The organism is Pseudomonas sp. VD-NE ins (assembly GCF_031882575.1).
Lineage (GTDB): Bacteria > Pseudomonadota > Gammaproteobacteria > Pseudomonadales > Pseudomonadaceae > Aquipseudomonas > Aquipseudomonas fluorescens_BZ.
Map to the genome: position 1 here is coordinate 6189342 of NZ_CP134772.1, position 112875 is coordinate 6302216.

The following is a 112875-nucleotide window of genomic DNA, read 5'->3' on the forward strand; positions in this document are numbered from 1 at the left end:
GCACCAGCAGCGCAATGAACTTCAACTCCGGCAACCCACCCAGCGCATTCAAAATCACAATCCGCGCGCGCTCGCCAATGACGATTTTCTGCCCGCACGCCGATTCAAAACTCAGCAACGGAATCTGCCGCTCACGCCACATCACCCGCCCCAGATACCACGGCGGCGTATCCAGATCGAAGGCGCTGGCCTGGTAATCGATCAGCTCAGCGACAGCGACGTTAGGCAGGATCAAATTGCGATCCGCCAACGGCAGCAGCAACCCGGTCAACTGACTGCTGCGCTGATTATGCCGGCGCTCATGCATGTTTCTTGCTCCACTGGGCAATGCTTTCAAGCAGCACCGACTCTTGATACGGCTTGCCGAGGTAGTCGTTGACGCCAATCGCCATGGCGCGGTCGCGGTGTTTCTGCCCGGTGCGCGAGGTGATCATGATGATCGGCAAGTGTTGCAGGCGTTCGTCGTTGCGCACCTGGGTGGCGACTTCGAAGCCGTCCATGCGCGGCATTTCGATGTCGAGCAGCATCAGGTCGGGCATGTGTTCTTCCAGCAGTAGCATGGCGTCGACACCGTCCTTGGCGGTCAGCACGTTCATGCCGTGGCGTTCGAGCAAACGGCTGGTGACCTTGCGCACGGTGACCGAGTCGTCGACCACCATCACCAGCAGCGGCTTGTGCGGCTCGCTGTCGATCTCCGGCAGCGTTGGCGTCTGCGCAACCCGCGCTTGCATCGCCCGAATCGGTGCGAACAAATCGAGAATCAGCACCACCCGACCATCGCCGAGAATCGTCGCCCCGGACACGCCCTGCACTGCCGCGAATTGCGCGCCAAGGCTCTTGACCACGATCTCGCGGGTGCCGGCCATGGTATCGACCAGCACCGCGATGCGCCGATCGTTGTAGTGCACCAGCAGCACCGGCAATGGCAGGTTCTGCCCGAGCAGTTTCGGCCGTGGCGCGGTTTTCAGCAGTTCGCCGAGGTAGCACAGCTCATAGGTCTGGCCGCCGTATTGGTAGCGCGGTGGATCAACCCGGAAGTGAGCTTCCAGATCATTCGGCAACACGCGGACGATGCCTTCGATGGTGTTCAGCGGGATCGCATATTGATCCTCACCGCACTGCACCATCAGCGCACGGTTGACCGACACGGTGAACGGCAGACGAATGCGGAAATGCACGCCCTGCCCCGGCACCGAATCAATGCTCATGCTGCCGCCGAGCTGCCGCACCTCTTCGTGCACCACGTCCATGCCGACGCCGCGCCCGGAAATCTGGGTGATCTTTTCCGCTGTGGAAAAGCCCGGCTGAAGGATGAACTGCAACACGTCGCGGTCGCTGATTTCGGCTTCCGGCGCGAGCATGCCGCGCTTGATCGCCTTGCGCCGCACCGCTTCCAGCGGCACCCCGGCGCCGTCATCGCGAATATCGAAAACGATGTCGCCGCCCTCGCGGGACAGGTCGAGGCTGATCTGCCCTTGCGCCGGTTTACCCGCCGCCAGCCGCACTTCGGCGGACTCCAGACCGTGGTCGACGGCGTTGCGCAGCATGTGTTCCAGCGGCGCCGCCATACGCTCCAGCACGTTGCGGTCCATCTCGCCTTCGGCGTTGCCGACGACAAACGCGACGTCTTTGTTCAGTTCTTCGGCGACCTGGCGGACGATGCGTTTCAAACGCGGCAACATTCGCTCGAACGGCACCATGCGCGTGCGCATCAGGCCTTCCTGCAATTCGGTGTTGATGCGGCCCTGTTGCTGCAACAGGTTCTCCGCGTCGTGATTGCGGCGGTCGAGGGTTTCCTTGAGGTCGAGCAAGTCGGAAGCCGATTCGAACAGCGCCCGCGACAGTTGCTGCAACTGCGAATGGCGGTCCATTTCCAGTGGGTCGAACTCTTCGTAGCCGAGGCGTTCGGCATCGACTTGCTGACGGCTGAGAATCCGCCCTTGGGTTTCCGTGTCGAGGCGGCGCAACTGATCGCGCATGCGTTCGATGGTGGTTTCCATCTCGTTCAGGGCGATCTGCGCATCGTTGACCTGCTGTTCGATACGGCCACGGAAGATCGAGGTTTCGCCGGCCAGATTGACCAGCTCATCGAGCAGTTCGGCGGAGACTTTAACCATGTCCGCGCCAGCCTCGGCAGCCAGTGGCGCGGGTTCGGTCTTGGCGGGCAGCGGCACCGCTGGCGGTGTTTCAATCGTTACCGGATGGCTGAAGTTCTGGATTGCGTTGATCAGCCGATCCGCCGGTGGACACGGTTGCCCGGCGCGCACGCCATCGAGCATTTGCGCCAGTCGATCATGGCCGCGCTGCACCAGTGCGAACAGCTCCGCCGACGCCTGCAAAGCGCCGCTGGAAAGACTTTCGTAAAGGTATTCCAGCTCATGCGCGAGGTCGCCGATCGGGCCGATCTCGACCATCCGCGCGCCACCCTTGAGGGTATGCAGATCGCGCAGCAGGGTTTCCACTTCCTGACGATTGCCCGGCTCGGCCTGCCAGCGCAGCAGTGCGGCGCCGGAGTTTTCGATGATGTCGAAACCTTCTTCGAGGAAGATTTCCAGCAGCTCCGGGTCGTGACCGGCGCTGTCGTGCTCGGTTATTGCTGGCGGCGTTTCGGCAACGTTTTGGCCTTGGCGGACCTGACGGATCGTTTCGATCAGTTCCTGTGCCGGCGTCAGCGGCTGATGGTTTTGCAGTTGATCAAGCAACAACGCCAAGCGGTCATGGCTCTTGAGCAGCAAGCGTCCCAAGGTTTCGCTGTAGCTGTAGCGACGATCGACCAGACCTTCGTAAAGGCTTTCCAGCTCCTGGGCCAAATCGCCGATGGCCTCGACTTCAGCCATCCGCGCGCCGCCCTTGAGCGTATGCAAATCGCGCTGCAACGAGGACAGCGGCGCAACGTTATCCGGGTCGTTCAGCCAGCGCTGCAGGGCTTGGCCTGAGCTGTCGAGAATGTCGACCGCCTCTTCGAGGAAGATCTCGACGATCTCGTCATCGGGTTCAAGCGCCGTTGCCTTTTGCTGCAACTCGGCGGTGGCGCTGCCCAGTTCACGGATGCTCAGGGTGCGGCTGCCATCACTGCGGATCAGGCCCATCGACGACGGATCGAGACTCTCATCAAGCAGGTCATGCAGCGCCCGAATCCGCGCCGGTTGCGGCGTGACTTCCTGTCCGGCCGCCAGTTCGTCGAGCATGTTGATCAGCGCTTCATGGGCGTTTTGCGCTTCCTGAAAAAACCGTTCGCTGACCGCCAGGCTGCTTTCTTCCACCGCGCCATACAGGTCAAGCAAGGCTTCGCACAACACATCGACTGGCAGCAGATCGGCCAGGTGCGCGCCTTCGCCAAGGGTGGTCAGCTCATCCAGCAACGCGCTGAGTTCCTGACGTTCGCCGGGATGTTGCTGCCAGCGCTGCAAGAGGTTTTCCGCGTCGAGGAGGATGTCCATGCCTTGAGCGAGAAAGTTGTTGATCAGTTGCGGATCGCGCTTGATCCGCAGGCCGGTGTTCGGCGCACTGAGGATCGATTCCAGACGCTCGGCGAGCAGGGTTTCCGAGCGTTTGATCAGCGACTGCGCACCGACAATCGGCGCCAGCGGATCATGCTTGAGTTGACGCAGGCCGACGCGGAACAAGCCCTCGGCTTCGAGGAGCAATTCCACTTCGTCGAGGTCCAGCGGCAACTGGTGCGCCTTGAATTCGCGGGCCAGTTGATCGAGCGGTGCAGCCAGTTCGGCAATCGGCAATACGCCGGCCATCGAGGCACTGCCCTTGAGCGTGTGCAAGGCGCGCTGCAACTCGTCGCTGGCCTGCAACGGCACATGCTCGGCGGCCTGATCGAGAAAACGATTGAGGCTGGCGAGGTGCGTCTCGGCTTCTTTGCGGAAGATTTCCAGCAACAGCGGATCCAGCGCCGCGACATCGTCGACGTCTTCGGCAGCCAGCGGCTCAACCCCTTTGGCCAAGGCGTGCGCACGGGCCGCGAGTTGATCGACATCGCTGCGTTGCCGTTGGCTGTTAGTGGCGAATTCGCTGATCAGCTCGGGCAGCAACAGCACGGTGTCGGTCAGCACTTGCTGCACCACCGAGCCCGGTTCGACACTTTGTTCGAGCACACGGTTGAGCAGGTTTTCCACTGCCCACGCCAGCTCACCGAGAATCAGCGCGCGGACCATGCGCCCGCTGCCCTTGAGGGTGTGAAAGGCGCGGCGCAGTTCGGTCAGCGCATCACGATCCTGCGAATTGGCGATCCAGCGTGGCAGGTATTCATGGAGAACTTCGAGGACTTCGTCGGTCTCCTCAAGGAACACTTCGCGCAATTCATCGTCGACCGGTTCTTCATCGGCTGGTGGCGGCATCAGGCTGCCGGGGGTGATCAGCGCTGGCGGGTTGACCGCTGACACCGGGCTGGCCAGAACGTCGGCCAGCGACTGCACGATCTCCGGGTCGTCGAGCGCCTGCATGTCCTGCATCACCAACGCTTCGCTGGGGCTGAGCACGTCTTCGAGGACGGGAACGTGCGGCTCATTTGGGAAGAAACCGAGGCTGGCGAGGGATTTCTGCGCGACATCCAGCAGTTGCTCGCCCGGTGCCTGCGGGTCGTCGCTCAGGCGCTCGAGGTAATACTCGAGGCTGCTGATGACATCGGCCAGATGATCGAGTTGCTCCCAACCCGGCTCGTGCGGATCGAGCAGCAAATGCTCGCGGATAAAACCGTTGCAGGCTTCGACCAGACTCGCCGCGCGATTCAACGGAATCATCGCCAGCGCACCGCGCACCTGAGTCAGCAGCGCCGGCAACGGTTGCAGGTGCTGGCGATCCCAATCGGCGTCGATGTAGTCGACGATCATGTCCTTGGCCTGTTGCAGGCAGATGCGCGCTTCCTTGATGACGATCTGATGAATCTGCGTCAGGTCGGTGGTCGGCAGGCGCGCATCTTCCGGGCTTTCCGGTTCGACCGTGCCGACCATCCCGGCCAGCGTCGCTTCGACGTAGAGCAGCGCGCCGGCAACGTCCATCAGGATTGCGTCGTTCGGCTCGCGCTGGCCCTGGGCAAGGCTGAGCACCACGGCCAATTGATCAATGATCACTTTGCGCGGCTGGCCGAAACCGAGCACGGCGAGGGTGTCGGCGATCTGCCGCAACGGTGCGAGCAGGCTTTCCAGATCCGAGGTGTGCTGACGGTCGCTGCGCACGAACAGGTCGAGGCGCTCCTTGACCCGCACCAGTTCTTCACACAAGGCAGCCAGCACCGAGCGCATCGCATCGCGGTCGGGGCCGGCCAGGCGTGCGCGTTCTTCATCGACCATCGCGCTGTCGGGCAACGCGTCGTCCAGGGAGTAGCGATCTTTCATGGTCAGCATCTGCCCGGTGGGATGTTCGGCTTTGGCAATATAGAACAACAGGCTTTTCAGCAGCTCCGGCGGTGGCGGTTGATTGAGGCCGGCCATGCCTTGTTCGAGCAGGCGCTTGAGCTCTTTGTCGGCGTCCTTGAACAGGCTGCGCAGCGCCGGACTGTTGGCGATGACGCCTTCACGCATGCCTTCGACCAGCGCCGAGGCGACTTGCCACAGTGGGCTCAGGGGTGAATCGCCGCTCAGCGCTTCGAGGCGGGTGAAGACTTTGGCCAGATAACCGAGGTGGGTCTGGTCATCCTGTTCACGCAGCAGACCGACCAAAGCCATTTGCAGCATCTGGCGTAATTTGCGCAGCACGTTCGGCAACTCTGCCGGCTCAAGCAGCGCCAGTGCTTCGGCGTTCAAGGGCGGTAACTCAGGCAGTTGCGGGCTGAACAGGCTGGTTTCAGACAACAGGCTTTCGCCACGGGCGCTGCGCAGATCGTTGATCAGCGGCAGCACCACCAACGGCAAATCACGCCGGGCGCTTTGCACGCGGTCAAGGTAGATCGGCAATTGCCCAAGGGCTTGCAGCAAAAGATGCAGGGCTTCGTCGCGATGGCTGACGCGCTCATGCTGCAAGGCTTCGACCAGATGCTCCATTTCTTCGGCGAGCAACGCTGCGCCGTAGAATTCGACCATCTGCAAGCTGCCGTGAACCTGATGGATGTAATCCAGGCACTCGTCCAGCCCGGGAAAGGCCTGCGGATCATCGAGCACGGCTTCAATCGCCTGATGCGCCAGCCTCAGCGTTTCGGCAATTTCGCCTTTGACCCATTCGAGGGCCACGTAGTCGTGCCGATCACCCATAACCACTCCACTCACGCTTTATCTGTCGCCGCCGGCAAGGTGAAGCCGGACACCGAACGCCGCAACTGACTGGCCATTTTCGCCAGGTTACCGATGCTTTCCGCAGTGGCCGTGGAGCCGGACGAGGTCTGCGAAGTGATCTGCTGGATCACGTTCATCGTCAGCGAGATCTGCCCGGCCGAAGACGTCTGCTGCTGCGCCGCGTTGGAGATGCTTTGAATCAACGCCGCGAGGGTCTTCGACACGCCTTCGATTTCTTCCAGGGCCACACCCGCATCCTGCGCCAGTCGCGCGCCGCGCACCACTTCGGTGGTGGTCTGCTCCATCGAAATGACCGCTTCGTTGGTGTCGGTCTGAATCGCCCGCACCAGGGTTTCGATCTGCCGGGTAGCAGCGGACGAACGTTCGGCCAGCCGCTGCACTTCATCGGCGACCACGGCAAAACCGCGCCCGGCATCCCCGGCCATCGACGCCTGAATCGCTGCGTTGAGGGCGAGGATGTTGGTCTGGTCGGCGATGTCGTCGATCAGGCTGACGATGTCGCCGATTTCCTGCGACGACTCGCCCAGACGCTTGATGCGTTTGGCGGTGTCCTGAATCTGTTCGCGAATGTTGTCCATGCCGTGGATGGTGTTGTGCACCACCTCGTTGCCCTTGTTGGCGATCTCCACGGAGCGCTCGGCTACCGCTGAAGACTCGGCGGCGTTGGCTGAAACCTGATCGATGGATTCGGCCATGTCGCTGATCGCCGTCGAGGCTTCGGAAATCTGCTGGGCCTGATGCTCCGAGGCCTGCGCCAGGTGCATGGCGGTGGCCTGGGTTTCCTGCACCGCAGCGGCGACCTGGCCGGCGGTGAGGTTGATGGTCGCAACCAGATCGCGCAACTGGTCGACGGAATAGTTGATCGAGTCGGCGATGGTGCCGGTGAAGTCTTCGGTCACCGAGGCGGTCACGGTAAGGTCACCATCGGCGAGGTCTTCGATTTCATCGAGCAGGCGCATGATCGCGTTCTGATTGCGCTCGTTCTTCTCGGCGGTTTCACGCAACTGGCGGTTGGTTTCCCGGACCATCACCAGACCGATAAGGATGATCGAGGCCAGCGCCAGCAAACCGAGGACGTAGCCACCGATGGTGTCGGTATTGCGCCCGCCGGCAAGGTTTTCGAAGCGAGTGGCCAGGTGCGAGGCTTCGTCGAGCAGGGTTTGCGAGAGGCTGAAGATATTGCTCGCTGATTCACGGACCTTGAACAGCTCGGGCGAGGTTTCGAGGATTTCATCAACGGAGCCGGAGACGAACTGGAACAGCTCGGAGATTTCGCTCAAACGCGCACGGGCGTCGCGGTCTTCGACCTGGCTGATTTTCAGCGCCGGGTTGCCTTGCAGCATGCCGTTGAGCACTTGGCCGAAACGGGTGGCGTCGCGGCCAAAGGCATCGGCGGCCTGCTGGGAGTTTTCGTCGCCGGCGAGCACGGTATTGACCGCGCCGAGGATGCGTTCCGCTAGCAGAGACTGACGCTGGGCCATCGCCACCTGCGCCGCCGGGGCACCACGCTGGAGGAGGATTTCGACAACTTTTTCGTATTCGATCTGCAACTGCGGCACGGTTTCGGCCAGAGTCGCGGCGACCTGATGCAGCGACAGCACGGTCTGTTCGCTGGAGAGAATCGCGTCGGTGTTTTTCAGCAGGCGTTCCCAATCCAGTTGCACGGCGCGCATTTCCGGGCGCACGGTGGCCGGGGCGGGAGGCAGGCCGGTGGCGGGATCGCCCTTCTTCAGGTAACCCCAGCGTTGGGCGAAATCGTTGCGCGCATCGCTGAGCAACTTGAACGCGGCAGCCTTGCCGGCGGCGGCTTCGGTGGCGTTCTTGGCGATGCGTTGCGAGAGCACGCGCAGTTCACCGGCGTGACCGATGTACTGTTTGTCGTAGTTCGCCTGGGTGTTGAGGTAAGCGAAGTTGGCGAACAGCAGCATGATGAACACGATCAGTGCGATAAACAGCACGATGATCTGCGAGCGACTGCGCGAGCCTTCCGCCGGCTTGCCTGTTTTTGCTTTTGTCATCGGTCCTCGCCCTTAACCCACACCTTTGAGGCCTGCTGCAATCCCTGTGGGAGCGAGCTTGCTCGCGAAAGCGCTGGGTCAGCCAATATTTGTTTCGCCTGACACGCCCTCTTCGCGAGCAAGCTCGCTGCCACAGGGGACGGTGTTGAATCTGTTATACCGCGACGCTCATGAACACCGGGGATTTCGCCAAGGCAAACAGGCTGAACACCCGCCAGTTATGCTCGCGCCGAAAATAGCCTTTGACGAACTCGGCCTTGGAGCCCTGGCGCTTACTGATCGAGATCGGTTCGAAGCTGTCCTGCTCGAAATGCTGCAGACCAATCACCTCATCGACCATCAACCCGGCGAACACATCGCCATGCTCGACCACCAATACCCGCCGCTGTTTACGCAACGGCGACAGTTCATGGCCGAAAAATCCGCACAAATCCATGATCGGCAACAGCCGCCCGCGCAGGTTAGCCACGCCTTTGACCCACGGCTTGACCCCGGGCAACTGAGTGAAACGCGGTTCGTGCAGCACTTCGCTGACTTCGCCCATCGGCGCCACATACCAATGCTCGCCGAGGCGAAAGCCGATGCCGCTCCAGCGATCCTGGCGCGCCGGTTGCGACGGCAGGTCCGCCGCCAGCAAGCGGCAGCGCTGGTCGATTTGCCAGAGCAGTTCGAACGCGGTCAGCGATTCGCTCATGGTCGCGCGATCAGCCTTTGAGCACGTTGTTCAGGGTCTTGATCAGGGTGTCTTCGTCGACCGGTTTGGTCAGGTAATCCTTGGCGCCCTGACGGGTGCCCCAGACCTTGTCGGTTTCCTGATCCTTGGTGGTGATGATGATCACCGGGATATGTCCGGTTTCCGGGTCTTTGGTCAGCTGACGGGTTGCCTGAAAACCATTGAGGCCGGGCATGACGATGTCCATCAGCACGGCGTCGGGTTTTTCCTGACGGGCCAGGGCCACGCCGTCGGCGCCGTTTTCGGCCTTCAAGACTTCATGGCCGTGCTTTTCGAGCATGCCGGTGAGTTTGTACATTTCAGTCGGCGAATCATCGACGATCAGGATACGTGCCATGGTTTTCCCCATTTTTCTTGTCGACGCGCGGCCCGCTGGCCGCGTGTCTCTGTACGTGTCTTACTGCGGCAAAACGGCGGCGAAGCCCGGAACATGGGCCTGAATCGCGTTGAGCAGTTCTTCCTTGCTGAAAGGCTTGGTCAAAAATTGATCAGAACCGACAATCCGTCCCTTGGCCTTGTCGAACAGCCCGTCACGGGATGACAGCATGATCACCGGCGTGGCCTTGAATGCACTGTTGTTCTTGATTAAAGCGCAGGTCTGATAACCATCCAGACGCGGCATCATGATGTCGACAAAAATGATCCCGGGATGGTTGTCGGCGATCTTCGCCAGGGCGTCGAAACCGTCGATCGCCGTGATCACTTCGCACCCGACATTCTTCAACAAGGTTTCGGCGGTGCGACGAATCGTTTTCGAGTCGTCGATGACCATGACCTTCAAGGCGCTGGACTGCTGTTCCATAAGAGGGCTCTACCGTCGCCTTTGCGAATCAAATTGTCCGTTTTGCGATGAGTAATGGCTGGAAACCCTTGATGTTCAAGGGCCAGCACCGCTTGGCAGCCTTTTTAGCACAGTCTCCAGATGCAATCTATCGACGGGTTTTTCCTTGACCGAAAACCCGCCCGGCGCCACTCTGGCGGCACTTTTTCAATACCGATCCGGTAGCCAATTTTCGAGGAAAACCCAATGAGCGTTCGCGTCGGGATTGTCATGGACCCTATCGCCAGCATCTCCTATAAAAAGGATAGCTCGCTGGCCATGCTGCTGGCCGCGCAGAAGCGTGGCTGGGAACTGTTCTATATGGAACAGCGCGACTTGTATCAGGGTGAAGGTCAGGCCCGGGCGCGCATGAAGCCGTTGAAAGTCTTCGCCAACCCGGAAAAATGGTTCGAACTGGACGCCGAGCAGGACAACCTGCTGAGCGATCTGGACGTGATCCTGATGCGCAAGGATCCGCCGTTCGACATGGAGTTCGTTTACTCCACCTACCTGCTCGAACAGGCTGAAACCGCTGGCGTGCTGGTGGTGAACAAGCCGCAAAGCCTACGCGACTGCAACGAAAAGCTGTTCGCCACGCTGTTCCCGCAGTGCACGCCGCCAACCATCGTCAGCCGCCGCGCCGACGTACTGCGTGAATTCGCCGCCAAACACGGCGACGTGATCCTCAAGCCGCTGGACGGCATGGGCGGCACGTCGATCTTTCGTCACCGCGCGGGCGACCCGAACCTGTCGGTGATTCTCGAAACCCTGACCGCCCTCGGTGGCCAGCAGATCATGGGCCAGGCTTACCTGCCGGCGATCAAGGACGGCGACAAACGCATCCTGATGATCGACGGCGAGCCGGTGGATTACTGCCTGGCGCGGATTCCGGCACAGGGCGAGACCCGTGGCAACCTCGCCGCCGGTGGTCGTGGTGAAGCGCGTCCGCTGACCGACAAGGATCGCTGGATCGCTGCTCAGGTCGGCCCGACCCTGCGTGAGAAAGGCCTGCTGTTCGTTGGCCTCGATGTGATCGGCGAAAGCCTGACCGAAATCAACGTCACCAGCCCGACCTGCATCCGTGAAATCGACAACGCCTTCGGCACTGACATTGGCGGCCTGCTGATGGATGCCATCGCCAAGAAGCTGCAAGCCGCCGGCAAATTACCACAAGCTTGATGCACGTCACATGCAGTCTGTCGCTTGAAGCGTGAAGCCCAAGGCGTGAAACCAACATTGCGTTATCATGCGCAGCCTCTGAAAAACGCGATGTTGGTTTTCTTGTCATGACCCTCCCGTCCGATCTGCCCGCAGAACTCGCCCACCGTGGCGTGCGCCCGGCCGATCGCCTCGGTTTTACCCTGTTTCTCGCGGCGTTGATCCATTTGGCGCTGCTGCTCGGCGTCGGCTTCACGATGGTCGAGCCCAAGCAAATCAGCAAAACACTGGAAATCACCCTCGCCACCTTCAAGAGCGAAAAGAAGCCAGAGAAGGCTGACTTTCTCGCCCAAGAGCATCAGGAAGGCAGCGGCACGCTGGACAAGAAGGCGATCCCCAAAACCACTGAAGTGGCGCCATTCCAGGACAATCAGGTCAAAAAAGTTACCCCGCCCCCGGCCGCCAAACCGGAAGTGCAGGAGGCTGCGCCCAAGGCTGCGGTGACCACCGTTGCGCCAAAGCCGAAAAAGGCGCCGACCAAGAAAGAAGAAAGCAAAACCGAGGTCAAACCGACGGTCGATGCGCCGGAATTCGACAGCTCGCAGCTGTCCAGCGACATCGCCAGCCTCGAAGCCGAACTGGCCAAGGAACAACAGCTGTACGCTAAGCGCCCGCGCATTCACCGCTTGAGCGCGGCGTCGACCATGCGTGACAAGGGTGCCTGGTACAAGGACGACTGGCGCAAGAAGGTTGAGCGCATCGGTAACCTCAATTACCCCGAGGAAGCACGGCGCAAGCAGATCTACGGCAATCTGCGCCTGATGGTTTCGATCAACCGCGACGGCTCGCTGTATGAAGTGCTGGTGCTGGAATCGTCCGGCCAACCGCTGCTGGATCAGGCGGCGCAGCGCATTGTTCGACTGGCGGCACCGTTTGCGCCGTTTACCGGCGACTTGTCGGACATCGACCGTCTGGAAATCATTCGTACCTGGAAATTTGCCCGGGGCGACAAGCTCTCCAGCAATTAAAGACACTGCAAATCTCCCTGCTCGCGAATGCGGTGTGTCATCCAACATTGATGTGACTGATCCACCGCATTCGCGAGCAGGCTCGCTCCCACATTTGATCTACGTGGTTCTCTGATCCTCAGCTTGTCAGTTTGCCCCTTCGACGCCACACTAGCGCACATGAAAAACGTCAGCCCCAGCTACCTCAAGCATCAATTCCTGATCGCCATGCCACACATGGCCGACCCGAACTTTGCCCACACCTTGACCTACATCGTCGAGCACACGGCCAATGGCGCTATGGGGATTGTGGTCAACCGGCCGCAAGAGCTGAATCTGGCCGACATTCTTGAGCAACTGCGCCCGGACATCGACCCGCCAGCACTGTGCCAGCACGTACCGATCTTTATCGGCGGCCCGGTGCAGACCGATCGCGGTTTCGTGCTGCACCCGGCAGGCAAGACCTTCCAGGCCACCGCGCAACTGGACGGTGATCTGGCCCTGTCGACCTCGCAGGACGTGCTGTTCGCCATCGCGGACGGCGTCGGCCCGGCGAAAAGCCTGATTGCCCTCGGTTACGCCGGTTGGGAAGCCGGGCAGCTGGAAGCGGAACTTGCCGACAACGCCTGGCTGAACTGCCCGTACGACGCCGACATCCTGTTCAACACCAGCAGCGAATTGCGTCTGGAAGCGGCGGCCCGGCACTTGGGGATCAACCTCAGCCTGCTGACCAGCCAGGCAGGTCACGCCTGATGGCCCTGCGCCTGATTCTCGGCTTCGACTACGGCACCAAACAGATCGGCGTCGCGGTCGGCCAGGTGATTACCGGCCAGGCCCGTGAGCTGTGCACCTTGAAGGCACAGAACGGCGTTCCCGACTGGAACCAGGTCGAAGCCCTTATAAAAGAATGGAAACCCGATGCCGTTGTTGTCGGACTGCCGCTGAACATGGACGGCACCCCGAGCGACATGTGCGTACGCGCGGAAAAGTTTGCCCGCCGCCTCAACGGCCGCTTCAATCTGCCCTTCTATACCCACGACGAACGCCTGACCACGTTTGAAGCCAAAGGCGAGCGCCTTGCCCGTGGCGGTCAGAAAGGCAGTTACCGCGACAACCCGGTGGACGCCATCGCCGCCGCTCTGCTGTTGCAGGGCTGGCTCGATGAAAACACTGCATTGTTTGAATCCTGACAAGCGCTTCGGCGCTTTTCTTTTGAGTGAAAAACCGAGTCGTGTCCAAGGACCCGACTCGCCCCCAACAAGGAGCAACCATGAGCCTGCCAAATCCCGCCGATCTGATCAGCCAGATGGCAACCCGCCTCAAGGCGCACCTTGCCCAGCGTGAAATCAGTGAACCGCGTTACATCGGCATTCGCACCGGCGGCATCTGGGTCGCGCAGGCCTTGCTCAAAGAACTGGGCAGCGACGCGCCACTGGGCACGCTGGACGTGTCCTTCTACCGTGACGACTTCAGCCAGAACGGCCTGCACCCGCAAGTGCGCCCGTCTGCCCTGCCCTTCGAGATCGAAGGCCAGCATCTGGTGCTGATCGACGACGTACTGATGAGCGGCCGCACCATCCGCGCCGCCATGAACGAATTGTTCGACTACGGCCGCCCGGCCAGCGTGACCCTGGTCTGCCTGCTGGACCTGGATGCCGGCGAACTGCCGATCCGCCCCAACGTAGTCGGCGCGACGCTGTCGCTGGCCGCTCACGAACGGGTGAAGCTGTCCGGCCCCGAGCCACTGACGCTCGAACTGCAAGACTTCAACCTTTAATCCGCCCTATTGAGAGTCCCCTTCGCGATGACGCCTCTAGATACCAAGCGCCCGCTGCAGCTCAATGATCAGGGCCAGCTGCGCCACTTCCTCTCGCTCGACGGCCTGCGCCGCGAGTTGCTGACGGAAATCCTCGACACTGCCGACTCGTTCCTCGAAGTCGGTGCCCGGGCGGTGAAGAAAGTCCCGTTGCTGCGCGGCAAGACCGTGTGCAACGTGTTCTTCGAAAACTCCACGCGCACCCGCACCACCTTCGAACTGGCGGCCCAGCGGCTGTCGGCGGACGTGATCACCCTGAACGTGTCGACCTCGTCGGCGAGCAAGGGTGAAACGCTGCTCGACACCCTGCGCAACCTCGAAGCCATGGCCGCCGACATGTTCGTCGTGCGCCACGGTGACTCCGGTGCTGCGCACTTCATCGCCGAACATGTTTGCCCGCAAGTGGCGATCATCAACGGCGGCGACGGCCGTCATGCCCACCCGACGCAGGGCATGCTCGACATGCTCACCATCCGTCGGCACAAGGGCGGTTTCGAAAACCTCTCGGTGGCCATCGTCGGCGACATCCTGCACTCGCGGGTGGCGCGCTCGAACATGCTCGCACTGAAAACCCTCGGTTGCCCGGACATCCGTGTGATCGCGCCGAAAACCCTGTTGCCGATCGGCATCGAGCAATACGGCGTGAAGGTCTACACCGACATGACCGAAGGCCTCAAGGACGTCGACGTGGTGATCATGCTGCGCCTGCAGCGTGAACGCATGACCGGCGGCCTGCTGCCGAGCGAAGGCGAGTTCTACCGCCTGTTCGGTCTGACTACCGCACGCCTGGCCGGGGCCAAACCCGATTGCATCGTCATGCACCCGGGGCCGATCAACCGTGGCGTGGAAATAGAGTCCGCAGTGGCCGACGGCCCGCACTCGGTGATCCTCAATCAGGTCACCTACGGCATCGCCATTCGTATGGCTGTGCTGTCCATGGCCATGAGCGGGCAAACCGCGCAGCGTCAATTCGAGCAGGAGAACGCCCAGTGAAGCTCAGCATTCTCGGCGCACGCGTCATCGATCCAAGCAGCGGCCTGGATCAAATCACCGACATTCACGTTGAAGCCTGCAAGATCGTCGCCCTCGGCGCCGCCCCAGCGGGTTTCACGGCAGTGGAAACCATCGATGCCCAAGGCCTCGTCGCCGCTCCGGGCCTCGTCGATCTGAACGTGGCCCTGCGTGAGCCGGGCTACAGCCGCAAAGGTTCGATCATCAGCGAAACCCGCGCAGCGGCGGCCGGCGGCGTGACCAGCCTGTGCTGCCCACCGAAGACCAAACCGGTGCTCGACACCTCCGCCGTGGCCGAACTGATCCTCGACCGCGCACGCGAAGCCGGCAACACCAAAGTCTTCCCGATTGGCGCGCTGAGCAAGGGCCTGGACGGCGAGCAACTGGCTGAACTGGTGGCGTTGCGCGACGCTGGTTGTGTGGCGTTCGGCAACGGCCTGGAGAGCTTCCGCAACACCCGCACTCTGTGCCGGGCGCTGGAATATGCGGCGACGTTTGATCTGACGGTGATTTTCAACTCGCAGGATCATGATCTGGCCGAGGGTGGTCTGGCCCATGAAGGCGCAGTTGCCAGCTTCCTCGGTCTGCCGGGCATTCCGGAAACGGCTGAAACCGTGGCATTGGCCCGCGACCTGCTACTGGTTGAGCAGACCGGCGTGCGTGCGCACTTCAGCCAGTTGACCAGCGCTCGCGGCGTGGCGTTGATTGCTCAGGCGCAGGCCCGTGGCCTGAAGGTGACGGCGGATGTGGCGTTGTATCAGCTGATTCTGACCGACGAAGCGCTGATCGATTTCAGCAGCCTGTATCACGTGCAACCGCCGCTGCGCACTCGTGCGGACCGCGATGGCCTGCGTGCAGCGGTGAAGTCCGGGGTTGTGTCGGCGATCTCCAGCCATCACCAACCGCACGAACGTGACGCCAAACTGGCACCGTTCGGCGCGACCGAGCCGGGTATCAGCAGTGTTGAGTTGCTGCTGCCGCTGGCGATGACGCTGGTTGAGGATGGCTTGCTCGATCTGCCGACGCTGCTGGCGCGTTTGAGCGCAGGCCCGGCTGAAGCGCTGCGTCTGCCGGCCGGCAAACTGGCGGTGGGTGGTGCGGCGGATATCGTGCTGTTCGATCCGCAGGCTTCGACGGTGGCCGGTGAGAATTGGCTGTCGAAGGGTGAGAACTGCCCGTTCATTGGGCACACATTGCCGGGTGTGGTTCGCTACACGCTGGTGGATGGGCGGATCACCCACCAGGCTTGATACCGGGTTGCCCCCAATCGCTGGCAAGCCAGCTCCCACAAGGTCTTGCGCTATCTTTGGGTTAGCGCAAAAACCTGTGGGAGCTGGCTTGCCAGCGATGGCCTACTGGAAGGCGCCTCTGCCTTCAGCGTTACGCACCGACACCTGATCATTCAGCGTCCAGAAGTCATACAGCACCCCCAGAAAGAACAACCCGCCTGTCAGCAGATAGATCAGTCCACTGATCCACTTGCCCTGATACATCCGGTGCACACCCAGTGCTCCAAGGAACGTCAGCAGAATCCACGCCACGTTGTACTCGATCGGCCCTGCGGTAAAGCGCAGATCCGCTTCCCGGTCCATCGCCGGGATCAGGAACAGGTCGATCAGCCAGCCAATGCCGAGCAAACCGAAGGTAAAAAACCAGATCGTCCCGGTCACCGGCTTGCCGTAGTAGAAGCGGTGAGCGCCGGTGAAACCGAAAATCCACAGCAGATAACCGATGATTTTGCTGTGTGTATCTTGCGGCTGAACAATTTGTTGATAGCGGTTCATGAAGACCTCGATTCACACGATAGATAAATATTCTTGAATTCTTTGTGACTTTTTTACAGGTTGCCGACGTACGGCAAATGTTACCGTTGCCACCGTCAAAGCCTTATAGCACCTGACTTCTGTCCGACAATTGCGTCCATTTGCCGCTTATTTGGTTCCGTTGGCTGCCAAGTGAATCGACCAACGGACTCGGAATGAAAAAAAACTCTGTTATAAAGTTGCGCGCTATCACTGAAGAGCCACGCCTAATGCGACCATTTTTCAAGACATGGCTAACCATCTGCCTATTAATGCCACTGGCCGCCCACGCCACCAATCGTGAGCAACGTCTTCCTAACGTTAACGGCTTTACCCCTAAATCCCATGCTTCGGCTCCCTCGAGCAAAAGCAGCAAAAGCAAAACCACCACGCTGAGCAGCAAGAGCCACAGCAAGCTGGTGCCACCGATGGCGAGCAAGGAAAGCAGCAATGTGCTGAGCCGTGCGGTCAACGTCCTCGGTACACCTTATCGTTGGGGCGGCAGCAGCCCAAGTAAAGGCTTCGATTGCAGCGGTCTGGTGAAATACGCGTTCAACGACGCTACGTTCGACCTGCCACGCACCTCGAACGCCATGGCCAGCGGCCACGGCGAGAAAGTCGAACGCAAGGATCTCAAGCCGGGCGACCTGATTTTCTTCAACATCAAGAGCCGTCGGGTCAACCACGTGGCCATCTATCTGGGCAACGACCGCTTCATCCACGCGCCTCGTCGTGGCAAAGCGGTGAGCATCGATACGCTGAACAAGCCGTACTGGCAGCAGCATTACGTAGTGGCCAAGCGTGTGTTGCCGAAAGAACAGAGCCAGATGCGCGTGGTTCAGCGCTAACACCATATCGATCGTTCCCACGCTCCGCGTGGGAACGCCTCAATGGACGCTCCGCGTCCGCCTCGGCAAGGACGCAGAGCGTCCGGGGCTGCATTCCCACGCAGAGCGTGGGAACGATCACTCCCTCAGAAATTATCCGGCGTGCGCGCCTTTTCCCGCGCATGTTCGCGACTGATCAAACCCTTTGTCAGCAGATCCTTCAGGCACATGTCCAGTGTCTGCATCCCCAACGACCCGCCGGTCTGAATCGCCGAATACATCTGCGCCACCTTGTCCTCACGGATCAGGTTACGGATCGCCGACGTGCCCAGCATGATCTCGTGCGCCGCCACCCGCCCGCCGCCGATCTTCTTGATCAGCGTCTGCGAGACCACCGCCAGCAACGACTCCGACAGCATCGAACGCACCATCGACTTCTCGTCACCGGGGAACACGTCGACCACGCGGTCGATGGTTTTCGCCGCCGACGTGGTGTGCAAGGTGCCGAACACCAAGTGCCCGGTCTCGGCAGCGGTCAGCGCCAGGCGAATGGTTTCCAGGTCACGCATCTCGCCAACCAGAATCACATCCGGGTCTTCGCGCAACGCTGAACGCAACGCAGTGGCGAAACTGCGGGTATCACGGTGGACTTCACGCTGATTGATCAGGCATTTGCGCGATTCGTGGACAAATTCGATCGGATCTTCAATGGTCAGGATGTGGTGATGGCGATGGGCGTTGAGGTAATCGATCATCGCCGCCAGCGTGGTCGACTTGCCGGAACCAGTTGGCCCGGTGACCAACACCAACCCGCGCGGGGCATCGGTGATCTTGCGGAAGACGTCGCCCATGGCCAGGTCTTCCATGCTCAGCACTTTCGACGGGATGGTACGGAATACGGCGCCGGCGCCACGGTTCTGGTTAAAGGCGTTAACCCGGAACCGCGCGACACCCGGCACTTCAAAGGAAAAGTCGGTTTCCAGATGTTTCTCGAAGTCGACCCGCTGGGTGTCGTTCATGATGTCGTAGATCAATTCGTGCACTTGCTTGTGATCCAGCGCCGGCAGATTGATCCGCCGCACATCGCCGTCGACACGGATCATCGGCGGCAGACCGGCCGACAGGTGCAGGTCGGAAGCTCCCTGTTTGGCGCTGAAGGCCAGCAGTTCAGTGATATCCATAGCGCTCCTCAATTCCAGTAGAATGCCGCGAACCTTCAGACCGCCGGCGCCAATCCTGCCTGAAAAGTCGCCGAGCGATGATCAGGCAAGGCAAAAGTCAGCGAAGAAGCGGAGTTGACGTCAGTCAATGAGCATTCTGAGGTGACTTTTAACGCTGCATGATCGAGTGCAGGCACTTTTCAGGCAGGATTTGATGTCCACGATAGCAGACAGCATCCTTCAGGTTGGTTCGCGCATCCAGGCAGCGGCCAAAGCTGCGAACCGCGACGAAAACAGCGTCCAGTTGCTCGCCGTGAGCAAGACCAAACCCGCCCAGGCGCTGCGCGAAGCGTATGCCGCCGGCCTGCGTGACTTTGGCGAGAACTACCTGCAGGAAGCCTTGGGCAAACAGCTCGAACTGGCTGACCTGCCCTTGATCTGGCACTTCATCGGCCCCATTCAATCGAACAAGACTCGCGCCATCGCCGAGCATTTCGACTGGGTGCATTCCGTGGATCGCCTGAAAATCGCTCAACGCTTGTCCGAACAGCGCCCGGCCGAGCTACCGCCGCTGAACATCTGCATTCAGGTCAACGTCAGCGGTGAGGCGAGTAAATCCGGCTGCACGCCTGACGATCTGCCGGCATTGGCCGCTGCGATCAGCACTTTGCCGCGTTTGAAACTGCGCGGCTTGATGGCAATTCCCGAGCCGACCGACGATCGCGCCGAGCAAGATGCGGCCTTCGCTGCCGTGCAGAAGCTGCAGGCGAGCCTCGATCTGCCGCTCGACACATTGTCCATGGGCATGAGCCACGACCTCGAGTCGGCCATCGCCCAAGGCGCCACTTGGGTGCGGATTGGTACCGCCCTGTTTGGTGCCAGAGATTATTCCCAGTCTTGAACCATTCCAGATAAGGACCACACATGAGCAACACACGTATTGCGTTTATCGGTGCGGGCAACATGGCGGCCAGTCTGATTGGCGGCCTGCGCGCCAAGGGGCTGGAAGCGGCGCAGATCCGCGCCAGTGATCCGGGCGAAGAAACCCGCGCCAAGGTCAGCGCCGAACACGGCATCGAAACTTTCGCCGACAACGCCATGGCCATCGACGGCGTCGATGTGATCGTGCTGGCGGTCAAGCCGCAGGCCATGAAAACCGTGTGCGAGACGATTCGCCCGAGCCTGAAGCCGAATCAACTGGTGGTCTCCATTGCCGCCGGCATCACCTGCGCGAGCATGACCGCGTGGCTTGGCGAACAGCCGATCGTGCGCTGCATGCCAAACACCCCGGCGCTGCTGCGTCAGGGCGTCAGCGGCCTTTACGCGACCAGCGAAGTGACCGCCGAACAGCGTCAGCAAGCCGAAGAGCTGCTGTCCGCCGTCGGCATCGCCCTATGGCTGAACGAAGAACAGCAACTGGATGCCGTGACCGCTGTGTCCGGCTCCGGCCCGGCGTACTTCTTCCTGTTGATCGAAGCCATGACCGCCGCCGGCGTCAAACTCGGCCTGCCGAAAGACATCGCAGAACAACTGACCCTGCAGACCGCACTGGGCGCCGCGCACATGGCGGTTTCCAGCGACGTTGACGCCGCCGAACTGCGCCGCCGCGTGACCTCGCCAAACGGCACCACGGAAGCTGCAATCAAATCATTCCAGGCCAATGGCTTTGAAGCCCTGGTCGAAACCGCACTCGGCGCCGCCGCGCACCGCTCGGCCGAAATGGCCGAACAACTGGGCAAATAAGGAGCCTTACATGATTGGATTGAACACCGCAGCGGTTTACGTGCTGCAAACCCTCGGCAGCCTGTACCTGCTGATCGTGCTGCTGCGCTTCGTACTGCAACTGGTAAGGGCGAACTTCTACAACCCGCTGTGCCAGTTCGTGGTCAAGGCTACACAGCCGCTGCTCAAGCCACTGCGCCGGATCATCCCGAGCATGTTTGGTCTGGACATGTCGTCGCTGGTGCTGGCGATTCTGGTGCAACTGGCGCTGATGGCGCTGACCCTGCTGCTGACTTACGGCACCACCGGCAACCCGCTGCAACTGTTTATCTGGTCGCTGATCGGCGTGACCGCGCTGTTCCTGAAGATCTTCTTCTTTGCCCTGATCATCAGCGTGATTCTGTCGTGGGTTGCGCCGGGCAGCCACAATCCGGGGGCTGAACTGGTCAACCAGATCTGCGAGCCGGCGCTGGCACCGTTCCGCCGCTTTCTGCCGAATCTCGGCGGCCTGGACCTGTCGCCGATCTTCGCCTTCCTCGCGCTGAAACTGATCGACATGCTGGTGATCAACAATCTGGCGGCAATGACGATGATGCCGGAAATCCTCCGTCTGCTGATGTGAGCTGGTTTCGATGGGACGGTGACGACTTGATCCTCGAGTGTCACCTGCAACCAGCAGCCCGCAGCGATGACTTCGCCGGGCTGCACGGCGATCGTTTGAAGATTCGCCTGACCGCGCCGCCGGTCGAGGGCAAGGCCAATGCTTATCTGATGGGCTTTCTGGCCAAGGCGTTTGGGGTTTCCAAGAGCCAGGTCAGTTTGCTCAGTGGTGAGTTGAACCGGCAGAAGCGGGTGAGGATCTGCTCGCCGAAGAAGTTGCCGGATTTGCCTGGGTTGGTTGGGCGCTTGTCTTGAGTTTTGCGGCTTCTGTGCCCCTCACCCCAGCCCTCTCCCCCTGGAGAGGGAGCCGATCTATGGTATTTTCAAAACTTGAGTTCGACTCGATAGCTCAGGTCGATGTATCTCGAACATCCTCCCCAATCAGCCCCCTCTCCCACCGAGAGAGGAACCTGATTTGGGTAATTTTCAAGACCTGAATTCAACTCGATAGATCAGGTCGGCGTAGCTCAAAAGAACACCTCGGTCGGTCCCCTCTACCTCTGGGAGAGGGCTAGGGTGAGGGCTGCTTGCCGCTAACCCCCCCGGTCTTTAGACTTACGCCTCATTTCAACGAGAGCAGGGTCGATGCCAACTGCCTTTCCCCCCGATTCTGTTGGTCTGGTGACGCCGCAAACCGCGCACTTCAGCGAACCGCTGGCCCTGGCCTGTGGCCGTTCGCTGGCCGCCTATGACCTGATCTACGAAACCTACGGCACGCTGAACGCGCAGGCGAGCAACGCCGTACTGATTTGCCACGCCTTGTCCGGCCATCATCATGCTGCCGGTTATCACAGCGTCGACGACCGCAAACCCGGTTGGTGGGACAGCTGCATCGGCCCGGGCAAACCGATCGACACCAACAAATTCTTCGTGGTCAGCCTGAACAATCTCGGCGGCTGCAATGGCTCCACCGGCCCGAGCAGCATCAATCCGGAGACCGGCAAACCGTTCGGTGCCGACTTCCCGGTGCTCACCGTGGAAGACTGGGTACACAGCCAGGCGCGTCTCGCTGATCTGCTCGGCATCGGCCAGTGGGCGGCGGTGATCGGCGGCAGCCTGGGTGGCATGCAGGCACTGCAATGGACCATCACCTATCCGGATCGCGTGCGTCACTGCCTGGCGATCGCCTCGGCACCGAAGCTGTCGGCGCAGAACATCGCCTTCAACGAGGTGGCGCGTCAGGCGATTCTCACCGACCCGGAATTCCACGGCGGTTCGTTCCAGGAAGCCGGCGTGATTCCAAAGCGCGGGCTGATGCTGGCGCGGATGGTCGGGCACATCACCTACCTGTCCGACGATTCGATGGGCGAGAAATTCGGCCGTGGCCTGAAGAGCGAAAAGCTCAACTACGACTTCCACAGTGTCGAGTTCCAGGTCGAAAGCTACCTGCGTTATCAGGGCGAAGAGTTTTCCGGACGCTTCGACGCCAACACCTATCTGTTGATGACCAAGGCATTGGATTACTTCGATCCGGCGGCGAACTTCGACGATAACCTGGCGAAAACCTTTGAAAACGCCACGGCCAAGTTTTGCGTGATGTCGTTCACCACCGACTGGCGTTTCTCCCCGGCCCGTTCGCGGGAACTGGTGGATGCGCTGATGGCGGCGCGCAAAGACGTCAGCTATCTGGAAATCGACGCACCGCAGGGCCACGACGCCTTCCTGATTCCGATCCCGCGCTACTTGCAGGCGTTCGGCAATTACATGAACCGCATCACGCTGTGAGAAAGCCATGAGAGCTGATCTGGAAATCATCCAGGAATGGATCCCCGCCGGCAGCCGCGTCCTCGACCTCGGTTGCGGTGACGGCGAATTGCTGACCTGGCTGCGCGACAACAAGAACGTCACCGGTTATGGCCTGGAAAACGACGCCGAGAACATCGCCGAGTGCGTGGCCAAGGGCATCAACGTCATCGAGCAGGACCTGGACAAAGGGCTGGGCAACTTCGCCAGCAACAGTTTCGACATCGTCGTCATGACCCAGGCCCTGCAAGCCGTGCACTACCCGGACAAGATCCTCGACGAAATGCTTCGCGTCGGCCGTCAGTGCATCATCACCTTCCCGAATTTCGGTCACTGGCGCTGCCGCTGGTACCTGGCGAGCAAGGGCCGCATGCCGGTCTCCGAGTTTCTGCCGTACACCTGGTACAACACGCCGAACATTCACTTCTGCACCTTCGAAGACTTTGAAGAACTTTGCCGCGAACGTGATGCAAAGGTCATTGATCGGCTTGCCGTGGATCAACAGCACCGTCACGGGTGGGCCAGTAAGCTATGGCCTAATCTGTTAGGTGAGATCGGTATCTACCGCGTCAGCAGCCCGCAGCTTGCAGACCACAAAGTCGCGGTCTGAATCCCGTCATTTCGAGGAGCACGATCATGGGTCGTTTAGCGTTGTTGTTATTGACTGCCTGCCTGAGCGCCAGCGCTCTGGCGGCCGACGTCATCAAGGGTGAGCGTCAGGAAACCTTTGGCGACGTGACGGTGCACTACAACACTTTCAACTCGACGTACCTGCAACCGGACATCGCCAAGGCTGCCGAGCTGATCCGCAGCAAGAATCAGGGCGTGATCAATGTTTCGGTGATCAAGGACGGCAAACCGTTGATCGCCAGCGTCACCGGCACGGTCAAAGACCTGACCAGCCAGAGCGTGCCGCTGAATTTCCGCCAGATCACCGAACAGGGTGCGATTTACTACATCGCCCAGTACCCGGTGGAACAGCAGGAAACCCGCACCTTTGAAATCAAGGTGCAGAACGGCGACAAGGTCAACACCATCAATTTCAACCAAGAACTCTTTCCCGGCGAATGATGAACATCAAGCAGCTCGTACTGGCCAGCCATAACGCCGGCAAACTCAAAGAACTCCAGGCCATGCTCGGCGAATCGGTGCAACTGCGTTCGATTGGCGAGTGGAGCAAGGTCGAGCCGGAAGAAACCGGCCTGTCGTTCGTCGAGAACGCGATCCTCAAGGCGCGCAATGCCGCACGGATTTCCGGGCTGCCGGCGCTGGCCGACGATTCCGGTCTGGCGGTGGATTTCCTTGGCGGTGCGCCGGGCATCTATTCGGCGCGTTATGCCGACGGCAAGGGCGATGCGGCGAACAACGCCAAACTGCTCGACGCCCTGAAAGATGTGCCGCAAGCCGAGCGCGGTGCGCAGTTCGTTTGCGTATTGGCGCTGGTGCGTCACGCTGACGATCCGTTGCCGATCCTCTGCGAAGGCTTGTGGCATGGGCGTATCCTCACCGCTGCCAGTGGCGAGCACGGTTTCGGTTATGACCCGCTGTTCTGGGTGCCGGAGCGTGACGTCTCCAGCGCCGAGTTGAGCCCGGCGGACAAGAACCAGATCAGCCACCGCGCCCGTGCAATGGATCTGCTGCGCCAGCGTCTGGGCTTGAAATGACCCGTGACTCTTCCGCGTCGTCGCTGATTGTCGGCGGCGCCGCCTCTTCGCCTCGGGCGCCGTTGCCGACGCTGCCGCCCCTGGCGCTGTACATCCACATCCCGTGGTGTGTGCGCAAATGCCCGTATTGCGACTTCAACTCGCACACCGCCAGCCCGGTGTTGCCGGAGCAGGAATACGTCGACGCCTTGCTGGCCGATCTCGATCAGGATCTTCACGCTGTTTATGGGCGTGAAATCAGCTCGATCTTCTTTGGTGGCGGTACGCCGAGCCTGTTCAGCGCCAAAGCGCTTGGGCGTTTGCTCGAAGGCGTCGAGCAGCGCATTCCGTTTGCCGACGACATCGAAATCACTCTGGAAGCGAACCCCGGAACGTTCGAGCAAGAGAAGTTCGTCGCCTATCGCAAGTTGGGGATCAATCGGCTGTCGATCGGTATCCAGAGCTTTCAGCAGGAAAAGCTCAAGGCGCTTGGCCGGATTCACAATGGCGACGAAGCGGTGCGTGCGGCGGGCATGGCGCGTCAGGCCGGGTTCGATAACTTCAACCTCGACTTGATGCACGGTTTGCCCGACCAGTCGCTGGACGATGCCTTGAGCGATCTGCGCCAGGCCATCGCATTGAATCCGACGCACATCTCCTGGTATCAGCTGACACTGGAACCGAACACCGTGTTCTGGAACCAGCCGCCGGTGCTGCCGGAAGACGACACGCTGTGGGACATTCAAGAAGCCGGGCAGGCGCTGTTGGCCGAGCACGGGTACGCGCAATACGAAGTCTCGGCGTATGCACAGGCCGGGCGTCCGGCGCGGCATAACCTCAATTACTGGAGTTTTGGCGACTTCATCGGCATCGGCGCGGGTGCCCACGGCAAGTTGAGTCATCCGGACGGGCGCATCGTTCGCACCTGGAAGACCCGACTACCAAAGGACTATCTCAACCCGGCAAAAAGCTTTCAGGCCGGCGAGAAAGCGCTGACCAATGACGAGATGCCGTTCGAGTTTCTGATGAACGCTTTGCGCCTCACCTCTGGCGTCGAATCGCGCCTGTATCCGGAGCGCACCGGGCTGTCGCTGGAAAGCCTCGCCGAAGGCCGGGCAGCGGCAGAACAAAGCGGTCTGTTGCAGGTCGAACCGTCACGTCTGGCGGCCACCGAGCGCGGACAGCTGTTTCTCAACGACTTGCTGCAACAATTTCTGAACTGATTTCAGTGCTAAGGGAAAACGCATGGATTTGATACTCGACCTGCTCGCCACCGTCTCCCGCTGGAGCCGCAGCAACCTCTCGGAAATCGCTCTGGCCCTGGTGGGCTGCCTGCTGGTGCTGTTCGGCGCCGACTTCAAAGGCTGGGTCGAGCAACGCCTGGGCAGCATCGCCGGCGCCCTGCGCATACCGCTGATGTCGCTGCTGTGCGTGATCGGCAGCGGCGCCGCGCTGATTTACGCCACGCCGTGGGTGATCAAGGGTTTGAGCCAGTTCAACAACTACAGCCTGGCGCCGGTGTTGTTGGTAGTCCTCGTCCTCATCGGCGTAGTCGCCGACCGCCGCTGATTCCGCAAACACCCCAAAACAACTGTGGGAGCGAGCTTGCTCGCGAATACGGTGTGTCAGTCAACATCAGTGTTGAATGAACATCCGCTTTCGCGAGCAAGCTCGCTCCCACAGTTTGTATTGCGTGATGCTTAAGCGTGTTTTTCGAACTTCAGGTCCCACACGCCATGGCCGAGACGTTCGCCGCGGCGTTCGAACTTGGTGATCGGGCGTTCGGCCGGGCGTGGCACGCACTTGCCGTCTTCGGCGAGGTTGCGATAGCCCGGGGCGACGTTCATCACTTCCAGCATGTATTCGGCGTACGGTTCCCAGTCGGTGGCCATGTGCAGAATGCCGCCAACCTTCAACTTGCTGCGCACCAGTTCAGCGAACGACGCCTGAACGATGCGACGCTTGTGGTGACGGCTCTTGTGCCACGGATCCGGGAAAAACAGCATCAGGCGATCGAGGCTGTTGTCGGCGATGCAACGGTTAAGCACTTCGATCGCGTCGCAATCGTAGACCCGCAGGTTGGTCAGGCCCTGAGTCAGCACGCCATTGAGCAGCGCGCCAACCCCCGGACGGTGCACTTCAACGCCGATGAAATCCTGCTCCGGCGCCGCCGCAGCCATTTCCAGCAGCGAGTGGCCCATGCCGAAACCGATCTCCAGCGAGCGCGGTGCCGAACGGCCGAACACTTGATCGTAATCCACCGGCGCGTCGGCCAGCGGCAGCACGTACAGCGGCGCGCCTTGATCCAGACCGCGTTGCTGGCCTTCGGTCATGCGCCCGGCGCGCATCACGAAACTCTTGATGCGGCGGTGTTGGCGCTCGTCGCCTTCTTCCGTCTGGATAGGCGTGTCGTTCGATTCAGTCATCAATGGCTCTTACTTGATCAGACCATCCAGCGGCGAAGAGGCGCTGGCATAGAGTTTTTTCGGCATACGGCCAGCAAGGTAGGCCAGACGGCCTGCCACGATGGCGTGTTTCATGGCTTCAGCCATCATCACCGGCTGCTGGGCGTGGGCGATGGCCGAGTTCATCAGCACCGCATCGCAACCCAGTTCCATGGCGATGGTCGCGTCGGAGGCAGTACCAACACCGGCATCGACCAACACAGGAATCTTGGCTTCTTCGAGGATGATCTGCAGGTTGTACGGGTTGCAGATCCCCAGACCGGAACCGATCAGACCGGCCAGCGGCATGACCGCGATGCAGCCGATTTCTGCCAGTTGACGGGCGATGATCGGGTCATCGCTGGTGTAAACCATCACGTCGAAACCTTCCTTGACCAGCGTTTCCGCGGCCTTGAGGGTTTCGATGACGTTAGGGAACAGGGTTTTCTGGTCGGCCAGTACTTCCAGCTTCACCAGGTTGTGGCCGTCGAGCAGCTCACGGGCCAGGCGGCAGGTGCGCACGGCTTCGATGGCGTCGTAGCAACCGGCGGTGTTTGGCAGGAAGGTGTAGCGCTGCGGCGACAGCACATCGAGCAGGTTCGGCTCGCCTTCGATCTGGCCCAGGTTGGTGCGGCGCACGGCGAAGGTGACGATCTCGGCACCCGAGGCTTCGATGGCCTGACGGGTTTCTTCCATGTCACGGTACTTGCCGGTACCAACCAGCAAACGCGACTGGTAAGTACGACCGGCCAGCACAAAAGGCTTGTCGCTACGAACGATGCTCATGGGGAATCCTCTTTAAGGGTGAGGGTCTTGCAGAATTCTGTGCCCTCGCGGGGCGGGCGATCAGCCGCCGCCGATGGCGTGCACCACTTCAACGTTGTCGCCGTCGTTGAGGGTGGTGTCGGCATGCTGGCTGCGCGGGACGATATCCAGATTGAGTTCGACTGCCACTCGACGCCCGGTCAGTTCCAGACGAGTGATCAGGGCCGCAACGGTTTCACCGTCGGGCAGTTCAAGGGATTCACCGTTCAACTGAATGCGCATGCGCAACGCCGCCATCATTTTTAGGGGCTGGCATTCTAGCCCGATCATGACCTAAAGGTCAGCACCAAGCGTCAAGCGGTTGGTTGCAGGCGCCAGGCGGCGAGCCCCAGGCAAACCCATCCGGCCAGAAATGCCAGGCCACCGAACGGGGTGATGATGCCAAGCTTGCTGATGCCGGTGGTGGTGAGCACGTACAGGCTACCGGAGAACAGCAGGATACCGACGGTGAACGATACGCCCGCCCAAGCGACCAGCCGCCCCTGAATCTGCGTGGCCAACAGCGCCACACCGAACAGTGCCAGGGTGTGGACCAATTGATAGGTGACGCCGGTATGGAAAATCGCCAGATACTCGGGTGTCAGGCGGTTTTTCAGGCCATGGGCGGCGAACGCACCCAAAGCGACCCCGGTGAAACCGAAAAAAGCGGACAGCATCAAAAAGCCACGCAGCATTGGGAACTCCAGTCAGACGCGATCGGCAGGGTCTGTATAATGGCCCGCTCCACCGGTTCGGCCAAGCCATCTCTATGCTGCGTACTATTTTCCGTCGTCTCACGAAGGCCCTGCTCTGGTTCGCGGGCGGCAGCATCTTGCTGGTGCTGGTGTTTCGCTTCGTGCCGCCGCCGGGCACGGCGTTGATGGTCGAGCGCAAGATCGAATCGTGGGTCGATGGCGAGCCGATCGACCTGCAGCGCACGTGGAAGCCATGGGACGAAATCTCGGACGATCTCAAAGTCGCGGTCATGGCCGGCGAGGATCAGAAATTCCCGGAGCACTGGGGTTTTGACTTCAGTGCGATCCAGGCAGCGCTGGCGCACAACGAGCTCGGCGGCTCGATTCGTGGTGCCAGCACCTTGAGTCAACAGGTGTCGAAGAACCTGTTTCTTTGGGCCGGGCGCAGCTATCTGCGTAAAGGCCTGGAAGCCTGGTTTACTGCGCTGATCGAGGTGCTCTGGCCCAAGCAACGGATTCTTGAGGTGTATCTGAACAGCGTCGAGTGGGATGACGGGGTGTTCGGTGCCGAGGCCGCCGCCCGCCATCACTTTGGTGTCAGCGCGAAGTCGCTGTCACGGCAGCAGGCGAGTTATCTGGCTGCTGTTTTACCGAATCCGCGGGTGTGGAGTGCCAGCCATCCGACCGCTTATGTGTCGCGCCGGGCCGGGTGGATTCGGCAGCAGATGAGTCAGCTGGGTGGGGATAGCTATTTGCTGGGGCTCAATGATTCGCGGCGGGCGCCTTGGTCTCGATAGCCAGTCACTGTTTTTGTAGACACTGAAAATTCCTGTGGGAGCGGGCTTGCCCGCGATAGCGGTGATTCAGACAACATCTGCGTGACTGACCCGACGCCATCGCTGGCAAGCCAGCTCCCACAGGGATTAATGCTGCCCTGACATATGCGCATAAAAAACGCCCCGATCATCGCTGATCGGGGCGTTTTTTTATTGCCGAGGCGCCGGTTATGCGGCGATCGACAATTTGAGCTTGTTCATCGCGCTCTTCTCGAGCTGACGGATCCGCTCGGCCGACACGTTGTACTTCTGCGCCAGGTCGTGCAGCGTGGCTTTCTCTTCTGCCAGCCAACGCTGATAGAGGATGTCGCGGCTACGTTCGTCCAGCACTTCCAGCGCTTCGTGCAGGTTGTGGTTGGAGTTGTCGCTCCAGTCGGCATCTTCCAGTTGACGCGCCGGGTCGTACCGGTGGTCTTCCAGGTAGTTGGCCGGCGACTGGAAAGCGCTGTCGTCGTCGGCTTCAGCAGCCGGGTCGAAGGCCATGTCATGGCCGGTCAGGCGACTTTCCATCTCGCGCACTTCACGCGGTTCAACGCCGAGGCTTTCCGCCACACGGTGGACTTCCTCGTTGTTCAGCCATGCCAGACGTTTCTTCTGGCTGCGCAGGTTGAAGAACAGCTTGCGCTGGGCCTTGGTGGTCGCGACTTTCACAATGCGCCAGTTGCGCAGAATGAACTCGTGAATTTCCGCCTTGATCCAGTGCACGGCGAACGACACCAGACGCACACCCATTTCCGGGTTGAAACGCTTCACGGCCTTCATCAGGCCGACGTTACCTTCCTGGATCAGGTCAGCCTGAGCCAGACCGTAGCCGGAATAGCTACGGGCGATATGTACGACAAAACGCAGGTGGGCGAGCACCATCTGCCGAGCCGCCCCCAAATCCTGCTCATAGTAGAGACTCTCGGCCAGTTCACGCTCCTGCTCCGGCGTCAGCAATGGAATGCTGTTGACGGTGTGCACGTAGGCTTCCAGGTTCGCACCCGGAACCAACGCATACGCAGGCTGCAAAGAATTGGTCATACGAAAAAACCTCCCACTTACATACTCGTGCCTCTCGGCACTGCGAAAAATTGACCGGGAATTCAAGTACAAGTTCCCAAAAAAACCGCAAGGTCAATCACGCGCAAAAAAAGATTCTACTTCGGCGCCAGCTCCCTGAGATGGCGTGCGACTGCAATCCATGCACCGATATAACCCAACAGCACCGCGCCAAGCAAGAGCGACAGACCGTCGGCAACTGGCACTCCGGCCAGCGCGAAATCACTGCCGTACAAGCCGGCCAGTCCAACCACCGCATCGTTCAGCCAGTTCAGGCCGAACGCCAATACGCCCCAGGACAACAGTCCCGCACCGAAGCCATACAACGCGCCCATATAAAGGAAGGGACGACGCACATAGCTGTCAGTGCCGCCGACGAGTTTAATCACTTCTATCTCTGTGCGGCGGTTTTCAATATGAAGACGAATGGTATTGCCTATCACCAAAAGTAATGCAGAAACCAGCAGCACCGTCAGACCGAAGACAAAACGATCGCCAAGCTTGAGGATGGCGGCCAGACGCTCGACCCAGACTAGATCAAGTTGCGCCTGTTGTACCTTGGGCAGCTCGGAAAGTTTTTGTCTTAATGCTTCCAGGGTCGGCTTGTCGACTTCGTTCGGGGTGACCAGCACCACGCCCGGCAACGGGTTCTCCGGCAGCTCGCGCAGGGCTTCGCCGAGTCCGGACTGTTGCTGGAACTCTTCCAGCGCCTGATCACGGCCGACATATTCAGCATCAGCTACGCCGGGCATGCCTTTGATCTGCTCGCGCAACGATTCGCCTTGTTCCGGGCTCGCGTCGAGTTGCAGATACAGCGAGATCTGCGCCGCCCGCTGCCACGAACCGCCAAGACGCTCTACATTGTTGAGCAACAGCGACAAGCCCATTGGCAGACTCAGCGCAACCGCCATCACCATACAGGTGAAAAAACTGCCGATCGGCTGCTTGCCGAGACGGCGCAGGCTGTCGAGCAGGCTGGCGCGATGGCTTTCGACCCAGGCACGGAACAACGTGGCGAAGTCCGGGCCGTCATCATCGTCGTGCTTTTTCTTCTTTGGCGGCTGCGGATCGGCGGCTTTCGGGGCCACACGCTCGGAAACCTTCGGACTGCGTGTCGCACTCATTCGCCGGCCTCCCCGTCGCCGATCAATCGGCCGCGTTGCAGGGTCAACATGCGGTGGCGCATGCGCGCAATCAGGGCCAGGTCGTGACTGGCGATCAGTACGCTGGTGCCCAGACGGTTGATGTCTTCGAACACGCCCATGATTTCCGCCGCCAGACGCGGGTCGAGGTTACCGGTTGGTTCGTCCGCCAGCAGCAAGGCCGGGCGGTGCACGATGGCGCGGGCGATGCCGACGCGCTGTTGCTGACCGGTGGACAGGTCGCCCGGATACAGATCGGTTTTATCCGACAGCGCCACGCGCTCCAGCGCCGAGTCGACACGCTTGGCGATTTCGGCCTTGGACAGCCCGAGAATCTGCAGCGGCAAGGCGACGTTGTTGAACACCGTGCGATCGAAAAGCAACTGGTGATTCTGGAACACCACGCCAATCTGCCGGCGCAAAAACGGAATCTGCGCGTTGCTGATGGTGCTCAGGTCTTGCCCGGCCAGCAGCAGTTTGCCGCTGGTCGGACGCTCCATCGCCAGCAACAGGCGCAACAAGGTGGATTTACCGGCACCGGAGTGGCCGGTGACAAACAAGAACTCGCCACGACGGACTCGAAAGCTCAGCTCATGCAAGCCGACGTGACCGTTCGGGTAGCGTTTACCGACCTGTTCGAAACGAATCATGAACGCTCCCGCTCGGCAAACAGTGCCTGGACAAAGGGTTCGGCTTCAAAGGTACGCAAGTCGTCGATGCCTTCACCGACGCCGATGTAGCGGATCGGCAGGCCGAACTGCTTGGCCAGGGCGAAAATCACCCCGCCCTTGGCGGTGCCGTCGAGCTTGGTCAGCGCCAGGCCGGTCAGTTCGACGGTCTGGTTGAATTGCTTGGCCTGGTTGATCGCGTTCTGGCCGGTACCGGCATCGAGCACCAGCAGCACTTCGTGCGGCGCGTCGGCGTCGAGCTTGCCGATCACTCGACGAACCTTTTTCAGCTCTTCCATCAGGTTGTCTTTGGTGTGCAGACGACCAGCGGTGTCGGCGATCAACACGTCGATGCCACGGGCCTTGGCGGCCTGCACGGCGTCGAAGATCACCGAAGCCGAGTCGGCACCGGTGTGCTGAGCGATGACCGGGATCTTGTTGCGCTCGCCCCAGACCTGCAATTGCTCCACGGCAGCAGCGCGGAAGGTGTCACCGGCGGCGAGCATGACTTTCTTGCCTTCCAGTTGCAGCTTCTTCGCCAGTTTGCCAATGGTGGTGGTTTTGCCAGCGCCGTTGACGCCAACCACCAGAATCACGAATGGCTTGTTCTGCGAGGCGATTTTCAGCGGTTGTTCGACCGGTTTGAGCATCGCGGCCAGTTCGGCCTGCAGGGATTTGTACAGCGCGTCGGCATCGGCCAGCTCTTTGCGGGCGACCTTCTGAGTCAGACGCTGGATGATTTGCGTGGTGGCTTCGACGCCGACGTCGGCGGTGAGCAGACGGGTTTCGAGGTCATCGAGCAGATCGTCGTCGATGGTTTTGCGGCCGAGAAACAGGCTGGCCATGCCCTCGCCGATGCTGGCGCTGGTTTTCGACAGGCCTTGCTTGAGGCGGGCGAAGAAACCGGCTTTGGTTTCTTCGGTGCGCGGCGCTTCGACTGGGGCCTCGGCAATCACTTCAACTGGAGTAACAGGAGCAGCGACAACCGGTGCAGGTGCAGGTGCAGGTGCAGGTGCAGGTGCAGGTGCAGGTGCAGGCTCGGGCGCCTGAACGACCGGAGGAACCGAAGCAACAAACGCCGGCGCAACAGGCTCAGCAACAACCGGCGCAGGCTCAACAACCGGCTCAACCACAGGCGCCGGAGCCACCTCTGGCACAAACGCAGCAGGTGCAGGAATTTCCGGGGTGATATGTGGCGCAGCTTCTTCAACCAATGCCACCGGCTCTTCCGCCACCGGCAAAGTCAGCCACGGCTCGGCCGCCGGGGTCAGCGGCAGCTCAGCCGCCACAGGCGCTTCAGGCTCTGGCTCTGGCTCAACCGGTTGCAACACCGGCTCGGCAATCGGCAACACAATCGGTGCCGGCTCTTCTTCTATAACCGGAGCAGGTTCCGGCGCAGGCTCAGGAATCGCGGGCGGCTGTTCGACGACGGGTTCCTGCGGTTTCTTACGCAGCCATCCGAACAGGCTTTTCTTCTCGCCAGCCGCAGCTGGGGTCTTCTTGTCGTCGTTGGAACCAAACATGGAGGACGGCTATCTCACGGTAGCGACGCGCCATAAGGGCGCCCCGGCAAATAAATATTCGATGCAGAACAGACTGTGTTTCATCCAGCTTGTTCACGCGCAACATTTTGTCGAGGCGCCACAGGCACCTCAAAGGTCGATTAATACGAAGGACTGGAACGGCATCGTCGGCGAAAACGCAGAGTTTAGCTGACAAACTCAAAGCTTCTGCCGGGAACCCATACAACCTATCGACCGATAAGTGGCTTGATAGGCGTGGCCGCCAGTAAAACGGATCAGTATCCTAGCACCTCCTCGCCCGCCTAGGCTAAGACCAAGCGGGCAGCCCAACAGGTTAAAAAACGAATGAATGCTCTAGCCCGCCGCGCTGCAGGCCTGCTGCTCAGCACAGTCTGCCTGCCCCTTTCGGCCCTGGCGGCCGACCCGCAACCGACTCACGAATTCACCCTCGACAATGGCCTCAAGGTCGTCGTGCGCGAAGACCATCGCGCGCCAGTGGTGGTCTCGCAGGTCTGGTACAAGGTCGGCTCCAGCTACGAAACCCCGGGCCAGACCGGTCTGTCCCACGCGCTCGAGCACATGATGTTCAAGGGCAGCGAAAAAGTCGGCCCCGGCGAAGCGTCGCTGATCCTGCGTGATCTGGGCGCCGAAGAGAACGCCTTCACCAGCGATGACTTCACCGCGTATTACCAGGTGCTGGCCCGCGACCGCCTGGGCGTAGCCTTTGAGCTGGAAGCCGACCGCATGGCCAATCTGCGCCTGCCGGCCGACGAGTTCGCCAAGGAGATCGAAGTCATCAAGGAAGAGCGCCGCTTGCGCACCGATGACAAGCCGATGTCCAAAGCCTACGAGCGTTACAAAGCCATGGCCTACCCGGCCAGCGGTTACCACACACCGACCATCGGCTGGATGGCCGACCTCGACCGCATGAAGGTCGAAGAGCTGCGCCACTGGTACCAATCCTGGTACGTGCCGAACAACGCCACGCTGGTGGTCGTCGGCGACGTCACTCCAGATGAAGTGAAAACCCTCGCCCAACGCTATTTCGGCCCGATCGCCAAGCGCGACGTGCCGCCGGCGAAAAAGCCGCTGGAACTGGCTGAGCCGGGCGAACGCCAGATCACCCTGCGTGTGCAGACTCAGCTGCCTAGCCTGATGCTCGGTTTCAACGTGCCAAGCATCGCCACCGCTGAAGACAAGCGCTCGGTCAACGCCTTGCGCCTGATCTCGGCGCTGCTCGACGGTGGTTACAGCGGTCGTATCCCGACGCAACTGGAGCGCGGCGAAGAGCTGGTCTCCGGCGGTTCGTCGAGCTACGACGCCTACACCCGTGGCGACAGCCTGTTCACCCTGTCGGCAACCCCGAACACCCAGAAGAAAAAGACCATGGCGCAAGCCGAGGCTGGTCTGTGGAAGTTGCTGGAACAGCTGAAAACCACCGCGCCGTCCGCTGAAGAACTGGAGCGCGTGCGTGCGCAAGTGATTGCCGGCCTGGTCTTCGAACGTGATTCGATCACAAGCCAGGCCACGGCGATTGGCCAACTGGAAACCGTCGGCCTGTCATGGAAGCTGATGGACACCGAACTCGCCGATCTGGAAAGCGTGACCCCGCAAGACATCCAGAACGCCGCCAAGCTGTATTTCACCCGCGAACGTCTCAGCGTCGCCCACGTCCTGCCACTGGAGACGACTCATGAGTGAGCGCAAAACCCCACGTTTGATGCTGCTCGGCCTGATCGCCATTGCGGTGATCGGCTCGACAGCTTTCTATCTGTCGCCAAGCGCTGACAGCAAGGCCAGCGAAGCCCTCGACAACGCCAAGACCAGCCAGAAGCTGCAATCGCTGGCCGAACTCGACGGCAAGGCCCCGGCCAGCCGCAAGCTCGACGTGCAAACCTGGAACACCGCCGAGGGCGCCAAGGTTCTGTTCGTCGAAGCCCACGAACTGCCAATGTTCGACATGCGCCTGATCTTCGCCGCCGGCAGCAGCCAGGACGGCAATGCGTCGGGACTGGCGGTGTTGACTAACGCAATGCTCAACGAAGGTGTCGCCGGCAAAGACGTTGGTGCCATCGCTCAAGGCTTCGAAGGCCTGGGTGCGGATTTCGGCAACGGTGCTTTCAAGGACATGGCGCTGGCCTCGCTGCGCAGCCTGAGTGCTGCCGACAAGCGTGAGCCTGCTTTGAAGCTGTTCGCGGAAGTCATCGGCAAACCGACCTTCCCGGCCGACTCGTTCGCGCGCATCAAGAACCAGATGCTCGCCGGTTTCGAATACCAGAAACAGAACCCCGGCAAACTCGCCAGCCTTGAGCTGATGAAGCGTCTGTATGGTGATCACCCGTACGCGCATTCGAGCGACGGCAATCCGCAAAGCGTGCCGAAGATCACCCTCGCGCAATTGCGTGAATTCCACGCCAAGGCTTACGCCGCTGGCAACGTGGTGATCGCGCTGGTCGGCGACTTGTCTCGCGCAGAAGCCGAGGCGATTGCCAATCAGGTCTCTTCTGCCCTGCCGAAAGGCCCGGCGCTGGCGAAGATCGCTCAGCCGCAGGAACCGAAGGCCAGCATCAACCACATCGAGTTCCCGTCGAAGCAGACCAATCTGATGCTCGCGCAACTGGGCATCGACCGTGACGACCCGGATTACGCTGCGCTGTCGATGGGTAACCAGATCCTCGGTGGCGGCGGCTTCGGCACGCGCCTGATGAGCGAAGTGCGCGAGAAGCGCGGCCTGACCTATGGCGTGTACTCGGCGTTCAGCCCGATGCAAGCGCGCGGCCCGTTCATGATCAACCTGCAGACCCGCGCGGAAATGAGCGAAGGCACCCTGAAACTGGTGCAGGACGTGCTCGCCGACTACCTGAAAACGGGGCCGACGCAGAAAGAACTCGACGATGCCAAACGCGAACTGGCCGGCAGCTTCCCGCTGTCCACCGCGAGTAATGCCGATATCGTCGGCCAACTCGGCGCGATGGGCTTCTATAATCTGCCGCTGAGCTATCTGGACGATTTCATGCGTCAGTCGCAAAGCCTGACCGTGGAGCAAGTCCGCGACGCCCTGAACAAACATTTGAGCACGGACAAAATGGTCATCGTCACCGCTGGCCCGACCGTGCCGCAAAAGCCGTTACCGGCCCCATCTGATAAACCTGCCGAGCAACCGCTCGGGGTTCCGGAGCATTAATGGCAACTCGTTCCCCAAAAAAACCTGCGCAAAACGTTCACAACGGTGTGAATCAGTTGCGCATCATTGGCGGCCAATGGCGCAGCCGCAAGCTGAGCTTCCCCGATGCACCGGGCCTGCGCCCGACGCCGGACCGCGTGCGTGAAACCCTGTTCAACTGGCTCGCGCCGTACGTTGAAGGGGCCAAGGTGCTGGACCCGTTCGCCGGCAGTGGCGCGCTGTTTCTCGAAGCACTGTCCCGTGGCGCGGGCATGGGTCAGGCGCTGGATGCCAGCAACATTGCCGTCTCCAGCCTGAAGGAGCACCTCGGCACCCTGCGCTGCACCAACGGCCAGGTGCAGACCGCCGATGCGCTGCGTTATCTGGAAACCCAGACTGCCAGCGCGTTCGACCTGGTGTTCCTCGACCCGCCGTTCAATCAAAACCTGCTGCCGGCCGTTTGCACCCTGCTGGAAGAACGCCAGTGGCTGGCGGATGACGCGTGGGTGTACACCGAAAGCGAAACAGCGCCTTCGACCCTCGGTCTGCCGGCCAACTGGCGCCTGCACCGCGAACAAAAGTCTGGCCGCGTGTATTACGCGTTATGGCAGCGCAGCGTCTGAAACCTCCGCATCCCGTGCGGTAAATAGTTACCGCACCTCGCCCGCCGAAGATTGCCACAGTGGTTGCCGCAACCTGCGTTAACCACTGAGGACAATTTACGTATGGACACATTTTTCAGCCGGATGCTGCTATTTCTCTGCCTGGCGCCCTTGATGTCGCTGGCCGCCGTTCCTGCACCGACGCATCAATTCACTCTGGACAACGGTCTGCAGGTACTCGTGCGCGAAGATCACCGCGCACCGCTGGTCACCTCACATTTGTTGATCAAGGTCGGCTCCAGCGATGAAGCTCCCGGGCAGACCGGGCTGTCGCATATTCTCGAACACATGCTCTACAAAGGCAGTAGCAAAACCTGTAATGGAGAGGCCTCGCGGATCCTGGAATCACTAGGGGCCCGTGAAAATGCCTTTACCGACGAAGATGTCACCAGCTTTCACCAGACCCTGGCCCCCCAATACCTGGGGGTGGCTTTCGAGTTGATGGCCGACCTGATGTCTACCGCTCATCTGCGGGCCGAAGACCTGAAAGCGGAAATGGCGGTGATTCGCGAAGAGCGCCACCTGCGTGTCGATGACAATGCCGACGCCGCCGAACTGGAACACTTCAGCGGTCTGGCCCACTTTTCCAACAGCCATCGCACACCCACTATCGGCTGGATGCGTGACCTGCAACGCGTGGACGTGAATGAACTTCGCCACTGGTACCAGACCCGTTATGTTCCGGGTAATGCGGTGCTGGTGATCGTCGGCGATATCACGCTGGAGCAAGTCAAACCGTTGGCCGAGCGCTACTTCGGCGCACTCGTCCGGCGTCCTGTTCCGCGCCTGCTCAGACCTGTGGAACTGGAACATCCGGGAGAGCGCCGGTTGACATTGCACAGCCCGGTCCACACGCCGCGTCTGTTGATGGCGTTCAATGTCCCGGGGCTGGCAACGGCGAAAGACCCGCGCACCGTGCAGGCGTTGCGCCTGATCAACGTTCTGCTTGCCGGCGCCAGCAGTGGGCGCCTGCCAAAGCATCTGCAATTCACCGAGCAAATGTTCAGCCGGATCGACACTTCCTACAACGAACGAACCCGCGGCGACAGCTTGTTGCTGTTGACTGCCGAACTGGCCGATCCGCCCCTCGCCGATCTCGACACTGCGCAAGCACGGGTGTGGCAGTTGATTGCGGAGCTACACAGCACTGCGCCATCCCCCGAAGAACTCGAACGTGCGCGCACTCGATTGATCGCACAGCAGGTGTATGCCCAGGACTCGATCGATCAGCAAGCCAGAATGCTCGGCAATCTGCAGGCCATCGACCTGCCCTGGCGCTTGCTCGATGAAGATGCCGATGCGCTTGCCAAAGTGACACCGCAAGACATTCGCGAGACTGCCGCGACCTGGCTGACACGCCGACGGCTGAGCGTCGCACACGTACAGACGGTGGCTGCCAATGAATGATCTTGTACGCCTTGCATGGCTGGTGTTGCAGAGCCTCGGGCTGGCTTTCTGCCTGACTGCGATGACAGTGCGAGCCGATACCCCGCGCCTGCAATCGCTTGATGACATCAAAGAAGTCGTGATCAAGCCGCGCCCTTTGAAGATAAACGGGTGGAAGACCCTGAGCGGCACCAAGGTACTGTTCGTGCGCGTGCCTGACCTGCCCATGTTCGATATCAATGTCAGCTTCGCTGCTGGCAGTGCTCGCGATGGAGCTCTGCCCGGACTTGCTGCCACGACGTTTTCACTGCTCAACGAAGGTGTGCCCGGCAAGGACCTGTCAGCGATCTTCGAAACCTTCGATGGCCTGGGTGCCCAATTGGCGATGGACATCAATCATGATCGCGCCAGTTTCTCCTTGCGCAGTCTGAGCGCTCCCGACAAACGCAAACCGGCACTGGAACTGCTGGCGCAGATCTTTGGCGAGCCACTGCTCAGCGAAGAACGGCTCACGCATGTGAAAAACGAAATGCGCGCAGCCCTCGCGGAGGAGGAAGACGATGCCGCTCTACTGGCCGAGCAGCAGATCAAGGCATTGCTCGCTCCAGACAGCCCTTTCAGCCTCTCGGCTTATGGAACCAGACAGGGCCTGAGCGCGGTGACCCGGGCAGTCGTGCAGGACTTCCACCGCCGCTACTATGCCGCGCGTCATGCGCAAATCACATTGGTGGGCGATCTTTCTCTGGAGCAGGCGCAGACGATCAGCCTGCAAATCAGCAATGCCTTGCCCAAGCCCCTCGGTTCCGACACCGCTTCAGCGACAGCTACACCCGGTAGGGTCATGACCCGTCATGTCGAAATCGCCAAAAACCAGACCCATGTGATATTCGCCCAGCCCAGCGTACCGCCCCGACACGCCGATCGGGCCGCGCTATATGCCGCCAGCCTGATCCTCGGCGGCACACACAACAGTCGACTGATAACAGAGCTGCGGCACAAGCGCGGCCTGGTGTACGGTGTCCACAGTGAAAACATCAACTGGGCAGGGGGTTCGGGGTTACTGACCATCACTCTGCAAACCGGCAGCCAGTTCAGCGCAGGTACCGTCTCTCTGGTACGAACCCTGCTGGATGACTTTCTGCGCGATGGACCGACCCAGCACGAACTCGATCAACTCAAGCGCAGGCTGGCCAACATGAATGTGATGCGCAGCGCCAGCAACCGACAGATACTGGCCAGGCTGGTCGAAATCAATCGTTATGACTTGCCGCTCGACCTGGACTACGCCGCACAACAAGTGCAGCGACTGACCGTTACAGACATCAAACAGGCAATGAACCGACACCTGTCGCCACAGCGGTGGCTGACAGTGACCGCAGGGGCCACTGTCGAACAGCAGCCATTGCCGACACCTGAGACCACGCCTTCCGGTCAGACAGACGAGGGCACGTGTCGCGTCAATCCGGGCTTTGTGGCAAGTTAAGCGCTTTCAATGAAAGCGGTCGGTTCCATGCCTGCCGCTTAGCGCAAGACCTGTTGAGAGTTACCGTGCAGTCATTGTCCTCAGTACCATCCAGCCTTCGCTTCACACCGGCCTTCGGCCTCGGCAATCCGCACCTGCAAACCTTGTGGGGGCCGCTGTGGCGCAAAACCGTGCATATCGAACGCGAGCGCGAGCGCCTGTGGCTTGAGGATGGCGACTTCCTCGATCTCGACTGGCACGGCCCGCACACAGCGGATGCACCACTGGTATTGGTGTTGCACGGCCTGACCGGTTCCTCCAACTCGCCTTATGTGGCCGGTATCCAGAAAGCGCTGGCCGAGCGAGGCTGGGCCAGCGTTGCGCTGAACTGGCGCGGCTGCTCGGGCGAGCCGAATCTGCTGCCGCGCAGCTACCACTCCGGCGCCAGCGAAGACCTCGCCGAAACCATCAGACACCTGCGCGCCAAACGACCATTGGCACCGTTGTATGCCGTCGGCTACTCCCTCGGCGGTAACGTGCTGCTCAAGCATCTCGGGGAAACCGGCAGTGCCAGCGGCGTGCTCGGCGCGGTGGCGGTGTCCGTGCCGTTTCGCCTCGATCAATGTGCCGACCGCATCGGCCAGGGATTTTCCAAGGTCTATCAGGCGCACTTCATGCGCGAGATGGTTGCGTACATCAAGAACAAGCAGCGGCAGTTTCAGCACGACGGGCGTGAAGACGGACTCGCCGCGCTGGCAGCCCTCGGTTCGCTGGAAAACATGCGTACGTTCTGGGATTTCGATGGCCGGGTGACCGCGCCGTTGCACGGTTTCAATGATGCCGAGGATTACTATCGTCGCGCCTCGAGCCGCTATTTCCTCGGCGAAATCCGCACGCCGACCCTGATCATTCAGGCGGCGGACGATCCGTTTGTGTTCCCGCACAGCTTGCCGCAGGCCAGTGAGCTGTCGGCCTCGACTGCCTTCGAACTGCAGGCACGCGGCGGACATGTCGGATTCGTCGACGGCTCGATTCGTCAGCCCGGTTATTACCTGGAACGACGCATCCCGCAGTGGCTGGCTCGCCTACCCGCATGAGCGATCAGGGCGAGTCGATCCGCTTCTGGCAAACCGCGCCGCTGGCCGGGGTCGAGCTGTTGTCGGCACGCTACATCGAGCATCGTTTCGCCCCGCATGTGCACGACGGATTCGTGATCGGCATGATCATGGCCGGCGCTCAGCGTTATCGCTATCGCGGCGCCGAACATCTGGCCGGCAGCGGCACACTGGTGTTGATCAATCCGGACGAACTGCACACCGGGCACAAAGGCACCGAGGATGGCTGGCTGTACCGGGCGTTTTATCCCGATACCGCGCAAATCGTTTCGCTGCTGGATGAGCTGGAGCTGTCCACCACCCACCTGCCGGCGTTCGGCGCCACGCTGTATCGCGATGCGGATCTGGTCAACGGCTTTGCCCAGTTGCACCGTTTGCTCGAAAGCCCGGCCACCGCGCTGCAACAGCAAACGCTGTGGCGCGAGATGATGTTGCTGCTGTTGCAGCGCCATGCGGCAGTGCCGGTGCCCGGACGAGCCGGCAAGGAACACCGCGCGGTGCTGTTGGGCAAAGAACTGCTGCACGCACAAGTGGCGGCGCCACCGTCACTGGAAGAACTGGCGGCGGCGGTCAATCTGTCGCCGTTCCATTTCGCCCGAGTATTCCGCCGCGCTACTGGTATGCCGCCGCACACCTGGCTGATCCAGCAACGCATCGCCCAGGCCCGTGCACTCCTGCAGCACGGCTGCTTGCCGGTGGAGGTTGCCACGCAACTAGGGTTTGCCGACCAGAGCCATTTGAGCCGGCAGTTCAAGCAGGCTTATGGCGTCGGACCCGCCGCGTACCGCAGCGCCCGACAATTTCCTTCAGACAACGAATAACCAAAGTGGGAGCGAGCCTGCTCGCGAAAGCGGTGTGTCAGTCCAAGAAATAGTGGCTGACAGGACGCATTCGCGAGCAGGCTCGCTCCCACAGGGTGGATTTGTGCGAATTATTCGCCGGTGGCGATACCGCGCGAAGGCTCGTTGATCCACTCGCTCCACGACCCGGCATACAACGATCCCAACGGATAACCCGCCAGACACAAGGCAAACAGGTTGTGACACGCCGTCACGCCGGAACCGCAATACGCCACCAGATCGGCTGGCGAACGCTCACCGAGCTTCGCGGCAAAACGCTGCTTGAGTTGATCCGCCGACAGGAATCGTCCATCACTGCCGAGGTTGTCGGTGAACGCCGCGCATTGCGCACCGGGAATATGCCCGGCAACCGGATCAATCGGCTCGACCTCGCCTTTGAAACGCGGCAAAGCCCGGGCATCGATCAACGTCAGCGCCGGTTGACCAAGCCGCTGTTGCAGTTGCTCGGCGCTGAGCAGGAGACTCATGTCCGGTTGACCACTGAAAGTACCGCGACTGACCGCCGGCGCATCCAGACTCAACGGCAACCCCGCCGCATGCCACGCCTTGAGCCCGCCATCGAGAATGAACACGCCATCGCGCTTGCCCAGCCACGCCAGCAACCACCACGCCCGCGCCGCGTAGGCACCGGGACCGTCGTCGTACAAAACCACGTCGCTGTCGTTGTTGATACCCCACGCCTGCAGACGCTCAATCAACGCCGCTGTCTCGGGCAACGGATGCCGACCGGTCACACCCTTGACCACGGTGCCGCTGAGGTCACGTTCAAGATCGGCGAAGCTCGCCCCGGCAATGTGCCCTTCGGCATAGCTGCGCTGACCGTAGTCCGGGTCTTCGAGGGCAAAACGACAATCGAGAATCACCAGCCCCGGCTGCGCCTTGCGGGCATCCAGTGCTTCGGGGCTGATCAGTTGCGCAATCGGCATAACGGGGCTCCTGAGGGATTTCAACAGAACAGTTTATTTCACGTCTTCGAGGGCCTGGGCCAGCGGCACGTAGAACTCCTCGAACAACGCATTGACCTCGTCTCGCGCCTGTTCGGTGACAAACCCGGCTTCCAGCACCAGCACCTGGTACACGCCACGTTTAATGGCTTGCTCACTGAGGTGGTTGGAGTTTTCGCGGGTGGTGCACAGGAAGCGCACCCACGACGTCAGGATGATCCAGGCATTGAGGGTCAGGGATTCGATCTGCACGCGATCCATATCAAGGATCCCGGCGGCAACAAAACCTTCGTAGATCGCCGCGCCCTGAATCACGCAGCGCTGGGAAAAGCGCCGATAACGGGCGGCCAACTCCGGATCGCTGTCGAGCAGATGCTCGAGATCGCGGTGCAGAAAGCGGTAGCGCCACATCGCCGAGAGCAATTCCTTGAGATAGAAACGCTTGTCCTCGACCGTCGCCGCGCGCCCCTGCGGCGGGCGCAGAAAGCTGTCCACAAGGCTTTCGTACTCACTGAACAACACGGCGATGATCGCCTGCTTGTTGGGGAAGTGGTAGTACAGGTTGCCCGGAGAAATCTCCATATGGGCGGCAATGTGATTGGTGCTGATGCTGCGCTCGCCCTGCTGATTGAACAGCTCAAGGCTGTTCAGCACGATACGCTCGCTGGTTTTTATTCGTGGGGCCATGGCTTGAGCTTTAATTCAGAGTGCGTTGGGGGGCATCTTACGACCTAACCGGAAATGGATAAAACAATGCTGTGCAAGGAAGTCATTTGACTTTCTAGAGCATAGACTCTAAAAAGTTCATCACTACAATAAATCCGGAGCAGACCATGACTGCCGACATTGCTTACCTGCAAACGCTGCAACAACCGCTGGCCGAGCTGGACCGGTTGTTCGAGGCGCAGCGGGCCGCGTATGCCGCCAATCCGATGCCACCCGCCGCCCAGCGCCAGCAATGGCTCAAGGCACTGAGTGATTTGCTGAGCAACGAGCGTCAGGCATTGATCGAGGCGATCAGCTCCGATTTCAGTCATCGCAGTGCCGATGAAACTCTGCTCGCCGAGCTGATGCCAAGCCTGCACGGCATTCATTACGCCAGCCGCCACCTCAAGAGCTGGATGAAGGCCTCGCGGCGCAAGGTTGGCATGGCGTTCCAGCCGGCGTCGGCGAAAGTGGTGTATCAACCTCTTGGCGTGGTCGGCGTCATCGTGCCGTGGAATTACCCGCTGTATCTGGCCGTCGGCCCACTGGTCGGCGCCTTGGCGGCGGGTAACCGGGTGATGCTCAAACTGAGCGAGTCGACCCCGGCCACCGGTTTGTTGATGAAACAGTTGCTGGCGCGGATCTTCCCCGAAGACCTGGTCTGCGTGGTGCTCGGCGAGGCTGACATCGGCGTGGCATTCTCCCGCCTGCGCTTCGATCACTTGCTGTTCACCGGCGCCACCAGCATCGGCAAACACGTGATGCGCGCCGCCGCCGAAAACCTGACGCCGGTGACCCTGGAACTGGGCGGCAAGTCGCCGGCCATCGTCTCCCGCGATGTGCCGCTCAAGGATGCTGCCGAACGCATCGCCTTCGGTAAAACCCTCAACGCCGGCCAGACCTGCGTTGCTCCGGATTACGTGCTGGTACCGGAAGACCGGGTCGGCGCTTTCGTCGAAGCCTATCGCCAGGCCGTGCAGGGTTTTTACCCGACACTCACCGACAATCCGGACTACACCGCGATCATCAACGAACGCCAATTGGCGCGGCTCAACGGCTACGTCAGCGACGCGACCAGCAAGGGCGCGCTGTTGATTCCGCTGTTCGAACAGGGCCAGGGCCGACGCATGCCGCACAGTGTGCTGCTGAATGTCAGCGACGAGATGACGGTGATGCAGGACGAAATCTTCGGCCCGCTGCTGCCGATCGTGCCGTATCAGGATCTGGAGCAGGCATTTGCTTACATCAATCAGCGGCCACGTCCTCTGGCTCTTTACTACTTTGGCTACGACAAACGCGAACAGAACCGGGTGCTGCACGAAACCCATTCGGGCGGCGTGTGCCTGAACGACACGTTGCTGCATGTGGCTCAGGACGATATGCCGTTTGGCGGTATCGGCGCTTCGGGCATGGGCCACTACCATGGTCACGAAGGCTTCCTGACCTTCAGCAAAGCCAAAGGCGTGCTGATCAAACAGCGGTTCAACGCAGCCAGACTGATTTACCCGCCCTACGGCAAATCGATTCAGAAGCTGATTCAGAAGCTGTTCATTCGCTAAACATTCGTCACCGCCGGGTAATAAAAATAATGCACCCAAGCCTGACCGAAACACCTGCACTGTCACGCCGTGGCCTGCTGAAATTCAGCCTCGGCGCCACCGCGTTCCTTGCCACGGCCGGGCTCGGTGCCAGCCTCAGCGGCTGCTCGTCGAGCGTCGCGGCCAACGGTTTCGTGGCGTTGCGCGACGGCGATCTGCTGTTTCTGCGCGCACTGATTCCGGTGATGCTCGACGGCGCCGTGGCAGCCGAGAAGATGCCGGGCGCTGTTGAAGGCACGCTCAAGTCGCTGGACTACAGCCTCGATCACCTGTCGCCGGAAATGTTCAAGCTCACCCGGCAACTGCTCGACGTCCTCGGCATGGCCGTGACGCGCGGTCCACTCACCGGGATCTGGGGCAGTTGGGAAAATGCCAGCCCCGAGGCCATGCGCCATTTCCTCGAGCGCTGGGAGAACAGCTCGTTAAGCCTGCTGCGCATGGGGCATAGCTCGTTGCAGCAGATGGTAATGATGGCCTGGTACACCCGCGCAGAATCGTGGGCGCATTGCGGTTATCCCGGCCCGCCTACCGTTTGAGATCGCCGTCGCGACCTTCGCGAGCAGGCTCGCTCCCACAGGGGCCAGTCGCCATACCTTGCATCCAAAATAATAAAGAGAACCTGATCGATGCCCGTACCCGACCCGTTCCGCGAAGGACTTGCCCGAGGCTGGAAAACCTACAACGGCGCACGACTGAGCGACGACCTCACCCTTGAAGCCGACGTGGCCATTATCGGCAGCGGCGCCGGTGGCGGCACCACCGCCGAAATCCTCAGCGCCGCCGGCTACAAAGTCCTGCTGATCGAAGAAGGCCCACTGAAAACCAGCTCCGATTTCAAAATGCTTGAAGACCAGGCCTACAGCAGCCTCTATCAGGAAGGCATCGGCCGCATGAGCAAGGACGGCGCGATCACCATCCTCCAGGGTCGCGCGGTCGGCGGCACCACGCTGATCAATTGGACATCAAGCTTTCGCACCCCGGAACCGACCCTCGAACACTGGGCCAAGGAACACAACGTCAAAGGCCATAGCCCCGCCGAGATGGCGCCGTGGTTCGAGAAAATGGAACAGCGACTCGGCGTCGCGCCGTGGATGGTGCCGCCCAACGCCAACAACGATGTGATCCGCAAAGGCTGCGAACAGCTCGGTTATAGCTGGCACGTGATCCCGCGTAACGTGCGCGGCTGCTGGAATCTCGGCTATTGCGGCATGGGCTGCCCGACCAACGCCAAGCAATCAATGATGGTCACGACCATTCCGGCGACGCTGGAAAAGGGCGGCGAACTGCTTTATCTGGCCCGTGCGGAGAAACTGCTGATCAGCGGCGACAAGGTCACCGGCCTGCAATGCGTGGCGATGGATGAGCGCTGCGTTGCACCGACCGGGCGCACAATCACCGTCAAAGCGCGGCATTACGTATTGGCTGGCGGAGGCATCAACAGCCCGGCGTTATTGCTGCGTTCGGACGCCCCGGATCCGCATGAAAACCTCGGAAAACGCACCTTCCTGCACCCGGTGAACATGTCAGCCGCGCGCTTCGACGAAGTCATCAACCCGTTCTACGGGGCGCCGCAGTCGATCTATTCCGACCATTTCCAGTGGAAGGACGGCACCACCGGGCCGATGGCCTTCAAACTTGAAGTACCACCGCTGCATCCGGCACTGGCGGCCACCCTGCTCGGCGGCTTTGGTGAGGAAAGTGCGCAACACATGGCTGACCTGCCGCACACCCACGCCATGCTGGCCTTGCTGCGTGACGGTTTTCACCCGGACAGCACGGGCGGTGCAGTCGAGTTGCGGGGCGATGGTTCGCCAGTACTCGACTATCAGGTTTCGCCATATGCATGGGAAGGCCTGCGCCGGGCCTTTCAGGTCATGGCCGAAATCCAGTTCGCCGGCGGCGCGAAATCGGTGATGCCGATGCACGCCGACGCCCGTTACGTGAAAACCCTGACCGAAGCACGCACGCTGATCGATGGTTTGAGCCTCGAGTTGTATCGCACGCGACTCGGCAGCGCTCACGTCATGGGCGGTTGCGCGATGGGCGAAGACCCGAAAAGCGCGGTCACCGACAGTCTCGGCCGGCATCATCAACTGGCTAATCTGTCGATCCACGACGGCTCGCTGTTCCCCACCAGCATCGGCGCCAACCCGCAGCTGTCGGTGTATGGCCTGACCGCGCAACTGGCGACATCCCTCGTCGATCGGCTGAGAAACCCGTGAAAAAACCGATTATTGCCATCGTCTATAGTGCTTTCTTACCCAACAGGCGACTTGGCCGACCGGGACGGCTGCGATACCATCCGATTCCCCAACGGACTCCCGCCAGGACGACGCGATGAACCGAGTGTTGTACCCAGGTACCTTCGACCCTATTACCAAGGGCCATGGCGATCTGGTCGAACGCGCCTCGCGCCTGTTCGACCACGTGATCATTGCGGTCGCCGCCAGCCCGAAGAAAAACCCGCTGTTCCCGCTGGAACAACGGGTCGAACTGGCTCGCGAGGTGACCAAACATCTGCCGAACGTGGAAGTGGTCGGTTTCTCGACGCTGCTCGCGCATTTCGCCAAAGAGCAGAATGCCAACGTGTTCCTGCGCGGACTGCGCGCGGTGTCGGACTTCGAGTACGAATTCCAGCTGGCCAACATGAACCGCCAGTTGGCCCCGGATGTGGAGAGTCTGTTTCTCACCCCGTCCGAACGTTATTCGTTCATTTCCTCGACGCTGGTGCGGGAAATTGCCGCGCTGGGCGGCGATATCAGCAAGTTCGTCCACCCGGCTGTGGCTGACGCGCTGACCCTGCGCTTCAAGAAGTAACGACCGTTCAAACGGCGCCCGCGTGCACTGCGGGCGCCAATGCGGCACAATTGCGCGCATTGATTTATTGCGCCCGGGCCCGCCGCCCCGGCTGGAGTTAGCATGTCCCTGATCATCACCGACGATTGCATCAACTGCGACGTTTGCGAACCCGAGTGCCCGAACGCCGCCATTTCCCAGGGCGAAGAGATCTACGTGATCGACCCGAACCTGTGCACCCAGTGCGTCGGCCACTACGACGAACCGCAATGCCAGCAGGTTTGCCCGGTGGATTGCATTCCGCTGGACGAGGCGCATCCGGAGACTGAAGAACAGTTGATGGAGAAGTACCGCAAGATTACCGGCAAGGCCTGATCCGCTGGATTTGTAGCGCTCTCTCGGGCCTCTTCGCGAGCAAGCTCGCTCCCACATTTGAAATGCATTCCAATGTGGGAGCGAGCCTGCTCGCGAAAGGGCCGTCAGCCACACAGCAAAATCCTGATCAGCTCACTCACGCTGCTCAAACCCCTCCCCCGTACACCCCAGACACCGCACAAACGCCGCTTTCGCCGGTTCAACCACCAGCGCCTGTCCCGCATCGCCGATCCCGCCACCCAGCGCGGTAAACGGCAACGACACGACAAATGCCCCCGCACCGATCACCGTCGCCACCACCAATAAAGGTCGGGCAATCAGCAAATCGCCAAGCATGGCGTAGGCCGGTGGATTCTGGATGGTGTAGCGTGGATCACCGCTGCCGTTTTCCGTGGCTTGAACAGCCAGACTGGAACACAGCAGCAGCGCAACAACGAGGACTTGCAAGAACTTCATGGCACGATCCTTCGGGCTGAACAGTGAGACAACTCACTATAGACCGTAGGACTTTTTCAGCTTTTTGCCTCAGGTCTGGCAGCGCGGGCAGAACACACTGGCCCGCTGGCCCAGCTTCACTTCACGCAAGCCTGTGCCACAGACCTTGCAGTGTTCACCACCACGGCCATAGACAAACAGTTCCTGCTGGAAATACCCCGGCTGGCCGTCACCGCCAATGAAATCACGCAACGTCGTACCGCCACGCTCAATGGCGGCGGCCAGAATGCGTTTGATCTCGATCGCCAGTTTCAGGTATCGCCCCCGGGAAATCCCACCGGCCTCGCGGCGCGGGTCGATCCCGGCAGCAAACAGCGCTTCGGTCGCATAGATATTGCCGACGCCCACGACCACAGCGTTGTCCATGATGAACGGTTTTACCGCCATCGAACGCCCGCGCGACAGCTGAAACAAGCGCTCGCCATCGAACAGATCAGTCAGCGGCTCCGGGCCGAGGCGAATCAGCAATTCATGGTTGAGCGGATCGTTGCTCCACAACATCGCGCCGAACCGGCGCGGATCGGTGTAGCGCAGCGCCAGCCCAGACTCCAGCTCGATGTCGACGTGTTCATGTTTGAGCGCCGGCAACCCGGCCTCGACCAGACGCAAATTGCCCGACATGCCCAAATGGCTGATCAACGTACCGACCTCGGCGTTGATCAGCAGATACTTGGCGCGGCGCTCGACCAGCACGATGCGCTGCCCCGACAGGCGCACATCGAGGTCTTCGGGAATCGGCCAGCGCAATCGCCGGTCACGCACGATCACCCGACTGACACGCTGGCCTTCCAGGTGCGGGGCAATCCCGCGACGGGTGGTTTCGACTTCCGGCAGTTCAGGCATGGTGTCCTCGAATCAATGCGCGCCGAGGTCGCGGATCGTTTGTTTGAGGGTTTCGAAGTCGTAATCCGACAGCCCTACATAGTCGAGTACCAGCGGCCCGACAGCGTTCCATTCGAAATCTTCGGTCTGGTTGCCCAGCACGCGATACGAAGCGCAAATGTGTTCGGCCATTTTCAGGATCGCCAGCAGGTTTTTCATCTGGCTGTTGCGCGAAGACTCATCGCTGAAAATTGCCAGGGCGTTGTGGTGATTGGCGATGGCTGCGCTGACATGCTCCGGCAGGCGCCAGGACTTGGCGGTGTAGTAACCGACCACGGCGTGGTTGGTGTTGAACTCGCTGTTTTCGGTATCGACGACCCGACATTCGGCGCCGGCATTGGCGTAGGCCTTTTCCAGCACCGACATATAGTTGGGGAAGCGCTGCAGCATCAGTGGCACGCCGCAATCGTGGAACAGACCCAAGGCGTAAGCCTCGTCGCCGGCTTGAGTACCGATACGCTTGGCCAGCGTCAGGCAGGTCATCGCCACGTCCTGGGCGGTATCCCAGAAACGGTTGAGGGTGACGATGGTGTCATCGTTCATCTCGCCCTTGATCGACTGCGCGTTGATCAGATTGATGATCGAACGGCTGCCGAGCAGGTTCACCGCACGCTGAATCGAGGTGATCTTGTTGCTCAGGCCGTAATACGGCGAGTTGACAATTTTCAGCAGCGAGCCAGACAAGCCTGGATCCTGGGCGATCAGTTTGGCGATCACCTCCAGGTCGGGGTCGGGCATGTACTGCTCCATTTGCAGATCCACCATGATCTGCGGTTGCGCAGGCACACTGATGCCTTGCAGCGATTGTTGAATCTGTTCGGTGGTCAGCTCTTGGGACATAAGTACACACTCTGGGACAGGCGGCGATTCTAACCTCTAAAAACCGCGAGACGACACACCAGTGGGCAATTGTCAGGAACTTTCATTCAGGCCACGGCTTCGGAATCTGTAATGCCCAACGGATCACTCCGATCCCTTGCGGCGGCAAACTCCCACAGACTCAGGAGCTTATCGATGGCCACTTCCCTCAACGGCAAACGCGTCGCCTTTTTGGTAACAGACGGTTTCGAGCAGGTCGAACTGACCGGTCCCAAGCAGGCGCTGGAGCAGGCCGGCGCCCAGGTCGACATCCTTTCCGCCGAGGCCGGCAAGGTCAAAGGCTGGAACCACGACAAACCGGCGGATGACTTCGAGGTTGACCAGACCTTCCAGAGCGCCAGCAGCGAGCAGTACGACGCGATCGTCCTGCCGGGCGGCGTGCAGAACTCCGACACCATCCGCATCGATCAGGATGCCCAGCACCTGGTCAAGACCGGCGCCTCGGCCGGCAAACCGATTGCGGTGATCTGCCATGGCGGCTGGCTGCTGATCTCGGCGGGGCTGGTCAACGGCAAGACCATGACCAGTTACAAGACACTCAAGGATGACCTGGTCAATGCCGGGGCCAACTGGGTCGATAAAGAAGTGGTCAAGGACGGTCACCTGATCAGCAGCCGTCAGCCGGATGATATTCCAGCGTTCAACAAAGAGCTGATCGACGCACTGTCTGCATAGAAGTCAAAACCGCCTTCGCTGGCAAGTCGAATCGTCGCTCCCACAGTTGATTTGGCATCGACACAAATCCCCTGTGGGAGCGACGGTGCGACGATTCGACTTGCTCGCGAAAGGGCCATCAGCGTTTCATCGCACGCCAAACCCGGCACATGTCGCAACACGTTATACTCCCGCTCTTTTTTCCGGAGCGACGTCATGTCCCTGCCTAGCCTGCGCCTCAAAGCCAACGCCGACCGTCGCCTGCGCAACGGCCACTTGTGGGTCTACAGCAACGAAATCGATGTAGCCGCCACCCCGCTGCACGGCTTCAATGCCGGCGACCAGGCCATCCTCGAAGCCGCCGGCGGCAAGCCGCTGGGCATCGTGGCGATGAGCCCGAACAACCTGATCTGCGCCCGCCTGCTGTCGCGCGACATTAAAGTTGCGCTGGACAAATCGCTGCTGGTGCACCGTCTGAACGTGGCCCTGTCGCTGCGCGAGCGCCTGTTCGACAAACCGTTCTACCGTCTGGTCTACGGTGATTCCGACCTGTTGCCAGGCCTGGTCGTTGACCGTTTCGGTGACATCCTTGTGGTCCAGATCGCCTCGGCGACCATGGAAGCACATAAAGATGACGTGATCGCAGCCCTGACCCAAGTGCTCAAGCCAAGCGGCATTCTGTTCAAGAACGACTCTGCCGCCCGTGACGCCGAAGGCCTCAACCGCTACGTCGAAACCGTGTTCGGCCTGGTGCCGGAGTGGGTGGCGCTGGAAGAGAACGGCGTGAAGTTCGAAGCCCCGGTCATTCAGGGTCAGAAAACCGGCTGGTTCTACGACCACCGCATGAACCGCGCACGCCTGGCGCCGTACGCCAAAGGCAAACGCGTCCTCGACCTCTATAGCTACATCGGCGGATGGGGCGTGCAGGCTGCGGCGTTTGGCGCCAGCGAAGTGTTCTGCGTCGACGCCTCGGCTTTCGCCCTCGACGGTGTTGAGCGAAACGCTGCACTGAACGGTTTCGCCGATAAGATGACCTGCATCGAAGGCGACGTTTTCGAAGCCCTGAAAGAACTGAAAGCCAGCGAAGAACGCTTCGACGTGATCGTTGCCGATCCGCCAGCGTTCATCAAACGCAAGAAAGACATGAAAAACGGCGAAGGCGCCTACCGCCGCCTGAACGAGCAAGCCATGCGCCTGCTCAACAAGGACGGCATCCTGGTCAGCGCATCCTGCTCGATGCACCTACCGGAAGATGATCTGCAGAACATCCTGCTGACCAGCGCCCGTCACCTGGATCGCAATATCCAGTTGCTCGAGCGTGGCGGTCAGGGCCCGGATCACCCGGTGCACCCTGCCATCGCCGAAACGCGCTACATCAAGAGCATTACCTGCCGCCTGCTGCCCAACAGCTGATTTCTTGCGGATAACGGGGAGCCAGCAGGCTCCCCGTTTTGGTTTCAGGCATAGCCCTTCCCTTCGCAATTCCCTTGGACTTCCTACAATTATTTTCCCGCAGACATGCAGGACATTTCCTTACGCCTTTTAATTATTGAAAGTTTCCCTACAAGTTCATCTCCAGCTAAAGACTACTCCGACAAAATTACTGGAAATTTCCTACTTAATATCCCCTTGCCAATAATCCATTACAAACTATTATGAAGTTGTCACCACAAGGTGACTTCAACTATCAATGAACAAGGAGTTCACATCATGAAAAGTATTTCTCTGGAAAGTAAAAAAATTGCAAATCTGGCTTTTCTGGTTGCCCCTAAAGCCCGTTAAGTAAGTCTGGACGCCGGGGAGTGCCGGCAACCCGGTGTCCTTTTGACTTTACCCAGAGTGAATACCCCCACATGCACATCAATCCTTACCTGTTTATATTGCCACGCCCACCGGGACAAGTAGTATGGAACTATAAAAACCATACTCAGCACGAACTTGATCTCAACTATACCTCTCGCCTTGCGCAACTAATCAACAACCCTGAACTGTTCGACACTCACAACATAATAGACACACAATTACTAAGTGCGGACATTCTAACCGTTTCAAAAATAGACAACCCGCAATGGGGCTGGGACGAACTGTCGAAGATTTACCACATCGGTACGCAAAACATTCCCTGCGAACATGCCCCACAGAATATTCACGAGTGGTCGAGACTCTATCTCGCGCACTGCAATGAAGTATTGGCCTCGCCGGCCCCCGCAACCAACCGCCCGACGCTTGAATCCGGACAGCGGATTGCTCTGCCGGCGCCACGCGTATTGAGTGATGACAGCCTGGGAAATGTGCTGCTCCAGCGCAAAACCTGCCGCTCCTATACGGGTGCAACGATAGCGTTGATTGACGTCGGAACCCTGCTTTACCTTTCCCTCGGTTATTTGCGCGAACGAGACAATGATCGCGACGACAGCATTGCCCAAGGGCTCAGCGCACGGCGCAGCAGTCCTTCCGCGGGAGGCCTGAACGCCTGCGAAGGCTTCCTGCTGGTCCAGAATGTCGAGGACCTGGAGCCGGGCATCTATGCCTACCACCCGGCCGACCACACCCTGAGCCGGATCAATCCATTGCCTGAATCAGCGCTGGGCCAATTGCTCGGCGGTCAGCATTTCATTAACAACCTGCCGTTGGGGTTGTTCATCACCGCCCGTTTTGACCAGCTCTGGTGGAAGTACGAACACTCGCGGGCCTATCGCATGGCCTTCGTTGAAGCGGGGCACTTGTCGCAAACCTTTCAACTGGTCGCCACGGCGCTGGGCCTCAACACCTGGTTGACCGGCGCGTTTGCCGACCAGCAGGTCGAAAGACTCCTCAATATCGAGGGCAGTGCTGAACAACCGCTGTTCTTTGTTGGCTGCGGGCAAAGCGACGGACAAGTGATGTGCCGCGAAATGCGCGATCTGTTGCGCGAGGGGCAAGCATGACCCTGCCAATTGCCGAGCCGGATGAAGCGCCGGTGTCCTGGGCGCTGAAATTCACCCTGGGAGACTGGGAAACACGCGCCTCGGTGCGCAGCAGCACCCATGATTATCAATTGCCCGACGATGTACCGCTGCAACTGCAAACCCGCCACTGGTTTCCACCGGCGTTTCTGCCCTATCTGGCACATCCTGCCATCCAGGCGGCGGGGCGTGACGTGATGCACCGATTGACAGCCAACCACCTGGTGCACTTTCTCGACTACACCACTCTGCTCGAACACCGCATCGTCAATCGTGCCGTGGAAGTCATCGTGCACCGGGAACTGCCCATTTATGTGCCTCTGCCGATGAAACACGCGGCGCTGCAGCTCTACACCGACGAGGGTTATCACGCGCTGTTCTCCAATCGCCTCGCTGAACAGATCGCCGCATTCTACGGGTTCACCGGACGCCCGGTGGTTCCGAAGCGCATTACCCGCCTCAATGCACTGATCGCCCGCACCCCGGAAAAAAACCGCGCACTGGCATGGTTTCTGCTCGGCTTCGTCTCGGAAACCATCATTGCCCGGGAGCTGCTGGACGTCTGCCGCGACATCCTTGTTTCCAGCGTGAACGACATGCTGCGCGACCATCTGACTGACGAAGCCCGCCACAGTCGCTACTTCAGCGAGGTCTTCCATTATCTCTGGCTGTCGATGAACAGCCGCCAGCGTGCGTTTGCGAGCAGGACACTGCTGGAGATCATCGGCATTTTTTTCGAGGCCGACGAAGTCTGGCTGCAACAGAGCCTGCGAGGAGCCGGCATCGCCGACAGCGACGTGATGAACATCGTCGGCGGCATGGCAACGGTGCAGGCCAATCGTGCGCGTGCACGATCAGGCGCCATCGCGACACTGGATGCACTGCGCAAGGCCGGTTTTTTCGCTCTTCCCCACAACCAGAAACTTTTCGCCAAGGCAGGACTGATCGATGGATAAAGGAAAATCCGTGGTAACCACAGGGCAGCGCCGCGCCGCTGTCAGCCTGTTGCTGGCGATGGTGTTGCTTGGCGTGTTTCCACTGGATGTTCTGCTTCCTTCCTTTCCAGCATTGGCGACGCACTTTCGCAGCACCCAGGCGGATATCGCGCTGTCCATCAGCCTGTTCGCCGTGGGGATCGCATTTGCCCAGGTCTTGATCGGTCCGCTCTCGGACGTGATCGGGCGCAAGGGCCTGTTACTCGCCGGCATGAGTGCCTCGATGCTTGGCGCGCTCGGTTGCGTGATGACCTCCGATTACACGCTGTTCCTGGTATTCCGGGTGATGCAGGCCTTGGGCTGTGGATGTTTCGTGCTGTCCCAGGCGCTGGTGCAGGATCTGTTCGAAGGCGAGGAGCGCGACCGTTTGCGTATCCTGATGGTCACGGCTACGGGCATTTTCATCTCGGTGTCGCCGCTGGCCGGCACCTTTCTCCAGGCCACACTCGGCTGGCGCGGCAGCTTCTGGGTGTTTACCGCACTGTCCGCCACGGTGCTGATCAAGGCCTGGCTGTTTTTACCAAACAGTCGTCCGGCCTACAGCGGCACACGGCTCGGATTCATTCAGTCCTACCGTCGCGTGCTGGGGGACTTCGAATTTGTCGGCTACTGGCTGATTTCAGCGTTCGCTTTCGCCTGCCACTTCTCGTTCATCGTGATTTCGCCGCTGATCTTCATGGACCAACTGCAACTCGCGCCTTATGACTTTTCGCTGATCCTGCTGGTTTACGGCGCGGCCTATGTCGTCGGTGGGATCCTCGCTGCCGTGCTGAATCGACGCATCACGCCAGTTCAGCAGATTTTCACCGGGCTCAGCCTGATCCTGCTGTCGGGGCTGGCGATGCTGTATCTGGCAGCCGATCATGCGTTGGCTCCGGCAACCGTATTGATCCCGATGCTGATCTGCACCGCAGGTACCACCATTGCCCGCCCCGCCGCCACTTCCCGGGCCATGGGCCTGTTTCCTGAGAATGCCGGTACTTCGGCATCGGCGGGCAGCACGATCATCTTTATCTGTGGTGGGCTTATCAGCGCGTTGATCAGCCTCAGCCCGGCCAATCTGCAATCGACACTGGGCTACAGCTTTGTGCTGCTGAGCACGACAGCGCTGGTGCTGAACAACAGGCTCAGCCGCCGCGCAAGAAACGTTGAAGCCAACGTCGTTGCGCAGACCGGCGGTGATTAAACCCGCCGGTCGTCATTCCATACACGCCGTCTGCACTGGAACAACGCTTTGCGCCATTCCCTCCAGACGCCAGCGGTGTAGAATCGGCTGATTCATCGCCATTCATCCCCCGGCGGGTTTATGAGCTCAGGCTGAGACCAGCGGCGATCCCGCAACGTCATCGGCAACTTCACGGACACACGGCCATTTCTGAGTGTTCCAGACGTCAATAGAAGCTCACTCCCCTTTTGCACCTGATTAGTAAGTGATTAGCCGCCCGGAGTGTTCCATGCCAGATTACCGTTCGAAAACATCCACCCACGGCCGCAACATGGCCGGCGCCCGCGCACTGTGGCGCGCCACCGGCATGAAAGATGACGACTTCAAAAAGCCGATCATCGCCATTGCCAACTCGTTCACCCAGTTCGTACCGGGCCACGTGCACCTGAAGGATCTGGGCCAACTGGTCGCCCGTGAAATCGAACGCGCCGGCGGTGTAGCGAAAGAATTCAACACCATTGCCGTGGATGACGGCATCGCCATGGGCCACGACGGCATGCTGTATTCGCTGCCGAGCCGCGAGATCATCGCCGACTCCGTTGAGTACATGGTCAATGCCCACTGTGCCGACGCCATCGTCTGCATCTCCAACTGCGACAAGATCACCCCGGGCATGCTGATGGCTGCCTTGCGCCTGAACATTCCGGTGATCTTCGTTTCCGGCGGTCCGATGGAAGCCGGCAAGACCAAACTCGCGTCCCACGGCCTCGACCTCGTCGACGCCATGGTAATTGCCGCCGACTCCAGCGCTTCTGACGAGAAAGTCGCTGAGTACGAGCGCAGCGCCTGCCCGACCTGCGGTTCGTGCTCCGGCATGTTTACCGCCAACTCGATGAACTGCCTGACCGAAGCACTGGGCCTGGCATTGCCGGGCAACGGTTCGACACTCGCCACCCACAGTGATCGCGAACAGCTGTTCCTGCAGGCTGGCCGCACCATCGTCGAGCTGTGCAAGCGCTACTACGGCGAGAACGACGAATCGGTGCTGCCACGCAACATCGCCAACTTCAAGGCGTTCGAGAACGCGATGATGCTAGACATCGCCATGGGCGGTTCGACCAACACCATCCTGCACTTGCTCGCTGCCGCCCAAGAGGCGGAGATCGATTTCGACCTGCGCGACATCGACCGCCTCTCGCGCAGCGTTCCACAGCTGTGCAAAGTGGCGCCGAACATTCAGAAGTACCACATGGAAGACGTGCACCGCGCCGGCGGCATCTTCAGCATCCTCGGCTCACTGGCCCGTGGCGGTCTGCTGCACACCGACCTGCCGACCGTGCACAGCCGCAGCATGGAAGAAGCCATCGCCAAGTGGGATATCACCCAGACCACCGATGAAGCCGTGCATCATTTCTTCAAGGCAGGCCCTGCCGGTATTCCAACGCAGACGGCGTTCAGCCAGTCGACCCGTTGGGAAACCCTGGATGACGACCGTGAAAACGGCTGCATCCGCAGTTTCGAACACGCCTATTCGCAAGAAGGTGGCCTGGCCGTTCTGTACGGCAACATCGCGCTCGATGGCTGCGTGGTGAAAACCGCCGGTGTCGACGAATCGATCCACGTCTTCGAAGGCAACGCGAAGATCTTTGAAAGCCAGGACAGCGCCGTACGCGGCATCCTCGCCGACGAAGTGAAGGCTGGTGACATCGTCATCATTCGCTACGAAGGTCCGAAAGGCGGCCCGGGCATGCAGGAAATGCTCTACCCGACTTCGTACCTGAAATCCAAAGGCCTGGGCAAAGCCTGCGCGCTGCTCACCGACGGTCGTTTCTCCGGCGGTACTTCCGGTCTGTCCATCGGTCACGCTTCGCCAGAAGCTGCCGCCGGCGGTGCGATCGGTCTGGTGCAGGATGGCGACAAAGTGCTGATCGACATCCCGAACCGCTCGATCAACCTGTTGGTCAGCGACGAGGAACTGGCGGCACGCCGCGCCGAGCAAGACAAGAAAGGCTGGAAACCGGTGGAGATTCGTCCGCGCAAGGTGACCACCGCCCTCAAGGCTTACGCTCTGCTGGCGACCAGTGCCGATAAAGGTGCGGTGCGTAACAAAGCGATGCTCGACGGGCTGTAAGCGTCAAATCGCCGAAACAAAATGCCTCGCCAAGTGCGGGGCTGATCGTTCCCACGCTCTGCGTGGGAATGTCTCAAGGGACGCTCCGCGTCCAGTGACGCGGAGCGTCACGGGCTGCATTCCCACGCAGAGCGTGGGAACGATCAACCCGATCCCTCCCGGGGGTTATTGGATTTCTTCAGGCTTTACGATCACCCAGTTCTTGTCCGCCGTCACCGGCAACCCTTCCTTGGCCTGCGCCGCCGCGTGCTTGGCCATCATGCCGTTCAACTGCGTCATGTACTTGTCCTTGCGGTTGATCCACAAGTGAATCCCGCCCTTGGCCACGTCAACATCGTGGAACAGCATGTAACCATCGCTGGTCGGGGTATCGCCGCCAACCAGTACCGGTTTTTTCCATTCATCAATGTAGGTAAGAATCGCTGCATGTTTGCCGGCCATCCAGGTGGCCGGGGTCCACAGGTACGGGGTCAGTTCGAGGCCAAGGTTGGCCTTCTCATCATATTTGCCGGCGGTGATCTGTTTGCGTGCAGTGGTCAGTTCGTTGGTTTCGCGATTCTTCAGCAGAGTAGTCACGCCGATGACGTTCTGCGGTTTGACGTTGTAGCCGTACTTCGGATCCGCCGCGACCATGCGCACCAACTCTTCCGAGGCGGCGGTCATCACGTAGACCTCGATGCCGTTCTCCATCAGCTTGTTGTAGAGCTCTTGCTGGCCGGTGAAGATCTTCGGCGGGTTGACGTCGAGTTTCTTCACCACATCGCCTTCGTAATAGGTCGCCGGCACCGGTTTGCCCGAAGCCATCAGCTCATCGACATAGCCCTTCAGCTCTTTGAGGGTGAAGCCGGAGAACACTTGCGCCACCCACGGGTAGCAGACCATGTCGTCGACTTCGCAGAGGCGATAGTAGTAACTGAACAGGCTTTCCTTGTGGTCGGCGGTGTCCTTGAACGGCATCAGTTTGAGCGAGGGGTCGAGTTTGTCGCGGGTGATCAGGCCCTTGTTTTCCATGAACGGCAGCAACGACTCTTCGAGGTCGTAGCGGTAACTGGTGTTGTCCATGTCGAACACCGCGTAGTTACCCTTGTTGGCGTTGGCCGCGATCATCGCGTCCAGCGCCTTGGCCTGATCGGCCGGCCAGTGTTTCAGGTCGGTGGCGAAGGCCTGAGTGGCCAGACCCATGCCCACAGCCAGTGCGACAGCCAGAAATTTCGGTGCGAACTTCATAAGCCTCTTCTCCCTGATTCAAAGAGATCGACGCTAACAAATAAGTGTGACAGTCCTCGCCTGTCAGCGACCGCCCACGTCCCTATTGCGCCAGATGCATTGCCGAGAGCGACACAGCCTTATTCCAAAAACGACGGACAACCTGTCATTTCGGTATTAAATCATTGCAAATCAAACTGTTAGGCTTGCCGGTTCGCAGTTGCCCAAGAATGCGACTGGCACAAGTCTTATCGGAGTTTTCATGAATCTGCCGCTGATCCTCAACCTGCTGGTGTTCCTCGCCCTGCTCTTCGGTCTGGCGCAAACCCGCCACACCACGTGGAGCCTGGCGAAAAAAGTCCTGCTCGCGCTGGCGATGGGTGTCGCGTTCGGCGTGGCCCTGCACACTCTTTACGGTGCCGGCAACCCGGTGCTGAAAGCCTCGATCGGCTGGTTCGATCTGGTCGGCAACGGCTACGTGCAGTTGCTGCAAATGATCGTCATCCCGCTGGTGTTCGCCTCGATCCTCAGCGCCGTGGCACGGCTGCACAACGCTTCGTCGTTGGGCAAGATCAGCTTTCTGACCATCGGCACCCTGCTGTTCACCACCGCGATTGCCGCGCTGATCGGCATCGGCCTGACCAACCTGTTCGGCCTCACCGCTGAAGGTCTGGTCGCCGGCACCCAGGAAATGGCCCGTCTGCAAACCATTCAGACTGACTACGCCGGTAAGGTTGCCGACCTGAATGTGCCGCAACTGCTGCTGTCATTCATCCCGCAGAACCCGTTTGCCGATCTGGCACGAGCCAAGCCGACGTCGATCATCAGCGTGGTGATTTTCGCCGCATTCCTCGGGGTTGCCGCGCTGCAACTGCTCAAGGATGACGTCGAGAAAGGTCAGAAAGTGATCAACGCCATCGACACCCTGCAAGCCTGGGTGATGCGTCTGGTGCGTCTGGTGATGAAACTGACCCCGTACGGCGTGCTGGCGCTGATGACCAAAGTGGTCGCCGGTTCCAACCTGCAGGACATCATCAAACTCGGCAGTTTCGTCGTCGTGTCGTACCTCGCTCTGGGCCTGATGTTTGTCGTGCACGGCTTGTTGGTGTCGGCGGCCGGGATCAACCCGCTGCGTTTCTTCCGCAAGATCTGGCCGGTGCTGACGTTCGCGTTCACCAGCCGTTCCAGCGCCGCGAGCATTCCGCTGAGCATTGAAGCGCAAACCCGTCGTCTGGGCATTCCACAATCGGTGGCGAGTTTTGCTGCTTCGTTCGGCGCGACCATCGGCCAGAACGGTTGCGCCGGTTTGTACCCGGCGATGCTGGCAGTGATGGTTGCGCCGACGGTGGGCATCAATCCGCTGGATCCGCTGTGGATCGCGACGCTGGTGGCGATTGTGACGTTGAGTTCGGCGGGTGTGGCTGGTGTCGGTGGCGGCGCGACGTTTGCGGCGCTGATCGTGCTGCCGGCGATGGGTTTGCCGGTGTCACTGGTGGCGTTGCTGATTTCGGTTGAGCCGCTGATCGATATGGGGCGCACGGCGTTGAACGTGAGTGGTTCGATTACGGCTGGCGCGATTACCAGTCAGGTGATGCAGCAGACCGATAAAGAACTGCTGGATGCTGATGAGCATGCGGAGTTGGCTCAGGCTTAAGTAGCGCCTGACAGACCGCTATCGCTGGCAAGCCAGCTCCCACAGTGTTCTGTGGTGAACACAGATTTTGTGAACACCTCTAGACCTGTGGGAGCTGGCTTGCCAGCGATGCTTTTAAGCTTTTTCCCAGATTTCGAAGTTGTACGCGGGCTTATCTTCAATCGCCGGATTCGGCACATTCGACACCAGCTTCCACTGGTGCAAATCAAACTCCGGAAACCACGCATCCCCTTCCGGGCTCAGCGCCACGCGAGTCAGATATAGACGATCCGCCTGCGCCAGCCCTTGCGCGTACAACTGCGCGCCGCCAATCAGCATTAGCTCATCGACGCCCTGCTCCTTCGCCCATTCCTCGGCGCGAACCACGGCAGCTTCCAGCGACGGATAAACCTCGGCACCTTCCAGCACCAGATCGGCCTGACGGCTGACCACGATGTTCAGGCGCCCCGGCAATGGTCGACCGAGCGAATCCCAGGTCTTGCGACCCATGATGATCGGCTTGCCCAAGGTGGTGGCCTTGAAGTATTTGAAGTCCCCCGGCAGGTGCCAGGGCATGCTGTTGTCGACGCCGATCACGCGGTTTTCACCGAGAGCTGCGATCAGGCTGAGAGGGAGTGATTTAGTCATGCCGGCGAGGATACCAGAGCCGTGCTTACCCCGATAAGCGCCACAGCGGTTATGCTCAGCGCTCATTTAAGCGACGGGATGCCGCGTGACTGAACTGACTCCACTGCAAAACCTCTGGCTCACCGAAACCGTGCGCCTGCGCGAAGAACACGCAGGCCCATTGGATGATCTGGAAGCCAACCGACTGGCGCGAACGGCCGGCGGCGATCTGCCGAGCCGCATTCAACGCCGGGCGTTATGGCTGGCCGAACGTGACGGACTGACGGCTGCCCTCAAACACTGGCTGCAAGGCGCGCGCCTGGCACTGCTATTGATGGTGGTGCTGGCCTGCGTCACTGGCGCCGGCATGGCATTTTCTGCGCTCGGCGACGGCACGCGAGCAGTGAACATTTTCTGGGCGCTGGGCACGTTGCTCGGGGTCAATCTGATCCTGCTGCTGAGCTGGGCATTCGGCCTACTGTTCGCCGGCGAACACGCTGCTGCGCTTGGCCGCCTGTGGCTGTGGCTCAGCGAAAAATTTGCCCGGGACGCCAAAGCCGCGCAATTACCCCCCGCATTACTGGTCTTGCTGCAACGCCACAAACTCAATCGCTGGGCGATTGGCTCGCTGGTCAACGGCCTGTGGCTACTGATCATGCTCAGCGCGTTGAGCATGCTGATATTGATGATGGCCACTCGGCAATATGACTTCATTTGGGAAAGCACGCTGTTGGGCGCAGACTTTTTCGCGGCACTGACTGATGCGTTGACGGTCATTCCCCATGCGCTGGGCTGGAGTGCGCCGAGCGTGGACATGATTCGCGTGACGCTGGACACCGATTACAACCGCGTCCTGGTTCGCCAGATGTGGGCGATATGGCTGGTCGGCGCGGTGCTGATCTATGGCGTGCTACCCCGTCTGCTGCTGATGCTGTTCTGCCGTTGGCGCTGGAAACGTGGGCGTGATCGCTTGCGTCTGGAGCTGAACCTGCCCGGCTACGCGCAATTGCGTGAGCGCCTGATGCCGACCAGCGAACGCCTCGGCGTCAACGATCCGGAGCCGGCGCAACTGCACCGGGTCGAAAGCAGCGTCGGCGAACTCGCCAGTGAAGGCGCATTGCTGGTGGCCATCGAACTCGACGAACAACGCCCATGGCCGCCCGCGCTGCCGAAAAACGTCAGCAACGCCGGCATCCTCGACAGCCGAGAATCGCGGCACAAACTGCTCGAACAACTGAGCCGCTTTCCGCCGGCACGCTTGGCGATTGCCTGCGATCCTCGGCGCTCACCGGATCGCGGCAGCCTCGCCTTGATCGCCGAACTGGCGCGCAACGCCGGAGAAACCCGCGTCTGGCTGCTGCAAGCGCCGCCCGGTGAAGCACTGGATGCCGAACGCCTAGGCGACTGGCACATCGCGCTGCAACAGCTGGAGTTGTCCTTCGCCGATTGCGCGCCGTTGAACTGGCTGGAGAGCGGTCATGACTGATGCCTGGAAAGCGCCGCTGAAACTCGCGGTGGTCGGCCACACCAACGTCGGCAAGACTTCGCTGTTGCGCACGCTGACCCGCGACGTGGGCTTTGGCGAGGTGTCCCATCGCCCGAGCACCACGCGGCATGTCGAAGGCGCGCGGTTGTCAGTGGATGGCGAGCCATTGCTCGACCTCTACGACACGCCAGGACTGGAAGATGCCATCGCGCTGCTCGACTTTCTCGAACGTCTGGAGCGCCCCGGCGAACGTCTCGATGGCCCGGCACGGCTGGCGCGTTTTCTCGACGGCAGCGAGGCGCGCCAGCGTTTCGAGCAGGAAGCCAAAGTGCTGCGGCAATTGCTCGCCTCCGACGCCGGTTTGTATGTGATCGATGCGCGCGAACCGGTGTTGGCCAAGTACCGCGACGAACTGGAAGTGCTCGCCAGTTGTGGCAAACCGCTGCTGCCGGTGCTGAATTTTGTCAGCAGTGCCAACCATCGCGAGCCGGATTGGCGCGAGGCGCTAGCGCGGCTTGGGCTGCATGCATTGGTGCGTTTCGACAGCGTAGCGCCGCCGGAAGATGGCGAGCGGCGGCTGTATGAAAGTCTGGCGCTGCTGCTGGAAAATGCTCGTCCGCAATTGGAGCGATTGATTGCCGATCAACAGGCCCAGCGCCTCGCCCGTCAGCAAAGTGCGGCGCGTTTGATTGCTGAATTATTGATCGATTGCGCCGCGTGCCGACGCAGTGTGGTCAGCGAAGCTGCGCAGGAACAGCAAGCCATCAGCGAACTGCGCAAGGCTGTGCGTCAGCGCGAGCAGAAGTGTGTTGAGGCGCTGCTCAAGCTCTACGCGTTCCGGCCACAGGATGCGGCGGCGAGTGATTTGCCGTTGCTGGATGGGCGTTGGGGCGATGACCTGTTCAACCCGGAAACCTTGAAGCAACTCGGTGTGCGCGTGGGCGGTGGCATTGCTGCCGGTGCGGCGGCGGGGGCTGGGGTGGATTTGCTGGTTGGCGGGATTACCCTCGGCGCGGCGGCGCTGGCAGGTGCGATTGCCGGTGGTGCGCTGCAAACGGCGCGCAGTTATGGCAGCCGTCTGCTCGGCAAGATCAAAGGCCAGCGTGAACTGACGGTGAATGACAGTGTGTTGCGACTGTTGGCATTACGCCAGCGGCAGCTGGTGTTGGCGCTGGATCAGCGCGGGCATGCGGCGATGGACGCGGTTCAGGTGGCGACCCCGCAGGATAAAACCTGGCGTGAGGGCAAGTTGCCGGAGGCGCTGGGCAAGGCACGGGCGCATCCACAGTGGTCGTCGCTCAACCCGCATCCAAAGCTGAATCAGGCTGAGCGGCAGGAGCAGATCGAAAGGCTGTCGCTGCAGCTCTGATTCGATCGATCATCAGCGCCAGTTGAATTTCACGTAAGCGGTGCTCATCTGCGAGACAAGTTTCTGGTCCACCGCATCCTGATCGCCGTCGTTATCCACATCGAAGTTGATAACCCAATCCAGCTTGCCGTCGTTGTCGGTGTCGTAGTTGGAAGCGGTGTAGACGATGCTTTGATCATTCGGTTTACCGGTGCCCTCATGAAAATGCAGGCGGACCGTGTCCGGTGAGCCGTCCTTGAAAGAATCCTCGGCAAATATCTTCAGGTAGCGCGTCCAGGTGTTACCGCTATTGAACCAGTTGAGTTTCAAATAGACGTCTGCAAAAGACTTCAGCAGACGCTCGTCCTTGAGGTCTTGCTTGCCATCATTGTTGGCATCACCCGCTTGGAAATCGATTTTGCCATCGGCGGTGATATCCAGCGCATAAGCCCGATGAATGAGGGTGTCCTCGGCTTCGTTGCTTTCCTCGAAAAAATGCAGCAGCACGGTGTCGGGTCTGTTGTTCAAACTTCTGTCTTGAGCGGTGACTTTCAAATAGCGCATGCGGATCGATCTCGTGGATAGAAGGAGCAACCAAACTAGCCCAGACCTCCCGCCTTCTCTGTAAGACTGGTCCTTTTGTCTTGTATGACCGTTCCGGAAAGCCATACCCGAAGTCGTCAAGACCTTAAGTCCATCACCACCACCGCCCTCCTCTCCGCATGCGTAACCTGACAGCTCACATCACAAGCCGTGGCTGATCACTTCCATTTAAACTTGAGGAAAATTTCAGCAAGAGCCGCTACCAATCGATCATCCACCGCATCGATGACACCATCCTGGTTGATATCGTGGTGAATGTTCCATTCGAGCTTGCTGTCATTGTCGAAGTCATACGCGGCGTGCCATGAAGCCAGCGTACGCTGCGCCATCGGCGTGCCTTCGTAGAGGTGCAGCCGAACGGTGTCCGGCGTACCGTCAGCGTAAAAGTCTTCGGCGTAAATCTTCATGTAACGCTTGCCTGTCGCGCCACAATTGAACCAGTTGAGCTTGATAAAGGTGTTGGCAAACGCTTGCAGCAGGCGTTGATCTACCGCGTTTTCCTTACCGTCGCCGGTCACATCGCCAAATTTGAAGTCGACCTTGCCGTCAGCATTGATGTCCAGGGCAAGCGCGCTGTTGATCAATGTATCCTCGCAGGCATCGACCTTATCGCGAAATTCGAGCAGCACAGAATCGGCTTTACCGTTGCCGCAGCGATCCTGGGCGATGACTTTCAAATAGCGCATGAGCATTCCTTGCATGAATAAGAGGCTCGAACCCTACCCCGCAAAGTCACCGCCCTCTGTCGCCGTAAACCGCCGCGATGTGTAGGGGGTATCGCTATCGCGTGTGTGTAAACTCCGATTAACGCGAAGGAGTTCCAGTGTCAGCCAACAGGGCAGCTGCTTTTCTCTTCAATAACCAGAGATCAATCACCGGCACCGCCCTCTCCTTGGCCAGCTCATCCCACTGCCGCATCCGCAGGCTGACGGCACACAGCGGATCCCGATCAAACACCTGCGCTTCAGCCTCGGTCATCACCCCGCCCTGATACTCCAGCGTCCGCCGACTCGCCTCACTCAGCCGATCAAAATACCCCGGCTCACGCAACGTCAGATACCGCTTGGCCTGCACGTGATATTCCACCAACCGCGCCATGCGCTCGCTGAAACCGGCTTCACGCAAATAATCCGCGCCCAGCCGTTCATGACTGACCACACCATAACCGCCCATATTTTCCGCGCCCTCGGCACACAGATGGCCGATGTCATGAAAGAACGCCGCCAGCACCACTTCATCATCGAAGCCCTCGACGATGGCGAGTTCGGCAGCCTGGGACATGTGCTCGATCTGCGAACACCGGTTCGCCGATGTAATCGCTGGTGCCGAAGCGTTCGTACAGCCCGAATACCCGGGCAATGACTTGCTCGCGACCTGTCATTCAATCTCCTCCAGCAACTGCGCAATGTTGCGTTCGGCCATGGCCGGGCCGACGCTCATGCCAACACCGGTGTGCATCAGCGCGACACTCAAGCCCGCTGCCGGGCGCAGAAACGAAAACGGCCCCGGGCCTCGAGAACCATAGACGCCCTGCCAGCGCTCGACCACTTGCACCTTGCAGCCCAGCGTCTGCTCGGCCAGTTCGAGCATCCAGTTATCCACTTGCTCGGCGTTGAATGGTGAAGGGTCGCTGCCGTAGTGGTGCGAGTCGCCGATGATCAGTTCGCCGTAGGGCGTCGGGCTGATCAGCAGGTGGATACCGTTGTCGTGCAGGTGCGGTTGTTCGCGCAGGATCTGCGCCTGCACCGCCGCCGCTTCCGGCAGATCGGAGAAGGCGCCGTAGTGCACGCAGCTCAGGCCGGTGAGCAAGGCGTGTTGCAGATTCAGATCAATCTGCGGCTTGGCACGGAGCATTTGCAGGCGGCAGATTTGCGGGTCGAGCGAGGCGATCGGTTCGGCCAGCAAGGTCTGATAATCGTGGCCGGAGCAGACAATGATCTGCTTGGCGGTAAAACTGCCGGCGGTGCTGTGCAGACGCCCCGGTTCGACGTCGCGCACCAGCGTCGAAAAATGAAATTCGACGCCGAGGTCGCGGCGCAAGTAATCGATCAGCATCGGGATCGCTTCGCGCGAGTACAACTGTTGATCGTCGATGCCATGGAGGGCGGCGCGGTGGTGGCTGAACTGGCCGTTGTACAAGTCACGCAGTGCGGCGCCACGCAGCAAGTCGACGTGGTAACCGTGCTCCACCGCGCGGCCGGCGCAGAAGGTTTCGAGCAGGTGTTCTTCGGCTTCGGTTCTGGCGAAGAGGTAAGAACCGTTGCGCCTGATTTGCAGCCCGGCGAGTTGCGCCCAGTCGCCCCATATCTCGCGGCTGGCCTTGGCCAGTTCAAGCATCGGGCCGGGTGGCTGGCCGGTGACCAAGGCCTGGCCGAAGTTGCGCACCGAGGCGCCGAGAGGGGTGGCGGTGCGTTCGAAAACAGAGACTTTGAGACCGCGTTTGGCGGCGGCGTAGGCGTGTGACAGGCCGAGAATACCGGCGCCTACGATGAGCAGGTCTTTGGGTTGCGTCATTGAGAAGTGTCCTGCATGAGAGACCGTCATCGCTGGCAAGCCAGCTCCCACAGGGTTTAGAGGTGTTCACAAAATCTGCGTCCACCACGAATCACTGTGGGAGCTGGCTTGCCAGCGATGAGGCCCTGTCAGTCGATAAAAATCTTACTTGGCAGCGACTTTCTCGGACTTGCCGTCATAACGCTTGCGCCACTCGGTGAGGATCTCGTCGCGATTCTTCGAGGCCCAGGCAAAGTCGTTCTTGATCAGACGCTGCTCATAATCCGCCGGCAGTTCGGTCTGCGGCTTGGCAATCCCCGGCTGTGCAAGAACAGCGAAGTTCTCCTTGTACAGATCCATCGCCTCGGCACTCGCCGAGAAGTCAGCCAGTTTCTTCGCCGCCTCTTCATGCGGCGTGCCTTTGATCACGGCAGTCGCTTCGATCTCCCAGCCCAGGCCTTCCTTCGGCAGAATGATGTCCAACGGCGCGCCCTGACGCTTCAGCTGTACGGCCGGGTATTCAAAGGAAATCCCGATCGGGAACTCGCCCGCCGCCGCTAACTTGCACGGTTTTGAACCGGAGTGAACGTACTGGCCGATGTTCTGGTGCAGACCGTCCATGTACGCCCAGCCCTGCTTCTCGCCGAAGGTTTGCAGCCAAGCGCTGACGTCAAGGAAACCGGTGCCGGACGAGGCCGGGTTGGGCATGACGATCTTGCCTTTGTACTCAGGCTTGGTCAGATCCTGCCAGCTCACCGGTTTGCTCAAACCCTGCTTCTCGGCCTCGACAGTATTGAAGCAAATGGTCGCGGCCCACACATCCATGCCGACCCACGCTGGCGGGTTGGCAGCGTCGCGGTAGTTCGCGCCGATCTTGCCGAGGTCCTTCGGCGCGTAGCTTTGCAGCATGCCTTGCTGATCGAGGATCGCCAGGCTAGAAGCCGCCAGGCCCCACACCGCGTCAGCCTGTGGACGGGCCTTTTCGGCGAGCAGTTTGGCAGTGATGATCCCGGTGGAATCGCGCACCCATTTGATCTCGACGTCCGGGTTGGCCTTTTCGAAGGCTTCTTTGTAGGACTTCAATTGCTCGGCTTCGAGGGCGGTGTACACCGTCAACTCGGTTTTTGCCGCGAAGGCATTCAGGCTGAAAGTAGCGAGCACAGCAGCGGCCAGGGCCATAGGCTTGAACATGATCGTTTTCCTGTAAGTGAGTTGAATCAGTGACCGGGCGCGGTTTGCCGCCAGGCTTGAGAACGGCGCAGCAAGCCGCGCGAAGCCCACGCCAGCAGCAAGGACACGCCCGCCGAAGTGAACAGAATCAGGGTCGACATCGCCGCCGCGCCGCCGACGTTGCCGGCGTCGTCCATGTTCAGCACGGCGACCGCCGCGAGGATGGTGTCGGGGCTGTAGAGGAAGATCGCCGCCGACACCGTGGTCATCGCCGAGACGAACAGGTAGCGCACGATGTCGAGCAGTGCCGGCAGACAGATCGGCACAGTGACGCGCAGGTAGTGCCGATACAGTGGTGCTTTGAGCGACAGCGCGGCGGCTTCGAACTCGGCGTCGAGCTGGCGCAGCGCGGTGGTCGCGGTCATTTGCGCGGTGGTCAGGTAGTGCGCAATGGTGCAGACGATCAGCAGCGTCATCGTCCCGTAGAGCACATGCAGCGGGTTGCCGGTCAAGTTGAAGAAGAAGACGTAACCGAGACCGAGCACCAGCCCCGGCACCGCCATCGGCACGAAACTGAGCATGCGCAAGGTCAGATTCAGCCCGGGCTGGCTGCGGGTCTTCTCCATCAGGTAGGCGCCAGTGAAGATCAGCACGCTGCCGATCAGCGCTGTGCCCAAGGCCATTTTCAAACTGTTGCTGTAGGCCAGCCAGCCACCGCCGGCGGTTTCGTTGAACTGATAGTGATTGAGCGACAGCGACAGGTTGTACGGCCAGAACTTCACCAGCGACGAAAACACCGCCATGCCGAACACCAGAATCAACGCCGCGCTGATCAACAAGACAATCGCCAGATAGCAGCCGTCGCGCAGTTTCGACGGTGCCGGTTTGAACACCTGCGCCCGCCCGCTCATGGAGTCGCCGTGACGCCGACGCAACCAGGCATCGACACCGAAGCTGAACAGCGCCGGCAGCAACAGCACCATGCCGATCAACGCGCCACGACCGAATTGCTGCTGGCCGACCACGGCTTTGTAGGCCTCCAGCGCCAGCACTTGGTAGTCGCCACCGACCACCACCGGCACACCGAAATCGGTGATGGTCAGGGTGAACACCAGACAGAACGCGGCGAACACAGCCTGTCGCGTTGCCGGCCAAGTGATGCTGCGAAACGCCTTGGCCGGACTGGCGCCCATGCTCGACGCGGCATCGAACAAGCGCGCATCGGCCAGCGACAATGCCGAGAGCAGAATCATCAGCGCATGGGGAAAGGTGTAAATCGCCTCACCCAGCACAATTCCCCAGAAGCCATAGATGTTGTCCGAGAGCAGCCCGCGCAACATGCCCTGGTTGCCGAACAGATAAACCAGCGCAATCCCCGGCAGCATCGACGGCGCCATCAGCGGCAGCAGGGAAATTCCGCGCCAGATGCCCTTCGCCGGAATCATTGTGCGTTGCAGCGCGTAGGCAAACAGGTAAGCCAGCGGTACGACGATGGCCGCAACGCTGAGGGAAACCTTCAGGCTGTTGCCGAGCAGCCAGTGGAAATTCTCGCTGGTCACCAACTCCTTCGCCGCGAGCCAGCCACCGCCCTGCCCGGCTTCACTGCTGAAACCGCGCCAGAAGATCGCCAACAACGGCAGCAACACCGCGATACCGAGCAACAGCAGCAAGAGGATTTTGCCGCCGACGACAAAAATGCGGTCGCCAATCTCGGCTTTCGAAGACTGTCGCACCTGCTTGTGCGGTAGCGGCAGCGCGAGGTTGCTGTTCATCAGGCAAACACCTGCAGGCTGCGCGGCGGCAAGGCGACCATGATCTGCTGGGCGCCGAGACGCGGCATGGCTTCCGGGGCGAGTTCGGCAAGCAGTGCGTGGCCCGGCAATTGATCGAGTTCGAAGCTCATGCGGCAGCGGTTGCCGAGGAAGGTGATCTCGCGGACTTTGGCCGGGAACAGGTTTTCTTCGTGCACTGGTGGATTAACGTTGATCGCTTCCGGGCGGCAGAACAGTCGGCCCGAGGCACTGTGCACACTGCCGTCGGCCAGGCGCAGGTTCATCCCGCCGACCTGCGCGTGAGTGTCGCTGCTGCGCTGGAACGGCAACCAGTTGCCCTGGCCGACAAACTCGGCCACGAACGGCGTGGCCGGGCGGTTGTAGATTTCTTGCGGGGTGGCGTACTGCTCGACGCGGCCGTTATTCATCACCGCGATACGGTCGGCCATCAGCATGGCTTCGTCCTGATTGTGCGTGACCATCAGGGTGGTGATGCCGAGGTTGCGTTGCAGCTGGCGCAGCTCGGTGCACAGATGCTCGCGGACGCGAGCATCGAGGGCGGACATCGGTTCGTCGAGCAACAGCAGCGACGGTGCCGGCGCCAAGGCCCGAGCTAGAGCAACGCGCTGCTGCTGGCCGCCGGACAATTGGCCGGGGTACTTTTTCTCGCTGCCAGTGAGGCCGACCAGTTCGAGCATCTGGCCGACGCGCCGGCGTACTTCGTCGCGACCGCTGCCGGCGAGTCCGTAGGCAATGTTCGCTTCGACGGTCAGATTGGGGAACAGCGCGTAGGACTGGAACAGAATCCCGTAGTCGCGGGCTTGCGGAGCGAGGTGCGAGACATCGCGCTCGCCGAGGTACAGCTCGCCGCGGTCCTGTTTCTCCAGACCGGCGATGCAGCGCAGCAACGTGGTCTTGCCGCAGCCCGACGGGCCGAGCAGGCACACCAGTTCACCGGCGGCGACGTCGAGGGAGACGTTATCCAGCGCAGTGAACGCGCCGAAGCGTTTCTGCACGCCGCGCACTTTCATCGGCGCGCCGGGGTTGGTCAGGGCAGTTGCGATGGCAGGATTCATGGACAGACCTCATCAAGCAGATGGGGCCAATCCTAGAGTTGTAATGCGTCCGTCATGTGGCAACGAGGCAAAAACGGCCGATAGTGGTATTCGGGGATTTTGGTTCACTACCGATCGTTCCCACGCTCTGCGTGGGAATGCCTCATCGGACGCTCCGCGTTCGGCTCTTGGGACGCAGAGCGTCCCGGGCTGCATTCCCACGCGGAGCGTGGGAACGATCATTACGCAGGGGACATTTCCTGGGCCAAGCCGAGGAACGCCGCCGGCAACCGCGCGCCCTTCCTCTCCTTGAGGCAATACAGATATTCGGGAATCTGCGGAGCATTCTCGATCGTCAGCACGCGTAACTGCGGATCATGCGGCACTTCCTGCCGCGCAATGATGCTGATGCCGATATTGCGCAGCACCGCCTCACGGATCGACTCGCGGCTGCCAATCTCCAGCAACGGGCCGTAACTCACCCCGGCAGTCGCCAACAACTCTTCGGTCAGCCGCCGTGTAGTCGAACCCGACTCGCGCATCAACAGCGTATGCCCGGCCAATGCGCTCAACGCGACATGCTCCTGCGCCGCCAGCGGATGATTGCGATGCACCGCCAGCACCAGCGGATCAGTACCGAGCACCCGACGAATCAACCGCGCGTCATCGAGCAATTGCGACGACGCGGCGATATCCACCCGATAGTCCTCCAGCGCTTCCAGCACCTGCTGCGAATTACCGATTTCCACCGACACTTCCACCTGCGGCAGACGCTCGCGAAAGGTTTTTACCAGATCGAGAATGTAATACGGCGCCGTCGCGGCAATGCGCAAAGTGCCCTGCACCTGACCGCTGTTGCGCAGGAAAAACTCGATGTCAGCCTCTTGCTGCAACAGCGTCTTGACCATCGGCAGCAGCCGCGCGCCTTCGTCACTGACGCTGAGGCGTCGACCGCCGCGATAAAACAGCTCCACCGAATACTGACTTTCCAGATTGCGGATCTGCGTGGTCACGGTCGGTTGGCTGAGGCCGAGTTTTTTCGCCGCCAGCGTGATGCTGCCCAAGCGGGCGACCATGTAAAACGCTTTCAGCTCGGCACTCAGCACAACCATCCCTCATCGTCTATTTGCGCAGTAGACGCAAACCATTGAACACCACCAACAGGCTCACGCCCATGTCGGCAAACACCGCCATCCACATGGTGGCGAGCCCGGCGAAGGTTACCGCAAGAAAGATAGCCTTGATCACCAGGGCCAACGCGATGTTCTGTTTCAGGATGCTGGCGGTATTGCGCGACAGGCTGATGAACGCCGGGATCTTGCGCAGATCGTCGTCCATCAAGGCGACATCGGCGGTTTCAATCGCGGTGTCAGTGCCAGCGGCGGCCATGGCGAAACCGATCTCGGCGCGGGCCAGTGCCGGCGCATCGTTGATGCCGTCGCCGACCATACCGACTCGCCGGCCCTGTGCATAAAGGTCTTCGATGGCTTGCAGCTTGTCCGTCGGCAGCAAGTCGCCACGGGCCTCGTCGATGCCGACCTGCGCGGCAATCGCTTGCGCAGTGTGGACGTTGTCGCCAGTCAGCATCAGGGTTTTCACCCCGAGTTCATGCAACTGGCGGATCGCTTCGCGGCTGGTTTCCTTGACGGTATCGGCCACAGCAAACAGTGCCAGCGGGCCGGAGCCGTCGAGCAGCAGCACCACGGATTTACCCTGCTTTTCCAGCGCGAAGAGTTTTTCTTCCAGCGCGGGCGAGCACAGGCCCAACTCTTCGACCAGACGATGGTTGCCCAAGTGATAAGTCTGGCCGTTTATTTCGCCTTTGACGCCCCGCCCACCCAGCGCTTCGAAGTTATCCACAATCAGCGCGGCGAAGTTTTTATCCACAGCTGCGTTGGCGATGGCCAGCGACACCGGGTGATCGGAACGACCGGCCAACGCAGCGGCGATGGCCGGCGCCGTGGCATCGGCGGTTGAGTCGAGGGACAGATAATCGGTCTGCACCGGTTTACCATGGGTGATCGTCCCGGTTTTATCCAGTGCCAGATAATCCAGTTTGAAACCGCCCTCCAGATACACGCCGCCCTTGACCAGAATGCCTTTGCGCGCCGCTGCCGCGAGGCCGCTGACGATGGTCACCGGCGTCGAAATCACCAATGCACATGGGCACGCGACCACCAGCAGTACCAATGCGCGGTAGATCCAGTCGAACCACACGGCGTCCATGAACAGCGGCGGAATGATCGCCACGGCCAAGGCAAACAGAAACACCACTGGCGTGTAGATTTTCGAGAATTGATCAACGAAGCGCTGGGTCGGGGCGCGTGCGCCTTGGGCTTGTTCGACGGCGTGGATGATCCGCGCCAGGGTCGAGTTGTTCGCTGCTGCAGTGACTGCGTATTCCAGCGAACCGGCCTGGTTGATGGTGCCGGCGAAGACTTTGTCGCCGACGGTTTTTTCTACCGGCAGGCTTTCCCCGGTGATCGGCGCCTGGTCGATGGTCGAACTGCCGCTGAGCACTTCGCCGTCCAGCGCAATGCGCTCGCCGGGCTTCACTCGCACGCGGGCGCCGAGTTCGACGCTTTTCACGTCCTGCTCAATCCAGCTGCCGTCAGCCTGCAACACCGTGGCTTGCTCCGGCGTCATCTGCATCAAACCGCTGATCGCGTTGCGTGCACGGTCGAGCGAGCGCGCTTCGATCAGCTCGGCGACGGTGAACAGGAACATCACCATCGCTGCTTCCGGCCACTGGCCGATGAGGATGGCGCCGGTGACGGCGATGCTCATCAGCGCGTTGATGTTGAGGTTGCGGTTCTTCAGGGCGATCCAGCCCTTTTTGTAAGTGGTGAGACCACCGCTGAGGATCGAGATCAGCGCGATGATCGCCACCACCCAGGTGGGTGCAGCGTTGGTGAAGTGAATGACTTCGGCAGCGAGGGCGCCGACACCGGACAGCGCCAGCGGCCACCAGTGTTTTTTCACTGGCGCCGGGGCTGGCGCTTCGACGCCCGCCTCCAGTGGCTCGGCGTGCATGCCGAGGGATTTGATCGCTTCGGTGATCGGCTCGGTACCCGGCAAATTGTGGGTCACGCCGAGCACGCGATTGATCAGATTGAATTCCAGTTGTTGCACGCCGGCGAGTTTGCCGAGCTTGTTCTGGATCAGCGTCTGCTCGGTCGGGCAGTCCATCGCCTCGATACGGAAACTGCTCAGCCGCGCGTCGGCGCTGGTTTTCTCGCTCAGTTGCACCAACGCAGGCGCGGCGGCGTTCGACGAGCAGCAAGAATCTTCGTGCGCATGAACCGGTGCCGGTGCTGCGACTTTCGACCCGCAGCAGGAATCGCCGCCCTGTGAATGCTTATGCACAGGCTGCAATTTATGACTGTGGTCGTGTCCGTCGCCGGGTTTGTGGGTGTGCTGGGAATCGCTCATTGGTCGCGTCCATGAAGGTGCCTGTTGCCAAGTAAAGACCCTGTAGCCACTATAGGGTCAAGCACCCTTTTGGAGATTGTCGTCATGAAGATCGGAGAACTGGCCAAACTCACCGACTGCGCCGTGGAAACCATCCGCTATTACGAGCGCGAAAACCTCCTGCCGGAACCGGCCCGCAGCGACGGCAACTACCGCGTCTACACCCAGGCGCACGCCGAACGCCTGACTTTCATCCGCAACTGCCGCACCCTCGACATGACCCTCGAAGAGATTCGCAGCCTGCTGACTTTGCGCGACAGCCCGCAGGATCAATGCGAAAGCGTGAATGCGTTGATCGACGAACATATCCAGCATGTGAAGGCGCGGATTGATGGCTTGTTGGCGTTGCAGACACAACTGCTCGACCTGCGCCAACGTTGTGGCGAAGGGCCGATGGCCGATCAATGCGGGATTTTGCAGCGGCTGGAAGTGAGTGGCGGGGTTGTCGCAACCGAGGTCGAACACTCCCACGTGGGCCGCAGCCACGGCCACTGACGTTGGCGCTCGTTCCCATGCTCCGCGTGGGAATGCCGCCATGGACGCTCCGCGTCCAAAGTGACGCGGAGCGTCACGGGATTCATTCCCACGCAGAGCGTGGGAATGATCCTGCTGACTAGACCGCCATTGGCGCGGTCATTGGCGCGTGGTGCTCGTAGCCTTCCAGCGAAAAATCACTCGGCTCGACCAGCTCCAGCCATTCCGGCTGATACACGCCAGTCTTGGCAAACTCCGGCACACGATCCGAGATCTTCAGCTTCGGCATGGCGAACGGCTCGCGCTTGAGCTGTTCGTTGAGCATGTCCAGGTGGTTCTCGTAGACGTGCGCATCACCGATGAAATAGGTGAACCAACGCGGCGTGTAGCCGGTCAGGCGACCGATCAGGCTCAGCAGCGCGGCGCCTTCGGTGAGGTTGAACGGTGTGCCCAGACCCAGATCGTTAGAACGGATGTAGAGGGTCAGGGAAATTTCCTTGGTCTCGACATTCGGGTGGAACTGGTACAGCAGATGGCACGGCGGCAGGGCCATTTCATCCAGCTGCGCGACGTTCCAGCCGTGGAACAGGATGCGGCGGCTGCCCGGATCGTTGATGATCGTGTCGACGCACTGGCGCACCTGATCGATGGCTTTGTACAGCACCACGTAGGCTTGGCCGTCTTCTTCGCCCTGAGCGATCTGCTTGTAGCCGTTGGCCAGGGTTTGTTCGATGGCGGCGGTGTTGCTCAGCGGGATCTGCTTGTACGCCGGCCATTTGCGCCATTGCACGCCGTAGATTTCGCCGAGGTCGTCGTCGCCCTGACGGAACGGATTGGCCAGCCACTGCGCGTTTTCGTTGGCGTTCTGGTCCCAGACCTTGCAGCCCAGGGCACGGAATTCACCGGCGTTGTTGACGCCACGGAGAAATCCGCACATCTCGCCGATGGCCGATTTGAAGGCCATCTTGCGCGTGGTGATCGCTGGAAAACCTTCCTGCAGATCGAAGCGCAGCATCGCTCCCGGGAAGCTGATGGTGTTGATGCCGGTGCGGTTGGCCTGTTTGGTGCCGTTCTGAATGACGTGCGAGACCAGTTCGAGATATTGCTTCATGAGTTACCTGTGTCCTTTGAGCCCCGGCGTCGCGCGCCGGGGTTCGTAGTTTAAGCCGTCGGCGCGAGCGGTGCTGCCGGTGCGCGACGATAGGCCAGCCAGATCAGGAACAGCCCGCCGACGATCATCGGCACGCAGAGCACCTGGCCCATAGTCAGCCAGTTCCAGGCCAAGTAACCGAGTTGCGCATCCGGCACGCGGACGAATTCGACAATGAAACGGAAGATGCCGTAGAACAGCGCGAACATCCCGGAAACGGCCATGGTCGGACGCGGTTTGCGCGAGAAAATCCACAGGATCAGAAACAGCGCCACGCCTTCCAGCGCGAACTGATACAGCTGCGACGGGTGACGCGGCAGCTGCGCCGGATCGCTGAATGGCGGGAAGACCATGGCCCACGGCACGTCGGTGGCCTTGCCCCACAACTCGGCGTTGATGAAGTTGCCGATGCGCCCGGCGCCCAGACCGATCGGCACCATCGGCGCGACGAAGTCCATCAGCTGGAAGAACGACTTGCCGTTGCGCTTGCCGAACCACAACGCGGCCAGCATTACGCCGATGAAACCGCCGTGGAACGACATGCCGCCCTTCCACACTTCGAAAATCAGCGTCGGGTTGGCCAGGTAGGCACTCAGATCGTAGAACAGCACATAGCCCAGGCGCCCGCCGACGATCACGCCCATCGACATCCAGAAGACCATGTCGGAGAGTTTCTCCTTGGTCCAGGTCGGGTCGAAACGGTTGAGCCGGCGCGACGCCAGCAGCCACGCACCGCCGATGCCGATCAGGTACATCAGACCGTACCAGTGGATTTTCAGCGGACCGATGGCCAGGGCCACCGGGTCGATCTGCGGGTAAGGCAGCATTGCGACTCCTCGTTAGAGTTGAAACCAAAATTCCCGGGCGACGCTGCCACCACAGGATTAAGCCAGGATTGCGACGTGGTTAAAGCAAGAAGCTCAGACCCACGCTGAACAGCAAAGCGGCGAACAGCCGTTTCAGCAAGCGCGGCGACAACCGATGCGCCAAACGCGCGCCGATGCGGGCGAAGACCATGCTGGTCAGGGCGATGCCCAACAACGCCGGCAAATAAACAAAACCGAGACTATGCGGTGGCAACAACGGATCGTGCCACCCCAGAATCATGAAACTTAATGCACTGACCAGGGCGATCGGCAGACCGCAGGCCGACGAGGTCGCCACGGCTTGCTGCATCGGCACGCTGCGCCAGGTCAGGAACGGCACGGTCAACGAGCCGCCACCGACGCCAAAAATCGCCGAGGCCCAACCGATTATGCTGCCGGCCACGGTCAGACCGAGTTTGCCCGGCACCGTTCGGTTGGCCTTGGGTTTGATGTCCAGCGCCAGTTGCACCGAGATGATCAAAGCGAACACGCCGATAATCTTTTGCAGGTGCGGCCCGGAGATCGCTTCAGCGGTCAGCGCACCGAAACCTGCACCGAGCAGAATGCCGACGGCCATCCACATGAAAATCGGCCAGCGCACCGCGCCGCGTCGATGATGCTCTCGCACAGCGTTGACCGAGGTGAAGATGATCGTCGCCAGCGACGTCCCGACCGCCAGATGGGTGAGGATCGATTGATCAAAGCCCTGCAAGGTGAAACTGAACACCAGCACCGGCACGATGATGATCCCGCCGCCGACGCCAAACAGCCCGGCCAGCACGCCCGCACAGGCGCCCAGCGCCAGATAGAGCAGAAATTCCATGACCGTCTCCCCAGACCGCATCCGCAAAACCGGAGCGGCATGGTAACGGATGCACACCCTTTGGCTCCACTGGCGATGGATGCACGGACGCTGGATGCGTAGAGTGAGCAAAAAACACACAAGGACCACCTTATGTGCCTGATTGTTTTCGCCTGGCGCCCGGGCAATGCCCAGCCGCTGATCGTCGCGGCCAACCGTGACGAGTTCTACGCCCGGCCAAGCCTGCCGCTGGCGCAATGGCCGGAAGCGCCACATGTGCATGCCGGGCGTGATCTTGAGGCCGGCGGCACCTGGCTGGGGATTGGTGCCAACGGGCGCTTTGCGGCGCTGACCAATATTCGCGATCCGCAGCAGCCGCCGGCGCGCAAATCGCGGGGTGAGTTGGTGGCGCGGTTTCTGACCAGTGATGCGTCGATTGATGATTATTTGAACGATGTGGTCGGGCGTTCGGCGGAATATGCCGGGTTTAATCTGCTGCTGGGCAATAGCCATGAGCTGTGGCACTTCAATGCGCGGATGTCGGAGCCGGTGATGCTGGAATCGGGCGTCTACGGGTTGTCCAATGCGGGGCTGGATACGCCGTGGCCGAAGTTGCTCAAGGCCAAGGCTGGGTTGAGTGCGGTGCTGGAGGATCCGACACCTGCGCGGTTGCTGGGTTTGTTGAGCGATGCGCAGACTGCGCCGTCTGCCGAATTGCCGGATACCGGGGTCGGCATGGCAACGGAGACGTTGTTATCGAGTGTGTTTATTGCCAGCCAGAGTTACGGCACGCGGGCGAGTACAGCGCTGATCGTGCAGGCGGATGGGACGCGGCGGATGGTCGAGCGCAGTTTCGGGCCGTATGGCGGTCATTTGGGCGAAGTGGAGATAACAGCTTAAGAGCAGACCCTCACCCCAGCCCTCTCCCGGAGGGAGAGGGGGTCGACCGAGGTGTCTTGAGCCATACATCGACCTGAAAGACCGAGTCGATTATGGATTTAGCAAGGCACTACCAGGTCGGTGCAGGTCGACTTTGGATTCAGCAAAGCATTTTCAGGTCGGCGTACCTCTGCAGCATCCCCCAATCAGTCCCCTCTCCCCCCGGGAGAGGGCTAGGGTGAGGGGCTTTTGATCTTCAGAGGGCCTTGACCACCGCCGGCGGATTCATCTTCGACAACCCAAGGTTCTTCAGCGCCAATTGCAGCGAGCTGTGGATAACTTGCGGGTTGTCGATGGTCATCAGCTCCGCCAGCAATTCCTGAGCCTTGCTCAGATTGACCTGACGCAGCATCCACTTCACCTTCGGCAAGTTGGTAGCGTTCATCGACAAACTGTCGAAACCCATCGCCATCAACAGCACCGCCGCCGCCGGATCACCGGCCATCTCGCCGCAAATACTCACCGGTTTACCTTCGGCATGCGCATCGCGCACCACGGTTTGCAGGGCTTGCAGTACCGCCGGGTGCAGGTAGTCGTAAAGATCGGCCACACGCGGGTTGTTACGGTCGACCGCCAGCAAATACTGGGTCAAGTCGTTGGAACCGACGGACAGGAAGTCGACCATCCGCGCCAGTTCCTTGGTCTGGTACACCGCCGCCGGAATCTCGATCATCACGCCAATCGGCGGCATCGGCACGTCGGTGCCTTCGTCGCGCACTTCGCCCCAGGCCCGGTGAATCAGGTGCAAGGCTTCTTCGAGTTCGTGGGTGCCGGAGATCATCGGCAGCAGAATCCGCAGGTTGTTCAGGCCTTCGCTGGCCTTGAGCATCGCGCGGGTCTGCACCAGGAAGATTTCCGGGTGGTCGAGGGTGACGCGAATGCCGCGCCAGCCGAGGAACGGGTTGTCTTCCTTGATCGGGAAGTACGACAGCGACTTGTCACCGCCGATGTCGAGGCTGCGCATGGTCACCGGTTGCGGGTGGAACGCGGCGAGCTGCTCGCGGTAGATCGCCAGTTGCTCCTTCTCGCTCGGGAAGCGCTGGTTGATCATGAACGGCACTTCGGTGCGGTACAGGCCGACACCTTCGGCGCCACGCTTCTGCGCCCGCGCCACATCGGCGAGCAAACCGGTGTTGACCCACAGCGGCATGCGGTGGCCATCAAGGGTCACGCACGGCAGGTCGCGCAGGGTGTCGAGGCCCAGCGCCAGTTGTTTCTCTTCTTCGACGACTTCGGCGAACTGCTTGCGCAGCACTTCGCTCGGGTTGGTGTAGACCTCGCCACGGGTGCCATCGACGATCATCTCGATGCCGTCGACCTTGGCGTACGGCAGGTCGACCAGCCCCATGACCGTCGGGATACCCATGGCCCGGGCGAGGATCGCCACGTGCGAGTTGCCTGAACCGAGTACCGAAACCAGACCGACCAGCGTGCCTTCCGGCACCTCGCCGAGCATTGCCGGCGTCAGTTCTTCGCTGACCAGAATGGTTTTTTCCGGGTAGACCAGGTTCTGCTGGCGCTCTTCCTGCAAATAGGCGAGCAGGCGGCGACCGAGGTCTTTGACGTCCGAGGCACGCTCACGCAGGTAAGCATCGTCCATCAGTTCGAAACGGTTGACGTGCTCAGTGACCACCTGACGCAACGCGCCCTGGGCCCACTGGCCGGTCTTGATCACGGTGGTGATTTCGCTGCCCAGCGAGGCATCATCGAGCATCATCAGGTAGACGTCGAACAGCGCGCGTTCTTCCGGGCGAAGCTGCGTTGCAAGCTTGGCGGACAAGGCGCGCATGTCGGCGCGCACGCCTTCGATGGCGGTCTTGAACAGCGCCAGCTCAGCGTTAATATCGGTGATGGTCTTGTCGGGCACCACGTCGAGATCGGCCGGCGGCAGCATGACCACCGCCGTACCGACCGCCGCACCCGGCGAACCCGGCACGCCGACGAACTTGGCTTCCTGAATGCCTTTGCCCTGACGGCCCAGCCCCCGGATCGAACCGGTGGCCTCGGCGTGGGCGATTACGCCGGCGAGCTGCGCGCTCATGGTTACGAGGAAGGCTTCTTCACCTTCGTCGAACTGGCGGCGTTCTTTTTGCTGGATGACCAACACGCCGACGACGCGGCGGTGGTGAATGATCGGTGCGCCGAGGAACGAGGCATATCGCTCTTCACCGGTTTCGGCGAAGTAGCGATAGCGCGGGTGATCCGCAGCGTTTTCGAGGTTCAGGGGTTCTTCACGCGTGCCGACCAGACCGACCAGACCTTCGTTGGGTGCCATGCTGACCTTGCCGATCGAGCGCTTGTTCAAGCCCTCGGTGGCCATCAGGACGAAGCGGTTGGTCTCGGGATCAAGCAGGTAGACCGAGCAGACCTGGCTGCCCATGGCCTCTTTGACGCGCAACACAATAATCCCCAACGCCGCCTTGAGATCCTTGGCGGAGTTAACTTCCTGGACGATCTTGCGCAGCGTATTGAGCATGGCTCGGGGTCGAACTCCGTCGTCAGTCGCGCGCTAAAAGGCGCGGGGCAAGCTCTTTGAGGGCGCGGCGATACACCTCGCGCTTGAATGTCACCACCTGGCCCAACGGATACCAATAGCTGACCCAGCGCCAGCCATCGAACTCCGGTTTACCGGTCAAATCCATCCGCACCCGCTGCTCGTTGGAGATCAGGCGCAGGAGAAACCATTTCTGTTTCTGGCCGATGCACAGCGGTTGGCTGTGCGTACGCACCAGACGTTGCGGCAAACGATAGCGCAACCAGCCCCGAGTACAGGCCAGTATTTCAACATCTTCACGTTCCAGGCCAACTTCTTCGTTCAGCTCGCGGTACAAGGCGTCTTCCGGCGTCTCTTCAGGGTTGATTCCCCCTTGCGGAAACTGCCAGGCATCTTGATTGATACGGCGAGCCCATAGCACCTGGCCGGCGTCATTCGTCAGAATGATCCCGACATTGGGGCGGAAACCATCGGGGTCGATCACGGCAACAACCTCGCAAACGCATGTCGCCGCATTGTTCCACAAAGGTTGATAAGGCGGCAACGAAGCTTCCTACCTTATGTGCACTCTTGTGAAAAGACCGTATTCTTGTCGCCTTTTTACAGACTTATCAGCGGGTAACTGCAATGCGCCTGGCACTCTTCGATTTGGACAACACCCTTCTGGGCGGCGACAGCGATCACGCCTGGGGCGACTATCTGTGTGAACGCGGCTTCCTCGACCCGATTGCGTACAAAGCGCGCAACGACGAGTTCTATCAGGATTACCTGGCCGGCAAACTGGATAACGCCGCGTACCTGAACTTCTGCCTGGAGATCCTCGGCCGCACCGACATGGCCGTGCTCGATCAATGGCACAGCGATTACATGCGCGACTGCATCGAGCCGATCGTGCTGCCGCAAGCGCTGGAACTGCTGAAAAAGCACCGCGATGCTGGCGACAAACTGGTGATCATCACTGCGACCAACCGCTTCGTTACCGCACCGATTGCCGTGCGCCTGGGCGTTGAAACCCTGATCGCTACCGAGTGCGAAATGGTCGATGGCCGTTACAGCGGGCGCAGCACTGATATTCCGTGCTTCCGCGAAGGCAAGGTGACGCGCCTGAACCGTTGGCTGGAAGAGACCGGGTATTCGCTGGAAGACAGCTATTTCTATAGCGATTCGATGAATGATTTGCCGTTGCTGGAGCAGGTGGCGAACCCCGTTGCGGTCGATCCGGATCCGAATCTGCGGGCTGAAGCCGAGAAGCGTGGCTGGCCGGTGATCAGTCTGCGCGGCTAATTACGCCATCGCTGGCAAGCCAGCTCCCACAGGTTTTTCGGCTGTCCACAATATCCGTGTTCACTGAAGATCCCTGTGGGAGCTGGCTTGCCAGCGATTGGAACAACTCGGTCTCAACCCTTAAACAGGCTTGGCACCCATCAACGCCGCAATGGCGAGAAATCCGATGCCGCTGACAATCGCCAGCGCCAGCGTGAATTTCCAGTTACCAACCCCGCCAGTCCACAGCCGATTAAGCCGCACCAACAACCACACTGCACTCAACGTGGCCACGGCATAGATCACGCTGGAACCCAAAATCCAGAACTGCCCCAGTGGCCAGCCGATCAGGTGTACCAACCACCAGCCGGTGAAAGGCATGCTGAGCATCGCGATCAGCATCAAACACCAGACAAACAACCAGGGGCGCTGCATCGTGCTGGCCGGCCCTTCGCTGCGATTACGCCAGGTCAGAGCGGCGAGCCCCAGCCCGCTCGCGAGTATGACCACGGTCGCCGCGACGTGAAGGACTTTCAGGGTGCTCAGGGTTTCCATGAATTTCTCTTCCTTGGGCCATGCCCATCAGCGTAGCCGCTCAGCCGAGAAACAGCTGATAGGCCGGGTTTTCGCTTTCATCCCAATACGGGTAGCCGATTTCCTCAAGGGCTGCCGGCACCAGATGACGCTCATCGTGCGGCACTTGCAGGCCCGCGACCACGCGACCATCGGCAGCGCCGTGGTTGCGGTAGTGGAACATCGAGATGTTCCAGCGCCCACCCAGCTTATTGAGGAAATTGAACAGTGCGCCCGGACGCTCCGGGAATTCAAAGCGGAACACCACTTCATCAATCACGTGCGCCGCGTGGCCACCGACCATATGACGGATGTGCAGCTTGGCCAGTTCGTTGTCGGTCAGGTCGACGACCGGGAAACCCTGCTCGGTCAGGCTCGCCAGCAGTGCGCTGCGCGGGTCGTTTTCCGGGTGGGTCTGCACGCCAACGAAGATATGTGCTTCGCTGCCGGTGTTATAGCGATAGTTGAATTCGGTGATCTGACGCTTGCCGACGGCCTCGCAAAACGCCTTGAAGCTGCCGGCCTTCTCAGGGATGGTCACGGCGATGATCGCTTCGCGGCCTTCACCCAACTCGGCGCGCTCGGCGACGTGGCGCAGGCGGTCGAAGTTGACGTTGGCGCCGGAATCGATGGCCACAAAGGTCTGGCCGCTGACACCGCGCAACTCGACGTATTTCTTGATCCCGGCCACGCCCAACGCTCCGGCAGGTTCGGTGATCGAGCGGGTATCGTCGTAGATATCCTTGATTGCCGCACATATCTCGTCAGTGCTGACGGTGATCACTTCGTCGACATAGTCTTTGCAGATATCGAAGGTGTGCTGACCGATTTGCGCCACCGCTACGCCGTCGGCAAAGATGCCCACGGTCGGCAACACCACGCGCTCGCCGGCGGCCATTGCCGCTTGCAGGCAGTTGGAGTCGTCCGGCTCGACGCCGATGACTTTGATGTCCGGGCGCAGGTATTTCACGTACGCAGCAATACCGGCGATCAGACCGCCGCCGCCGACCGGGACGAAAATCGCGTCCAGCGGCTGCGGGTGCTGGCGCAGAATCTCCATGGCCACAGTGCCCTGCCCGGCGATGGTGTGCGGATCGTCGTACGGGTGGATGTAGACGTAACCTTTTTCATCGACCAGTTTCAGCGAGTAGGCCAACGCTTCCGGGAACGAATCACCGTGCAGCACCACTTTGCCGCCGCGCGAACGCACGCCCTCGACTTTGATTTCCGGAGTGGTCTTGGGCATGACGATGGTGGCTTTGACGCCCAGCACTTTCGCCGCCAGGGCCAGACCTTGCGCATGGTTGCCCGCCGACGCGGTGACCACGCCACGGGCGCGTTCTTCATCGCTCAGTTGCGTCAGTTTGTTGTAGGCGCCGCGAATCTTGAACGAGAACACTGGCTGCAAGTCTTCGCGCTTGAGCCAAATGTCATTGCCCAGCCGCTCGGAGAGCTGGCGAGCGTTCTGCAGCGGGGTTTCTACGGCAACGTCATAAACGCGCGAGGTGAGGATCTTTTTGACGTACTGTTCGAGCATCGGAAAGCATCACTGAGCGGTTGAGCGGGACCGAGGAGTCTAACCCGGCTTTTGCCCGCACGACCACACGAATCCAGAGGTTTTAGACGCGCTTGCGGCTATAATGCCGGCCTTTCCGTTCTCACCTTGCCCGCTTCCGGAGCCCGCATGACCCAGGATCAACTCAAACAGGCAGTGGCTCAGGCCGCCGTCGACTTCATCCTTCCGAAACTCGACGACAAGAGCATTGTCGGGGTCGGCACCGGCTCCACCGCCAACTGCTTCATCGACGCCCTGGCCCAGCACAAGGGTGCGTTCGACGGCGCCGTCGCCAGTTCCGAAGCCACCGCCGCGCGCCTCAAGGGCCACGGGATTCCGGTGTATGAGCTGAACACCGTCAGCGACCTGGAGTTCTACGTTGATGGCGCCGATGAAAGCGACGCGCACCTGAACCTGATCAAGGGCGGCGGCGCTGCCCTGACCCGCGAGAAGATCGTCGCGGCCGTGGCCAAGACCTTCATCTGCATCGCCGACGCCAGCAAACTGGTGCCGGTGCTGGGCGAGTTCCCGCTGCCGGTCGAAGTGATCCCGATGGCCCGCAGCCACGTTGCCCGCCAACTGGTGAAACTGGGCGGCGACCCGGTGTATCGCGAAGGCGTGCTGACCGACAACGGCAACATCATTCTGGATGTGTTCAACCTGCAGATCACCAACCCGGTGGAGCTCGAAGCGCAGATCAATGCGATCGTCGGCGTCGTGACCAATGGCTTGTTCGCGGCGCGTCCGGCGGATCTGTTGTTGCTGGGGACCAGCGAAGGCGTGAAAACCCTCAAGGCTGAGTAAACCCAGACTGCCCACACTTTATGGGCAGACGAATAAACCTGTGGGAGCGAGCTTGCTCGCGCATGCGTCAGTTCAGCCAACATCTTCATTGGCTGACACGACGCCTTCGCGAGCAAGCTCGCTCCCACAGTGTTTTGTGGTGTGAGTTAGGGCTGTGCAGGTTTTTTGAAGACGTAAAACAGATTCGGCTCACTCACCAGATACAACGTCCCGTCATCATCCATGGCAATGCCTTCCGCCTGCGGCACGGTTTTCTTCAGACCCTGACGCCCGCCACTGATGGACATCGTGCTCAACGGCCGCCCATCGACATCCAGTTCCAGAATCAGCCGCGACTCATCCGACAGCGCCAGCAAATGCCCGCTGCGCTCGTCGTACTGCAAACTCGACAGATCGCGCACAAACATCCCGGCATCACGCTTGGGATCGTTGATCACATGGACGGCGTAGGACTTCTCCGGATTGAAGTGCGGAAAACCGTGCACTTCGTAGATCAGCATCGGGTTACGCTCTTTCGCGACAAACAGACGCTTGCCCACCGAGTCATACGCCAGGCCTTCAAAGCCTTTGTTGCTGGCCATATGCACGCCAAGGGTCATCTGCTCGGCATCCGCTGCGTCGAGGAACGTGGTGGCTGCTTCCAGGTGAATCTTGATCAGCCGCTGCTGACGCTCATCAGTGATCACGTAGGTGTCGGCGCTGATGAACTCGACGGCTTCCGGATCGCCGAAACCAATCAGGGCGATGCGCCGCAGGATCTTGCCTTCGAGCGACAGTTCGACCAGTTCGGAATTCTTGTTGGTCACGGTGAACAGGCTTTTGCGCACCGGATCGAAGGTCAGCGCCGAAACATCATCGTCCAGACCCTCGATGACCCGCGCCTCGATCTCGACGCGATACTGATCCAGGCCGATCGACTCGCTACTCTGCGGTTGCCACAGCGTGTGCAGATTGAACCAGGCGCGCTCGAACAGGCGCATGTATTGGCCGATCGCAATCAATGCGATCAGGGCAATCATCGACAGGAGAATAATCAGAGGCTTGGGGCGGGCAAGTCGACGCATTCGGGTGAGCTCGGGATCAGAACAGGCGGATGAAATATCACGCCTGTCTGAACTGAAGCTTAATGGCCACTTGCCTCAAACCACAAGCCAGCTCCTACATTGGAATCGATAAAGGCTGCTATTTCTGTTTTTCGAAGCGATAGAATAGGTTGGGCTCGCTGACCATGTACAGCGTGCCCGCCTCGTCCATGGTCACGCCTTCGGCGCGGGGGATGGTGTTTTTCAGACCGTTGAAGCCGCCAAGCAGGGTCATGAAGCTGACCTGCTCACCCTTCTCGTCCAGCTCCAGCAACAGGTGCGAATCAGCGGACAGCACCAGAGTATGTTGGGTGCGCGGGTCAATCGCCAAGGCAGAGAGGTTGCGAATATCCAGTTCATCACTGGCAAGTTTCTGCTTGTCGCCCTTGAGAATCTGACTGCCATCGCTCTTCCAGGTGAACAGCGCTGGTGGCCGCTCCTCACCGAGCAGCAGTTGCTGGTTGTGCGAATCCCAGGTAATCGCCTCGAAGGCTTTGTTCTGGTCTTTCGACGGGCCGAGGTCGTATTTCGGGAAGTCGGCGATGTTCAATTCGCGGGTGTCGGCATCGACTTTGACGATCGACAGCATGTGCTGACGCTCATCGACGATGGCCATCAGGCCGTTTTCCATCACCGTCAGGCCCTCCGGATTGCTCCAGCCCACCAGCGGCATCTTGCGCAGCACATCACCTTGCAAGGTCAGTTCGGCGAGAAACGGGTTTTTACCCATCACCGAAAACAGTGTTTTGGTCTGCGGGTTGTACGAGAGGTCTGAGGCCTCGTCCTTCTCCATCCCCGTCAACGGCTTGGCATCGATCACCACCCGATAGTCCGGCAGCCAGATGCTTTCTTTCTGCTCGGCCTGACTTTCGAAGCGTTCCTGCAGCCACAGCACACCGCGATCATCCCAATGCATGGCAAACGCCACGGCATAAGCGGCGGCAATCACCAGCAAAAGCCAGACATACCAACGCAGGGCGAAACGTGAACGGCGGGTGGGTTTGAGCTGAGCTTGAGATGACATCGATGGACGCGTTCCGAAAATTCAGGCTATGGGTAATAGCACAAAGAGGCCGGCTCAGACGCCAGAATGAGAGGAATTATCCGTACAGGATGTGAAAAAAACGGCAAATGGCGGGATTGTCGTGTGCTGCCAGCGATCTGCAGGGCACTACAAAACAATGTGGGAGCGAGCTTGCTCGCGAAGACGGAGTGTCAGGCAACGATGATGTCGACTGACCTGGTGCCTTCGCGAGCAAGCTCGCTCCCACAGGGGATTTGCGGCGTGGCGGTTAGCGCACACTGCTGGTGAAGCTGCTCGCGCCGACCAGTTCGAGGACGATGTCATCGCCCACGTTCAGCGGGCCAACGCCGACTGGTGTGCCGGTGAGGATCACGTCACCGGCCTGCAGCGAGAAGCAGCCGGCCATGTGCTGGATCATCGGCACGATCGGGTTGAGCATCGCGCTGCTGTTGCCGTCCTGACGCACTTCGCCGTTGATGGTCAGGCGAATGCCGATATCAGTCAGGTCAGCAAATGTGCTGCCGACCACGAACGGGGCGATCACCGCTGCGCCGTCGAACGACTTGGCGATTTCCCACGGCAGGCCCTTGGCTTTCAGTTCGGCCTGCTTGTCGCGCAGGGTCAGATCCAGTGCCGGGGCAAAACCAGAGATGGCGTCGAGCACTTCTTCACGGCTCGGCTTGGTCGACAACGGCTTGCCGATCAACACAGCGATTTCCGCTTCGTAATGCACCGAACCGCGCTCGGTCGGAATGGCGAATCCCCCCTCCAGCTCGACCACGCAACTACCCGGCTTGATGAACAGCAACGGCTCGGTAGGTACCGGGTTGTCCAGTTCCTTGGCGTGTTCGGCGTAATTGCGGCCAATGCACACGACTTTCCCGATCGGGAAGTGGATGCGCGTACCGTCGACGTACTGGTGCTGATAGCTCATTTACCGACTCCTGCCTTCATTGATTCATCAAAGATTGCCGATCAAACCGCGAAAATCTTGCCCGGGTTCATGATGCCGTTCGGGTCGAACACCGCTTTCACCGCTTTCATGTACTCGATCTCAACCGGCGAGCGGCTGTAGGTCAAGTAATCGCGTTTGGTCATGCCCACACCGTGCTCGGCGGAGATCGAACCGTTGTACTTCTCGACGGTTTCGAACACCCACTTGTTGACGGTCGCACACTTGGCGAAGAACTCATCCTTGCTCAGGTTATCCGGCTTGAGAATGTTCAAGTGCAGGTTGCCATCGCCGATGTGGCCGAACCAGACGATTTCGAAGTCCGGATAGTATTCGCCGACGATCGCGTCGATTTCCTTCAGGAACGCTGGCACTTTCGATACGGTGACCGAGATGTCGTTCTTGTACGGCGTCCAGTGCGAGATTGTTTCGGAGATGTACTCGCGCAGTTTCCACAGGTTCTGCAGTTGGGTTTCGCTCTGGCTCATCACACCGTCCAGCACCCAGCCCTGCTCGACACAATGCTCGAAGGTTTCCAGTGCGCTGTCGGCCACTTCTTCGGTGGTCGCTTCAAATTCCAGCAACGCGTAGAACGGGCAATCGGTTTCGAACGGCGCCGGCACGTCGCCACGGCCCATGACTTTGGCCAGGGCTTTGTCGGAGAAGAATTCGAACGCGGTCAGGTCGAGCTTGCCCTGGAAGGCATGCAGCACCGGCATGATCGAGTCGAAATCGGCGGTGCCGAGGACCATCGCGGTGAGATTTTTCGGCGCACGATCGAGGCGCATGGTCGCTTCGACGACGAAACCGAGGGTGCCTTCAGCGCCGATGAACAACTGACGCAGGTCGTAACCGGTGGCGTTCTTGATCAGGTCTTTGTTCAGTTCCAGCACGTCACCCTTGCCGGTGACGACTTTCATGCCGGCGACCCAGTTGCGGGTCATGCCGTAGCGAATCACCTTGATACCGCCGGCATTGGTGCCGATATTGCCGCCAATCTGGCTGGAACCTGCCGAGGCGAAGTCGACCGGGTAGTACAGGCCTTTTTCTTCGGCGACGTTCTGCAAATGCTCGGTGACCACGCCCGGCTGACAAACGGCGGTGCGGTCGGTGAGGTTCACGTCGAGAATCTGATTCATGTAGTCGAACGAGACGACCACTTCGCCGTTGGCAGCCACCGCTGCGGCGGAAAGCCCGGTGCGGCCGCCCGATGGCACCAGCGCGACCTTGTGCGTGTTGGCCCAACGGACCACCGCCTGCACCTGTTCAATGGTCTTGGGAAACACGATAGCGCTCGGCGCCGGGGCGAAGTGCTTGGTCCAATCCTTGCCATACGCATTCAGGGAGTCGGCATCGGTCAGGACCTTGCCAGGCTCGACCAGGGTCTTCAGTTCTTCAATCAGGGCAGGATTGGTCATCGACAGAACTCTCGAACAATTCATGGTCATCCTGAGAACGCTTCACGTCGCAGGAATGAGTGTTTAGCGGGGAGGCTATGCTAGCATATCGACCCCGCAGGACAGTGCCCAAGGCCAGATCCGCGGAGACGACTTTCTTGTCGTCCGGGTCAGCGTCTGTTGACCATTTCCTGCCATTTTTCTCCGGGATACAGGTTTACGCAGATGAGCAAGACTTCTCTCGATAAGAGCAAGATCAAGTTCCTTCTTCTCGAAGGCGTCCACCAATCGGCTGTCGACGTCCTCAAGGCGGCGGGCTACACCAGCATCGAATACCTGACAGGTTCCTTGCCGGAAGCCCAGCTCAAGGAAAAGATCGCTGACGCTCACTTCATCGGCATTCGTTCGCGCACCCAACTGACCGAAGAGATCTTCGATCACGCGAAGAAGCTGGTCGCGGTCGGCTGTTTCTGCATCGGCACCAACCAGGTTGACCTGAGTGCTGCCCGTGAGCGCGGCATCGCCGTGTTCAACGCGCCGTACTCCAACACCCGTTCCGTAGCGGAACTGGTACTGGCCGAAGCCATTCTGCTGCTGCGCGGCATCCCGGAGAAAAACGCTTCCTGCCACCGTGGCGGCTGGATCAAATCCGCAGCCAACTCCTTCGAGATCCGTGGCAAGAAACTCGGCATCGTCGGCTACGGCTCGATCGGCACGCAGCTTTCGGTTCTGGCTGAAGGTCTGGGCATGCAGGTGTATTTCTATGACACCGTGACCAAGCTGCCACTGGGCAACGCTACGCAGATCGGCAGCCTGACCGAACTGCTGGGCATGTCCGACATCGTCACCCTGCACGTTCCGGAAACCGCTGCGACCCAGTGGATGATCGGCGAGAAGGAAATCCGCGCCATCAAGAAGGGCGGCATCCTGATCAACGCTGCTCGCGGTACCGTGGTCGAGCTGGACGCCTTGGCGGACGCGATCAAGGACAAGCACCTGATCGGCGCGGCCATCGACGTATTCCCGGTGGAGCCACGCTCCAACGACGAAGAGTTCGAAAGCCCGCTGCGTGGCCTCGATAACGTGATCCTGACCCCGCACATCGGTGGTTCGACCGCTGAAGCGCAGGCCAACATCGGTCTGGAAGTGGCAGAGAAACTGGTCAAGTACAGCGACAACGGTACCTCCGTATCGTCGGTGAACTTCCCGGAAGTGGCCCTGCCGGCTCACCCAGGCAAGCACCGCCTGCTGCACATCCACGAGAACATCCCGGGTGTGATGAGCGAGATCAACAAGGTCTTCGCCGAAAACGGCATCAACATCTCCGGTCAGTTCCTGCAGACCAACGAGAAGGTTGGCTACGTGGTGATCGACGTCGACGCCGAGTACTCGGACCTGGCGCAAGAGAAGCTGCAGCACATCAACGGCACTATCCGTAGCCGTGTGTTGTTCTGATCAAGCGTAAAACGACAAAAAAAGGGAGCTTTCGGGCTCCCTTTTTCATGCACGGCGAAAAGGTTATTCGACGTTGACGGTGATTTTCTTCGAGACGATTGGCGGGTCGAATGCCATGTGACCGCTGTCGCCAAGTTCCAGCTGCAAGGTGTGTTTGCCCGGGGCGAGCTTGATGTCACCCTGGGTCTGCGCCTTGCCGAAGTGCATATGGTTGGCATCGGTAGGGACGACCGAACCGGCAGGAACAATTTCCTTGGCGTCGATCAGCAAGTGATGGTGACCGGTGTTCTTGGTGACGTCACCGGCCGGCGCCAGTGCGACGTCCTTGGTACCGAATTTGACGGTGAAGGTCTGCGAAACCGTGGCCCCGTCTTCGGGAGAAACGATGAACACTTCGGCGCCTTTGGGGGCCGGTGTCGCCGCACTGGCCAGCACCGAAACGCCCATCAGCACACCCGCGAACGCTGCACGTGACATAAAGCTTTTCATTTTCTTCTCCAGTTTTTCCGTAAAATCCGCACGGTCATGACAACTTCATGACCATTCGTTGTCGAAGGCACTCGACAACCATAGCAAAGCGAGCCTGACTCAGAGCGTCGCGATAATGATTTCAAAGGAGTGACCATGCGTTTTCTGCCTGGCCTGATCTGCCTGCTACCCCTTTTGAGCCCTTTGGCTCACGCCGAACTGATTGATGACGTCAACGACCGTGGCGAGCTGCGCATTGCCCTTGAGGCTAATACACCGCCCTTCAATTTCAAGGAAGGCGACACACTCACGGGGTTCGAGGTCGAGCTTGGGCAACTGCTGGCCAACGAGCTGGATGTGCGCGCCGACTTCATCGTCACCGACGAGGCCGACCTGCTCCAGGGCGTTGAAAGCGGCAAGTACGACGTCGCGCTCAACCACATAGCACTGACACCCGAACTCAAGGATCGTTTCGACTTCAGCGAGCCTTACGGCAAGGTCGATTCACAGTTGCTGGCGAAGAAGGATGAGCAGCCACGGCCGATGGTGCTGGTGCAGGCATTGACTGAAGAGAAGCCGAAAGCGGCGGCGCCGGTGGATCTGGCGATTCCGTTTCAGAAGGGTAATCCGGCGTTTCAGGCCAGTCTGGCGAGCGCGATGCAGCGGATCAGGGCGGATGGGCGTTTGGCAGCGCTGACTGAAAAGTGGTTGAAGCCTTAGAAGCCCCTCACCCTAGCCCTCTCCCGGAGGGAGAGGGGACTGAATGGGGGATGCTGAAGGGATACGCCGACCTGAAATGGGTATACCGAATCCGAAATCGACTGAAAATGGCTTTGTCGAATCCATAGTCGATCGTTCATGGCTTTGTCGACGTAATCGATCAGTCATGACTGTCTCGAATCCATAGTCGATAAGGTGTTTCAGGTCGGTGGACAACGCCAGACACCTCGGTCGGCCCCCTCTCCCTCCGGGAGAGGGCTGGGGTGAGGGCAACGATTCCGGATCAGTCCAAACCCGTCAGGGCCAGCGCTGCTTGCGGCAGTTCGAGTTCGCTGAAGACTTGCACACCATGGCGCTTGAGCAACGCGGCCGTCACGCCTTCGCCACTGACTTTGACCCCACTGAACGTCCCGTCGTAAGTCAGCAAATTCCCGCAAGAAGGACTGTTGGCCTTAAGCACCGCCACGCGGATGCCATATTTCTGCACCAGCTCCAGCGCCTGCCGCGCGCCATACAGAAACTGCGCACTGACATCCTCGCCATCAGTGGTGATCACCGCCGCGACACCATCAAGCACTTCACCGCCCTGCCCTCCGGGAATCTCCGCCGCCGCCCGCGGCGTCGGCAATCCTCCCGCGACCTCCGGACACAACGGCACGACCCGCCCTTCGGCAATCCACTGCTCCAGCAGATCAAACGGCCCGCTCGCGCCACCGTCATAACGCACGCGATGGCCCAGCAGGCAGCGACTGACCAGAATCCTGTCCATCTCAGAACGGCTCGTTGCCACGACGGCGGAACCAGCCGGTCAGCGACAGGCGCTCGCGGTTCGCTGGCAGCACTTCGTGGGGCACCTCGCCGGAAAGAAACACCACCAGACACCCACCGGTAGGCTGCACGTCGTGCACGCGATCATCGTTCAGGTACATGCGCAACTGACCACCGTCCTCCGGCAGCCAAGCGTCATTGAGGTAGACCACCACCGAGACCATGCGCTTGTCATCGTCGCGAAAACGGTCGACATGCCGGCGATAAAACGCACCCGGCGGGTACAGCGCGAAATGGCATTCGAAATCTTCCAGACCGAGGAACAGACCACGGTTGAGCGCCTCGCGCAGGCTCTCCATCAAGTTCAGATAGCGGTCGCTGGCCGCGGCCTGACCGGGGTCGATCCACTGAATGTGGTCGCCACGAATCCCCTCGCGTATCTCCGAAAAAGGCCCACGCCCTACCGCCGCCGGAGCCAACTCGCCTTCGGCCTCACGTTTGCGGCACTCGGCCGCCAGCTCGCGGGTCAAACCGGCGGGCAGGAATATGTTCTGCTGCGACCAGCCGTGTTCGGCCAGGTCATCGACAATGCGTAACAGCAGTGGGTGTTCAGAGGATATTTGCATGGCGCGCATAGTATGTCGGCGGCAAGAAATCCGACAGAGCCACGCGGCGGCTTGCTACGAATTCTCGACAAGTACCGGCACCGCACGGAGAATAGTCCGCTGCTGACAGGAGTCCCTATGCGCCGTTTGCTTTTTTCACTGTTGATGTTCTGTGTTTTGCCCGCCTGGGCGGACGGCCACGATCAGCTGTACAAGGTCGCCGGCTGGCCAGATCAACGTGCGCATTTCAATGACGCCCTGAGTGCCGCGCAGCAGCGCTATCAGAACAGCCTGCCGCCCGCCGTGTTTCAGGCCCTGGTGAACAACAGCAACCAGCGCTTTGCTCCGCAGGCGGTGGATCAGCGCGCCGAAGCGCAACTGCGGCAGAAACTCGCCGATCCGAAACCGGCACTGACCTTCTTCCAATCACCGCTGGGCAAGAAAATCGTCGCGGCTGAGTTGCTGGCGACGCGTCGCGATCAATTGGCGAAAAATGCCAAGGGCCTGCCGAAGATACAGGCCAGCGACAGTCGTCTGCTGATCATTGGCCACCTCGCTCAGGCGCTGCCAGCGCGTGAAGCTGGCGCCGAAGTGAGCCTGGCGATTGCCGGCGTCGCGGCGGACAGTCTGAGTTCGATGATCCCGGGGCTGCTCGGTGGCGGTCAGGCGCAAGGCATGCTCAACGGTCAGCGCCAGCGTTTGATGGATCAGATTGGCGCGGACATGAACAACACGTTGCTCTATGTCTATCGCGATCTGTCGGATGAAGAGCTGGAAGAGTTCGCGACGTTTGCCGAATCGACTGAGGGCAAGGCGTATTACCAGGCGGCGCTGGCGGCGATTCGTGCAGGACTTGCGGTCGGGCAGTGATCTTCTTCGCCAGATAGACCGCCATCGCTGGCAAGCCAGCTCCCACAGGTTGCTCAGGTGTTCACAACATTGTTGATCGATTCGTAACCCTGTGGGAGCTGGCTTGCCAGCGAAAGGGCCCTCACAGACGCTACAGATTCCGGCCCCTGATCCGCTTGCTCAGAAACTCGAAATACTCCTCACGCATCTCCACCGTCTCATTCGCCAGATGATGCCGCGCCTCGGCCAATAGCAGAATCTGCGGCCGGTCGAACTTCCACTTCATCACCTGCAAATTGTGCTGCCAATCCACCGTCATGTCCGCCTGCCCCTGAATGATCAGCGGCCGTCGCGGACTTTTTTTCGCGTGCTCGACGCGAATGATCCAACGCGACAACGCCCCGACCCACTTGGTCGGCAAGCGTTCTGGCTGCAACGGATCGGCCTGGAGAAACGGCAGGAAATCCGGATCGTTGGAATTCTCGCTGAAGCGTCGCGTGACCCCTCTGACAAAAGGCCTGAGCAGGTAATAACTCAGTTGCGACCAGCCCCACGCCCGCGGGCGCACCAGTGGCGCCATCAAAATCACCTGACCTTGGGCCGGGCTGTTTTCGCCGTGATTGAGCAGATGATCGACCACAATCGCCCCGCCGGTGCTCTGCCCGCACAAATGCCACGGCTGCGGCAGCGCGATCGACTGCGCCTCGGCGAACAAGGCTTGCAGGACGTCCTGGTATTCAGAGAAATCGCGAATGCTCGCGCGCGGCCCGCTCGACAGACCATGTCCCGGCAAGTCGCAAGCGATTACTGCAAAGTCCTGATCCAGCGCCCACTCGATCACGTGCCGATAGAGCCCGACGTGATCGTAGTAACCGTGCAGCAGAAACAGCGTCGCCTTGACCTTCTCCGGCCACCAGCAATGGCTGACCACTTCATAACCATCGACTTCGAAACGGCCCATGCCACGCCAGACATCCCGCTCGGGAAAGTCGGTTTTGTAAAAGCGCTGATAAGCCTTGGCCTCGTCCGACAACGGCTGCCACTCGGCCAATGGCTTGAGGCTGGCGCGTAAATGATCGGGATCGAAAGTGGCAGGCATGCGGAAATTCCAAACGGTAAACAGACTTTATCGGCCTGCGATATTCATCTGTAGTGACAGACATGGCAAGCTAGCCGACCTTTCGCGGATCGAAAACCATGCGTTCGCCCTACCGCACCGCACTGTTTGCCAGCCTGCTCGCGCTGATTTGCGCCGGGGTGCTGTGGGCGGCGTACGACTGGTTTCAGGGGCGTTACCTGCGCGCGTTCAGCGAACACACGGCGGTATTTTCCGGTGATCCGCTGCGCCTGCCAGACAATCTCGCCGGTCCCGGCAAGATTCGTCTGGTGCACTTCTGGGACCCGGCCTGCCCGTGCAACGTTGGCAATCAACAGCACCTGACCGAGATGGTCGAGCAGTTCGGCGCCAAAGGCGTGGAGTTCTTCGCCGTGCAGAAGGCTGGCAGCCACGGCCAGTTGCCCGCGACCCTTAGCAACCTGAAAACCATCACGATTTTGCCCGGTTCCGAACAGGTGCCCGCCAGCCCGGCCGTGGCGATCTGGGATCGCAGCGGCAAACTGGCGTACTTCGGCCCGTACAGCGAAGGCCTGACCTGCAACTCCAGTAACAGCTTTATCGAACCGATCTTGAATGCCCTGACGGAAGATCGCCCGGTCAATGCCACGCACACCCTGGCGGTCGGTTGCTACTGCCCGTGGCCGGTGGAAACGCCGTAAGGCATTCCGGACTTTTCAAGGACAGCGCTGCACGGGCCGGAGAGTCTGTGCTAATTGTTTGCAGCCCGACGGGCGGCAATCCCGTCTGCACAAGGAGTCACCATGAAGCGCGTGTTCACCGTACTTGGCTTGCTCATCGTTGTTCTGCTTGCCGGCGTCGGCTGGTATGTGTACAGCAAACAACCGACGCGACAAGGTCAGGTCGAGCTGCGCAACCTGCAGGGTTCAGTGACCGTGCGCTACGACGAGCGCGGCGTACCGCACATTCGCGCCGAGAACGAAACCGACCTCTACCGCGCCCTCGGCTACGTGCATGCCCAGGATCGGTTGTTCCAGATGGAAGCCATGCGCCGCCTCGCCCGGGGCGAACTGGCCGAAGTGCTCGGGCCGAAACTGCTCGACACCGACAAACTGTTTCGCAGCCTGCGCATCCGTGAGCGCGCCGCCAGTTACGTCGCCAGTCTCGATAAACAGTCGCCGGCGTGGAAGGGCCTGCAAGCCTATCTGGATGGCATCAACCAATATCAGGACAGCCACGCCGCGCCAATCGAGTTCGACGTACTGGGCATCCCCAAGCGGCCGTTCACGGCGGAAGACAGTATCAGCGTCGCCGGCTACATGGCCTACAGCTTTGCCGCGGCGTTTCGCACCGAGCCGCTGCTGACTTATGTGCGTGATCAACTGGGCGCCGATTACCTCAAGGTCTTCGATCTCGACTGGCAGCCCAATGGCGTGCTGGCCAACCGTCACGCCAAGCCAGCGCCAGCCCTCGCTGCCGGCGACTGGAAAGACCTCAATGCCCTCGCCCGCCTCAGCGAACAAGCGCTGATCGACAATGGCCTGCCGCAGTTCGAAGGCAGCAACGCCTGGGTCATCGCGGGCAGCCGCAGCCAGAGCGGCAAACCGCTGCTGGCCGGTGACCCGCATATTCGCTTCTCGGTGCCGTCGGTGTGGTACGAGGCGCAATTGTCGGCGCCGGGTTTTGAGTTGTACGGCCATCATCAAGCGCTGGTGCCGTTTGCCTTTCTCGGCCACAACCTCGATTTCGGCTGGAGCCTGACCATGTTCCAGAACGACGATCTGGACCTGATCGCCGAGAAGGTCAACCCGGACAATCCGAACCAGGTCTGGTATCGCGGCCAATGGACCGACATGGTCGTCACCCAACAGCAGATCAATGTGAAAGGCCAGACGCCGGTGACGCTCACCCTGCGCCAATCGCCCCATGGTCCGATCGTCAACGATACGCTGGGCACCGCCGCTGGCAAGACACCGATCGCCATGTGGTGGGCCTTCCTCGAAACGCCGAACCCGATCCTCGAAGGCTTCTACCAGCTCAACCGCGCCGACACGCTGGCCAAGGCCCGCGCTGCCGCCGCGAAAGTGCAGGCGCCGGGGCTGAATCTGGTTTACGCCAACGCCAAGGGCGACATCGCCTGGTGGGCCTCGGCGTTGCTGCCCAAGCGCCCGACCGGGGTGCGGCCGGAGTTCATTCTCGACGGCAGCAGCAATCAGGCCGACAAGGACGGTTTCTACCCGTTCAGCGCCAACCCGCAAGAAGAAAACCCGTCGCGCGGCTATATCGTCTCGGCCAACTTCCAGCCGCTGTCGCCGACCGGCATGGAGATTCCCGGTTACTACAACCTTGCCGATCGCGGCCAGCAACTGAATCGTCAGCTCAGCGACAAGAGCGTGAAGTGGACCAACGAAGCCAACCAGAAACTGCAACTGGGCACGGCGACCGGTTATGGCCCGCGCTTGCTCGCTCCGTTGCTGCCAGTATTGCGTGAAGTCGTCAGCGATCCGGCGCAGTTGAAACTGGTCGAGCAACTGGCGCAGTGGCCGGGCGACTATCCGCTGGATTCGGTCAGTGCGACGGTGTTCAACCAGTTCCTCTACGACCTGACCGATGCGGCGATGCGTGATGAGTTGGGCAATGATTTTTTCGAGACATTGCTGTCGACGCGAGTGATTGATGCGGCGTTGCCGCGCTTGGCGGCGAATGCCGATTCTCCGTGGTGGGACAACCGCAGCACGCCGGCCAAAGAAACTCGCGCTGACGTCGTGCGCACGGCATGGCAGGCGAGCATGGCGCATCTGAAGCTTACGCTTGGCGACGATGTTACTGGCTGGAAATGGGGGACCGCGCACACGCTGACTCACGGGCATCCGCTGGGGCAACAGAAGCCACTGGACCGCATTTTCAACGTCGGGCCGTTTGCGGCGCCGGGCAGTCACGAAGTGCCGAACAACCTCTCGGCGAGGATCGGCCCGGCGCCGTGGCCGGTGACTTACGGGCCGTCGACGCGGCGGCTGGTGGATTTTGCTGATCCGGCGCATGGGTTGACGATTAACCCGGTTGGGCAGAGCGGTGTGCCGTTTGATAGCCACTATGACGATCAGGCTGAGGCGTATGTGGATGGGATGTATGTGCAGGCGCATTTCAGTGAGGAAGAGGTGACGGCGAATACGCGCAGTACGTTGAAGCTGTTGCCTGCGCGGGCACCTTAAAAGCCCCTCACCCTAGCCCTCCCGAAACGTCGGACCGCCCAGAGGGAGAGGGGACTGACCGAGGTGTCTTTTGTCATACATCGACCTGAAAGTGCGGTGTCGATTATGGATTCACGACCGCTCACTCAGGTCGGCGTATCTCGTCAATATCCCCCAATCGGCCCCCTCTCCCTCCGGGAGAGGGCTGGGCGGGCGGCGTTCCGATGAGGGTCACAGCTTCAACGCAAAATTCAACCGAAACTGCTGCGGCGTAACCCCCAACCGCCGGTTGAACACCCCGCGCATGTGCTGCGCATCCCGAAACCCACACTGATACGCCACCGTCTTCAACGGCGCCGCCGTGCTCTCCAGCATCACCCGCGCCGCATCCACTCGCGCCCGCTCGACAAACTCCGCCGGCGTCACCTTCGCCTCCCGCACAAACACCCGAGAGAAGTTGCGCGCACTCATGTTCGCCGCATTGGCCAGATCGGCAATGGTCAGATCGCCCGTCAGATTGGCCAATACATACAACTGCACCATTGCCACCGCCGATGTCGGCTCCGCGTGCGGCGTGAGGAACGGGCTGAACTGCGACTGCCCACCGGAACGCTGGGTGAACACCACCAGCCGCTTGGCCACGCTCAACGCCACCTCAGCGCCGTGATCCCGCGCCAGCAGGTACAGCGACAGATCGATTCCCGCCGTGACCCCGGCCGAGGTGTAGAGCGTGCCGTCCTCGACGTACAAGCGATCCGCCTCGACCTGCGTTGTCGGACACAACTGCGCCAACGCCTCGGCATCGTTCCAGTGCGTGGTGACGGTGCGCGCCTCCAGCAATCCGGCCCGCGCCAGCACAAACGCGCCGTTGCAGATTGAGCCGAAACGCTGCGCCCGTGCGCAGGCCCCGCGCAGCCAACCGTCGAACGTCGCGCCAAAATCCATGAACGGCAATTGCGGGCCACCGGCAACCAGCAGCAGGTCATAGGCGTCGAGTGCTTCGCTGAAATGCCGATGGGCATTCAGGTTCAAACCGTTGGAACAGGCCATTGGGCCGTGCTCGACGCCGATCACCTGCAGCCGATAGTGATCTTCGGGCGCCAGGAAGCGATTGGCCTCGGCGAACACATCCATGGGGCCGCTGACGTCCAGCGACTGCACGCCTGCGAACACCACAATGGCGACGGTTTTGTTCATGCCTGTGGATTCCCTTTCAAGAGCAAAAGATCGCAGCCTACGGCAGCTCCTACAGGAAATGTGAACAACTGTAGGAGCTGCCGCAGGCTGCGATCTTTTTAGCTTGGCACGATTTGCAGGTGGATTGGCAAGGATCGCAGCCATGCATCGATTGTCCGGTTTCAGCCTCGGGCACAGACTTTCCCCATCAGCGCCACGACGGCGTTTTCGACGAGGAAACCGTTATGAGCAGCACCATCGCCGGCATCAAAATCCCCGACAGCGCCCTCGCCCGCGCCACCACCGAGTACATCCGCGACATCGAATCCGACCTGCTCTACCACCACTCACGCCGGGTATTTTTGTTCGGCGCACTGAGCGGTGAGCGCCAGCAACTGGCCTACGATCCGGAGTTGCTCTACATCGGCGCGATGTTCCATGACCTCGGCCTGGTCGAAGGTCATCGCAGCGCTGATGAGCGTTTCGAAGTAGACGGTGCTAACGCGGCGGCAGCGTTTCTCAAGCCGTACGGGTTGAGCGATGACGACATCGAGCAAGTCTGGCTGTCGATTGCCCTGCACACCACGCCGGGCGTGCCGAAGCATCTACGTCCGACCGTAGCGCTGGTCACCGCAGGCGTGGAGATGGACGTGCTGGGCATGGATTACGCGGCGTTCAGCACTGTGCAGCGCGAAGCGGTGGTGCATGCGCACCCGCGTGGGGAAGGTTTCAAAGAGTGCATCATCTGCGCGTTTGCCGATGGCTTGCGCCATCGTCCGCAGACCACGTTTGGCAACGTGAAGACCGATGTGCTGAAGGATCAGGAGCCAGGGTTCAAGCCGATGAACTTCGTCGAAGTCATCCGCCAATCTCCCTGGACTGCCTAAAACCAAATGTGGGAGCGAGCCTGCTCGCGAAAGCGGTGTGTCAGCCAACATTTGAGTCGACTGACACTCCGTCTTCGCGAGCAGGCTCGCTCCCACATTGGGATTCGGGTTGACCTAGAGATTGAGGCCAACCCGATATTGCTTACGCCGCTTCCGGCGCCGGTGCGCGGCGCACGTCCGGCTGCTTCCACGAATCGGCTGCGCTTTCTTCGATGGCTTGCTGGATGGCTTTCTTGCGCGCTTCTTCAGCACGGCGGCTGAAGAACCAGACCATGAAGGTCACGATCGACACGGCCAGCAGAATCAGACTCGCCACGGCGTTGATCTCAGGCTTCACGCCCAGACGCACCGCCGAGAACACTTCCATCGGCAGGGTCGTCGAACCCGGACCGGAAACGAAACTCGCTAGCACCAGGTCATCCAGCGACAGCGCGAACGACATCATGCCGCCCGCCGCCAGCGATGGCGCGATCATCGGAATGGTGATCAGGAAGAACACCTTCCACGGCCGAGCACCGAGGTCCATCGCCGCTTCTTCAATCGACAGGTCGAGCTCACGCAGACGCGCCGACACCACCACCGCTACATACGCCGCACAGAATGTGGTGTGGGCGATCCAGATGGTGACGATGCCGCGTTCCTGCGGCCAGCCGATCATCTGCGCCATGGCCACGAACAGCAGCAACAGCGACAGACCGGTGATCACTTCCGGCATCACCAGCGGCGCGGTGACCAGACCGCCGAACAGCGTGCGGCCCTTGAAGCGGGTGATGCGGGTCAGCACGAACGCTGCCAGCGTACCCAGCGCCACCGCGGCGACCGCGGTGTAGCAGGCGATTTCCAGCGAGCGCAGCACCGAGCCCATCAGTTGCGTGTTGTCGAGCAGGCCGACGTACCACTTGATCGACCAGCCGCCCCACACCGTCACCAGTTTCGAGGCGTTGAACGAGTAGATCACCAGGATCAGCATCGGCAGATAGATGAACAACAGACCCAGTACCAGCATCAGGCTGGAGAAACGGAAGCGCTTCATTCTTTACCCTCCATTTCCTTGGCCTGACTGCGGTTGAACAGAATGATCGGCACAATCAGGATCGCCAGCATCACCACCGCCAGCGCGGACGCCACCGGCCAGTCGCGGTTGTTGAAGAACTCTTGCCAGAGCACTTTACCGATCATCAGGGTTTCCGGACCGCCGAGCAGTTCCGGGATCACGAACTCGCCCACCACCGGGATGAACACCAGCATGCAGCCGGCAATGATCCCGTTCTTGGACAGTGGAATAGTGATTTTCCAGAAGCTGTTGAAGGTGCTCGACCCGAGGTCGGAAGCGGCTTCCAGCAGGCTGTGATCGTGCTTCACCAGGTTGGCGTACAGCGGCAGGATCATGAACGGCAGGTACGAGTAAACGACACCGATGTACACCGCGAGATTGGTGTTGAGGATCTGCAAAGGCTCATCAATGAAGCCCATGCTCATCAGGAAACCGTTGAGCAAACCGTTGTTGCTGAGGATGCCCATCCACGCGTAAACGCGGATCAGGATCGCGGTCCATGTCGGCATCATGATCAGCAGCACCAGCACCGTTTGCATCTCTTTACGGGCGGTGGCGATGGCGTAGGCCATCGGGTAGCCGATCAACAGGCACAACAGCGTGCTGAAAAACGCCATCTTCAGCGAGCCGAGGTAAGCGGCGATGTACAACTCGTCGCCCGCCAGCATCGCGTAGTTGCCCAGATTCAGCAGCAGTTGCAGCTTCTGCTCCGCGTACGTGTAAATCTCGGTGTACGGCGGGATGGCCACGTCGGCTTCGGCGAAGCTGATCTTCAGGACGATGAAGAACGGCAACATGAAAAACAGAAACAGCCAGATGAACGGGACCCCGATGACCAACTGCCGGCCATTGGGGATTATTCGGTTGATGCGGCGTTTGAATTTGCGCATGTTCATGAGCGGAGTACCACGCCGCTGTCGTCTTCCCACCACACGTAAACCTGATCGCCCCAGGTCGGACGCGCGCCACGGCGCTCGGCGTTGGCAACAAACGATTGCACCAGTTTGCCGCTCGGCAACTCAACGTAGAACACCGAGTGCCCGCCGAGGTAGGCGATGTCGTGGACCTTGCCGCTCGACCAGTTGTATTCGCAGGTTGGTTGGTCGGCGGTGACCAGCAGCTTCTCTGGACGAATCGCGTAGGTCACGGACTTGTCTTGCACCGAGGTGCTGATGCCGTGGCCGACGTAGATCTGCCGGTCGAGGTCTTTGCAGGTGATGGTCGCGTGGCCTTCGGCGTCGTCGATCACTTCACCTTCGAAGATGTTGACGTTACCGATGAATTCGCAGACCAGACGGCTGGTCGGGGTTTCGTAGATGTCGATCGGGCTGCCGATCTGCGCGATCCAGCCCAGGTGCATGATCGCGATGCGCTCGGCCATGGTCATGGCCTCTTCCTGGTCGTGGGTCACCATCACGCAGGTCACGCCGACGCGCTCGATGATTTCCACCAGCTCAAGCTGCATCTGCGAACGCAGTTTCTTGTCCAGTGCGCCCATCGGTTCATCAAGCAGCAGCAGCTTCGGCCGCTTGGCCAGCGAACGCGCCAGCGCCACACGCTGACGCTGACCGCCCGACAATTGATGCGGCTTGCGCTTGGCGTACTGGCTCATCTGCACCAGCTTGAGCATCTCGGCCACACGGGCGTCGACTTCAGCCTTGGGAATCTTGTCCTGCTGCAAGCCGAAGGCGATGTTCTGCGCCACGGTCATGTGCGGGAACAAGGCGTACGACTGGAACATCATGTTGATCGGACGCTCGTACGGCGGCATGTCGGTGATGTCGACGCCGTCGAGGAAAATGCGCCCCTCCGTGGGCCGTTCGAACCCTGCCAGCATCCGCAGCAGAGTGGATTTGCCCGATCCCGAACCGCCGAGCAGGGCGAAGATTTCGCCTTTCTTGATTTCCAGGGACACATCGTCCACGGCAATCGTCTCGTCGAATTTCTTCGTGACCCGGTCGATTTTGACCAACACCTGTTTCGGTGTCTGGTCGCCCTCGAGGGCTTTCTTATAGGCGCCGGAGGCAACTGCCATTTACGAAACTCCCAGAAAAAAACAATGCAGTTCGCCCCGCAAGGCGAACCCAGGATAGTGTGTGCCTTACATCCCCGACTTGACCTTGGTCCAGCTGCGGGTCATCAGGCGCTGAATGTTCGGTGGCAACTCGGTCGATACGTAGGCCTTGTCGATAACGGCCTGCGGCGGATACACCGACGCATCGGTACGGATGGATTGTTCCATCAGCTTGTCCGAACCCGGGTTGGGGTTGGCGTAACCCACGTAATCACTGACCTGAGCGATCACCTCAGGTTTCAGCAGATAGTTGATGAAGGCATGAGCCTCCTTCACGTTCGACGAATCCTTGGGGATTGCCAGCATGTCGAACCACAAGGCGCCGCCCTCTTTCGGCACCGAGTAGGCGATGTTCACGCCCTTCTTGGCTTCTTCGGCGCGGTGCTTGGCCTGGAAAATATCGCCGGAGAAACCGATGGCTACGCAGATGTCGCCGTTGGCCAGGTCGCCGATATATTTCGAGGAATGGAAGTAGGTCACGTAAGGACGCACCGCGAGCAGCTTGGCGGTGGCTTTTTCGTAGTCCTTGGGATTGGTGCTGTTGGCGTTCAGGCCCATGTAGTTGAGCACGGTCGGCATCATTTCATCCGCCGAGTCGAGGAATGCCACGCCGCAGCTTTGCAGCTTCTTGATGTTCTCCGGCTCGAACAAAACGCCCCACGAATCGATCTTGTCGATGCCCAGCACGGCTTTGACTTTATCGACGTTGTAACCGATGCCGTTGGTGCCCCACAGGTACGGCACGGCGTACAGGTTGCCCGGATCGTTCTGCTCCAGACGCTTGAGCAGCGCCGGGTCGAGATTGGCGTAGTTCGGCAGTTGCGCACGGTCAAGCTTCTGGAACGCGCCGGCCTTGATCTGTTTGCCGAGGAAGTGGTTCGACGGCACGACCACGTCGTAACCGGTACGCCCGGCCAGCAGCTTGCCTTCCAGGGTTTCGTTGGAGTCGAACACGTCGTAGACCGGTTTGATCCCGGTGGCTTTCTGGAAGTCGGCCAGGGTGGTCTCGCCGATGTAATCGGACCAGTTATAAATATGCACCGTACCGGCGGCCTGGGCTCCGACAGCAATCGTCAGGCCGGCAGTGGCCAGCAGGGCTTTGCGCAAAGAAGAAAAAATAGGCAAGTGGAGGTCCTCTAAATTAGTTGGGCCCAAGTTGCCCCGCGCTGCATGACAGCCATGGCTGCCCGGCAACAAAACCGGCGCGCAACTTACCCTCGAAAAACCGTTCCAGCAAAACTTTCTGTCATTTAATTAATCCGCTGGCCGCCCGCGCGGAGCATGACGGCCAACGGTTACTGCTTCAAACCGGCTTATTTACCGGATTTGATCTTGGTCCAGCTGCGGGTCATATCACGCTGGGTCGCCGCTGGCAGATCGGCAATGGCATACAACTTGGCCTGCACATCGGCTGGCGGGTAGATGCCTGGATCGCTGGTGATGTCTTTTTCCACCAGTGGCGTTGCCGCCGCGTTACCGTTCGGGAAGCGTACGGCGTTGGTGATGCCGGCCATGACTTCAGGCTTCTGCAGGAAGGTCATGAACTTGTAGGCGCCTTCAACGTTTTCGGCATCTTTAGGGATGGCGACCATATCGAAGAAGCTGCCCGCGCCTTCTTTCGGAATGGCGTAGCTGACTTTCACCTTGTCACCGGCCTCGGCGGCACGCGACTTGGCCTGCTGCACGTCACCCGAGTAGCCGACCGCTACGCAGATGTTGCCGTTGGCCAGGTCCGAGATGTACTTGGAGGAGTGGAAGTAGGTGATCGAAGGACGAATCTTGAGGAACAGTTCCTCGGCTTTCTTGATGTCTTCTTTCTTCTGGCTGTCGGTTGGCAGGCCCAGGTAGTGCAGCGCGACCGGGAGCATTTCGGTCGGCGAATCGAGGAAGCTCACACCGCAACCCTTGAGCTTGGCGATGTTCTCAGGCTTGAGCAGCACATCCCACGAGTCGATGGTGTCGACGCCCAGCGCAGCCTTGACCTTCTCCGGGTTGTAGCCGATGCCGATCGAGCCCCACATGTACGGGAAGGCGTGCTTGTTGCCCGGGTCGCTGACCGACACGGCCTTGAGCAGGTCCTGGTTCAGGTTCTTCCAGTTAGGCAGCTTGGACTGGTCCAGCTCCTGGTAAACGCCAGCCTTGATCTGCTTGGCCAGGAAGTTGTTCGACGGTACGACTACGTCGTAGCCGGACTTGCCTGCCAGCAGTTTGGCTTCCAGGGTTTCGTTACTGTCGAATACGTCGTAGACGACCTTGATCCCCGACTCTTTCTCGAAGTTGGCGATGGTGTCTGGCGCGATGTAGTCGGACCAGTTGTAGACGTGCAGCACTTTGTCGTCCGCGTGAACCGCACCCGCCATCATGCCCGCCACGGACAGCGCGAGAAGTGTCTTGCCAGCAAGCTTTTTACCTAATGCCTTCATGCGTCATGCTCCAAATTTTTTCTTTTTTGAACCACTTTGTTCAGCGGCCGAACCCGGACAACTGGAACCGCGGCTAGTCTGGCAAGATCCGAGGCGGTCTTTCAAGAAAAGACCGGCCTTTCTGACAGCTTTGAGCGAGCGCGCCGCAGCTCTCCCGCTCAGAGCCTAGCACTTAGCCTTGCAACGCACTGAGGGTCAGGTCCAGGCACTTGCGTGCCTTGGTCACCAGCTCATCGATCTCGGCTTTGCTGATTACCAGCGGCGGCGCGATGATCATGGTGTCGCCCACAGCGCGCATGATCAGGCCGTTGTCGAAGCAGAACTGGCGGCAGATCATGCCGACACCCTTGCCTTCGTAACGCTTGCGCGTGGCCTTGTCCTGCACCAGCTCGATCGCGCCCAACAGCCCGACGCCGCGAACCTCACCCACCAACGGATGATCGTTCAGTTCCCGCAGACGTTTCTGCAAATACGGTGCCGTTTCGTTGTGCGCGTTCTCGATAATTTTTTCATCGCGCAGGATGCGGATGTTTTCCAGGCCCACCGCTGCCGCCACCGGGTGACCGGAGTAAGTGAAGCCGTGGTTGAAATCGCCACCTTCATTGAGTACCGCCACCACCGAGTCGCGAACGATCAGGCCACCCATCGGGATGTAGCCTGAGGTCAGGCCTTTGGCGATGGTCATCATGTCGGGTTTGAGGTCGTAGAAATCGCTACCGAACCACTCACCGGTACGGCCAAAACCGCAGATCACTTCGTCCGCCACGAACAGGATGTCGTACTTGGCGAGAATTTCCTTGATGCGCGGCCAGTAGCTGTCGGGCGGAATGATCACGCCGCCGGCGCCCTGAATCGGCTCGGCAATAAAGGCACCGACGTTGTCGACGCCGACTTCGAGAATCTTCTCTTCCAACTGATTGGCCGCCCAGATGCCGAACTCTTCCGGGGACATCTCGCCACCCTCGGCGAACCAGTACGGCTGCGCGATGTGGACGATGCCCGGGATCGGCAAGTCGCCTTGTTCGTGCATATACGTCATGCCACCGAGGCTAGCGCCGGCCACGGTCGAACCGTGATAACCGTTCTTGCGGCTGATGATGACTTTCTTGTTCGGCTGACTCTTGATCGCCCAGTAGTGGCGGACCATGCGCAGCATGGTGTCGTTGCCTTCGGAGCCGGAACCGGTGAAGAACACGTGGTTCATACCTTCCGGCGCCACATCGGCGATTGCCTTGGCCAGTTCCAGTGCCGGCGGGTGCGCAGTCTGGAAGAACAGGTTGTAGTACGGCAGTTCGCGCATCTGTTTGGCGGCCACGTCGGCCAGCTCATCGCGACCGTAACCGATGGCCACGCACCACAGACCGGCCATGCCGTCGAGGATCTTGTTGCCTTCGCTGTCCCACAGGTAAACGCCCTTGGCGTTGGTGATGATCCGCGGGCCCTTCTCTTTCAGCTGCTTGAAGTCGCTGAACGGGGCCAGGTGGTGATCATTGCTGAGTGCTTGCCACTCGCGGGTTTGCGGGTTGTTGCTGGTCATGCCAATTCTCCTTGTTATCGGTGAAGACGCGGCCGGTGAGGGCCGCGCCCGGCGTATCAGACGGCGAAGAGCAGGTACTCACGCTCCCAGGAACTGATCACGCGCTTGAAGTTTTCATGCTCGGCCCGTTTTACCGCGACGTAGCCAGTGATGAAGGTTTTGCCCAGGTACTTCTCGATGGTCGCGCTGTTTTCCATACGTTCCAGCGCGTCTTCGATGGTCAGCGGCAGACGCAAGTTGCGGCGTTCATAACCACGACCGACTACTGGCGCGCTCGGGTTGAGGCCCTCGACCATGCCGATGTAACCGCAGAGCAGGCTCGCGGCAATCGCCAGGTACGGGTTGGCGTCGGCGCCCGGCAAGCGGTTTTCCACGCGACGGTTCTGCGGACCGGCATCCGGAACGCGCAGGCCGACGGTGCGGTTCTCTTCGCCCCACTCGACGTTCACCGGTGCCGAGGTGTCCGGCAGGAAGCGGCGGAACGAGTTGACGTTCGGCGCGAACAACGGCAACAGCTCAGGAATCAGTTTCTGCAAGCCACCGATGTGGTGCAGGAACAACTGGCTCATGGTTCCGTCTTCATTGGAGAAGACGTTTTTGCCGGTCTCGATGTCGATGATGCTCTGGTGCAAGTGCATCGCACTGCCCGGCTCGCCGGTCATCGGTTTGGCCATAAAGGTCGCGGCGACGTCGTGCTTGAGCGCGGCTTCACGCATGGTGCGTTTGAACACCAGGATCTGGTCGGCCAGCGACAGTGCGTCGCCGTGACGGAAGTTGATTTCCATCTGCGCCGTGCCGTCTTCGTGGATCAGCGTGTCGAGATCCAGTTCCTGCAGTTCGCACCAGTCGTAGACGTCTTCGAACAGCGGGTCGAATTCGTTCGCCGCTTCAATGGAGAACGACTGACGACCGATTTCCGGACGGCCCGAACGGCCGATTGGCGGCTGCAACGGATAGTCAGGGTCGTCGCTGCGCTTGGTCAGGTAGAACTCCATTTCCGGCGCCACGATTGGCTGCCAGCCTTTATCGGCATAGAGTTTGAGGACTTTCTTGAGGACGTTGCGCGGCGACAGCTCGATCGGGTTGCCTTGCTTGTCGTAGGTGTCGTGGATCACCTGCGCAGTCGGCTCGATGGCCCACGGCACCAGGTACACGGCGTTCTGGTCGGGACGGCAGATCATGTCGATGTCGGCCGGGTCGAGCAGTTCGTAATAGATGTCGTCTTCGACGTAGTCGCCGGTCACGGTCTGCAACAGCACGCTTTCTGGCAGGCGCATGCCTTTTTCGGCGATGAACTTGTTGGTCGGCGAGATCTTGCCCCGGGTGATCCCGGTCAAGTCGGCGATCATGCATTCGACTTCTGTGATCTTGTGGTCTTTCAACCAATCGGTGAGCTGGTCGAGGTTGTTACTCATAAATGCCTCTGGGCTGAGTCTCCTGACATGACGTCAGGCAAAGTTTGACGCTTGCAGCGTCGCGTTAAAGGGGGGCTTGCTTGTGCGCAGTGCGGGCTTACGCCGGGCACCGCGCATAGACAATGAAAGAGGAGCTTACCTGCCCTTTACGCTGGCGTTGCATTTCCTGTGCACACGCAAGGCGTGCAGAATCATGAGCACGGCTGGGGAAGCGGCACAGGCTTTGGGAGCGAAAGCGATCTATATTGGAAGGGAACGCCATAAACAGGATGCTTTCCCGTACGTCCAGAATATCGGACGCTGGCGCTTGAACGGCCATGGACGGGAACATCGTCGGCAACTTGTCAGCCATGCTGGCTGCGCTACGGACGGATTGGTCGCCACTGATGTGATGAGCATGCAGACCGGACTGTTGCGAGCAGTCGGTGATGCCGATTAACGGCAGGCGAGACATGAAGCACCCCGGTATTATTGCTGTTATGGGTTTGATCGGAGCTTAGCCTTGTTCATTTTTTTACACAACACCCCCGTAAAAAATACAACACGGCCTGCTCAAGCCCGCGGGTGCCCAGCGTCCCAAGGGCCAAAAATCGCCCGAAAGTGCCCCATAAATGCCCTCACAGCGCTTTTTTAGGGCAAAAAAGGCCTCGCTTGACTTCGGCAGGCCGTTCGGGTTGACTGAAACCAGAAAAGATCAATGATTGATATTTTTAACAACAAAGGTGTTGCATCATGTCGGTACCCCCGCGTGCCGTTCAGCTTAACGAAGCGAACGCGTTCCTTAAGGAACATCCTGAGGTTCTGTACGTTGACCTTCTGATTGCGGATATGAATGGTGTGGTGCGCGGCAAGCGCATTGAACGCACCAGCCTCCACAAGGTTTACGAGAAAGGCATCAACCTGCCGGCCTCTCTATTTGCTCTGGATATCAACGGCTCTACGGTGGAAAGCACCGGCCTGGGCCTGGACATCGGCGACGCCGATCGTATCTGCTATCCAATCCCCGATACCCTGTGCAACGAGCCATGGCAGAAGCGCCCGACCGCGCAACTGTTGATGACTATGCACGAACTCGAAGGCGACCCTTTCTTCGCCGATCCGCGCGAAGTGCTCCGTCAAGTTGTTGCAAAGTTTGACGAGCTCGGCCTGACCATCTGCGCCGCCTTCGAACTCGAGTTCTACCTGATCGACCAGGAAAACGTGAACGGCCGTCCACAGCCGCCACGCTCGCCGATCTCCGGCAAACGCCCGCACTCGACTCAGGTTTACCTGATCGACGACCTCGATGAATACGTCGACTGCCTCCAGGACATTCTGGAAGGTGCCAAAGAGCAAGGCATCCCGGCCGACGCCATCGTCAAGGAAAGTGCCCCGGCGCAGTTCGAAGTGAACCTGCACCACGTCGCCGACCCGATCAAGGCGTGCGACTACGCGGTACTGCTCAAGCGTCTGATCAAGAACATCGCCTACGACCATGAAATGGACACCACCTTCATGGCCAAGCCGTACCCGGGCCAGGCAGGTAATGGTCTGCACGTACACATTTCGATTCTGGATAAAGAAGGCAAAAACATTTTTGCCAGCGAGGATCCCGAGCAGAACGCCGCGCTGCGTCACGCGATCGGCGGTGTGCTCGAGACCCTGCCCGCGCAGATGGCTTTCCTCTGCCCGAACGTCAACTCCTACCGTCGTTTCGGCGCACAGTTCTACGTGCCGAACTCGCCGTGCTGGGGCCTGGATAACCGCACCGTTGCGATTCGCGTACCGACCGGCTCATCCGATGCCGTGCGTATCGAACACCGCGTTGCCGGCGCCGATGCCAACCCGTACCTGCTGATGGCTTCGGTATTGGCCGGCGTGCACCACGGCCTGACCAACAAGATCGAGCCGGGCGCGCCAGTCGAAGGCAACAGCTACGAGCAGAACGAGCAAAGCCTGCCGAACAACTTGCGCGATGCCCTGCGCGAGCTGGACGACAGCGAGGTGATGGCCAAGTACATCGATCCGAAATACATCGATATCTTCGTCGCCTGCAAGGAAAGCGAGCTGGAGGAGTTCGAACACTCCATCTCCGACCTTGAGTACAACTGGTATCTGCATACCGTTTAAGCGGTTGTAGCGCCAAACAGAACGCCGTCGGCTCTCGCAGCCTGCGGCGTTTTTTTATGGCTAAACACACATCTCTGTGTTTGGGATGCATGGCCGCCTGCGGCGG

At 60.3% G+C, this 112875-nt stretch carries 107 protein-coding genes and 1 pseudogene (1 of these 108 cut by a window edge); 52 read left to right on the plus strand and 56 right to left on the minus strand.

Features of this window, described 5'->3' with window-relative positions; all coding sequences use genetic code 11:
- The 6 genes from RMV17_RS27660 to pilG form a co-directional block, all read right to left on the minus strand.
- Positions 1-307 carry the 5' portion of a chemotaxis protein CheW gene (locus tag RMV17_RS27660; RefSeq protein WP_311884003.1) on the minus strand. The gene continues 164 nt to the left of window position 1, outside the view, so only the first 307 of its 471 coding nucleotides appear in the window; its start codon is at positions 305-307; the stop codon falls past the left edge of the window.
- The gene (locus tag RMV17_RS27665) at positions 300-6197 is read right to left on the minus strand and encodes an Hpt domain-containing protein (RefSeq protein ID WP_311884005.1); all 5898 of its coding nucleotides are present in this window, start codon (positions 6195-6197) and stop codon (positions 300-302) included. The genes RMV17_RS27660 and RMV17_RS27665 overlap by 8 nt, the downstream gene beginning before the upstream one ends.
- Positions 6198-6208: 11 nt before the next feature.
- Positions 6209-8257 carry a methyl-accepting chemotaxis protein gene (locus tag RMV17_RS27670; RefSeq protein ID WP_034153650.1) on the minus strand — a complete coding sequence of 683 codons (2049 nt, stop codon included), beginning with the start codon at positions 8255-8257 and terminating at the stop codon, positions 6209-6211.
- Positions 8258-8411: 154 nt separating this feature from the next.
- A complete protein-coding gene (locus RMV17_RS27675; RefSeq protein ID WP_311884008.1) occupies positions 8412-8951 on the minus strand; it encodes a chemotaxis protein CheW in 540 nt (179 codons plus the stop codon).
- Between the two features lie 10 nt (positions 8952-8961).
- Positions 8962-9327, minus strand: a complete 366-nt coding sequence (pilH, locus tag RMV17_RS27680; RefSeq protein WP_026000666.1) for a twitching motility response regulator PilH — start codon at positions 9325-9327, stop codon at positions 8962-8964.
- A gap of 60 nt (positions 9328-9387) precedes the next feature.
- Positions 9388-9792, minus strand: coding sequence for a twitching motility response regulator PilG (gene pilG / locus RMV17_RS27685; protein ID WP_007913673.1), 405 nt, complete (start codon positions 9790-9792; stop codon positions 9388-9390).
- 225 nt (positions 9793-10017) lie between these two features.
- Between pilG and gshB the strand changes: the two genes are divergently transcribed.
- The 7 genes from gshB (at position 10018) to RMV17_RS27720 (ending at position 16052) form a co-directional block, all read left to right on the plus strand.
- The gene (gshB, locus tag RMV17_RS27690) at positions 10018-10989 is read left to right on the plus strand and encodes a glutathione synthase (RefSeq protein ID WP_311884013.1); all 972 of its coding nucleotides are present in this window, start codon (positions 10018-10020) and stop codon (positions 10987-10989) included.
- Positions 10990-11096: 107 nt separating this feature from the next.
- The gene (locus RMV17_RS27695) at positions 11097-11996 is read left to right on the plus strand and encodes an energy transducer TonB (RefSeq protein ID WP_038358807.1); all 900 of its coding nucleotides are present in this window, start codon (positions 11097-11099) and stop codon (positions 11994-11996) included.
- A 159-nt stretch (positions 11997-12155) separates the two neighbouring features.
- Positions 12156-12728, plus strand: coding sequence for a YqgE/AlgH family protein (locus tag RMV17_RS27700; protein WP_016985971.1), 573 nt, complete (start codon positions 12156-12158; stop codon positions 12726-12728).
- Positions 12728-13165, plus strand: a complete 438-nt coding sequence (gene ruvX / locus RMV17_RS27705) for a Holliday junction resolvase RuvX (RefSeq protein ID WP_064589634.1) — start codon at positions 12728-12730, stop codon at positions 13163-13165. Before RMV17_RS27700 ends, ruvX begins: the two co-directional genes overlap by 1 nt.
- 80 nt (positions 13166-13245) lie before the next feature.
- A complete protein-coding gene (gene pyrR, locus RMV17_RS27710) occupies positions 13246-13752 on the plus strand; it encodes a bifunctional pyr operon transcriptional regulator/uracil phosphoribosyltransferase PyrR (RefSeq protein WP_016985973.1) in 507 nt (168 codons plus the stop codon).
- A gap of 27 nt (positions 13753-13779) precedes the next feature.
- Positions 13780-14784 carry an aspartate carbamoyltransferase catalytic subunit gene (locus RMV17_RS27715; RefSeq protein ID WP_007913665.1) on the plus strand — a complete coding sequence of 335 codons (1005 nt, stop codon included), beginning with the start codon at positions 13780-13782 and terminating at the stop codon, positions 14782-14784.
- The gene (locus RMV17_RS27720; protein ID WP_311884017.1) at positions 14781-16052 is read left to right on the plus strand and encodes a dihydroorotase; all 1272 of its coding nucleotides are present in this window, start codon (positions 14781-14783) and stop codon (positions 16050-16052) included. The genes RMV17_RS27715 and RMV17_RS27720 overlap by 4 nt, the downstream gene beginning before the upstream one ends.
- 102 nt (positions 16053-16154) lie before the next feature.
- On the opposite strand, the gene RMV17_RS27725 is transcribed toward RMV17_RS27720, so the two are convergent.
- On the minus strand, positions 16155-16568 hold the full coding sequence (locus RMV17_RS27725) for a TM2 domain-containing protein (protein WP_178087372.1): 414 nt from the start codon (positions 16566-16568) through the stop codon (positions 16155-16157).
- A 266-nt stretch (positions 16569-16834) separates the two neighbouring features.
- Here RMV17_RS27725 and RMV17_RS27730 point away from each other — a divergent pair, with 266 nt between their 5' ends.
- The gene (locus tag RMV17_RS27730; RefSeq protein WP_016985978.1) at positions 16835-17452 is read left to right on the plus strand and encodes a C40 family peptidase; all 618 of its coding nucleotides are present in this window, start codon (positions 16835-16837) and stop codon (positions 17450-17452) included.
- Between the two features lie 125 nt (positions 17453-17577).
- Here the strand turns inward: RMV17_RS27730 and RMV17_RS27735 are convergent, their stop codons facing one another.
- Positions 17578-18612, minus strand: coding sequence for a type IV pilus twitching motility protein PilT (locus RMV17_RS27735; RefSeq protein ID WP_311884019.1), 1035 nt, complete (start codon positions 18610-18612; stop codon positions 17578-17580).
- Between the two features lie 193 nt (positions 18613-18805).
- Here RMV17_RS27735 and RMV17_RS27740 point away from each other — a divergent pair, with 193 nt between their 5' ends.
- The 10 genes from RMV17_RS27740 (at position 18806) to RMV17_RS27785 (ending at position 25928) form a co-directional block, all read left to right on the plus strand.
- Positions 18806-19492 carry a YggS family pyridoxal phosphate-dependent enzyme gene (locus RMV17_RS27740; protein ID WP_311884022.1) on the plus strand — a complete coding sequence of 229 codons (687 nt, stop codon included), beginning with the start codon at positions 18806-18808 and terminating at the stop codon, positions 19490-19492.
- A 23-nt stretch (positions 19493-19515) separates the two neighbouring features.
- Positions 19516-20334, plus strand: a complete 819-nt coding sequence (proC, locus tag RMV17_RS27745; protein ID WP_034153658.1) for a pyrroline-5-carboxylate reductase — start codon at positions 19516-19518, stop codon at positions 20332-20334.
- A gap of 10 nt (positions 20335-20344) precedes the next feature.
- Positions 20345-20935: a YggT family protein gene (locus tag RMV17_RS27750; RefSeq protein WP_034153659.1), complete on the plus strand. Its 591-nt coding sequence runs from the start codon at positions 20345-20347 to the stop codon at positions 20933-20935.
- Complete coding sequence (locus RMV17_RS27755) at positions 20932-21228, plus strand: DUF167 domain-containing protein (RefSeq protein WP_150793219.1); 297 nt, start codon at positions 20932-20934, stop codon at positions 21226-21228. Before RMV17_RS27750 ends, RMV17_RS27755 begins: the two co-directional genes overlap by 4 nt.
- A 330-nt stretch (positions 21229-21558) precedes the next feature.
- On the plus strand, positions 21559-22698 hold the full coding sequence (locus RMV17_RS27760; protein WP_007913641.1) for a homoserine O-acetyltransferase: 1140 nt from the start codon (positions 21559-21561) through the stop codon (positions 22696-22698).
- Between the two features lie 7 nt (positions 22699-22705).
- Positions 22706-23326 (plus strand): methionine biosynthesis protein MetW, encoded by a 621-nt coding sequence (metW, locus tag RMV17_RS27765; protein ID WP_034153662.1) that lies wholly within the window; start codon positions 22706-22708, stop codon positions 23324-23326.
- Positions 23327-23352: 26 nt separating this feature from the next.
- A complete protein-coding gene (locus tag RMV17_RS27770) occupies positions 23353-23787 on the plus strand; it encodes a DUF4426 domain-containing protein (RefSeq protein WP_311884027.1) in 435 nt (144 codons plus the stop codon).
- Complete coding sequence (rdgB, locus tag RMV17_RS27775; protein ID WP_007913634.1) at positions 23784-24380, plus strand: RdgB/HAM1 family non-canonical purine NTP pyrophosphatase; 597 nt, start codon at positions 23784-23786, stop codon at positions 24378-24380. Before RMV17_RS27770 ends, rdgB begins: the two co-directional genes overlap by 4 nt.
- The gene (gene hemW / locus RMV17_RS27780) at positions 24377-25582 is read left to right on the plus strand and encodes a radical SAM family heme chaperone HemW (RefSeq protein WP_034153665.1); all 1206 of its coding nucleotides are present in this window, start codon (positions 24377-24379) and stop codon (positions 25580-25582) included. The genes rdgB and hemW overlap by 4 nt, the downstream gene beginning before the upstream one ends.
- Positions 25583-25604: 22 nt before the next feature.
- The gene (locus tag RMV17_RS27785) at positions 25605-25928 is read left to right on the plus strand and encodes a DUF3392 domain-containing protein (RefSeq protein ID WP_034153666.1); all 324 of its coding nucleotides are present in this window, start codon (positions 25605-25607) and stop codon (positions 25926-25928) included.
- 131 nt (positions 25929-26059) lie between these two features.
- Here RMV17_RS27785 and trmB read toward each other — a convergent pair whose 3' ends face one another.
- The 4 genes from trmB to RMV17_RS27805 form a co-directional block, all read right to left on the minus strand.
- The gene (trmB, locus tag RMV17_RS27790) at positions 26060-26785 is read right to left on the minus strand and encodes a tRNA (guanosine(46)-N7)-methyltransferase TrmB (RefSeq protein WP_034153667.1); all 726 of its coding nucleotides are present in this window, start codon (positions 26783-26785) and stop codon (positions 26060-26062) included.
- Between the two features lie 9 nt (positions 26786-26794).
- Positions 26795-27589: a thiazole synthase gene (locus RMV17_RS27795; protein WP_016983239.1), complete on the minus strand. Its 795-nt coding sequence runs from the start codon at positions 27587-27589 to the stop codon at positions 26795-26797.
- Between the two features lie 60 nt (positions 27590-27649).
- Complete coding sequence (gene thiS / locus RMV17_RS27800; RefSeq protein ID WP_122604433.1) at positions 27650-27850, minus strand: sulfur carrier protein ThiS; 201 nt, start codon at positions 27848-27850, stop codon at positions 27650-27652.
- Between the two features lie 71 nt (positions 27851-27921).
- The gene (locus RMV17_RS27805) at positions 27922-28302 is read right to left on the minus strand and encodes a DUF423 domain-containing protein (protein ID WP_311884035.1); all 381 of its coding nucleotides are present in this window, start codon (positions 28300-28302) and stop codon (positions 27922-27924) included.
- Positions 28303-28376: 74 nt separating this feature from the next.
- Here RMV17_RS27805 and mtgA point away from each other — a divergent pair, with 74 nt between their 5' ends.
- Positions 28377-29099, plus strand: a complete 723-nt coding sequence (gene mtgA / locus RMV17_RS27810; protein WP_311884037.1) for a monofunctional biosynthetic peptidoglycan transglycosylase — start codon at positions 28377-28379, stop codon at positions 29097-29099.
- Between the two features lie 207 nt (positions 29100-29306).
- On the opposite strand, the gene rpoH is transcribed toward mtgA, so the two are convergent.
- From rpoH to ftsY, 4 genes are all read right to left on the minus strand, one after another.
- Entirely contained in the window at positions 29307-30161 is an 855-nt protein-coding gene (gene rpoH / locus RMV17_RS27815; RefSeq protein WP_003229146.1) for an RNA polymerase sigma factor RpoH, read from the minus strand.
- Positions 30162-30277: 116 nt separating this feature from the next.
- Positions 30278-31303 carry a permease-like cell division protein FtsX gene (gene ftsX / locus RMV17_RS27820; RefSeq protein WP_034153670.1) on the minus strand — a complete coding sequence of 342 codons (1026 nt, stop codon included), beginning with the start codon at positions 31301-31303 and terminating at the stop codon, positions 30278-30280.
- Positions 31300-31971 (minus strand): cell division ATP-binding protein FtsE, encoded by a 672-nt coding sequence (gene ftsE / locus RMV17_RS27825; RefSeq protein ID WP_008065082.1) that lies wholly within the window; start codon positions 31969-31971, stop codon positions 31300-31302. Before ftsE ends, ftsX begins: the two co-directional genes overlap by 4 nt.
- Complete coding sequence (ftsY, locus tag RMV17_RS27830; protein ID WP_311884042.1) at positions 31968-33512, minus strand: signal recognition particle-docking protein FtsY; 1545 nt, start codon at positions 33510-33512, stop codon at positions 31968-31970. The genes ftsE and ftsY overlap by 4 nt, the downstream gene beginning before the upstream one ends.
- On the opposite strand from ftsY, the gene RMV17_RS27835 reads away from it, so the two are divergent.
- The 8 genes from RMV17_RS27835 to RMV17_RS27870 all read left to right on the plus strand — a co-directional run bounded on the left by RMV17_RS27835 (position 33511) and on the right by RMV17_RS27870 (position 42121).
- Positions 33511-33705 carry a hypothetical protein gene (locus RMV17_RS27835; RefSeq protein WP_025112092.1) on the plus strand — a complete coding sequence of 65 codons (195 nt, stop codon included), beginning with the start codon at positions 33511-33513 and terminating at the stop codon, positions 33703-33705. The genes ftsY and RMV17_RS27835 overlap by 2 nt on opposite strands.
- Positions 33706-33857: 152 nt before the next feature.
- Entirely contained in the window at positions 33858-35213 is a 1356-nt protein-coding gene (locus RMV17_RS27840) for a pitrilysin family protein (protein ID WP_108225068.1), read from the plus strand.
- Positions 35206-36696, plus strand: coding sequence for a pitrilysin family protein (locus RMV17_RS27845; RefSeq protein ID WP_311884045.1), 1491 nt, complete (start codon positions 35206-35208; stop codon positions 36694-36696). The genes RMV17_RS27840 and RMV17_RS27845 overlap by 8 nt, the downstream gene beginning before the upstream one ends.
- Positions 36696-37298 carry a 16S rRNA (guanine(966)-N(2))-methyltransferase RsmD gene (gene rsmD / locus RMV17_RS27850; protein WP_311884047.1) on the plus strand — a complete coding sequence of 201 codons (603 nt, stop codon included), beginning with the start codon at positions 36696-36698 and terminating at the stop codon, positions 37296-37298. The genes RMV17_RS27845 and rsmD overlap by 1 nt, the downstream gene beginning before the upstream one ends.
- Positions 37299-37400: 102 nt before the next feature.
- Positions 37401-38744: a pitrilysin family protein gene (locus RMV17_RS27855; protein WP_311884049.1), complete on the plus strand. Its 1344-nt coding sequence runs from the start codon at positions 37401-37403 to the stop codon at positions 38742-38744.
- A complete protein-coding gene (locus RMV17_RS27860; RefSeq protein ID WP_311884051.1) occupies positions 38737-40206 on the plus strand; it encodes a pitrilysin family protein in 1470 nt (489 codons plus the stop codon). Before RMV17_RS27855 ends, RMV17_RS27860 begins: the two co-directional genes overlap by 8 nt.
- A 74-nt stretch (positions 40207-40280) precedes the next feature.
- Positions 40281-41282 carry a hydrolase gene (locus RMV17_RS27865; protein ID WP_311884053.1) on the plus strand — a complete coding sequence of 334 codons (1002 nt, stop codon included), beginning with the start codon at positions 40281-40283 and terminating at the stop codon, positions 41280-41282.
- A complete protein-coding gene (locus RMV17_RS27870) occupies positions 41279-42121 on the plus strand; it encodes an AraC family transcriptional regulator (protein WP_311887093.1) in 843 nt (280 codons plus the stop codon). Before RMV17_RS27865 ends, RMV17_RS27870 begins: the two co-directional genes overlap by 4 nt.
- Positions 42122-42231: 110 nt before the next feature.
- Here the strand turns inward: RMV17_RS27870 and RMV17_RS27875 are convergent, their stop codons facing one another.
- Together RMV17_RS27875 and RMV17_RS27880 are read right to left on the minus strand one after the other, a co-directional pair.
- Complete coding sequence (locus RMV17_RS27875; RefSeq protein ID WP_311884055.1) at positions 42232-43086, minus strand: sulfurtransferase; 855 nt, start codon at positions 43084-43086, stop codon at positions 42232-42234.
- 33 nt (positions 43087-43119) lie between these two features.
- Positions 43120-43791 (minus strand): TetR/AcrR family transcriptional regulator, encoded by a 672-nt coding sequence (locus RMV17_RS27880; protein WP_007913599.1) that lies wholly within the window; start codon positions 43789-43791, stop codon positions 43120-43122.
- 146 nt (positions 43792-43937) lie between these two features.
- Here RMV17_RS27880 and RMV17_RS27885 point away from each other — a divergent pair, with 146 nt between their 5' ends.
- The 5 genes from RMV17_RS27885 (at position 43938) to RMV17_RS27905 (ending at position 48578) form a co-directional block, all read left to right on the plus strand.
- Positions 43938-45368 (plus strand): coniferyl aldehyde dehydrogenase, encoded by a 1431-nt coding sequence (locus RMV17_RS27885; RefSeq protein ID WP_311884059.1) that lies wholly within the window; start codon positions 43938-43940, stop codon positions 45366-45368.
- A 29-nt stretch (positions 45369-45397) separates the two neighbouring features.
- Positions 45398-45943, plus strand: coding sequence for a twin-arginine translocation pathway signal protein (locus RMV17_RS27890; protein WP_311884061.1), 546 nt, complete (start codon positions 45398-45400; stop codon positions 45941-45943).
- A 90-nt stretch (positions 45944-46033) separates the two neighbouring features.
- On the plus strand, positions 46034-47629 hold the full coding sequence (locus RMV17_RS27895) for a GMC family oxidoreductase (protein ID WP_311884063.1): 1596 nt from the start codon (positions 46034-46036) through the stop codon (positions 47627-47629).
- Between the two features lie 115 nt (positions 47630-47744).
- The gene (gene coaD, locus RMV17_RS27900; RefSeq protein WP_003229157.1) at positions 47745-48224 is read left to right on the plus strand and encodes a pantetheine-phosphate adenylyltransferase; all 480 of its coding nucleotides are present in this window, start codon (positions 47745-47747) and stop codon (positions 48222-48224) included.
- Positions 48225-48326: 102 nt separating this feature from the next.
- Positions 48327-48578, plus strand: a complete 252-nt coding sequence (locus RMV17_RS27905; protein ID WP_003195146.1) for a YfhL family 4Fe-4S dicluster ferredoxin — start codon at positions 48327-48329, stop codon at positions 48576-48578.
- A gap of 132 nt (positions 48579-48710) precedes the next feature.
- On the opposite strand, the gene RMV17_RS27910 is transcribed toward RMV17_RS27905, so the two are convergent.
- The 3 genes from RMV17_RS27910 to RMV17_RS27920 form a co-directional block, all read right to left on the minus strand.
- Complete coding sequence (locus RMV17_RS27910; RefSeq protein ID WP_034153681.1) at positions 48711-49034, minus strand: hypothetical protein; 324 nt, start codon at positions 49032-49034, stop codon at positions 48711-48713.
- A 69-nt stretch (positions 49035-49103) separates the two neighbouring features.
- Complete coding sequence (gene mutM / locus RMV17_RS27915) at positions 49104-49916, minus strand: bifunctional DNA-formamidopyrimidine glycosylase/DNA-(apurinic or apyrimidinic site) lyase (RefSeq protein ID WP_095125836.1); 813 nt, start codon at positions 49914-49916, stop codon at positions 49104-49106.
- A gap of 12 nt (positions 49917-49928) precedes the next feature.
- Positions 49929-50741 carry an HDOD domain-containing protein gene (locus tag RMV17_RS27920; RefSeq protein ID WP_178087370.1) on the minus strand — a complete coding sequence of 271 codons (813 nt, stop codon included), beginning with the start codon at positions 50739-50741 and terminating at the stop codon, positions 49929-49931.
- A 228-nt stretch (positions 50742-50969) separates the two neighbouring features.
- Here RMV17_RS27920 and RMV17_RS27925 point away from each other — a divergent pair, with 228 nt between their 5' ends.
- The 6 genes from RMV17_RS27925 (at position 50970) to ilvD (ending at position 58724) form a co-directional block, all read left to right on the plus strand.
- On the plus strand, positions 50970-51509 hold the full coding sequence (locus tag RMV17_RS27925) for a type 1 glutamine amidotransferase domain-containing protein (RefSeq protein ID WP_311884068.1): 540 nt from the start codon (positions 50970-50972) through the stop codon (positions 51507-51509).
- Positions 51510-51704: 195 nt separating this feature from the next.
- Positions 51705-52901 carry a class I SAM-dependent rRNA methyltransferase gene (locus tag RMV17_RS27930; protein ID WP_034153685.1) on the plus strand — a complete coding sequence of 399 codons (1197 nt, stop codon included), beginning with the start codon at positions 51705-51707 and terminating at the stop codon, positions 52899-52901.
- 440 nt (positions 52902-53341) lie between these two features.
- The gene (locus RMV17_RS27935) at positions 53342-54415 is read left to right on the plus strand and encodes a SagB family peptide dehydrogenase (protein WP_311884070.1); all 1074 of its coding nucleotides are present in this window, start codon (positions 53342-53344) and stop codon (positions 54413-54415) included.
- Positions 54412-55389: a diiron oxygenase gene (locus tag RMV17_RS27940; protein WP_311884072.1), complete on the plus strand. Its 978-nt coding sequence runs from the start codon at positions 54412-54414 to the stop codon at positions 55387-55389. The genes RMV17_RS27935 and RMV17_RS27940 overlap by 4 nt, the downstream gene beginning before the upstream one ends.
- Positions 55382-56614, plus strand: a complete 1233-nt coding sequence (locus RMV17_RS27945) for an MFS transporter (protein WP_311884074.1) — start codon at positions 55382-55384, stop codon at positions 56612-56614. The genes RMV17_RS27940 and RMV17_RS27945 overlap by 8 nt, the downstream gene beginning before the upstream one ends.
- Positions 56615-56882: 268 nt before the next feature.
- Positions 56883-58724: a dihydroxy-acid dehydratase gene (gene ilvD / locus RMV17_RS27950; RefSeq protein ID WP_311884076.1), complete on the plus strand. Its 1842-nt coding sequence runs from the start codon at positions 56883-56885 to the stop codon at positions 58722-58724.
- A gap of 165 nt (positions 58725-58889) precedes the next feature.
- On the opposite strand, the gene RMV17_RS27955 is transcribed toward ilvD, so the two are convergent.
- The gene (locus tag RMV17_RS27955; RefSeq protein ID WP_016983215.1) at positions 58890-59951 is read right to left on the minus strand and encodes a hypothetical protein; all 1062 of its coding nucleotides are present in this window, start codon (positions 59949-59951) and stop codon (positions 58890-58892) included.
- A gap of 241 nt (positions 59952-60192) precedes the next feature.
- Here RMV17_RS27955 and RMV17_RS27960 point away from each other — a divergent pair, with 241 nt between their 5' ends.
- Entirely contained in the window at positions 60193-61584 is a 1392-nt protein-coding gene (locus RMV17_RS27960) for an L-cystine transporter (RefSeq protein WP_311884079.1), read from the plus strand.
- A gap of 114 nt (positions 61585-61698) precedes the next feature.
- Here the strand turns inward: RMV17_RS27960 and RMV17_RS27965 are convergent, their stop codons facing one another.
- Positions 61699-62211, minus strand: coding sequence for a dihydrofolate reductase (locus RMV17_RS27965; protein WP_108225060.1), 513 nt, complete (start codon positions 62209-62211; stop codon positions 61699-61701).
- Positions 62212-62296: 85 nt separating this feature from the next.
- Between RMV17_RS27965 and RMV17_RS27970 the strand changes: the two genes are divergently transcribed.
- Together RMV17_RS27970 and RMV17_RS27975 are read left to right on the plus strand one after the other, a co-directional pair.
- Positions 62297-63676 (plus strand): DUF2868 domain-containing protein, encoded by a 1380-nt coding sequence (locus RMV17_RS27970; protein ID WP_311884082.1) that lies wholly within the window; start codon positions 62297-62299, stop codon positions 63674-63676.
- Positions 63669-65045 carry a GTPase/DUF3482 domain-containing protein gene (locus RMV17_RS27975; RefSeq protein ID WP_311884084.1) on the plus strand — a complete coding sequence of 459 codons (1377 nt, stop codon included), beginning with the start codon at positions 63669-63671 and terminating at the stop codon, positions 65043-65045. Before RMV17_RS27970 ends, RMV17_RS27975 begins: the two co-directional genes overlap by 8 nt.
- A 12-nt stretch (positions 65046-65057) precedes the next feature.
- Here the strand turns inward: RMV17_RS27975 and RMV17_RS27980 are convergent, their stop codons facing one another.
- The 9 genes and pseudogenes from RMV17_RS27980 to RMV17_RS28020 all read right to left on the minus strand — a co-directional run bounded on the left by RMV17_RS27980 (position 65058) and on the right by RMV17_RS28020 (position 75549).
- A complete protein-coding gene (locus RMV17_RS27980) occupies positions 65058-65588 on the minus strand; it encodes a hypothetical protein (RefSeq protein WP_311884086.1) in 531 nt (176 codons plus the stop codon).
- A 197-nt stretch (positions 65589-65785) separates the two neighbouring features.
- Complete coding sequence (locus tag RMV17_RS27985) at positions 65786-66313, minus strand: hypothetical protein (protein ID WP_311884087.1); 528 nt, start codon at positions 66311-66313, stop codon at positions 65786-65788.
- 118 nt (positions 66314-66431) lie between these two features.
- Positions 66432-67008 (minus strand): annotated as a pseudogene (locus RMV17_RS27990) (phosphonate degradation HD-domain oxygenase).
- Entirely contained in the window at positions 67005-68141 is a 1137-nt protein-coding gene (locus tag RMV17_RS27995; protein ID WP_311884091.1) for a TIGR03364 family FAD-dependent oxidoreductase, read from the minus strand. The pseudogene RMV17_RS27990 and the gene RMV17_RS27995 overlap by 4 nt, the downstream one beginning before the upstream one ends.
- 144 nt (positions 68142-68285) lie before the next feature.
- Positions 68286-69311, minus strand: coding sequence for a putative 2-aminoethylphosphonate ABC transporter substrate-binding protein (locus RMV17_RS28000; protein WP_034153698.1), 1026 nt, complete (start codon positions 69309-69311; stop codon positions 68286-68288).
- Positions 69312-69337: 26 nt separating this feature from the next.
- On the minus strand, positions 69338-71062 hold the full coding sequence (locus tag RMV17_RS28005; protein ID WP_311884093.1) for a putative 2-aminoethylphosphonate ABC transporter permease subunit: 1725 nt from the start codon (positions 71060-71062) through the stop codon (positions 69338-69340).
- Complete coding sequence (locus RMV17_RS28010) at positions 71062-72138, minus strand: putative 2-aminoethylphosphonate ABC transporter ATP-binding protein (protein WP_311884095.1); 1077 nt, start codon at positions 72136-72138, stop codon at positions 71062-71064. The genes RMV17_RS28005 and RMV17_RS28010 overlap by 1 nt, the downstream gene beginning before the upstream one ends.
- A 221-nt stretch (positions 72139-72359) precedes the next feature.
- Entirely contained in the window at positions 72360-73223 is an 864-nt protein-coding gene (locus tag RMV17_RS28015) for a LysR family transcriptional regulator (RefSeq protein ID WP_129396185.1), read from the minus strand.
- 16 nt (positions 73224-73239) lie between these two features.
- Entirely contained in the window at positions 73240-75549 is a 2310-nt protein-coding gene (locus tag RMV17_RS28020) for a heavy metal translocating P-type ATPase (protein WP_311884097.1), read from the minus strand.
- An 84-nt stretch (positions 75550-75633) separates the two neighbouring features.
- Here RMV17_RS28020 and cadR point away from each other — a divergent pair, with 84 nt between their 5' ends.
- Positions 75634-76083 carry a Cd(II)/Pb(II)-responsive transcriptional regulator gene (gene cadR / locus RMV17_RS28025; protein WP_034153703.1) on the plus strand — a complete coding sequence of 150 codons (450 nt, stop codon included), beginning with the start codon at positions 75634-75636 and terminating at the stop codon, positions 76081-76083.
- Between the two features lie 118 nt (positions 76084-76201).
- Here the strand turns inward: cadR and RMV17_RS28030 are convergent, their stop codons facing one another.
- The 3 genes from RMV17_RS28030 to RMV17_RS28040 form a co-directional block, all read right to left on the minus strand.
- Positions 76202-77173, minus strand: a complete 972-nt coding sequence (locus tag RMV17_RS28030) for a thymidylate synthase (protein ID WP_311884100.1) — start codon at positions 77171-77173, stop codon at positions 76202-76204.
- 50 nt (positions 77174-77223) lie between these two features.
- The gene (lgt, locus tag RMV17_RS28035) at positions 77224-78039 is read right to left on the minus strand and encodes a prolipoprotein diacylglyceryl transferase (protein ID WP_007913003.1); all 816 of its coding nucleotides are present in this window, start codon (positions 78037-78039) and stop codon (positions 77224-77226) included.
- A gap of 79 nt (positions 78040-78118) precedes the next feature.
- A complete protein-coding gene (locus RMV17_RS28040) occupies positions 78119-78901 on the minus strand; it encodes a sulfite exporter TauE/SafE family protein (protein ID WP_311884103.1) in 783 nt (260 codons plus the stop codon).
- A gap of 132 nt (positions 78902-79033) precedes the next feature.
- Between RMV17_RS28040 and RMV17_RS28045 the strand changes: the two genes are divergently transcribed.
- Positions 79034-79780, plus strand: a complete 747-nt coding sequence (locus tag RMV17_RS28045) for an NRDE family protein (RefSeq protein ID WP_311884105.1) — start codon at positions 79034-79036, stop codon at positions 79778-79780.
- Positions 79781-80015: 235 nt separating this feature from the next.
- Here RMV17_RS28045 and ptsP read toward each other — a convergent pair whose 3' ends face one another.
- The gene (ptsP, locus tag RMV17_RS28050; protein ID WP_311884107.1) at positions 80016-82295 is read right to left on the minus strand and encodes a phosphoenolpyruvate--protein phosphotransferase; all 2280 of its coding nucleotides are present in this window, start codon (positions 82293-82295) and stop codon (positions 80016-80018) included.
- A gap of 22 nt (positions 82296-82317) precedes the next feature.
- Entirely contained in the window at positions 82318-82797 is a 480-nt protein-coding gene (locus RMV17_RS28055; RefSeq protein ID WP_003229203.1) for an RNA pyrophosphohydrolase, read from the minus strand.
- 143 nt (positions 82798-82940) lie between these two features.
- On the opposite strand from RMV17_RS28055, the gene RMV17_RS28060 reads away from it, so the two are divergent.
- On the plus strand, positions 82941-83597 hold the full coding sequence (locus RMV17_RS28060) for an HAD family hydrolase (RefSeq protein ID WP_311884109.1): 657 nt from the start codon (positions 82941-82943) through the stop codon (positions 83595-83597).
- 120 nt (positions 83598-83717) lie between these two features.
- On the opposite strand, the gene RMV17_RS28065 is transcribed toward RMV17_RS28060, so the two are convergent.
- The gene (locus RMV17_RS28065; RefSeq protein ID WP_311884111.1) at positions 83718-84131 is read right to left on the minus strand and encodes a DUF2269 family protein; all 414 of its coding nucleotides are present in this window, start codon (positions 84129-84131) and stop codon (positions 83718-83720) included.
- Between the two features lie 40 nt (positions 84132-84171).
- The gene (gene ilvA, locus RMV17_RS28070) at positions 84172-85686 is read right to left on the minus strand and encodes a threonine ammonia-lyase, biosynthetic (RefSeq protein ID WP_034153709.1); all 1515 of its coding nucleotides are present in this window, start codon (positions 85684-85686) and stop codon (positions 84172-84174) included.
- Positions 85687-85833: 147 nt separating this feature from the next.
- On the opposite strand from ilvA, the gene rpiA reads away from it, so the two are divergent.
- Positions 85834-86508, plus strand: coding sequence for a ribose-5-phosphate isomerase RpiA (gene rpiA, locus RMV17_RS28075; protein WP_007913886.1), 675 nt, complete (start codon positions 85834-85836; stop codon positions 86506-86508).
- A 146-nt stretch (positions 86509-86654) separates the two neighbouring features.
- On the opposite strand, the gene RMV17_RS28080 is transcribed toward rpiA, so the two are convergent.
- The 4 genes from RMV17_RS28080 to RMV17_RS28100 form a co-directional block, all read right to left on the minus strand.
- A complete protein-coding gene (locus tag RMV17_RS28080) occupies positions 86655-87572 on the minus strand; it encodes an SdiA-regulated domain-containing protein (RefSeq protein ID WP_311884114.1) in 918 nt (305 codons plus the stop codon).
- 118 nt (positions 87573-87690) lie between these two features.
- Positions 87691-88614 (minus strand): SdiA-regulated domain-containing protein, encoded by a 924-nt coding sequence (locus tag RMV17_RS28085; protein WP_311884116.1) that lies wholly within the window; start codon positions 88612-88614, stop codon positions 87691-87693.
- A gap of 268 nt (positions 88615-88882) precedes the next feature.
- Entirely contained in the window at positions 88883-89548 is a 666-nt protein-coding gene (locus tag RMV17_RS28095; RefSeq protein ID WP_008085293.1) for a fumarylacetoacetate hydrolase family protein, read from the minus strand.
- Positions 89549-89589: 41 nt separating this feature from the next.
- A complete protein-coding gene (locus RMV17_RS28100) occupies positions 89590-90984 on the minus strand; it encodes an FAD-binding oxidoreductase (RefSeq protein ID WP_311884119.1) in 1395 nt (464 codons plus the stop codon).
- A 204-nt stretch (positions 90985-91188) separates the two neighbouring features.
- Between RMV17_RS28100 and serA the strand changes: the two genes are divergently transcribed.
- Positions 91189-92418 carry a phosphoglycerate dehydrogenase gene (gene serA / locus RMV17_RS28105; RefSeq protein ID WP_008085296.1) on the plus strand — a complete coding sequence of 410 codons (1230 nt, stop codon included), beginning with the start codon at positions 91189-91191 and terminating at the stop codon, positions 92416-92418.
- A gap of 63 nt (positions 92419-92481) precedes the next feature.
- Here serA and RMV17_RS28110 read toward each other — a convergent pair whose 3' ends face one another.
- A complete protein-coding gene (locus RMV17_RS28110; RefSeq protein WP_311884122.1) occupies positions 92482-92907 on the minus strand; it encodes a DUF4399 domain-containing protein in 426 nt (141 codons plus the stop codon).
- A gap of 135 nt (positions 92908-93042) precedes the next feature.
- Here RMV17_RS28110 and RMV17_RS28115 point away from each other — a divergent pair, with 135 nt between their 5' ends.
- On the plus strand, positions 93043-93606 hold the full coding sequence (locus tag RMV17_RS28115; RefSeq protein ID WP_034151954.1) for a transporter substrate-binding domain-containing protein: 564 nt from the start codon (positions 93043-93045) through the stop codon (positions 93604-93606).
- A gap of 283 nt (positions 93607-93889) precedes the next feature.
- Here the strand turns inward: RMV17_RS28115 and RMV17_RS28120 are convergent, their stop codons facing one another.
- Positions 93890-94375, minus strand: a complete 486-nt coding sequence (locus RMV17_RS28120; RefSeq protein WP_311884127.1) for a DUF523 domain-containing protein — start codon at positions 94373-94375, stop codon at positions 93890-93892.
- Position 94376: 1 nt separating this feature from the next.
- Positions 94377-95009, minus strand: coding sequence for a 2OG-Fe(II) oxygenase (locus tag RMV17_RS28125; RefSeq protein ID WP_034151956.1), 633 nt, complete (start codon positions 95007-95009; stop codon positions 94377-94379).
- Positions 95010-95117: 108 nt separating this feature from the next.
- Between RMV17_RS28125 and RMV17_RS28130 the strand changes: the two genes are divergently transcribed.
- Positions 95118-95849 carry a DUF2059 domain-containing protein gene (locus tag RMV17_RS28130; protein ID WP_034151957.1) on the plus strand — a complete coding sequence of 244 codons (732 nt, stop codon included), beginning with the start codon at positions 95118-95120 and terminating at the stop codon, positions 95847-95849.
- Positions 95850-95979: 130 nt separating this feature from the next.
- On the opposite strand, the gene RMV17_RS28135 is transcribed toward RMV17_RS28130, so the two are convergent.
- Positions 95980-96927 (minus strand): alpha/beta hydrolase, encoded by a 948-nt coding sequence (locus RMV17_RS28135; protein ID WP_311884129.1) that lies wholly within the window; start codon positions 96925-96927, stop codon positions 95980-95982.
- A gap of 98 nt (positions 96928-97025) precedes the next feature.
- Between RMV17_RS28135 and RMV17_RS28140 the strand changes: the two genes are divergently transcribed.
- Together RMV17_RS28140 and RMV17_RS28145 are read left to right on the plus strand one after the other, a co-directional pair.
- Positions 97026-97604: a DUF6436 domain-containing protein gene (locus RMV17_RS28140; RefSeq protein ID WP_311884131.1), complete on the plus strand. Its 579-nt coding sequence runs from the start codon at positions 97026-97028 to the stop codon at positions 97602-97604.
- A 102-nt stretch (positions 97605-97706) separates the two neighbouring features.
- On the plus strand, positions 97707-100115 hold the full coding sequence (locus RMV17_RS28145; protein ID WP_311884133.1) for a penicillin acylase family protein: 2409 nt from the start codon (positions 97707-97709) through the stop codon (positions 100113-100115).
- Positions 100116-100325: 210 nt separating this feature from the next.
- Here RMV17_RS28145 and RMV17_RS28150 read toward each other — a convergent pair whose 3' ends face one another.
- Positions 100326-101291 (minus strand): DJ-1/PfpI family protein, encoded by a 966-nt coding sequence (locus RMV17_RS28150; RefSeq protein ID WP_311884135.1) that lies wholly within the window; start codon positions 101289-101291, stop codon positions 100326-100328.
- A gap of 224 nt (positions 101292-101515) precedes the next feature.
- Between RMV17_RS28150 and RMV17_RS28155 the strand changes: the two genes are divergently transcribed.
- The gene (locus RMV17_RS28155) at positions 101516-102157 is read left to right on the plus strand and encodes an HD domain-containing protein (RefSeq protein ID WP_311884137.1); all 642 of its coding nucleotides are present in this window, start codon (positions 101516-101518) and stop codon (positions 102155-102157) included.
- Positions 102158-102299: 142 nt separating this feature from the next.
- Here the strand turns inward: RMV17_RS28155 and RMV17_RS28160 are convergent, their stop codons facing one another.
- The 8 genes from RMV17_RS28160 to RMV17_RS28195 all read right to left on the minus strand — a co-directional run bounded on the left by RMV17_RS28160 (position 102300) and on the right by RMV17_RS28195 (position 111114).
- Positions 102300-103190, minus strand: a complete 891-nt coding sequence (locus tag RMV17_RS28160; RefSeq protein ID WP_093429780.1) for an ABC transporter permease subunit — start codon at positions 103188-103190, stop codon at positions 102300-102302.
- Positions 103187-104068, minus strand: coding sequence for an ABC transporter permease subunit (locus RMV17_RS28165; protein ID WP_178087369.1), 882 nt, complete (start codon positions 104066-104068; stop codon positions 103187-103189). Before RMV17_RS28165 ends, RMV17_RS28160 begins: the two co-directional genes overlap by 4 nt.
- A gap of 35 nt (positions 104069-104103) precedes the next feature.
- The gene (locus RMV17_RS28170; protein WP_034151965.1) at positions 104104-105246 is read right to left on the minus strand and encodes an ABC transporter ATP-binding protein; all 1143 of its coding nucleotides are present in this window, start codon (positions 105244-105246) and stop codon (positions 104104-104106) included.
- Positions 105247-105312: 66 nt separating this feature from the next.
- On the minus strand, positions 105313-106410 hold the full coding sequence (locus RMV17_RS28175) for a polyamine ABC transporter substrate-binding protein (RefSeq protein ID WP_034151966.1): 1098 nt from the start codon (positions 106408-106410) through the stop codon (positions 105313-105315).
- 188 nt (positions 106411-106598) lie between these two features.
- Entirely contained in the window at positions 106599-107708 is a 1110-nt protein-coding gene (locus tag RMV17_RS28180; RefSeq protein WP_016983799.1) for a polyamine ABC transporter substrate-binding protein, read from the minus strand.
- 172 nt (positions 107709-107880) lie between these two features.
- Complete coding sequence (locus RMV17_RS28185; protein ID WP_311884152.1) at positions 107881-109245, minus strand: aspartate aminotransferase family protein; 1365 nt, start codon at positions 109243-109245, stop codon at positions 107881-107883.
- Between the two features lie 56 nt (positions 109246-109301).
- The gene (locus RMV17_RS28190; protein ID WP_034151968.1) at positions 109302-110660 is read right to left on the minus strand and encodes a glutamine synthetase family protein; all 1359 of its coding nucleotides are present in this window, start codon (positions 110658-110660) and stop codon (positions 109302-109304) included.
- Between the two features lie 97 nt (positions 110661-110757).
- Positions 110758-111114, minus strand: a complete 357-nt coding sequence (locus RMV17_RS28195) for a glutamine amidotransferase (RefSeq protein ID WP_311884155.1) — start codon at positions 111112-111114, stop codon at positions 110758-110760.
- Positions 111115-111392: 278 nt separating this feature from the next.
- Here RMV17_RS28195 and RMV17_RS28200 point away from each other — a divergent pair, with 278 nt between their 5' ends.
- On the plus strand, positions 111393-112769 hold the full coding sequence (locus tag RMV17_RS28200) for a glutamine synthetase family protein (RefSeq protein WP_007913842.1): 1377 nt from the start codon (positions 111393-111395) through the stop codon (positions 112767-112769).
- Positions 112770-112875: the final 106 nt, after the last annotated feature.

What these genes read in the sequence shown, in the direction of transcription:
- RMV17_RS27955 (WP_016983215.1), bottom strand. Translation starts at nt 59,951, where the DNA reads ATGAAGTTCGCACCGAAATTTCTGGCTGTCGCACTGGCTGTGGGCATG.
- RMV17_RS28145 (WP_311884133.1), top strand. Translation starts at nt 97,707, where the DNA reads ATGAAGCGCGTGTTCACCGTACTTGGCTTGCTCATCGTTGTTCTGCTT.
- hemW (WP_034153665.1), top strand. Translation starts at nt 24,377, where the DNA reads ATGACCCGTGACTCTTCCGCGTCGTCGCTGATTGTCGGCGGCGCCGCC.
- RMV17_RS28085 (WP_311884116.1), bottom strand. Translation starts at nt 88,614, where the DNA reads ATGTCATCTCAAGCTCAGCTCAAACCCACCCGCCGTTCACGTTTCGCC.
- RMV17_RS27925 (WP_311884068.1), top strand. Translation starts at nt 50,970, where the DNA reads ATGGCCACTTCCCTCAACGGCAAACGCGTCGCCTTTTTGGTAACAGAC.
- RMV17_RS28115 (WP_034151954.1), top strand. Translation starts at nt 93,043, where the DNA reads ATGCGTTTTCTGCCTGGCCTGATCTGCCTGCTACCCCTTTTGAGCCCT.
- RMV17_RS28200 (WP_007913842.1), top strand. Translation starts at nt 111,393, where the DNA reads ATGTCGGTACCCCCGCGTGCCGTTCAGCTTAACGAAGCGAACGCGTTC.
- RMV17_RS28120 (WP_311884127.1), bottom strand. Translation starts at nt 94,375, where the DNA reads ATGGACAGGATTCTGGTCAGTCGCTGCCTGCTGGGCCATCGCGTGCGT.
- RMV17_RS27860 (WP_311884051.1), top strand. Translation starts at nt 38,737, where the DNA reads ATGAATGATCTTGTACGCCTTGCATGGCTGGTGTTGCAGAGCCTCGGG.
- RMV17_RS27805 (WP_311884035.1), bottom strand. Translation starts at nt 28,302, where the DNA reads ATGCTGCGTGGCTTTTTGATGCTGTCCGCTTTTTTCGGTTTCACCGGG.
- ilvA (WP_034153709.1), bottom strand. Translation starts at nt 85,686, where the DNA reads ATGCTCGAACAGTACGTCAAAAAGATCCTCACCTCGCGCGTTTATGAC.
- RMV17_RS27890 (WP_311884061.1), top strand. Translation starts at nt 45,398, where the DNA reads ATGCACCCAAGCCTGACCGAAACACCTGCACTGTCACGCCGTGGCCTG.
- rpiA (WP_007913886.1), top strand. Translation starts at nt 85,834, where the DNA reads ATGACCCAGGATCAACTCAAACAGGCAGTGGCTCAGGCCGCCGTCGAC.
- RMV17_RS27880 (WP_007913599.1), bottom strand. Translation starts at nt 43,791, where the DNA reads ATGGCCCCACGAATAAAAACCAGCGAGCGTATCGTGCTGAACAGCCTT.
- RMV17_RS27985 (WP_311884087.1), bottom strand. Translation starts at nt 66,313, where the DNA reads ATGCGCTATTTGAAAGTCATCGCCCAGGATCGCTGCGGCAACGGTAAA.
- RMV17_RS27795 (WP_016983239.1), bottom strand. Translation starts at nt 27,589, where the DNA reads ATGAGCATCGTTCGTAGCGACAAGCCTTTTGTGCTGGCCGGTCGTACT.
- ruvX (WP_064589634.1), top strand. Translation starts at nt 12,728, where the DNA reads ATGGCCCTGCGCCTGATTCTCGGCTTCGACTACGGCACCAAACAGATC.
- RMV17_RS28000 (WP_034153698.1), bottom strand. Translation starts at nt 69,311, where the DNA reads ATGTTCAAGCCTATGGCCCTGGCCGCTGCTGTGCTCGCTACTTTCAGC.
- RMV17_RS27875 (WP_311884055.1), bottom strand. Translation starts at nt 43,086, where the DNA reads ATGCCGATTGCGCAACTGATCAGCCCCGAAGCACTGGATGCCCGCAAG.
- metW (WP_034153662.1), top strand. Translation starts at nt 22,706, where the DNA reads ATGAGAGCTGATCTGGAAATCATCCAGGAATGGATCCCCGCCGGCAGC.
- RMV17_RS27995 (WP_311884091.1), bottom strand. Translation starts at nt 68,141, where the DNA reads ATGACGCAACCCAAAGACCTGCTCATCGTAGGCGCCGGTATTCTCGGC.
- RMV17_RS27975 (WP_311884084.1), top strand. Translation starts at nt 63,669, where the DNA reads ATGACTGATGCCTGGAAAGCGCCGCTGAAACTCGCGGTGGTCGGCCAC.
- RMV17_RS28005 (WP_311884093.1), bottom strand. Translation starts at nt 71,062, where the DNA reads ATGAACAGCAACCTCGCGCTGCCGCTACCGCACAAGCAGGTGCGACAG.
- gshB (WP_311884013.1), top strand. Translation starts at nt 10,018, where the DNA reads ATGAGCGTTCGCGTCGGGATTGTCATGGACCCTATCGCCAGCATCTCC.
- RMV17_RS28040 (WP_311884103.1), bottom strand. Translation starts at nt 78,901, where the DNA reads ATGGAATTTCTGCTCTATCTGGCGCTGGGCGCCTGTGCGGGCGTGCTG.
- RMV17_RS28095 (WP_008085293.1), bottom strand. Translation starts at nt 89,548, where the DNA reads ATGAGCTATCAGCACCAGTACGTCGACGGTACGCGCATCCACTTCCCG.
- RMV17_RS28125 (WP_034151956.1), bottom strand. Translation starts at nt 95,009, where the DNA reads ATGCGCGCCATGCAAATATCCTCTGAACACCCACTGCTGTTACGCATT.
- ftsY (WP_311884042.1), bottom strand. Translation starts at nt 33,512, where the DNA reads ATGTTTGGTTCCAACGACGACAAGAAGACCCCAGCTGCGGCTGGCGAG.
- RMV17_RS27940 (WP_311884072.1), top strand. Translation starts at nt 54,412, where the DNA reads ATGACCCTGCCAATTGCCGAGCCGGATGAAGCGCCGGTGTCCTGGGCG.
- RMV17_RS28155 (WP_311884137.1), top strand. Translation starts at nt 101,516, where the DNA reads ATGAGCAGCACCATCGCCGGCATCAAAATCCCCGACAGCGCCCTCGCC.
- ftsE (WP_008065082.1), bottom strand. Translation starts at nt 31,971, where the DNA reads ATGATTCGTTTCGAACAGGTCGGTAAACGCTACCCGAACGGTCACGTC.
- pilH (WP_026000666.1), bottom strand. Translation starts at nt 9,327, where the DNA reads ATGGCACGTATCCTGATCGTCGATGATTCGCCGACTGAAATGTACAAA.
- RMV17_RS27930 (WP_034153685.1), top strand. Translation starts at nt 51,705, where the DNA reads ATGTCCCTGCCTAGCCTGCGCCTCAAAGCCAACGCCGACCGTCGCCTG.
- RMV17_RS28110 (WP_311884122.1), bottom strand. Translation starts at nt 92,907, where the DNA reads ATGAAAAGCTTTATGTCACGTGCAGCGTTCGCGGGTGTGCTGATGGGC.
- RMV17_RS28150 (WP_311884135.1), bottom strand. Translation starts at nt 101,291, where the DNA reads ATGAACAAAACCGTCGCCATTGTGGTGTTCGCAGGCGTGCAGTCGCTG.
- lgt (WP_007913003.1), bottom strand. Translation starts at nt 78,039, where the DNA reads ATGCTGCCTTACCCGCAGATCGACCCGGTGGCCCTGGCCATCGGTCCG.
- RMV17_RS27665 (WP_311884005.1), bottom strand. Translation starts at nt 6,197, where the DNA reads ATGGGTGATCGGCACGACTACGTGGCCCTCGAATGGGTCAAAGGCGAA.
- RMV17_RS27760 (WP_007913641.1), top strand. Translation starts at nt 21,559, where the DNA reads ATGCCAACTGCCTTTCCCCCCGATTCTGTTGGTCTGGTGACGCCGCAA.
- RMV17_RS27770 (WP_311884027.1), top strand. Translation starts at nt 23,353, where the DNA reads ATGGGTCGTTTAGCGTTGTTGTTATTGACTGCCTGCCTGAGCGCCAGC.
- pyrR (WP_016985973.1), top strand. Translation starts at nt 13,246, where the DNA reads ATGAGCCTGCCAAATCCCGCCGATCTGATCAGCCAGATGGCAACCCGC.
- proC (WP_034153658.1), top strand. Translation starts at nt 19,516, where the DNA reads ATGAGCAACACACGTATTGCGTTTATCGGTGCGGGCAACATGGCGGCC.
- ptsP (WP_311884107.1), bottom strand. Translation starts at nt 82,295, where the DNA reads ATGCTCAATACGCTGCGCAAGATCGTCCAGGAAGTTAACTCCGCCAAG.
- RMV17_RS28195 (WP_311884155.1), bottom strand. Translation starts at nt 111,114, where the DNA reads ATGTCTCGCCTGCCGTTAATCGGCATCACCGACTGCTCGCAACAGTCC.
- RMV17_RS27870 (WP_311887093.1), top strand. Translation starts at nt 41,279, where the DNA reads ATGAGCGATCAGGGCGAGTCGATCCGCTTCTGGCAAACCGCGCCGCTG.
- RMV17_RS27935 (WP_311884070.1), top strand. Translation starts at nt 53,342, where the DNA reads ATGCACATCAATCCTTACCTGTTTATATTGCCACGCCCACCGGGACAA.
- RMV17_RS27750 (WP_034153659.1), top strand. Translation starts at nt 20,345, where the DNA reads ATGATTGGATTGAACACCGCAGCGGTTTACGTGCTGCAAACCCTCGGC.
- RMV17_RS28135 (WP_311884129.1), bottom strand. Translation starts at nt 96,927, where the DNA reads ATGCCTGCCACTTTCGATCCCGATCATTTACGCGCCAGCCTCAAGCCA.
- serA (WP_008085296.1), top strand. Translation starts at nt 91,189, where the DNA reads ATGAGCAAGACTTCTCTCGATAAGAGCAAGATCAAGTTCCTTCTTCTC.
- RMV17_RS28060 (WP_311884109.1), top strand. Translation starts at nt 82,941, where the DNA reads ATGCGCCTGGCACTCTTCGATTTGGACAACACCCTTCTGGGCGGCGAC.
- RMV17_RS27740 (WP_311884022.1), top strand. Translation starts at nt 18,806, where the DNA reads ATGTCCACGATAGCAGACAGCATCCTTCAGGTTGGTTCGCGCATCCAG.
- mtgA (WP_311884037.1), top strand. Translation starts at nt 28,377, where the DNA reads ATGCTGCGTACTATTTTCCGTCGTCTCACGAAGGCCCTGCTCTGGTTC.
- RMV17_RS28100 (WP_311884119.1), bottom strand. Translation starts at nt 90,984, where the DNA reads ATGACCAATCCTGCCCTGATTGAAGAACTGAAGACCCTGGTCGAGCCT.
- RMV17_RS28170 (WP_034151965.1), bottom strand. Translation starts at nt 105,246, where the DNA reads ATGGCAGTTGCCTCCGGCGCCTATAAGAAAGCCCTCGAGGGCGACCAG.
- RMV17_RS27675 (WP_311884008.1), bottom strand. Translation starts at nt 8,951, where the DNA reads ATGAGCGAATCGCTGACCGCGTTCGAACTGCTCTGGCAAATCGACCAG.
- RMV17_RS28045 (WP_311884105.1), top strand. Translation starts at nt 79,034, where the DNA reads ATGTGCCTGATTGTTTTCGCCTGGCGCCCGGGCAATGCCCAGCCGCTG.
- RMV17_RS27855 (WP_311884049.1), top strand. Translation starts at nt 37,401, where the DNA reads ATGGACACATTTTTCAGCCGGATGCTGCTATTTCTCTGCCTGGCGCCC.
- trmB (WP_034153667.1), bottom strand. Translation starts at nt 26,785, where the DNA reads ATGACTGAATCGAACGACACGCCTATCCAGACGGAAGAAGGCGACGAG.
- RMV17_RS27905 (WP_003195146.1), top strand. Translation starts at nt 48,327, where the DNA reads ATGTCCCTGATCATCACCGACGATTGCATCAACTGCGACGTTTGCGAA.
- mutM (WP_095125836.1), bottom strand. Translation starts at nt 49,916, where the DNA reads ATGCCTGAACTGCCGGAAGTCGAAACCACCCGTCGCGGGATTGCCCCG.
- RMV17_RS27945 (WP_311884074.1), top strand. Translation starts at nt 55,382, where the DNA reads ATGGATAAAGGAAAATCCGTGGTAACCACAGGGCAGCGCCGCGCCGCT.
- pilG (WP_007913673.1), bottom strand. Translation starts at nt 9,792, where the DNA reads ATGGAACAGCAGTCCAGCGCCTTGAAGGTCATGGTCATCGACGACTCG.
- RMV17_RS28010 (WP_311884095.1), bottom strand. Translation starts at nt 72,138, where the DNA reads ATGAATCCTGCCATCGCAACTGCCCTGACCAACCCCGGCGCGCCGATG.
- RMV17_RS28030 (WP_311884100.1), bottom strand. Translation starts at nt 77,173, where the DNA reads ATGAAGCAATATCTCGAACTGGTCTCGCACGTCATTCAGAACGGCACC.
- RMV17_RS27840 (WP_108225068.1), top strand. Translation starts at nt 33,858, where the DNA reads ATGAATGCTCTAGCCCGCCGCGCTGCAGGCCTGCTGCTCAGCACAGTC.
- RMV17_RS27670 (WP_034153650.1), bottom strand. Translation starts at nt 8,257, where the DNA reads ATGACAAAAGCAAAAACAGGCAAGCCGGCGGAAGGCTCGCGCAGTCGC.
- RMV17_RS27845 (WP_311884045.1), top strand. Translation starts at nt 35,206, where the DNA reads ATGAGTGAGCGCAAAACCCCACGTTTGATGCTGCTCGGCCTGATCGCC.
- RMV17_RS27715 (WP_007913665.1), top strand. Translation starts at nt 13,780, where the DNA reads ATGACGCCTCTAGATACCAAGCGCCCGCTGCAGCTCAATGATCAGGGC.
- RMV17_RS27730 (WP_016985978.1), top strand. Translation starts at nt 16,835, where the DNA reads ATGCGACCATTTTTCAAGACATGGCTAACCATCTGCCTATTAATGCCA.
- cadR (WP_034153703.1), top strand. Translation starts at nt 75,634, where the DNA reads ATGAAGATCGGAGAACTGGCCAAACTCACCGACTGCGCCGTGGAAACC.
- thiS (WP_122604433.1), bottom strand. Translation starts at nt 27,850, where the DNA reads ATGCGCATTCAGTTGAACGGTGAATCCCTTGAACTGCCCGACGGTGAA.
- RMV17_RS28190 (WP_034151968.1), bottom strand. Translation starts at nt 110,660, where the DNA reads ATGAGTAACAACCTCGACCAGCTCACCGATTGGTTGAAAGACCACAAG.
- RMV17_RS27735 (WP_311884019.1), bottom strand. Translation starts at nt 18,612, where the DNA reads ATGGATATCACTGAACTGCTGGCCTTCAGCGCCAAACAGGGAGCTTCC.
- RMV17_RS27835 (WP_025112092.1), top strand. Translation starts at nt 33,511, where the DNA reads ATGGAGGACGGCTATCTCACGGTAGCGACGCGCCATAAGGGCGCCCCG.
- RMV17_RS27695 (WP_038358807.1), top strand. Translation starts at nt 11,097, where the DNA reads ATGACCCTCCCGTCCGATCTGCCCGCAGAACTCGCCCACCGTGGCGTG.
- RMV17_RS27965 (WP_108225060.1), bottom strand. Translation starts at nt 62,211, where the DNA reads ATGACTAAATCACTCCCTCTCAGCCTGATCGCAGCTCTCGGTGAAAAC.
- ftsX (WP_034153670.1), bottom strand. Translation starts at nt 31,303, where the DNA reads ATGAGTGCGACACGCAGTCCGAAGGTTTCCGAGCGTGTGGCCCCGAAA.
- RMV17_RS27700 (WP_016985971.1), top strand. Translation starts at nt 12,156, where the DNA reads ATGAAAAACGTCAGCCCCAGCTACCTCAAGCATCAATTCCTGATCGCC.
- RMV17_RS27960 (WP_311884079.1), top strand. Translation starts at nt 60,193, where the DNA reads ATGAATCTGCCGCTGATCCTCAACCTGCTGGTGTTCCTCGCCCTGCTC.
- rdgB (WP_007913634.1), top strand. Translation starts at nt 23,784, where the DNA reads ATGATGAACATCAAGCAGCTCGTACTGGCCAGCCATAACGCCGGCAAA.
- RMV17_RS27910 (WP_034153681.1), bottom strand. Translation starts at nt 49,034, where the DNA reads ATGAAGTTCTTGCAAGTCCTCGTTGTTGCGCTGCTGCTGTGTTCCAGT.
- RMV17_RS27895 (WP_311884063.1), top strand. Translation starts at nt 46,034, where the DNA reads ATGCCCGTACCCGACCCGTTCCGCGAAGGACTTGCCCGAGGCTGGAAA.
- RMV17_RS28140 (WP_311884131.1), top strand. Translation starts at nt 97,026, where the DNA reads ATGCGTTCGCCCTACCGCACCGCACTGTTTGCCAGCCTGCTCGCGCTG.
- RMV17_RS28065 (WP_311884111.1), bottom strand. Translation starts at nt 84,131, where the DNA reads ATGGAAACCCTGAGCACCCTGAAAGTCCTTCACGTCGCGGCGACCGTG.
- RMV17_RS28080 (WP_311884114.1), bottom strand. Translation starts at nt 87,572, where the DNA reads ATGCGTCGACTTGCCCGCCCCAAGCCTCTGATTATTCTCCTGTCGATG.
- coaD (WP_003229157.1), top strand. Translation starts at nt 47,745, where the DNA reads ATGAACCGAGTGTTGTACCCAGGTACCTTCGACCCTATTACCAAGGGC.
- RMV17_RS27785 (WP_034153666.1), top strand. Translation starts at nt 25,605, where the DNA reads ATGGATTTGATACTCGACCTGCTCGCCACCGTCTCCCGCTGGAGCCGC.
- RMV17_RS28020 (WP_311884097.1), bottom strand. Translation starts at nt 75,549, where the DNA reads ATGAGCGATTCCCAGCACACCCACAAACCCGGCGACGGACACGACCAC.
- RMV17_RS27885 (WP_311884059.1), top strand. Translation starts at nt 43,938, where the DNA reads ATGACTGCCGACATTGCTTACCTGCAAACGCTGCAACAACCGCTGGCC.
- RMV17_RS28130 (WP_034151957.1), top strand. Translation starts at nt 95,118, where the DNA reads ATGCGCCGTTTGCTTTTTTCACTGTTGATGTTCTGTGTTTTGCCCGCC.
- ilvD (WP_311884076.1), top strand. Translation starts at nt 56,883, where the DNA reads ATGCCAGATTACCGTTCGAAAACATCCACCCACGGCCGCAACATGGCC.
- RMV17_RS28185 (WP_311884152.1), bottom strand. Translation starts at nt 109,245, where the DNA reads ATGACCAGCAACAACCCGCAAACCCGCGAGTGGCAAGCACTCAGCAAT.
- RMV17_RS28180 (WP_016983799.1), bottom strand. Translation starts at nt 107,708, where the DNA reads ATGAAGGCATTAGGTAAAAAGCTTGCTGGCAAGACACTTCTCGCGCTG.
- rsmD (WP_311884047.1), top strand. Translation starts at nt 36,696, where the DNA reads ATGGCAACTCGTTCCCCAAAAAAACCTGCGCAAAACGTTCACAACGGT.
- RMV17_RS28160 (WP_093429780.1), bottom strand. Translation starts at nt 103,190, where the DNA reads ATGAAGCGCTTCCGTTTCTCCAGCCTGATGCTGGTACTGGGTCTGTTG.
- RMV17_RS27980 (WP_311884086.1), bottom strand. Translation starts at nt 65,588, where the DNA reads ATGCGCTATTTGAAAGTCACCGCTCAAGACAGAAGTTTGAACAACAGA.
- rpoH (WP_003229146.1), bottom strand. Translation starts at nt 30,161, where the DNA reads ATGACCAATTCTTTGCAGCCTGCGTATGCGTTGGTTCCGGGTGCGAAC.